We start from the raw sequence: 115,343 nt of genomic DNA, 5'->3' as shown, positions 1-115,343 counted from the left end.
CTTGATCGCCGCGCCGTAGAGGAACATGCAGATTGCGACGCCGGCGAGCCCGAGCGCCATCGCGCGCGGAATCGTCTTGCCGGGCGTCTTCATCTCGGGCGCGAGCGGCGTGACGAACTCGCAGCCGACGAACATGAACATCGCCATCCCGACGAGCGACAGCACGGCCGGCACGGACGCGCCGACCTCCGAGCGCCCGAACCAGCCGTCGAGATGAACGGCGGGCGCGGCCGCGAGCCCGAGCACGCCGAAGATCATCAGCGACAGCCACATGCCGATCGTCAGCACGATCTCGAGCCTGCTGAACACCTTGATGCCGATGATGTTGGTGATCGCGAACGTCGTGACGAGGCCGACGCCGACGAGCCACGCGCTGTTGTGCCGCTCGAACGCGGCGTTCAGCGACTCGAAGTTGACGAGCGCCATGATGCCGCTCAGGATCGTCTCCGCCGTGCCGGCGAACACGTGGACGAGGAAGTACGCGGAAATCGTGCCGGTGATCGCCCAGAAGCGGCCGAGCCCGCACGACAGGTAGTCGTAGACCGAGCCGGCCGTGGGCAGCATCGCCGCCGCTTCGGAGAACGTCGTCGCCTGCGCCTGCATCATCACGAACGCGATGATCATCGCGACCGCGAACGCCCAGCCGCCCATCCCGAAACCGGACGTCGCGGTCAGGATCACCGGGCTCGCCATGATGAGACCGACGGCGCTCGCGAGCGCCGTCGGAAAACCCACCGCACCCGCCGCCAGCGCGGGCTTCCCGCCCGGCCCGCCGGACGCCGCCCGAGTCTCCGCATTCGAATAACCTGACAAATCCGACATCCTCGTCTCCTGATTGATGCGTCGATGTCGAGAAAATACGGAGGCCAAAATTCTCACATGTAGCGCAAATTGGCAAAACGGCCGGGGCCGCGCGATCGCGGCCCCGGCCGTCAGCCGTCCGTAATCGGCGCGCGATCAGCCGCCGGCGAACGGCGTCTTCTCGAAGCCGGCCTCGAGGCCCGCGACGATCCGGTCGATCTGCTCGCGCTGGATCACGAGCGGCGGCGACAGGATGATCTTCGTGCCGACCGGCCGCACGAGCACGCCGTTCTCGCGCGCGACCTCGGCGACCGCATTCGCGTAGCCCGACATCGGATCGATCGGCGTGCGCGTCGCCTTGTCGGCGACGAGGTCGAGCGCGACCATCAACCCCTTGCCGCGCACCTCGCCGACCGCGTCGAAGCGCTCGACGAACGGCCGCAGCGCTTCGAGCAGATGCGCGCCCTGCTTCGCCGCGTTCGCGGGCAGATCCTCGCGCCGCACGATGTCGAGGCTCGCGAGCGCCGCCGCGCATGCGACCGGGTGTCCCGAGTACGTGTAGCCGTGCATGATCGCGCCGCTGAAATCCGCGTTCGCCGCGAACGCCTCCTCGATCCGTGCATTCACCGCGGTCGCGCCGAGCGGCACGTAGCCGGACGAGATGCCCTTCGCGAGACACATGATGTCGGGCTTCACCCCCCAGCCGCGGCTGCCGAACAGGCTGCCGCTGCGCCCGAAGCCCGTCACGACTTCGTCGGCGATCAGCAGCACGCCGTAGCGGTCGCAGACTTCGCGCACGAGCGGCCAATAGTTCGCAGGCGGCACGATCACGCCGCCCGCGCCCTGGATCGGCTCGGCGATGAATGCGGCGACCGTGTCCGGGCTCTGGAACAGGATCTCGCGCTCGAGCAGCTCCGCGCAAATGCGGCCGAGCGCTTCGGGGTCCTGCGTGAACGGATTGCGATAGATCCACGGCGTCTCGACGTGGAAGCATCCAGGCAGATTCGGTTCGTAATTGCGCCGGAACACCGTGTTGCCGTTCACCGACGCGCCGCCGAAATGCGTGCCGTGATAGCCCTGCTTCAGCGAGATGAACTTCGTGCGGTCCGCCTGCCCGCGCACTTTCCAGTACTGGCGCGCAATCTTGAGCGCGGTCTCGACCGAATCCGAGCCGCCCGAGCTGTACAGCACGCGGCGCATCCCTTCGGGCTCCATCATGTCGATCAGCAGCTTCGACAGCTCCTCGGCGCGCGGGTGCGTGACGCCGTCGAACAGCTGGAAGTACTCGAGCTCGTCGAGCTGGCGCACGATCGCCTGCTTGACCTCGGCGCGGTTGTGGCCGACATTGACGTTCCACAGGCCCGCGACGCCGTCGACGAGCTGGCGCCCGCGCTCGTCGTACACGTAGCAGCCCTCCCCGCGCACGATGCGGATCGGCTCGCGGCGCTTCATGTCGTTCGGGTGCAGCATCGGATGCCAGAAACGGGAATCGTTGTAGCTCATTGCATTGCTCCAGGAAAAAACGAACAGCCCGCGCGTTCAGTGCGCGATGCAGACGGATTTGGTTTCGGTGAAGCCTTCGATCGCGTATTGGCCGAATTCGCGGCCGATGCCCGATTGCTTGTAGCCGCCGAACGGCATCGACGGATCGAGCGGAATGTGGCAATTGACCCAGACCGTACCCGCCTCGATCTGCGGCATGAGATCCATCACAGCCTTCAGATCGTTGCTCCACAGGCTCGCCGCGAGCCCGTACGGCGACGCGTTCGCGAGCCGCACCGCTTCGGCCGGATCGTCGAACGGCAGCACGACGACGACCGGGCCGAACACCTCGTCGCGAACGATCGCGCTGTCGTGCGTCGCGTCGGCGATCACGGCTGGGCGCACGAAGTAGCCGGGCAGGTCGTCGGCCGGCGTGCCGCCCGCGAGGAACGTGAGGCCGTCGCGGCGCGCCCGCTCGACGTGCTCGACGACCTTGTCGCGATGATGCGCGGACACGAGCGGGTTGATCTGCGCGGCCGGATCGAGGCCCGGACCGAGCCGCATCGACGCGGCGACGCCGGCCAGGCCGTCCGCGAGCCGACGGAATTTGCTGCGGTGCACGTAGATGCGCGACGCGGCCGCGCACACCTGCCCCTGGTTGAAGAACGCACCCGCCGCGACGCTTTCGAGCGCTTGCCCGACATCGACATCCTCGAGCATCACGACCGGATTCTTGCCGCCGAGCTCGAGCGAGAAGCGCGTCATGTTCTGCACGGCGGCCGCGCCGACGAGCTTGCCCGTCGCAGTCGAGCCGGTGAACGAGATCTTGCGGATCGACGGATGGCTCGCGAGCGCGGCGCCGCATTCGCGCCCGCCCGTCACGACGTTGAACACGCCCGCCGGCACGCCGGCTTCGAGCGCGAGCTCGGCGAGCCTCAACGCCGTGAGCGGCGTCTCGGGCGACGGCTTCAGCACGACCGTGCATCCCGCCGCAAGCGCCGGCACGAGCTTCCAGGCCGCGATCATCAGCGGAAAATTCCACGGCACGATTGCGGCGACGACGCCGACCGGCTCCTTGCGCGTGTACGCGGTGTAGCGTGCGCCGGGCGGAAATGGAATCGACACGTCGAGCGTCTGCCCGGTGATCTTCGTCGCCCAGCCCGCCATGTAGCGAACGTACTCGATCGTCGCGCCGACCTCGACGCCGCGCGACACGAGGATCGACTTGCCCTGGTTCAGCGTCTCGAGCTGCGCGAGCGCCTCCGCATTCGCTTCGAGCACGTCGGCGAGCTTCAGCAGGATGCGCTCGCGATCGGCGGGCCGCAGCCCGCTCCACGCGCGCGTGTCGAACGCGCGCTTCGCGCTCGCGACGGCGGCGTCGACGTCGTGCGCATCGGCGTCGGGCACGCGCGCGAGCCGCTCGCCCGTCGCCGGGTCGAACACGTCGAGCCGGCGCGGCGAATGGGCGGCGTGCATCGCGCCGTCAAAGAAGATTCCGAATTCGCGCTCGGTGAATGCGCGCACCGTGTCGGTCACGGTGACGATGTCCGTCTGTGTCATGGGCGTCTCGCGATAGTGGTTTGACGTCCGCGCGGAACGACGGCGCGGACGGTTGCGCACCACTGTAGCGACGCCGTTTCGCGGCCGGTTAGCGCAAATTGGCAGGTTGAAGGGAGGTGATGCGGGGGGTGAGCAGACGAAACCGCACGCGGTCCGCGCCTTCGAACCGCCGCACCGGTCGCTCGCCGGGTCAAAAAAATAGCGCGCCGACGAGCTCGGTCCGGTTCGACACGCCGAGCTTGCGGAACATCCGCAGCAGATGCGTCTTGACGGTCGGCTGGCCGAGGGAAAGATCGCGCGCGATCTCCTTGTTCGACCGTCCGTCGCGCACGAGCCGCGCGATCTGCTCCTCGCGATGCGTGAGCCGCGCGTCGCAAGCGATCCGGCGAATCCCTCGCACCGCGCGCAACGGCGGCAGCAGCGCGACCTCGACGACCGGCTGGACTGCGCGCAGCGCGGCGAACTCGTCCGCCGAGTAGCGGCCGTCGCCCGCCAGACGCAGCAGCGAGAATGCGGCGATCGCCACGCCGCCGTCGCGCAGCAGCACTTCGACGACGTCGGCGACGCCGTGCCGCCGCAGGAAGCCCGTCCAGTACGACGACGCGGCGCGCCGCTCGTCCGGCAATTGCGAGGCGAGCGTGACGACCGCGCCCGGCTGCGCCGCGCAACGCGACGGATGCAGCGGATCGAGCGGCCGGTAGCGGCTGACATACGCGCGATGCATCGCGGCCGCCATCCCGAACAGCTCGAAATCGACGGGCTCGCCGCTCGCGTCGATCCGGTAGAACACCGTTGCCGTCGGGCGCGCGAGCGCCTGCAACGAAGCCACGCAGGTGCGCAGCGCGTGCGCGTACGACGCGGCATCGGCGTCGGCATCGGGTCTGGCGGGGTCGTGCGTCATGGCGGCGGACACCTCGATCGCGGGCGAGCGGCTTCGGCAGCTTAGTTGCGCCGCCGCCATCGCAATGAGCACGAATCAGCAAATCGTGCGGGTGTCCATTCAGCCGAACGGTCGATACCGGGACGCGCGTCCGGTCCCTACACTCGTCCTGTAACCACTGCCATCGATGCAAGGAGGATCTCGCATGGGAAGCGCTTCGCCGCGCACCGTCGTCGTGACGGGCGCCGGAACCTGGATCGGGATCGGCGCCGCGTGCGCCGCGCGTTTCGCCGCACAAGGCGACCACGTCGTGCTGATCGGCCGTCGGCAGGCGCCGCTCGACGCGGTCGCCGCACAACACGGGCGGCCTTGCGCTCGCTGGCGATGCCGATGCCGTGAGCACGGGCGGCTGGGCCAGGCACGTCGAACGGATTCACCCGCGCTTCGGCCCGATCGGCGCATCGATCGCCTGCGCATGCGCAGGCGGACGGACACGGCCGCGGACTCGGCCGCGCTACACGAGCATCGCACCAGCCTCCGGCAGCGTCGCGCCGCCGTCGACGACGATCGTCTGTCCGGTGACATAACCCGCCGCGTCCGATGCGAGGAACAGCATCGCGGCCGCAATGTCGTCCGGCTCGCCGAGACGGCCGAGCGGCACGCCGCGTGCGATCCGCTCGCTGTGCGCCGCATCGCCGAGATTGCCTGCGGCCGGCGTGCGGATCATCCCGGGCTCGACGCCGTTGACAGTCACGTTCCGGCGAGCAAGCTCGAGGGCCGCCGCGCGAATGAAGCCGTTCACGCCGGCCTTCGACGCCGCGTAATGCGCGAGCCCCGGATACGCGACGCGCGGCCCCGTCACCGACGACGTCGCGAGCACCCGCCCCTGCCCCGCGCGCTCGAAAGCAGGCAGCGCCGCCTGCGTGAGCCAGAACAGCGCGGACAGGTTGACGGCGAGCGTGCGTTCGAGCACGTCGGGGGCGATCGCGTCGAACGGCGTCAGCGGAAAATACGCGGCGTTGTGGACGACGACATCGAGCCGGCCGCTGTCCGCCTCGAACTGCGCGACGAGCCCGAACAGCTCGTCGCGCCGCGCGGCATCGACCCGGTACGCGCGCACGGTCTGCCCGTCGTCGAGCCCGCGCGCGGCGAGCCGCGCGCCAAGCGCGGCCGCCGCGTCGCCCTGCAAGTCGGCGATCGCGACGGTCGCGCCGGCAGCGGCGAACGCATCGGCAATCGCCGCGCCGATCCCCTGCGCGCCGCCCGTGACGAGCACGGTGCGGCCGCGAAAATCGGCGACGAGCCGCCCGCGCGGCAGCACCGCGCGCTTCGAGTCGGCGCCGCTCATCGTGCGAGCGGATGCACGGTTTCGTTCAGCACTTGCGCATGGGCGCCAATCGGGAAATTCGACAGCGCGCCGAAGTCGCCTTCGCGATAGCCGAATATCTTGCCGTCCGTCTTGCACCGGTCGAGATCGATCAGCACGACGCCGAGCGTCGGCACGATCTTCTCGCGCCAGACGAACAGATACAGCGCGTCGGCGAGCTTGAAGTAATGGCAGCGGTCGACGTCCGCGAGCCCGCGCTCGACGCCTTCGAGGCAATGCCATGCGTAGAACGCGTCGTTCAGATAAATGTGCTCGTAGCACTCGGTCGGGCTGTAGCGGTACATCGTCCGCTTGCCGATCAGCTCGCGCGTCGGTGCGTGCAGCGGGCCGGGCGCAGCCGCGCCTACGATCGCGCCGTGGCGGAACGTCGCCTCGACGCCCGTCAGCGGCAGGCCGCGCGCGACGCGCGAAAACGCGTCGACGCGCACGTCGTCCTCGGTCGGCAGCACGCCTTCGATCGATGTCCAGACGCCTCGCGTCAGATCGAGCACGATGCTGACCGACGTCGCACGCCGGGTCGGATCGATGTAGTCGACGAAGCAGATGCCGTCGCGCAGTTGCGTCGCGCGGTACGCGGCCTCGCCGCTCGCGCCGCTTGCATCGCCGCCACCCGCGCCGCGCGCCGCGCGGCGCTCACGCCAGCGCAACGTCGATCGATCGGCGAACGTGTATTCGAGCGTCGCGCCGTCCGTCGCGGCGAGCGCGAGCGTGCGCCCGGCGAGATCGCCGACGGGTTCGAGGATGTGACTTTCGGGTGCGAAGCCTTCGGCCAGCGCACCGACTTGAATGAACAACGGATCTGCTTCCATGCATTCCTCCGATTGAGCGCCGCGCCGTCAGGCACGGTCGCGAAACAGGAGGTCATGGTGCCCGCGTGCCCGGCCGTGCGGTATCAACCGAAAGGATGAACGGTGTTGGCGGCGGAGGCTCGTGCGCGGCAAACGTTCCGCGGGCTCGGCACGAACGAGCCGTGAAAAGCGGCACGCGACGGCGCAGCCGCCGAACGAAAGCGCGGCCGGGCCGCCGCGACCGCGCGTCGCGTTCGGCCCGCATCGGATCGACGACGTCGCCCGCTTACGGCGCGCTCGCGTCGTCGAGCTGCGCGATGTCCTCCGCGTCGAGCGGCAGCCGAATCGCCGCTCCGAACGCGCTCAATTGCGCGAGCGACGTCGCGCTCGCGATCGGCGCGGTGACGCTCGGCCGCGCGATCTGCCACGCGAGCGCAACCGACGTCGGCGTCGAGTCGTGCTTCGCCGCGACCGCATCGAGCGCCGCGAGAATCCGCAAGCCGCGCGGATTCAGATATTGCTCGACGCGCCCGCCGCGCGCGCTCTTCTTCAGGTCCGCCTCGGACCGGTACTTGCCCGACAGAAAGCCGCTCGCGAGCGCGTAATAGGTGACGACGCCGAGCTTCAGCTCGGTCGCGACCGGCTCGAGATCGCGTTCGTACTCGGCGCGATCGTACAGGTTGTATTCGGGCTGGATCACCTGATACGCGGGCAGGCCGGTGCGGCGGCTCAGCTCGGCCGCCTCGCGCAGCCGGGCGCCGCTATAGTTCGACGCGCCGATGATCCGGACCTTGCCCTGCTCGATCAGCGTCTGGTACGCGCCGAGCGTCTCTTCGAGCGGCGCGGTGTCGGCGAGGTCGCGGTGCGAGAAATAGAGATCGATGTAGTCGGTCTGCAGACGCCGCAGCGAATCCTCGGCGGCCTTCAGGACGTTCTCGCGCGACAGGCCCGCACGCGCTTCGAGCAGCCCGACCTTCGTCGCGATCACGACCTGGTCGCGCTTGCCCGAGCGCTTGAGCCACTTGCCGATGATCGTTTCCGATTCGCCGCCGTGGTTGCCGGGCGCCCAGGCCGAATAGACGTCGGCGGTGTCGATGAAGTTGATGCCGGTGTCAGCGAGCGCGTCGAGCAGCGAGAACGAGGTGTTCTCGTCGGCGGTCCAGCCGAACACGTTGCCGCCGAACACCAGCGGCGAAACTTGAATCGTCGAAATGCCGAGTGAGCGTAGTGCCATCTTTTCTCTCCGATCGATGATGATCCGGCCAACGCATGCGGCACGCGTCGCGCGGCGCGACAAGCCGGGATTCGACGGTCGATGCCAACGCGCGGCCGGCGCGGTTCAAACCGATTAAACCTCATTTCCAAAGACCGTGCGCTGACAAAGGATCGGCGGCGCGAGCCGCTCGACGGGACCGCCGTCGGCATCAGCGGGCGAGCCGCCGTCCGTCGGCGGAAAGACAAGAATGGCGAAGAGAAAGACGCTCCGACGCGCTTCGGCTCGACTCGATTCGGCGCGCGACATCACGCCGAATCGCCACGCTCGCGATCGGCGTTATGCAGCTTCGCGCAGCACCCGCTCGACCGCCGCGGCTGCCGCCTGCGCGCCGCCATACAGGCTCGCGCCGTGCAGCACGTAGCCGTGCTCGCCGACCGTCACCAGCAGTTGCGGCACGCCCGACGCACCGAGCTGCCGCATCGCCCGCTGCGTGCCGTCGATGCGTGCGGCCGTCGCGCTCGCAAGCGCCGCGTCGCCCTCGATCCGGTGCGCGAGTTCGTCCGCGTCGATCGCCACACCGGCCTTCGCGGCGACGTCCGCCGCGACACGCGCGAGCACGTCCGCGCGCGCGGTGTCGAGGCCGTCGACATAGCGCGCGAGCTGAATTGCTTCGAGAAGCGGCCGTTCGAGCCGCGCATCGACGCCGCGCAGCGCGGTCAGCACGCGGTTCGCCGGCCCCGAATCGAAGCGCACGCCGCCGCGCAGCAGCACCTGCTCGCGATACGCGTGCGTGAAGCGCTGCCCCGTCGCCTGCTCGATGCGCTGATCGTTGCGCCACGCGTACTCGCCCCATTCGGACGTCAGATCGCGTGCGCCCTCGTCAGCGAAGAGGCCCGACGGCATCAGTTCGAGCACGCCCGGATAAGCGCCGTCGAGCCCGGCGAGCGCCGGCGCGCTCGCATAGCACCAGCCGCAAAGCGGATCGAAAAAGTACTGAAGTTGGAAGCTGTTCATCGTGCGGAAACGCGTTCTTGAAGAAAGTGAAGCAAGTCTATTCGATATCCAATCGATCGAATACAATGCCAAAATCGACAATTTGTTGCATAAACTGATCGAATATGGATCGAATCACCGCGATGCAGGTGTTCGTCGAGACAGCCGAGCGCGGCAGCGTGTCGGCAGCCGCGCAACATCTGGACATGTCGCGCGCGATGGCCTCGCGCTACGTCGCATTCATGGAGCAATGGTCGGGCGCGCGGCTGCTGCATCGGACCACCCGGCGCCTGACGCTCACCGCGGCCGGCGCGCAGATGCTGCCGCTTTGCCGCGACATGCTCGGGCTCGCCGATCACGTCGCCACGGTCGTCGCCGATCCGGGCGATGCGCCGCGCGGCGCGCTGCGGATCACCGCGAGCGCGATCTTCGCGCAGACGCACGTGACCGACGCGGTCCTCGACTATCTGGCCCGCTATCCGGCCGTATCGGTGGATCTGCTCGTCACGGACCGCACCGCCGATCTCGTCGATGAGCGAATCGATCTCGCGATCCGCATCACGAACGAAGTCGATCCGAGCCTGATCGCGCGCCGGCTCGGCACGTGCCGCTCGGTGCTGTGCGCGTCGCCCGGCTATCTGGCCGAGCACGGCGCGCCGAAGCAGCCGCACGACCTCGCGCGGCACAACTGCCTGACATATGCATATTTCGGGCAGAGCCTGTGGCACCTGACGCGCGACGGCGAACCAGCGACGGTGCCCGTGCAAGGCAATCTGAGCGCGAACGACGCGCTCGTGCTGCTGCGCGCAGCGATCGCGGGCGGCGGCGTCGCGCTGCTGCCAACGTTCGCGGCGGCCGAACCGATCCGCGCGGGCGCGCTCGTGCGCGTGCTGGCCGACTGCACGGCGCCCGATCTCGGCATCTACGCGGTCTACGCGTCGCGCAAGCAGATGCCGCTCGCGATGCGCACGATGATCGATTTCCTTGCCGAGCGTTTCGGCGACACGCCCGCGTGGGATGCCTAGCCGCCCGACGTCGCTCCAGGACGACGAAACGACAACGAAACGACAACGAAAAACGGCGGCGGTACGCGTGTTGCCGCCACGCATACCGCCGCCGTCGAGAAAAGCCGCCGTTCGCGCGATGCGAACCGCCGCGTGAGCGAAAACGCGACGCGCGTCGCCCGCCGCATTCCCGTTCGCGCTACTTGTTGTTCGCGAGCGCGCCGGAGCTGTTCGCGCCGCCGAACAATTGCGTCAGATAATTGGTGTTTTGCTGCATCCGCGCCATCAGCGCGTCGAGCGCGGTGAACTGCGCCTTGTATTGCGCGGTCAGCTGCGACGTATAAGTCTCGAGCCGCGCCTGCCGCTGCGTGATGCTCTTCATGTCGCGGTCGATCGCATCCGAGCGGATGTCGAACGTGCCGCCCTTGCGCAGGTGCACGTCGACTGTCTTCGTGATCTGCGCGCCGACGCCGTTCGTCTTGTTGAACAGCGCCTCGACCGCCTGCGGATCGTTCTGCAGCGCCTCGTTCAGCTTCTTCTTGTCGACGACGAGCGAGCCCTCCGGCAGCTTGTCGCCGGGACGCACGAACGTGACGCCGAGCGCCGCGAGCGACGCGCGCTTGTTATCGCCGTGCGGCACGCCGCCGCCGACGATGTGCGCGAGCGAGTTGCGAATGCCGTTGAGCATCGAATCGCCGATCATCGGGCCGCCCTGCTGCCCCGGCTTCGCCGTCTTGTCGAACGACGTGAGCTGCGCCATCGTCCCGATCATCGAGTTGTACAGATCCACGAAGTTCGTCACCGCGCTCGCCTGGCCGTCGATGTCGCGGGCGATCGTCAGCGTCTGCGGCGCGCCGATCGCTTCTTCGGTCACGTTGATCGTCACGCCGGCGATCACGCCCGTGACCTTGTTGTCCGCGCTGCGCGCGGTGATCACGCCGCCCACCGTGACGATCGCATCCTGCGCGAAATCGCTCTGCTTCCACGCATCGCCCGCCGACGCGATCATCGACTTGCCGCCCTTGTCGTCGGCCGTCGACTTGACCGCGAGGCCCGACAGGCCGGCGTCGTCTTTCACGTTCGATACGCTCACGTCGATCACGTTCGCGCTGCCCGATGCGGTCGAACGCAGCACGAGGTGCGCGCCGTCGGTGCCCGTCACGACCGTCGCGGTCACGCCGGGATTGTTCTTCGCCGAGTTGATCGCAGCCGCGATGCCGGCCGGGGTGTCATTCGCGGCGTCGATGTCGACCGACGTCGAGCGGCCGCCGACCTTGAGCGTCAGCGTGCCGGAGCCGAGCCTCTGCTTCGGATCGAAACCGGCCGACACGAGCGTCTGCGAACGCGCGACCTGCTTGACTTCGACCTGATAGGCGCCGGCGACGGTGCCCTTGTCGGTCGTCGCGGTGATCCCCTTGCCGCTCGCCTTCGACGTGAATTTCTGCGCGAGCGTGCCGTCGGACAGCGACTCGACGCCCGTCTGCAGATTGCTGAGCGCCAGCTTCAACGCACCGAGCGCCGAGATCTGCGTGTTGTTCCAGGACACCTGGCTCTTGATCTCCGCAGCCTGGCCAGCCGTCTTCGCATTGACGAGCGCCGTAACGAGCCCGTTCACGTCCATCGTCGACTTGCCCGTGGAACCGTTGATGAGCGACTGCGCGGCGTCCTGCACTTGCGCCCAAGCGTCGCTTTGCGAGTTTGCCGCGAGAAGCGAATTAGCCCCCGTTTGAGTGATCGCCATCGAATTACCCCCGTTCTGTGTGGTTGGTTTATTTCATGGTTATTCGTAATATGAAAGCATATCGCAATTATTGGAATCTGATTGTGAAGATTGTTGTAAGTCTTGATTCAACCCGGACGACCGCCGGAGCCCGCGGCGCGAAAGCCGGCGAATCCGGCCGCCGCCGGCACGCATGTCGGCGGCGGCGCCGGGCGCGGCGCATCCGAAATCCGGGATCGATCGGCGCGACGCGTGGCCTGCCGCCTAGGTTTCGAGCGCGCTCGCGAGCACGGCGTGCAGCAGCACGTTCGCACCCGCCGCCGCCCATTCCGGCGTGATCGCTTCCGCCTCGTTGTGGCTCAAGCCGTCGACGCACGGCACGAAGATCATCCCCGTCGGCGCGATCCGCGCGAGATGGCATGCGTCGTGTCCCGCGCCCGACACGATGTCCGCATGCGGCAGGCCGAGCGCGGCCGCCGCGTCGCGCACCGCCGCCACGCACGCGGGCGCGAACGGCACCGGCGCGTAGTCGGCGATCTGCTCGATCCGCGCGGACAGCCCGGCCGACTCGGCGATTCGCGCGAGCTCCGCGCGCAGCGCCGCGTCCATGTCGGCGAGCGTCGCGGCATCCGGATGCCGGCACTCGATCGTGAAGAAGCACGCGCCCGGCACCGTGTTGCGCGAGTTCGGACGCGCTTCGATCATCCCGACCGTCGCGCGGCCGTGCGGCGCATGGCGGCGGCCGAGCGCGTCGACGAAGTCGATCATCCGCGCGGCACCGACGAGCGCGTCGCGCCGCAGCGCCATCGGCGTCGTGCCCGCGTGCGCGTCGACGCCCGTGAGCGTCGCCTCGTACCAGCGCTGCCCCTGCCCGGCCGTCACGACGCCAATCGTATGGCCGCCGCGCTCGAGAATCGCGCCCTGCTCGATGTGCAACTCGTACGCCGCATGCACCAGCGCGCCGCCGACGGGCGCGTCGCCCGCGTAGCCGATTTGCGCGAGCGCGTCGCCGAGCGTCACGCCGGCCGCATCCGCACGCGACAGCCCGAAATCGAGCGGATAGACGCCCGCGAACACGCCGGACGCGATCATCGGCGGCGCGAAGCGCGAGCCTTCCTCGTTGGTCCAGACGACGACATCGATCGCCCTCCCGGTCTCGACGCCCGCGTCGTTCAGCGCACGCACGACCTCGAGCCCGCCGAGCACGCCGTAGATGCCGTCGTAGCGGCCTCCCGTCGGCTGCGTATCCGCGTGCGAGCCCGTCAGCACGGGCGCCGCGCGCGGATCGCGGCCGGCGCGGCGCGCGAAGATGTTGCCGATCCGGTCGACGCGGACCGTGCAGCCCGCCGCCCGCGCCCATTCGACGAACAGGTCGCGCGCGCGCCGGTCTTCGTCGGTCAGCGCGAGGCGGCACACGCCGCCTTTCGGCGTCGCGCCGATGCTCGCCATCCGCTCGAGCGACATCCACAGGCGCGCGCCATCGACGCGCAGCGCTTCATCACGCCGCATCGCTCGCCTCCGGTTTCGTGCGTGAATCGGCAGGCTCCGCCGCATCGAATGCGCTGTCGCGCGCATGCACCTGCCGCGGCGCGGCGCACGCCCCGCCGTCCGCTTGCGATTTCCCCGCTTCGTCCTGCGCGCCGCGATGCGGACGCACCTCGCGCGCCCCGCTCCGGGCGTCTTCACATGCGGGGGCCCGTTGCGGCGCACTCGCTTCTCCGCCGTGCGCACGCGCCTCCGGCCGCGCGGCGGAAGCGTCGCCGCGCAGGCCGGGCTCCCGCGGCCCGGCCGGCGTCCCGCGCTGCGCGCCGGCGGTCTGCCGCGCGCCGCTCGCTTCTTCGCGCGCCTCGTCTTCCGGCGACTCCATCAGCCGATAGCGGAAATCGCAGTGCGTGCCGCCCTGCATCAGCGTGCGCGTGCGCGTCAGCGCGATGCGCGGGTCATAGCCCTCGATGAACACGCTGTCGCGTGCGCAGCTCAGCAGATGCCCGATCTCGCCCAGGCCCATCTCGCGATACATCTGCGCATACGCGCAGCGGCGCACGTCGTAGTCGTAATGCGCGTCGTCCGCGCGATGCACGTCGACTTCGAGCGCATCGTCCTTCTCCCACAGCGCCTGCAGCGCGACGAACGACGCGATGCTCGTGCCGCCCGGCTCCTTCGCGGCGAACGCGCGTCCCGCGTCGCGCGCGGCGCCGCGCACGGCCTCCGCGATCACCGCCTGCGCGCGCTCGACGCCGAACTCGCGCTTCATGATCTCGTAGATCGGCTTGATGATCTCCGCCTCGATGCGCCGCCGCGCGAGGATGCCGAGCGGCTCGCCGTCCGCCGCGCCGACCTCGGCCGGATGAATGGGAATGATCGTCATCAGCGTGTCTCCTGGTTCGTTGTCATTTCGATGCGGTCGATGCATTCGACGTCTGCGACGTACGCGACGCGACTCGGGTGCCGGTTGCAGCGCCGCCGCCGAGCACGTCGACCGCGGTCCATTTGCCGCCGCCCGCGCGATAGATCGTGAACGCCGGGTCTTGCAGATTGCCTTCGGCGTCGAACGCGATCGCGCCCGTCACGCCTTGCCGTTTCAGCGCATGCAGCACCGCCGGCAGACGCGCCGGGTCCGTCGAATTCGCGCGCTCGGCGGCGGCGATCAACGTCGCCGCGGCGTCGTATGCGAACGGCGCGTGCAGCTCGATCGGCGCGCGATAGCGCGCACGATAGCGGGCGTCGAACGCCGCGCCGCCCGGCATCCCGGCAAGCGGCAGTCCCGGCTCGAGCGCCGTCACGCCGTCGCCGTCCGGCCCCGCGAGCGACAGGAACGTCTGCGTGACGAAACCGCCCGCGCCGACGAGCGTCGCGCCCAGCTTCAATTGGCGCATCCGTCGCGCGAGCGGCGCGGCCTGCGCGTCCAGCCCGCCGAAGAACACGACGTCCGCGCGCTTCGCCTTGACGGCCGTCAGCACCGCGCTGAAATCGGTCGTCTTGTCATTCACGTACTGACGATCGACGATCGCGCCGCCGTTCGCCTCGACGCCTTTTACGAATTGATCGGCAAGACCCGCGCCGAACGCGGTGCGGTCGTCGATCACCGCGATCCGCTTCGCGTGCAGCGCCTTCACGACGTACGCGCCCGCGTGCGCACCGCCCGCATCGTCGTGGCCCATGATCCGGAACGCCGTTGCGTAGCCCTGCCGCGTGTACTGATGTCCGGTCGACGCCGGCGCGATCTGCGCGATGCCGGCGTCGCGATAGATCCGCGACGCCGGCACGCTGCAGCCGGTATTCCAATGACCGACGACGCCGATCACGCGCCGCTCGACGAGCTGCTGCGCGACCGTCACGGCGGTGCGCGGATCGGACTGGTCGTCGACGGCGACGAGCTTGTAGACGACCGGCTTGCCGCCCAGCGCCGGATGACGGCTGTTCGCGTCGTCGAGCGCGAGCTGCGCGCCGTTCTGCAGATCCTTGCCGATCCGCGCGGACGGGCCGGTCAGCGGCGCGGCGAGGCCGATCAGCACGGTTCGCGGCGCGGACTGCGTGGATTGAGCGGATTGAGCGGATTGAGCGAATGCGGCGGTTCGAGCGGGCGTCTGCGCTTGTGCAGCGGACGCGGCGAACACGGCGGCGACCGACAGTGCGGCGCCGAGCGACAGCGTGGCAGGGAATTTCATCTGAGAGCGGAACCTGGGGATCGAGGGGGAAATGAAAGCGCGCCAAACATGAAAAATATTAAATAATTGTGCTCAATGGCCACAAATATTCAATTGTTCGATACTTATGCCGATATTGCACCCAAGTTCCAGTGCATTGTATTCAAGTCAATTTTTTTCGTTTCCGCAACGAAAGACGTTTCGATAAAATTCGATTCATGAAAAATATCGAACGATTGACCAACGATCCGCCATTGCGCGCGGTACGCGCGTTTGAAGCGTTCGCGCGCGTGGGCTCCGTCACGGCGGCTGCGGCCGAGCTCGACATCACGCCGTCCGCGGTCAGCCACCAGTTGCAGTTGCTGGAGACCTTCGTGCAGACACCGCTCACGGTCCGCGAAGGCCGCACGCTCGCGCTCACCGACGAAGGGCGCGATTACTACCGGTCGATCAGCGCGGCGTTCTCAGTGCTGCGCAGCGCGACGGGGTTCGTTCGCGACCGCTCGTCGCTGCGGCAGATCACGATCAGCCTGATTCCGCTGTTCGGCATCGGCTGGTTCATCCCGCGCCTGCACACGTTCCTCGCGGACAACCAGGACGTCGACGTGACGGTGCTGTACGCGCACCATCGCAACTACCTGAGCGACGCGTCGGATCTGTCGATTCGCTTCGGCGTCGGCGATTGGCGCGGCTATCGCTGCGAGCGGCTGCTGTCGGGCGCAGTCGTTCCCGCGTGCAGTCCGGCGTTCGCGCGCCGCCACGGGCCGTTCAAGCGGCCCGCCGATCTCGCGGCCGTGCCGCTCGTGCACGACGAGGATCGCAATACCTGGGTCAACTGGTTTCAGGGCGCGGGCGTGAAACACGTCACGCACGCAGTCGGGCCGCTTTTCGAGGACGGCCAGCTGACGCTCGCCGCGACGCGCGCGGGACTCGGCGCGGCGCTGCTGCGCGCGCCGCTGATCGAGCGGGAGCTGATGAACGGCGAGCTCGTCAAGCTGTTCGATCACGCGCTCGACGACGGGCGCGACTACTACCTGTGCAGCCGCGCGGACGCCGATTTGCCGGACGGCGCGCAGCGGCTCGCCGATTGGCTGAGGAAGACGATAGGGACGCGCCGATTGGCGTGAGCGGTGAATTGAAGCGAGCGATGTGCGCGCCGCCGACATCGGCAAAGGGAGCGGATCGCAAAACCGCTCGATGTCGGCGAGACTCCATTGACGGCGCGGCCGCCGATCGGACTCACTCAACCGTTCGGTTCGCAAGACGACCACGGTGCGCCACTTTATTTCCGCCGATTACCGCTCGTGTGATCCGTCGTCGGCCGTTGCAACTCATTACATGTGAAATAGTGCACGTTCGCATGATGGCCTCCAGCGGTCGCGCGGCACTGCGTTCGCGACTGCTCCGCCACACCCTCATTCGCCCGGGAAAAGGACTGAAACATGAAGAACCCGCTGATGTCGGCGTTCGTCGCCGCCGTTGCCCTCTCGGCGCTCGTGCCGTCGGCAGAAGCGCATCCGCATCGCGCATGCCATTTCGATCATCATCACCACCGCGTGTGCCATTGGGTCCGCTGATCGCCCCATACAGGCCGGCCGGCGCCTGATGTCGCCGGCCGGCACCCCATTGGACGAAGGTCGGAGCCTTCCGGCCGCGCGCGCCGCGCTCGCGGCTCCGCAGTCCGTCAGCTCAGCCGCCACCACCGCGGCAACAGCCGCCGCACCTCGCCGCGCCGGAACCGGTCGTCGATCAGATGCACGACGCCTTCGTCGTGCTCGGTGCGGATCACCCGCCCCGCCGCCTGCACGACCTTGCGCAATCCCGGAAACAGGTAGACATAGTCGTAGCCGCGGCCGAAGCGCGCGTCCATCGCGCGACGCATCTCTTCGTTGACGTCGTTGACCTGCGGCAGCCCGAGCGTCGCGACGAACGCGCCGATCAGCCGGTCGCCCGCGAGGTCGACGCCCTCCGAGAATGCCCCGCCCAGCACCGCGAAACCGATGCCCCGCCCGTTCGGCTCGAAGCGCGCGAGAAACGCATCGCGCGCGGCCTCGTCCATGCCGGGCGCCTGCTCCCAGACGGGCAGCCCGGGATGGCGCTCGCGCAGCCGCGCGACGACCTGCTGCAAGTACTCGAAACTGCTCAGGAACCCCAGGTAGTTGCCCGGCCGCGCCGCGTACTGCGCGGCGATCAGCTCGACGATCGGCTCGAGCGAGCGCTCGCGGTCGCGCCAGCGCGTCGACACGTGCGCGGCGACCTTCACCGTCAGTTGCTCCGCACGGAACGGCCCTTCGACGTCGAGCGCGCCCGTGTCGTCCGGCAGGCCGAGCGTGTCGCGGTAGAAATCGAACGGGCTCAGCGTGCCCGAGAACATCACGGTCGCGCGCGCGGCGTCGTGGCGCGACGCGAGGAAATCGGCCGGGATCACGTTGCGCACGCAAAGAACCGACGCCTGCTTGCCGCGGCGCGGCGCGATCGCTCGCACGAGCGTCGCATCGAAGATCGAATGCGTGTCGAACTGCTCGGCGAGCGCGACGAAGTGGATCGCATCGAAGCAGAAGCGCAGCACGGCGGCGTCGAGCGCGAGCGGCGCTTCCGCCGCGAGCTCCGAAAACCGGCCGATCAGGTTCTGCGCGGCCGACAGCACGCGCGGCGGCACGTCCGCGTGCACCGTGTACGCGGTCTCCTGCTCGCGATTGAGCGCATTCCATTCGCGGTTCAATCGCTCGAGCGCCTTCGTGAGCGGCGCGGGCGCGAGCTTGCGGACCCCGGCGAGCTCCCGCTGATCGAGCGCCGCGCTGTACATCCCGCGTGCGCGGTCGAGCAGGTTGTGCGCCTCGTCGACGAGCACGCCGACGCGCCACTGGTTCTGCTGCGCGAGGCCGTGCAGCAGCGCGCGGCCGTCGTAGTAGTAGTTATAGTCGCCGACGACGACGTCGCACCAGCGTGCGAGCTCCTGCGCGAGATAGTACGGGCACACGTCGTGCGTGAGCGCCGCGGCGCGCACCGTCGCGCGATCGAGCCGGCCGTGTTCGAGCGCGGCGGCGCGCGCGGCCGCGAGCCGGTCGTAGAAGCCGCGCGCGAGCGGACACGATTCGCCGTGACAGGCGGCGTCCGGATGCTCGCACGCCTTGTCGCGCGCGACGAGTTCGAGCACGCGCAGCGGCAGCGCGCCGCCCGCCGCCGCGCGCAGCGCATCGGCCGCGTCGAGCGCGAGCGCGCGGCCGGGCGTCTTCGCGGTCAGGAAGAACAGCCGGTCGAGATGATCCTCCGCGCACGCCTTCAACAGCGGAAACAGCGTGCCGAGCGTCTTGCCGATGCCGGTCGGCGCCTGCGCGAGCAGCGCGCGGCCGTCGCGCGCGGCGCGATAGGCGGCGACGGCGAGCTCACGCTGCCCGCTCCGAAACTGCGCATGCGGAAACGCGAGCGCGCGCAGCGCCGCATTGCGCGCGGCGCGATGCGCGTCCTCGCGCGCCGCCCAGTCGACGAAGCGCTCGCACTGCTCGACGAAGCATGCCTCGAGCGTCGCGGCCGTGTGCGTTTCAGTCAGTACCGTCTCGCGCAACGTTCCCACGTCGAAATAAACGAGCGCGACCGTCAGTTCCGCAAGCCCGCGCGATTCGCGCAGCAGATGCCCGTACACCCGCGCCTGCGCCCAATGCAGCGCGCGCTGGTTCGCCGGCATCTTGCCGAGATCGCCGCGATGCGTCTTGATCTCTTCGAGGCGGTTCAGCACCGGATCGTAGCCGTCCGCGCGGCCGCGCACCGTCAGGCCGCGATGCTCGCCCGCGAGCGCGATCTCCTTCTCGTAGCCGGCGCCGCGCCGCGACGCGACCGTCGCGTGCCCGGCCATCCCTTCGAGCGCGCTCGGCGCGGGCGTGAAGCGCAGATCGAGATCGCCTTCGCGCGCGGTGAACTCGCACATCGCGCGCACCGCGACGACATAGCTCACGCGAGCGCCTCCTCGTCGTGCGGCGCGTGCGCGTCGCCGGCCCAGCGCACGTCGAGCACGCGCACCGGCATCCGGTGCCGCACGCAGTAGTCGAGCCAGCGGATCTGGTTGTCCTGCAACCGGTCGCCCGGGCCTTTCACTTCGATCAGTTCGTAGCGGCGCGCATCGGGCCAGAAGCGCACGAGGTCCGGCAGTCCCGAGCGGTTGCCGCGCACGTCGTCGAGCAGCCGCTCGAACCACAGCCGCAAATGCTCGGCGGGCAGGCACGCGAGCGCATGCTCGAGCAGCGCGTCGTCGAGTGCGCCCCAGAACACGAACGGCGACTGCACGCCCATCTTCTGCGCGTAGTGGCGGCGGATCGTGTCGCGGTATTGCGGACCGTCGAGTTGCGCGAGGCACGCATCGAACTGCGCGGCGCGGCGCGCGCGAAAGTCGGGCGCATGCAGATCGGCCGGGCCGCGCTGGAACGGGTGGAAGAACGCGCCCGGCACCGCGGCGAACACGGGCTCCCAGCACAGGAGCCCGAACAGCGAGTTGATCAGCGTGTTCTCGACGTAGAAGACGGGCGCATCCGCGCGGCTCAGGTGATCGCGCGCGACGTATTCGACCGGATACGGCGCGCCCGGATGCGCGAGCTCGATGCAGTCGCGCGGAATCGCCTGCGCACTCGCCGCACTCGCCGCGCGCGTCGCCGACAAGCCGACGCGCCGCCGCAGCCGCGGCAGCATCCGTGCGATCTGCTGCGCCTCCGCTTCGTTTTCGGGCGCGCGCGTCGCTTCGTCGGCGAGCGCGAGCGCCGCGTCGAAGCGCTCGCCGCGTTCGAGCACGCGCACGCGCCGCTGCCGGCTGCCGGGCCATGCGCTCGATTCGTATGCGGCGAGCGCGCCGTCCCAATCCGCGCGGCGCTCGCATGCCTGCCCGATCGCGAACGACAGCTTCGCGCGCCGCATCGCGAGCCACGCGTTCCCGCAGTCGATCGCGGCCGCGACCGCGAAGAGGGGCGCGAGCGGCGTCTCTTCCGGCCAGCGTTCGAGCTGCTCGCGGCACGCGTGCAATTGCAGATAAGCGTCGACGTCGCCGCGCCGCTGGAACGCACGCGACGACGGCGCGAACGCGACCGTCTCGTACTGAAGCAGCCCGAGATCGGCGAGCACGAACTCCGACCAGTCCTGATGCAGATTGCCGAAGAACATCAGCCGCAGCCGGTTGCAGAGCCTATCGACCGTCACGCGCAGCACGCGGTCGTCGATCGACGGCAGCCACTGCGCCCAGGTTCGCTCGCCGTCGTGGGCCGCGCGCAACGCGTCGAGCCAGTCGGCCTTGCGGATCGCGCCGCTCGCGGGCGTGTCGGCAAACGCGTCGCGCAGCTCGGGCTTCGTCGCGAGCGCGAACAGTTCGTCGAGCGCGAGCGCCGGCTCCGGATCGATCCAGCCGAGTTCGACGAGCGGCGCCGCGGCCGCGAGCGAGCAGCCGATCTCGTCGTAGGCGAGCTTGCTCGCGCGGAAGATCGGCCCCTTGCGCATCAGCATCCGCACGAGCAGCGCGCGCGACGCGCGCGGCAGCCGGCAGAACGCAGCGACGAACGCGTGCTCGTCGGCGTCGAGCACGTCGTCGTAGCGCTCGACGAGCCACGCGAGCGCTCGCTCGAAATTCGACAGGTAATAGAACGCGGGAGGAGACGACGGATCGGGCGGCACGGGATTCGGCGATTACGAGCGGTCGATGGTGCATCCCCAATTACGGGGGCTGCGAACCGTGACCAGACGAGTCATCCGCGCATGATAGCGCACGGCCGGCCAGTGGCTTTGCGACAGTGGCCGGCACCGTTCGCGCGTGGCGTGAACGGTCGTGGCGGCGCTCATGTGTGGTGGGTGGCGCGCTTCGTGGTCCGACGCCGGTCACACCACGATTGCAGTGGCCGCGGCCCGCTTGTTCGCTTGTTCGCTTGTTCGCTTGTTCGCTTGTTCGCTTGTTCGCGCGCCGCGTGCGCCGTCCGGCATGCGTCGGAATTCTGCGCGACGACGCCCGACAATCGCGACGCTCACGCGCAATCACGGCAAACTGTATTTCGGCTTCCGTGTCGCGCGAGCGCTGGCGTGATCGCCTTCCTTCCAGCGGCAAGCCGCATGCATTCGTCCGGCAAAACAATCGCAGCGAACATGTCGCAGCGCGTGCGCATATCGGCCGTCGCCATCCGCGCTCATCGACCTCGCGCCGTGAGCGTCACGCGGCTCCGGATTGGCGAGAACCCGCCGCCAACGCGCCGCCCAGAACACCCTGCGCGGTGACGCTCAAAAGCCCGTGCTGCACCCGATGGAATTACCCGCCTCGCTCGCGCACGTGACGCCGGGCACGGGCTTTTCGACCACGATTTCCGGGCGGCCCGGCACGCCCGGCGAACTAGCCCGACCCGGCCACTTGCCGCGCGGATCATGATGCGAATCGCGCAATCGCTGCACGGCGCGATCTTCTTCCGCGAGCCGTTGGCGTCGCTCGGCCGCCCCGAGCTCGTCGGCGAATTTGACGGCGCCCGCCCCACTCCGCCGCTTCGCTTCGAACGATGGCAGCGCGCCCTTCGCATCACCGAACACCGACGTCACGGGCGACCCGTAGCTCGACGCATCGGCGGCCGATCGATTGATCTCTTTCGCGGCGAACGTGTGCGGCGATACGTCGGCCATGTCGAACGGGTTCTGTCCGCCGGCCCGGCTCGCCGTCGCCGGGACGACGATCAGCGATACGAAAGACCATTTGAGCACGAGAAACAACTTATTCATTCACTGACAACGACATCGGCAACAAAGCGCGCCACTATACCAGCCGATTCGCCGGATTCCGCGATTGTCCCCGACTTCGCTGCGCCCACGTAAAAATGTCGGATGCCAAAACGTCTTTCAAGCCGCGCACGAACGAACAGGCGACCGATCGCGGCTGCCCGCATCGATTGCACCGCGCCCGCAAAAACGATTGAGTGCGCGCCGCCGATGTGATTCCATTCGGAGGCGAGTTCCGACACGCGCTCGCACGACAATCACGACAATCACGATAATCATGACAACCATTCCGAGGACACCACAGATGGAGACGATTGCCGTAATCGGCAGCAACATGGTCGATCTCGTGACCTACGTCACGCGGATGCCGGCCGACGGAGAAACGCTCGAAGCGCCGAACTTCGAGATCGGCTGCGGCGGCAAGGGCGCAAACCAGGCGGTCGCCGCGTCGAAGCTCGGCGCACGTGTCGTGATGGTGTCGAAGGTCGGCGACGATCTGTTCGCCGACAACACATTGCGCAACTTCGAGCGCGTCGGCATCGATACCGAGCACGTGCGCCGCGTGTCCGGCGTATCGAGCGGCGTCGCGCCGATTTTCGTGAGCCCCGATTCGCGCAACCGGATCCTGATCGTCAAGGGCGCGAACCTGCATCTGAGGCCGGCCGACATCGACGCGGCGACCGCGAAGATCGAGGCGAGCCGCCTCGTCGTGCTGCAACTCGAGATCGACATCGATACGGTCAACTATGCGATCGATTTCGCCGCCGCGCGCGGCATCCCGGTGCTGCTGAATCCCGCGCCCGGCGTCTCCGGCCTCGACTTCGCGCGGCTCGCCAAGCTCGAATTCCTCGTGCCGAACGAAACCGAGCTCGCGCTCGTGTCGGGCATGTCGACCGACACGCTCGATGCGGTCACGCGCGCGGCGGGCTCGCTCGTCAAGCGCGGGTTGAAGAACGTGCTCGTCACGCTCGGCGACAAAGGCTCGCTGCTCGTGTCGCGCACGGGAATCGTGCGCGTGCCGCCCGTCGCGGTCGATGCGCGCGACACGACGGGCGCGGGCGATGCGTACATCGGCTGCTTCGCGCGCCACTATGTCGCGACGGGCAACGTGCCCGCCGCGATGCGGCTCGCATCCGCATATGCCGCGCATTCGGTGACGGGCTTCGGCACGCAGAAATCGTACGCGGACGCGGCGACGTTCGAGCGCTTCCTGCAGACGGTCGGCTTCGACGCCGCATCGAGCACGACATCCTCCGCGAGCCGCAAGCCGCCCGTCAGCCGATGAGCGTCTTCCGATAAAGCGCGAGCATCGCGTCCGCATCGACGCCGACGCACACGTCGCGCGGCGGCCGCCCGTCCCAGTCCGGCGCAGGCACGGTCATCGTCGCCGGCTTCTGGATCGTCTCGCCGACCGCGATGCCGCCCGTCAGCACGCGCACCGGGCCCGTGCGCGTCTTGTACAGCTGCGGCGCAACCACGTACGCGACCGCCGACGAATCGTGCACGTAGATGCCCGCGAGCCCCGCGCTCGCGCAATGGAACGCCTCGTAATGGCGCGACACGTCCCACACGAAGCGGCCGACGTCGCCCGCGTCGTCACGCAGCGCGGCGAGGTACTCGGTCGTCATGATCGTGTTCTGCGTGACGTCGAGCCCGACGATCGCGAGCGGCCACGACGCCGACATCACGATGTCCGCCGCGTCGGGATCGCCGAAGATGTTCGCCTCGGCGGCGGGCGACACGTTGCCGAGCACGCCCGCGGTGCCGAACGCACCGCCCATGATGACGACCTGCTTGACCAGCGTCGCGACCTCGGGGTCCTCGGCGAGCACGTGGGCGAGATTCGTCAGCGGACCGACCGCGAGCAGCGTGACTTCGTGCGGATGTGCGCGCACCGTGTCGATGATGAAGCGATGCGCGGGCCGCGCATCGAGATTCGGCGCGTGCGCGACGTCGACGGACAAGCTGAGGCCCGTGTTGCCGAGACCGTCGTCGCCATGGATGCCGCCGAGCGGCTCGGGCGCCGGCCGCCGCAATGGCGCCGCCGCGCCGCGCGCGACGGGCACGCCGGGTGCGAAGCGGCCCGCGAGATAGAGCGCGTTGCGGGTCGTCGTGTCGATCGTCGCGTTGCCGAACACGCTCGTCACGCCGAGCAGTTCGATGTCCGGATGAAGCACCTGGAACACGAGCGCCATCGAATCGTCGACGCCCGGGTCCGTGTCATAGATGATCTTGTGCAAGCTCATGGGTATCCCGTGGTGGGCGCGGCACGAAGCCGCCGCGCGATGGCTCGGAAGCGTCGAATGATACCCGCGCCGCTGCTTCGCTGCGCGCCGGCGTTGCGTCGCGTGAAGCGTCGTTCGCACTCGCGCCGCGATTCGCATGATCACCGCTGCGATGCATCGATCGTTCCCGCCGCCGCAACGGCGATGGCCGTCGCCCGCCGCGCTGCCCGAGCGCGCCGATTTCGTCGTGCTCGTCGTGCTCGTCGTGCTGGCGGTGCGGCCCGATTTGTCGATCCCGTGGCTCGAGGACGATGGACGCCCGCCTGTCTGCGCGATCGCGACCATGAGAGTCCGGCGATTCTCGACATGCTGCTACGAATCGACGTCGAATGCATGCTGTCGACGCCCGTCCGGTCGTTCGGGCTCCTGAGCGCGATGGCGCTCGCATGCCGCCGGCGCTGGCGCGAAGATGAACATCGCGGCGAATCGCGCAACTCGAGCAGCGGGTGGAATCGCAGCGCGCGCTCGACGACGCGAAGACGCCGCTATTACGAATACATGGAATCAGGGAAGAGAAAGCGTATCGGCAAATCGGGCGACAGGCGACGAAAAAGCGCATCGCCGCGCATCGGCTCGCCGAGCAGATCGAGCAGGCGCATGCGCCGCCGAAGCGGCCCGACTGAGCGGATCGCGGCTCACGCGCGCTCGCGTCCGCCCGAACTACCTGGCCGCACGAGACCGAGATGATCGCGCAGCGTCGTCCCTTCGTATTCGGTGCGGCAGATCCCGCGCCGCTGCAGGATCGGCACGACGCCGTCGACGAAATCCTGCAGGCCGTCCGGCAGCACGTCCGGCATCAGGTTGAAGCCGTCGGCCGCGCCGGCTTCGAGCCAATGCGCGATGTCGTCGGCAATCTGCTCAGGCATGCCGACGATCACCCGATGCCCTGCGCCGCTCGCCATCGCGCGCATCAGCTCACGCACCGTGTAGCGGTGCCGCCGCGCGCTCGCGAGCGTCGCCTCGAAGAACGTGTGATCACCGTTGCCGCCGTCCGGCAGCGCGAGATCGTCGGGCAGCGGCGCGTCGGGCGCGAGCCGCTCGACCGGCACGCCGAGCGTACCCGCGAGCCGGTTCAGGCTGTAGCGCAGCGGGATCAGGTCGACGAGCGCGTCGCGGCGGCGCAGCGCGTCGGCGTCGGTCGCGCCGACGATCGTCGTGAGACCCGGCAGCACCTTGATGTCGCCGCGGCCGAACGTGGCCGCCGCGGCCTTCAGCTCGCGTGCATAGCCGAGCACCTCGTCGAACGATTGCGAGGCGGAGAACACCGCCTCCGCGTGCCGCGCGGCGAACGCGCGCCCGTCGGCCGAGCCGCCCGCCTGCACGAGCACCGGATGCCCTTGCGGCGGACGCGGCAGGTTCAGCGGCCCGTGCACGCGAAAATGCGCGCCGCGGTGCGCGATCGGCCGCACCTTGCGCGTGTCGACGAAGCGGCCGTTCGCCTTGTCGCCGATGAGCGCATCGTCGTCCCAGCTGTCCCACAGCGCCTTCAAGATGTCGACGAGCTCCGCCGCGCGCGCATAGCGCTGCGCATGATCGGGCACCGCGTCCAGGCCGAAATTGCGCGCGGAGCCGAGATCGGCCGTCGTCACGACGTTCCAGCCGGCGCGTCCGTCGCTCGCGTGATCGAGCGACGCGAAGCGGCATGCGAGATTGAATGGCTCGTTGTAGCTCGTCGACGCCGCGCCGATGAGGCCGATATGCGTCGTCGCAGCGGCGATCGTCGCGAGCAGGATCGCCGGTTCGAGCGCGGTGATCGGACGAAAGTCGATCTGATCAACGATCGCCGCGTTGTCCGCGAGAAACACCGTGTCGAACTTCGCCGCCTCGGCGATCCGCGCGACGCGCACGTAATGCCTGACGTCGACGAACGCGCGCGGATCGGCTTCGTCGACCCGCCACGCGGACGGTACGAAGCCCGAATGCAGGATGTTGACGTTCAGATGCAATCGCCGGCGCGGCGGCCGTTTCAGGACGTGGGTCGTCAATGATCGTGGAAAGCGGCGCGGAAACGGCGAACCGGCGACGGCGTGCGTCGATGCGCGCTTCGACTCACACTGCGCGGCCGCGCCGCTCTCGGGCCGCGTCGCCGCTCAATGCAGCTTCGGAAAGCCGTGCCGCTCCGCGAGCAGTTCGAGGATGCGGCGCGAATCGGTAACGAAGCGCTTGTCGCCGAGCGTCAGCGCATCGTCGGGCGGCGGCGCATCGTCGCCGAAGACGAGCGCGGGCAGCCCCTGGTGATCGGCGTCGAGCGCGGCGATCGCCGCTTCGCGCGGCCGCGCGAATGGCAGCCGTCGAATGTCGAGACGCGCCTGCTTCGACGGATCGCTCGCGAGCAAGCCTTCGATCGGCACGCTGCCGGGGCAGACGAAACGCTCGCCCGGGTGTTGGGGATCAGTAAACCCGGGTTCCAGCAGGAGCAACAGATCTCGGCTCATCGGCGGTCGGCCTCGCTTGCGAAGCGTGTCGTTGGGAATGCCGACGATTCTGGGCCGGCCGGATGCGAGCCGCCACGAATTTATCCGCAGATCGATATGCGCGGCGGCGTTAAGCGGGCGGCGGCGGCGTGATCGACGCGTCATGGCAAGGCACGCCACGCGGTGGGTCTCGACGCGCTGCTGCATTGCACAACGTATCGGGCACGCGCCGGCCCTGAAGCTCCGGGCTCGAGTCTCCGGCCAAACGGACCCGTGTGATCAACGCCCTCGTCGACGGAATCGTTCCGCCCTGGGCCGCCCAGTCAATACATCAAACACTGACCCAGTTGACAACGATCAAATCGCGGCGTAGCGTTCATTGCGTAACGATCGTTATCAAAAAGAGTCACCGGGATTCCGCGCACGGAACCAGGACGGCTCGACCTTCCGTGTCCGCCCGCGATGCGCCAATTCGATGCGGACGCACCATCGATTCGCAAGATATGGAGAGACCCGATGCCTGCTATTGTCCGCCGCGACGTCCGCTTCGCCCTTCCGCCCGATCGCATCGGCAATTGGCACGTGAACGGCGTGGTCAACACGCATTACTTCAACGCGCTGTCGCTGATGTTCCCGGCAGGCGAGCGCTTTTTCATCGATTCGGTCCGCCATTATCGGGATCGCATTCAGGATCCCGAACTACTGAATCAGGTCCAGGGTTTCATCGGGCAGGAGGCGATGCATAGCCGCGAACACGTCGAATTCAACGACGTCGCCGAAGCCGCCGGCTATCCGGCTCACCGGCTCGACCGAGGCTTCTGGAAATTCACGGGCCTGATGCAGAAGGTGTTGCCGCCGCCGCTTCGGCTTGCGCAGACGATCGCGTTCGAGCACTACACAGCGATCATGACCGACATGCTGCTCAGCAATTTCGAGCATTTCCACGACTCGGCCGACGCGTACGCGAACATGTGGCTCTGGCATTCGATGGAAGAAACCGAGCACAAGGCAGTCGCGTTCGACGTGTGGAACGCGGTAATGAAGCCGGGGCCGATGCGCTATCTGATGCGCGTCGGGTCGATGGTGCTGACGAGCGCCGTGTTCTGGGGAACGAACTTTTATTTCCACATCGCGCTCATGAACGCGCACCGGCGCATGCACGGCAAGGTCTCCGGCAAGTGGGCGTTCGCGAGATTCTTCGCGAAGGGCCTCGTGAAACTGACGCCGCGAACGCTTGCCTACTTCAAGCCCGGCTTCCATCCTTGGGATCACGACAACCGCAGGCACTTCGCGACGCTCGACCGGCTGCTCGCGAACATCGACGCGAGCAATGCGCGATATGCGGCCAATGCGGCGCCGCGGCGCATTCCGCTGCATCCGATGACGGTCCAAGCGAGCTGAGCGAAGCGCGATCGCCGACACGCGATGCGTTGGCGATCGCTGCGCCGTCCGCGAGCACGAGCGCGGCGGCCTCGCGTCGAATCGCTCGGCACGTCCAATCTCACGCAAACGGTGTATTTCATGTCTTCGAATTCGATACAGCGGCGCGACTGGCCGCAAGCCTCGCCGTGGCTATCGCTGATCACGCGCCTGCTCGGCGTGTCGTTCCTGCTGTTCTTCGGCACGGCGATCGTCACGATCCTGCTCGGCATCGACCATCAGGTCGCGGGCGATCCCGTCGGCCTTCTGATATTGCGCCTCGTGCGGTGGGGCGGCGTGCACGGTGGCGGTGAGCACTACGAATTGATGATCTCGGCGATCTACGTCGTGTGGGGCGTCTTCCTGTGGGAGGCCGCCAACGATCTGTTCGAGCACAAGCTGTTTCTCGACTTCACGGTCGTCGCGAATGTCGCTCATTTCGGCCTGATGTTCGTGCAGGGTCTGATAATGCCGGGCGAGCACATCCATCTGGTGGGCGACGTCGCGCTCGGCGGGGTCGCGCTCGCGCTGTTTGCCGCGACGTGGATTCCGGCCCGGAGCAAGGCGGCAAGGCTGCGGATCTCGAATTCCGGACGCTAGCCGGGCGCCTCGCGTATACGCGCGAACGGGTGCCGGGCCCGACGTTGCGCCGCGATTTCCGATCGCGCATGACGGCGGCGGGCCCGACGTTGCGCGATGCTGCGTTGCGCGATGTCCGGCTCGACTCGGCTCGACGAGACGAGACGTATCGCCGAACATGCCCGACGCGCATCGATCGCCGACGGCAAGCAAACTTCGCCGTCGCGCGAACCCACGCAGCCGCATGAGAATTACGAGCGCTTCGGCGAGCGCGTCGGGACTGCGCGGACGGACGCCGCGCGTTGATCGTCACGTCGTCGCACACGCGCGGCGACGTGTCGTGACGTCGGCATCGGATATCGGATCGATGCTTCGGATGCCTCGAATTACACGAACGTCGTATGTCGCCGATGCCGACGGCAACCGCCACGCATCCCATCATGTCGATCGAAACTGCACGGGCTGCATGCGCGAACGCACACTATCGTCATTCGCGAAGACCTCATTCGCAAACGTGCGAATGCACGAACGCACGAACGCGCACAAGCGACGCCCTACTCGACAGCGCGCCGCGGCCAGACGCGCACGAAGCGCATCACGTGCGATCACAGTCAGTGCGCTATTCGATCAGGAATCGCTCGCGATCTTGCCCCGCGATCCACGCGGGCGCGCGGCCGCGCCCCGTCCAGGACGCGCCCGTTTCCGGATCGCGATAGCGCGGCTTCGGCAGCGCGTCGGCTTTCTTCGGACGTCCGAGACGCGGCGGAAACAGATCTTTCTGCGTGAGACCGTACTTGACGATCTTTCTGCGGAGCTCGACGAGCACGTCGGGCAGTTCGACCGCGCGCGCGGTCTTCGCCTGCTGCTTCAAAACATCTAATTGGGCAAGCAATTCCTTGTATGTTGCCATTACCATTTCCCCGTAGATTCCACTGCCTCTTTTCGACCGACAATCGAAAACCGCGTTGTTGTGTTGAATAGTGTCGAAGTCAGTTTTCGGCTATCATAGCCCAATTAGGCCAAGGTGGACTATTTCGATTCAGCAGGGAGCATTCGCCCATGCTCCCTTCCATTCATCACCCTCGTTATGTCATTCTACGCACGCATTTGCGCGCGCTGAGAAGAGCGGCAGGCCTCACCCAGACTCAATTGGCTGAGCGTCTGAGCATCGACCAGTCCTATCTCTCCAAGATCGAACGAGGAGAACGTTATGTCGATATTCTCTTTTATCTCGACTGGTGTCGTCATTGCGGCGTCGAGCCCAACCAGGCCGTATCGGAATTAATCGATGCGGGCGTCTGAAAGACGAGCGCAGCTTCATCTCGCCATTTGAAACGATTTGAATCGCGAGCAGCACCTGTCGCGTCGTTTGTCGGTGTGTTCGTTCACATGTCTTCCTTCATGCCACGCATCGCGCGTACGGATTGCGTGTGATGCGCGATGCGCAGGTTCGCCGCATGCGTGGCGTATGACACGTGCGGTGCGGATCGCTTTGCGGGCGCTTTCCGTGGCGCGGCCGAATCGATCGCGTGGGCCAACGCGACATGTCGCGCTTGCGATCACGTCCGCAACTCCCGCACGCAATCGGAAGCCGCATCGCGTGCCGACATCGAGCACACCCGCAGCGCGCTTTTCCCTTGCAAATCGAACGATGAAACAGCCGCGAACGCACGAACGCATCCGTCGCGCAGCGACGCGATAACACGCCTGCCAGCGCAATCGACAACGAGCGCGCGAACGCGTGCCCGTTGTCGCCCGATCGCCCTCGTCCGGCGCCGCGCTACGCTCACCCGTCCGTCGGCGACGTCAACTGCGCGCGCCGCCCCGCCTGATACGCGTAGTAATACACGGTCAACGCGGCGATCCACAGCGGCCCGATGACGAGCGCGACGCGCGTGTCGGGCGAAAACGCCATCAGCACGACGACGAAGGCGAGAAACGCGAGCGCGACGAGCGACGACACCGGATGGAACGGCACGCGCAGCGGCAGCCGCGCGAGACGCTCGACCGACACGCGGCGGCGAAAGCGCAACTGCGCGATCAGGATCACGCACCAGGTCCAGATCGCGCCGAACGTCGATACCGACGTGAGCCACACGAACACCTTCTGAGGCGCGAAGTAGTTGAGCACGACGCCAACGAACAGCAGCGCCGCCGAGATCAGCACGCCGTACACCGGCACGCCGCGCCGATTCACCGACGCGAGCCGCTCGGGCGCCTGCCCCTGCTCGGCGAGATTGAACAGCATCCGCGCGGTGCTGAAGATCCCGCTGTTGCACGACGACAACGCCGCCGTCAGCACGACGAAGTTGATGACGCCGGCGGCGGCCGGAATGCCGAGCCGCGAGAACGTCATCACGAACGGGCTGCCTTGCGTGCCGATCTGGTTCCATGGGTAGATCGACATGATCACGAACAGCGCACCGACATAGAAGATCACGACGCGCCAGAACACCGAGTTCACCGCCTTCGCGAGCGACTTCTCGGGATTGCGCGCTTCGCCCGCCGTGAGCCCGAGCATCTCGACGCCGAGATACGCGAACATCACGATCGGCAGCGCGCCGACGACGCCCGAGAAGCCGTTCGGCATGAAGCCGCCGTGCGCCCACAGATTCGAGATGCCGGTCGCCACGCCGCCGTTGCCGACGCCCGTGACGATCATCAGTCCGCCGCCCGCGATCATCAGCACGATCGTCACGATCTTGATCAGCGCGAACCAGAATTCGAACTCGCCGTACAGCTTGACCGCGATGAAGTTCACCGCGCCCATCACCATCAGCGCGGCGAACGTCCAGATCCAGTTCGGCACGCCGGGAAACCACATGTGCATGTAGACGCCGACCGCGGTGATTTCCGCCATGCACGTGACGATCCACATGAACCAGTAGGTCCAGCCCGTCAGATACCCGGCGAGCGGCCCGATGTAGTCCTGCGCGTATCGGCTGAACGCGCCCGCGACCGGATTGTCGATCGCCATTTCGCCGAGCGCGCGCATGATGAGGAAGATCGCGACGCCGCCGAGGATGTAGGTCAGCAGGATCGCCGGGCCCGCGGAACGAATCGCGGCGGCGGAGCCGAGAAAGAGGCCGACGCCGATCGTCGCGCCGAGCGCCATCAGGTTGATGTGCCGCTCCTCCAGGCCGCGGTGCAGCCGTTCGTCTTGTGAAGTCACCCATGTCTCCTGTCGGCGCGCGGGTGTGCGCCGCTGTGATGTCGTGTCGAGGGAAGACCGTGGCGTGTTGCGCGCGGCGTGCGATTTCACGGCTTACAGCCTGCGGCCCCGGCCGCGTGCTCCGCCGCTGCCGACCGCTTCGCGAAGACGGCGCGACGCCCGGCGGCGAATCGGATCACCGCGCCCGATCGAAAGCGAATCGCGATCGAACCGCTTCATTCCGTCAATCGCAACGCAGTGGCGCAGCGTCCGAATTCGGCCGGGTGTCGCGACGCATCGCGCAACGCGCATCCGATCGTGCCGAAGCACGCGCGCACGCCGCCGCCCGACAAGCATGAACAAGCGCGCGTGCCACGGGCGCGCATCTGTTTCGTGTTGCTCGGGAAGTCGGCGATGATCGAGCGAACCTCGCAACTTGCGTCGGCGCTCGGATCGGCATTGCACGCTCGGTCGAAATGCAGCGGCAATTATATGAAGAATATGGCGCTCGTCGCCAGCCGTTTCTATCGCATGCAAACGGCAATGTGGCGGCGCAAACGCTGGGCCGCTCACGCGGCCGCGGATGAAACCGGTGCCGCCAGAGGCGGCGAAGGCATGCAGCGAGCCAAGGCGTCGCGAGGCCTTCCGTGGCTCGCCGCATCGCACCTTGCCGCATCACGCCGTTCGTATCTCCGGCGCGCGATGCAAACGAAACCCGTTCCGGTCGATCGACCGGGGCTCTACTCTATTCGCCGCGACGCCATCGCCGCTTGCCGCCGACGCTCACGCAGCCGCCGGCCAGAACACGAGCGCGCGCACCTCGATGCTCCGGCGCGGCGCAGCAGTCACGCGCGTCGTCGGACGCGTCGGACGCGGTGCGCGCGGTGAGGCAAGCGCGGCCGTCGTCGAGCGAATCGTAGATCTTCAGCAGCAGCGTCTCGTCGGCGCGCAGCCGCGGGAAGTAGAACCAGTGGTGCGCGGAATTCGCGACGACCGAATAGGTGTCGCCGACCTTGTCGCGATAGACGAGGTCGCTCGGCACCAGATCGTCGGGCGCGATCGTGCGCGCGTCACCCTTCGCCAGATAGTTGACCTCTGCTTCGATCTCGCCGCCTGCCTGCACAGGCGGCCGCGCTTCGATGACCGTGCTCATCGCGACTACTCCTCGTCAAAACGCTTCCTTGTACGGACGCAGATCGAGTTCCTGCGTCCACGCGCTACGGTGCTGCACATGCAGCTGCCAGTAACTCTCGGCGATCGCGTCGGGCGACAGCAGCCCGTCCGAGCCCGCTTGCGCGGCCTGGTCGGGCGCTGCGCTGCGCAGGCGCTCGCCGTCGATGCCGCCGTCGATCACCGCGTGCGCGACGTGAATGCCGCGCGGCCCGAACTCGCGCGCGAGCGTCTGCGCGAGCGATCGCAAACCGGCCTTCGCCGATGCGAACGCGGCGAACGGCGGCCGGCCGCGCAGCGACGCCGTCGCGCCCGTGAACAGCAGGCTGCGGGGCGCGTCGTCGCCCGCGTCGAGCAGTTGCGCGAGCGCCGCCTTCGCGAACAGAAAGCCGCCGATCACGTTCGTGCGCCACGCGTGCTCGAATTGCGCGGCGCTCAGCTCGAGCGTCGGCGCACGCACCGCGTTGCCTGCGTTGAACACCGCGGCCCGCAGTGTGCCGAGCGTGCGCACTTCGACGGCGAGGCGCTCAACATCGGCTTCGTTCGCGATGTCCCCGCTCGCGACGTGCGCGATGCCGCCTTGCGCACGAATCTCGTCCGCGACCGCTGCGACGCGTTCGTGCGTGCGCCCCGTCAACACGACCGCGAAGCCGCTGCGCGCGAAGCGCCGGCCAACGGCCGCGCCGAGCCCGGCGCTCGCGCCGACGCCCGCGATCCATGCGAGCGGAATGGAAGAGGACGACTCTGTATCGATGGTCATATCGGCGAACCCTATATCGTCAGTCGCGCGTGTGAAACAAAGAAAACGAGATATGTTTATCCGGAAGGCTGCGAACACGCTCGTTGAAGGAGCGTTGAGCATAGAGCGTTTTTAAAACCCTGTAGGCCGCGCAGTCTTGCATGCGGGAAACGGGGCGAGCGGGTGACGGAGATCGGTCCGCAAGACGTTCGAGCGGGCGTTCGCGGCGTGTGTCGATCAATGTGCGGCGGAGCAGCGTCGCAGGCGATCGTCGTGCGCGAACGATCGCTTCCGTCATCGAACGAGTCGATGAAATTTCGATGGCGATGCACGAAGCGACGCGTTGAGACATGCGCGATCACGCTGTCGTTTCCAACGGGCATTCGAGATCGAGATCGGTGCCGAGACAGCCGTCATCGCGTGAATCGCGGAGGGCCAATGGCTCGAACATGCGCCTCCGAACGAGCCGGCGTTGAGCCGCTCACTGCGGCCGCCGATCGCCAATTGCCGATCGTCACTCACGGCATCGTCATGATGGTCGTCTAAACATCGAACGCAATCCGAGCGACGCCGCCCCGCCGACGCGCCACGATGCATCGGCGCTTTCCGAGCGCCCTGCGCGGCCGGCCGCGACGACGGATTCGGAAAACAGCGGAGGACGGTCGAGTCGGTCGAAATCCGCACGAACGCTCACGCTTCGCGCTCGCCCGAGGGCCGGCGCGAGCACATGCCGTCGCCCGTCAGCCGCCCGCCATCACGCCGCCTGTCCCGCCCCTCGCCGAACGAAGCCGCACATCGCGAGCGCGACGGCGGCGAGCGCCGCACCGGCGAAGAACGTCGTCGGCGCGCCGTGGTGCTCCCACAGCCAGCCGGCAAGCGCGCTCGCCGCCAGCATCGCGATCCCGCCCGCGAGATTGAACACGCCGAACGCGGTGCCGCGCAGGTCCGGCGGCGCGGTTTCCGCAACGAGCGCCGCCAGCATCCCCTGCGTGAAGCCCATGTGCAGCCCCCACACGGCGACGCCCGCGAAGAGCGTCGTCACCGACGCGCTCGCGCCGAGCAGCAGATCGGCCGCGATCAGGAGCAGCATGCCGGCCGCGAGCGGCGCGCGCGCGCCGAACCGGTCGGACACGATGCCGACCGGATACGCAGACGCCGCATACGCGACGCTCATCACGACCATGACGGCCGGAATCCACGCGATGTCGAGACCCGCCTGCTGCGCACGCAGCACGAGGAACGCCTCGCTGAAGCGAGCGAGCGTGAACGCGGTGCCGATCAGCACGACGAACCAATAGCGCCCCGAAAACTCGCGCAGCGCGCGCCAGCGCAGCGGTGAGCGAAACGTGCGCGCCGCGGCGGGCGCAGGCGCCGGCTCGTCGACGCCGATCAGGATCAGCACGACCGCCAGGAAAGCGGGCACCACCGCGAACCACAGCACGATTCGGATGTGATCGGCGAACGCGAGCATCAGCGCGATCGCGAGCAGCGGGCCCGCGAACGCGCCGACCGTATCCATCGACTGGCGCAGCCCGAAGCACGCGCCACGGATCTCGGGCGGCGCGATGTCGGCGACGAGCGCGTCGCGCGGCGCGCCGCGGATGCCCTTGCCGACGCGGTCGAGCAGCCGTGCGGCGGCGACCGTAGACGGCCCGCCCGCGAGCGGAAACAGCGGCTTCGTCAGCGCGGCGAGCCCGTAGCCGAGCAGGAGCAGCGCCTTGCGCCGGCCGAGCCAGTCGCTCAGCGCGCCGGAGAAGATCTTGACGATCATCGCAGTCGCCTCGGCCGCGCCTTCGAGCACGCCGAGCGCCGCGACGCTCATCCCCATCGTCGTGACGAGATAGATCGGCAGCAGCGCATGGATCAGCTCGGACGACAAGTCCATGCACAGGCTGACGAAGCCGAGCGCCCACACGGTGCGCGGAATCGGCGGACGGACGGCAGAGGCGGGACGCGCGGGCATGGGCGGGTTCGTGACCGGTCGGGATGGGTTTCGTGCGAAGCGTCGAAGCGACAGCGCGGCGCAGCAACGCGGCGGCTTCGGCTCGGCGAGCCGCCGCCGCGATCGGCGCGGCTAGTCCGTCAAGCCGGCGCGCACCGGATAACCACCGCCGTCATCCGGCTCGACGGGCGGCGCGACGTAGCGCGCGGCGTCGAAGTCGGCGGGCAGCGGCTCGACCGGATAGCCGAGCTTTTCCCACGCGTCGAGGCCGCCCTTCAGCGCGAGCGCGTGGCGGATGCGCTTGCGCTGCAACTGGCTGACGATGCGCTTCGCGGTCGCCTCGTTCGGGCATACGCAGTAGACGACGATCGGCCGCGTCATCAGGTCGGGATGCAGCGGATCGGGCGAATCGAGATCGAGCGGATAGGCGCCCGCGATCCGGTACGCTTCCTTGTCGCGCACCGCGCGTGGCCGCGCGTCGAAAACGACGGGCGGCGCGGCCGATTTCAGCATCGCATCGAGTTGCTGCGGGCTGATGCGGATTTTCGCGAGCCAGCGGCGAAAGCGGACACGCATCACCCAGCGGTACAGCACGAACGTGACGAAGATCGCCGCGAACGCGTCGAACAGCGTGCCGCCGCTCGCGCTCACCCACTGCATCAGCCGCACGATCTCGTCGTGCAGCGCCGCGCCGCCGAAGAGCCACACGCTCGCCCACAGCGACGCGCCGGCGACGTCCCACAGCAGGAACACCCAGACGGCGACGGCCGTCGTGCCGAGGAGCGGCGCGGACACGAGCCCGAGGCCCGGCAGGAATTTCGCGAGCACGAGGAGCGGCGCGCCGTGCTTCTCGAACACCTTGCGCGCGACGCGCAGCGTCGTGTCGAGCGACAGCGAGAAGCGCACGAGCGCGTTGAGGAGCCGCCGGCCGCGCGCGCGGCCGGCGAAGAACCACATCGAATCGGCGAGCACGGTCGCGGCGACCGCCGCACCGAGCATGCTCGCATAGGACGCCTGGCCCATCGCCGCCATCGTGCCGCCGACGATCAGCATCGGCACGGCCGGAACGGGCATGCCGAGCTGCGTGACGAGCACGCTGGCGAACACGGCCCACGGACCGAGCGACGCGGGAATAGCCTGGGGAAAATGCCACACGAACGCACCTCGAACGCGACGAATGCCGAGCCGGGTGGCGTCGGCGCCCGCGAATCGCCGCGGCGCCGGCCGCGGCGCGTGCGCGGCGTAGATCGGCAACCCGCATTCTAAACGCGTTTCGTGACCCGCTCGTGCAAGCAAGCGAGCGCGCGCGTCCGCCCGGCTTCGAGAAACCGGGCGGAATCGCGAACGACAGCGAACGACAGCGAACGACAGCGAACGACAACAAACGACAGCAAACGGCGGCCGCGCGAGCGGCTCACGCGGCCCGCGCCGTCCGCGCGCCTACTCGGACACTTCGATGATGACCTTCAGCGCGCGCGTGTTCGCCGCGTGGCCGAAGGTTTCGTACGCCTGTCCGATGTCGGCGAGCCGAAAACGGTGCGTGATCAGTTGCTTCGGATCGAGCCTCCCCGAGCCGACGGTCTTCAGCAGCATCGGCGTGCTCGACGTGTCGACGAGCCGCGTCGTGATCGTGATGTTGCGGTCCCACAGTGTCTCGAGATGCAGATCCGCCTTCACGCCGTGCACGCCGACGTTCGCGATCACGCCGCCCGGCGCGATGATCTGCTGGCACAGCTCGAACGACGCGGGAATGCCGACCGCCTCGATCGCACAGTCGACGCCCGCGCCCGTCAGCGCCTTCACCTCGGCGACCGCGTCGACCTGGCCGTTGTCGACGCACGCGGTCGCGCCGAAGCGCTTCGCGACCGCGAGCCGGTTCGAGTCCGGATCGATCATCACGATCTGCGCGGGCGAATAGAACTGCGCGGTCAACAGCGCGGCGAGCCCGATCGGTCCTGCGCCGACGATCGCGACCGTGCAGCCCGGCTGCACCTTGCCGTTCAGCACGCCGCACTCGAAACCCGTCGGCAGAATGTCGGACAGCATCACGAGCGCCTCCTCGTCCGCGCCCGGCGAAATCCGGTACAGGCTCGTCTGCGCGTGCGGGATCCGAACGTATTCGGCCTGCGTGCCGTCGATCCGGTTGCCGAGGATCCAGCCGCCCGTCGCGCAGTGCGAATACATCCCGCGCCGGCAATATTCGCACTGGCCGCACGACGAGATGCACGAGATCAGCACGCGATCGCCCTCCTTCAGCGTGCCCACCGCGGCGCCCACGCGATGCACGACGCCGACGCCCTCGTGGCCGAGAATGCGCCCCGGCTCGCAGCTCGGCACGTCGCCTTTCAGGATGTGCAGGTCGGTGCCGCAGATCGTCGTGCGCGTGACGCGCACGATGACGTCCGTCGGCGCCGCCAATTCCGGCATCGGGCGCTCGTCCAGCGATTTGCTGCCGGGCCCGTGATACACCAGCGCTTTCATGTCGTCTCTCCGCTCGCGGGGCGTGGGATGCCCCTCGCGCCCCACTCTATGCGCTTGCCGCGCGCGCCGGTTGACGCGAATCAAGCGCCGCGGCCCATCCGCGTGCGGCGCTCGCGCGCGGCGTCCCCCACGAGCGGGCGGACGGCCGGACGGGCTTTGATCTGAGTCAAGCGCCCCGCCCGCGCCCTTCATAGACTGGGGGCATACGCACAGACGGCGCACCGGGCGCCGGAACCAAGGAGAACGAGCGATGAGCTACAAGAGCATCCTGGTCCATCTCGACACGAGCAACCGCGCGCGCGCGCGGCTCGAAACAGCGCTGACGCTCGCGCGCCAGTTCGGCGCTCACTTGACGGCGATCTTCGCGATCTACACGCCCGAGCCGACGTCGTTCTACGTGATGGCGGGCACCGCCGACTACTTCTCCGATCAGGAGAAGCGGCGCGGCGAGAAGCGCGCGGCGCTCGAGCGCCTGTTCCACGCGGAGCTGACGCGCGCCAACGTGCAGGGACAGTGGATCGTCGCCGATGCGCGCGCGAACGAATCGGTGCCGCACTACGCGCGCTACGCAGACCTCGTGATCGCCGGCCAGACCGATCCGGACGACCCCGAAACCTACGTCGACGACAGCTTCCCCGACACGCTCGTGCTGTCGGCGGGCCGCCCGGTGCTGCTGCTGCCGTACGCGGGCATGCCGTCCGCGCTCGGCACGCGCGTGCTCGTCGCGTGGGACGGCAGCCGCGAGGCGACGCGGGCCGTCCACGACGCGGCGCCGTTCCTCGCACTCGCGACGAAGACGACGATCGTCACCGTGAACGGCGCCACGCAGGAGCCGCCCGGCGGGCGGATTCCGGGCGCCGACATCGCGCTCACGCTCGCGCGCCATCACGCGAACATCGACGTGCGGGATCTCGAACGCTCGCGCGACTCGTCGATCGGCGACGTGCTGCTGTCGCACGCGTACGAATCGGGTTCGGATCTGCTCGTGATGGGCGCATACGGCCACGCGCGCTGGAAGGAGCTGATCCTCGGCGGCGTGACGCGTACGATCTTCGCATCGATGACGGTGCCGGTGCTGATGTCGCACTGAGCCGCGCAACGCCGCGCGCCTCCGCAGCCGCCCGAAGAGGCGCGCGGACGGCAAGCCCCGCGCGCGTGATCCGGGTCAGGCGGGCGGCGCGATGCGCGGCCGATGTTGACCGAACGAAAAAGGTGTTGGGAGACAAACATGTATTCGATCATTCTTGTCGCGCTCGACGGCAGCGAGACCGCGTCGCATGCGCTCGACGCGGCGCTGCAGCTCGCCGTCGACACAGGCGCGCGGCTCGTGCCCGTCTACGTCGTCGACATGCCGGTGTTCGCATTCGATACGCCGGGCTATGACCCGTCGATCCTCATCGACGCGTTTCGCGAGGAAGGCCGGCGCGTGCTCGACGACGCGCAGAGCCGGATGACGCGGCGCGGCGTCGCCGGCGCGCCGCGGCTCATCGAAGTCGAGCCGCCGGGCGAGGACATCGCCGAGCGCCTCGAGCGCGCGGCCCGCGAGATCGGCGCGAGCCTGATCGTGATGGGCACGCACGGCCGGCGCGGCATGCGCCGGCTGATGCTCGGCAGCGTCGCCGAGCGGCTGCTGCGCCACGCCCGCTGCCCAGTGATGATGATCCCTGCCCGCAGCGTGCCGGCCGACGACGCGAACGCGACTCATCCGACGGAGACTGCGTGATGAAATTCAAGACTTTGCTTGTCCATATCGACGACAGCCGCCAGAGCGATGCGCGCACCGAGTTCGCGCTCGACCTCGCGCGGCGCTGGGACGCACATGTGATCGGCCTGTACGTCGTGTGCCAGGATCTGCTGCGGCCGCTCTTTCGCAGCGACGAAAGCCTGCGTCTCGCGGCGAACGAGGCTCAGCACGCCGCACGGCGCGACGAAGCGCAGGCGCGCTTCACGGCCGCGGGCAAACGCTCGGGCGTCAACTTCGAATGGCGCGCGCCGGCCGGCCCGCCCACCGACGTCGCGACGCTGCATGCGCGCCACGCTGATCTCGTCGTGCTCGGCCAGCCCGATCCGGGCGACGACACGGCGTACATCGAACAGCATTTCGTCGACGACGTCGTGATGAGCTGCGGCGTTCCGGCGATCGTGCTGCCGTTCACGGGCGCGATGCGCACGTTCGGCGAGAACGTGCTGGTCGCGTGGGACGGCGGCCGCGAGGCCGCGCGCGCGGTCACGGACGCGCTGCCGATCCTCAGGCGCGCGCGCTTCGTGACGGTGGAAAGCGTTCTGCGGCGCCGCAAGACGGGCGCCGATCTCGCGCCTGCCGGCATCGACGTCGCCGCATACCTCGGCAGGCACGGCATCCAGGCGTCGTTCTCGGCGTCGGCGCATGTGCCCGGCGTCGAAACGGGCGCGGTGCTGCTGAACCGCGCAGCCGACCTGCACGCGGACCTGCTCGTGCTCGGCGCATACGGCCACACACGGACGCACGAGCGCGTGCTCGGCGGCGTCACCCGGACGATGCTCGAATCGATGACGGTGCCGGTGCTGCTGTCGCACTGAGCGGCGCCGCGTCCGCGAGCCGGTGCCGGAACGGATACCGGGGCGCCGAATCGGCGCAACCGCCCGCCGGCCCGGGCCGATATGTACGAAAGAAAGGCGCCCGCTTCCGGGCGCCTTTCGCTTTTACATCGCGCTCGCGTCGTACAGTTCGTGGTGCTTTCGCGATGCTTTCAGCCGGCGATTCCGACGACTGATGCCGTCTCGCCGCGTCAGCGAACGCGCGCCCGATGCCGCAATGCAACAGCCGGGCGCGACGATCCGCGTCACTGCGCGGACTCGTCGTAGCGGCGCAGCAGCACCGGCCGATCCGCGATCCGCAGCAGCGATTCCGCGACGCTGCCGAGCAGCAGCCGGCGAATGCCATGGCGTCCGCTCGTGCCCAGCACCACCAGGTCGGCGTCGCATTCGGCGGCCGTGCGCATCAGCACCACCGCGACGTCCTCGCCATACGAATCGATCGCGCGCACCGTGCCTTCGACGTGATGCTGCGCGAGCCGCGCCTTCGCGTCGGCGAGCACGCGGGTCGCGATCTCGCTCGCCGAGCCGTCTTCCTCCTGCGGCTCGATGTACGCGGCATTGACGTCGACGAGTTGCGGCTTGTGCTCGACGACGCAGACGGCCGTCACCGTTGCGCCGAACGTCTCGGCGATCTTGATCGCTTCGTCCAGCGCGACGCCTGCGCTGCGGCTGCCGTCGAGCGCCGCGAAGATTCGTTTGTACATGGTCGACACCTCCGGGAGAACACCATTCGATCGCGTGCGAACACGCCCTGCCGAGAGTCTCGCGCGACGCGCACGGCCCGCCGTTGACGAGGATCAAGTGTGCGCTCGGGGTGCGCGCACGGCCTACGCAACGCTCGTCGAACATGCGGCGTCGCTTCGTTCGCCATGCCTGCTGCGCAATCCCATTAGCCAAAAACAGCCAATTCGAGCACAATTCATCTCAATATTCATGATAAGAGGCCGTGGCCCACTTGCGAGGGTGTCCGTGCGTTCGGGACGCCGCATCGCAGCCGGCCTCGACCGGGGAGTAAAAGCTTGACGACCGCTCGTGCGACGGTACGAAACGAACGCATGCACGCCGTGCCCTGCACCGGTTCGCCGGTGCGGGCCCGCGCCGGCGCGTTCGCGGCCGCCGGCGCGTTCGGCGCCGGCCGGGCCGGACGCGGCTGCGCGGCGGCCGGCCGCCCGCGCGGTGCGCAGCCGTGCGACCGCCCTGCTCCGTCCGCCGCCGAACGCGCCGCGCACCAGTCGACCTCCCCGACGCAATCGTTTCGACAGGAATATCTCCACCCATGATCAAGGTTTTGATTGCCGACGACCACGCGCTCGTGCGCGACGGCTTGCGCCACATCCTGCAGAATGCATCCGGCTTCGAGGTCGCGGGCGAAGCGTTCGACAGCGCGACGACCATCTCGCTCATCCGCTCGACGCCCGCGCAGGTGCTCGTGCTCGATCTGTCGATGCCGGGACGCAACGGTGTCGAGCTCATCAAGCAGATCAAGGACGAGAAGCCCGCGCTGCGGATCCTCGTGCTGACGATGCACGCGGAGCAGCAGTACGCGGTGCGCGCGTTCCGGGCGGGGGCGTCCGGCTATCTGACGAAGGAAAGCGCGAGCTCGGAGCTCGTCGGCGCGGTGACGAAGGTCGCGTCGGGCGGCGTGTACGTGAGCCTCGCGATGGCCGAGCGCTTCGCGCAAAGCCTGAACGAGCCGGCCGAGACGCTGCCGCACCATCGGCTCTCCGACCGCGAGTTCGACGTGTTCCGCCGGATCGCGTCCGGACAGACGCTCACGCAGATCGCCGACGAGCTGTGCGTCAGCGCGAAGACGGTCAGCACGTACAAGACGCGAATTCTCGAGAAGATGCAGATGCCGCACGAAGCGGCGCTCGTGCGCTACGCGCTGCGGCACAAGCTGATCGACGACCCGGACGAGGATTGACGGCCGCGGGCGGGCCCGCACGCGGCGGCTACGCGCGGCCGGCGCGCGCCCCGCGCGCCCTCACAGGTTGAACGCCTTCGACATCTTCAGCTCGATCCAGGTCATGCCGGCGCGCAGCCCCTCGAGCATCGCGTCGCGCTCGGTCGGAAACGTCCTGCTGTGCCGGAACGCGTGCTTGAATGCGCCGCTCGGCGCGCCATGCATCACCTTGATATCGCACACGTAACCGCCCTGCACCGGCGACGTCGTCACTTCGACCGTCCAGTCGCCTTCCTGAATGTTGCCTGACAACGTCATGTCGCTCTCCTGCCGAATCGGCCGCCGCGGCGCAACGCGAAGCCGCGCGGCGCGCGGGCGCTACTCGTAAAGGAATCGAAAGAACCCGCTGTGCAGCAAGACCGGCTTGCCGCCGATCTCGGTGAGCATCCGGCGCGCGGCATGCTCGATCTTGCCGCGGTGCAGGTCGAACGCCGTAAGCAGATCGTCTTCCTTCAGCGATGCCGCGCCGAAATGATCCTCGAGCGCCTCGGCCGTGATCGCGCATTGCACGTACTCGCCGTCGACGAGCGCGGGGAATGCGACGACGAGATCGCGCGCACAATATTCGGGCGGCGGATCTTGAGGAAACGAAATCTTCATGACGGGCATGACAGCCTCCTGTAGCCGCTGCCGGGACGGGCAACGGATCCATCGATGCTTCAGCATAGAGCCGCGCCGCCGCACGCGCTTGACCCACGTCAACCGGCCGCGCGCGGCGCACGGTTGATCTGCGTCAACGCGCCGGGCGGCGGCGGAACGATGATCGTCGCATCGCACGCCCCGTCACATCCGGTGTGCCGGCCCCGCGAGCGTCGAACGAAGAGGCGAGCCATGACACTGAAAGCGAATCTCGAAGGCGTCCGCGACACCTATCGCCTGTGCTTCGTGCGCAGTCCGTGGGCCTACTTCACGTGCCTGCCGCTCGACCGCCAATGCGGCGACCGCTGGAGCGAGGCGCCTTACGAGCTGTATGCGGGGCCGCCCTATGGGGACAGTCCGGACCAGCTCCTGCGCGTCGCGTTCGACGGCCCGCTGCTGCCGCCCGAGGCCGGGCGCAGCGCCGTCACCTGCAGCGTCGTCGACATCAACGAAGGGCTCGCGCCGTGGCTGCGAACCGAAAGCTACTTCGGCGGCGAGCCGCTGTCGATCGCCGCAGGCGCGACGCTCCGCACGTTCGTCGAAACGGTCGAGAAAGCGGGCGGCACGGTGTTCATTCCGCTCGGCTGGGGAGAATTGCCGCTCGCGGACAAGCGCGCGCATTCGGCTGTCGTGCCGAGCTGATCGGTAAGCGGATGAATCCGGGAATCGGAATAAGCCGGCGATGGACAACCGGCGGCCGTCCCGACCGCGACAGCCGCGCCAGCCGTTCGATGACCGGCCAGCCCCACGCCTGCGTCGCGCCGACGGCGTGATTTCGTGTGCTTTCAAGGCGGATGAATCGTCCGATGTGGGACTCGCGTCGCGACGCGGTCAGCGCTCGTCCTTCGGCGTCGGATTCAGCAGCACGACGAACGCGGCGACGCCGAGCGACAGCGCCACCACGCCATACAAAAATTCGGCATTACTGTCGAACAGCAGACCGCGAATGGCTTCCATCATCCCCGCGAGCGATATGAATACGGCGATGGTCGCGAGAATGACCCGATATTTGCGCACCATGACGGTCTCCTGGCTTCGTGTGTGCGGCCGCCCGACTGCGTGCGCGGCCCGCGCGCCGGCGTCGTCACGCGCGATCGACGCGCGTGCTTTCCATCCAGCCTGCCTGTATGATCGCCCGTCGCGCGACGGCGGCCTTGACGTGAATCAAGCGCCGTCCGCCCGTGTGAACGCGCCCGGCGAAGCGTCGGCGATGCGCGTAGACCTACGCCTCCGCCGCGCAAAAAGCCAAAAGCGTCGCTGTACAATGCACGGGCACCATCGCCCCGCGCCGCGCCCGCGCAACGGGCACGGCCGACGCAACCCGCCAGCGCGCCGCGCGCTTGCGTCGAACGGCAACCGTAGCCTCGTGGGAAATGCATGGATTCGGACATCATGCACATCGGCGGACGCATCCGCCGCCTGCGCCGCGAGTTGAAGAAAACGCTGCTCGAGGTCGCCGCCGAGGCAAACCTGTCGGTCGGATTCCTGTCGCAAGTCGAACGCAACCTGACCGGCATTTCGATCTCTTCGCTCGTCAATGTCGCGAGAGCGCTGCGCGCGCCGCTCAGCGCGCTCGTCGACCAGCCCCGTCAGGATCAGCCGGATTCGCATCAAGGCAGCCGCGAATCGTATTCGATCCGCCCGACGCAGCAGCGCTACGAGCGCCTGTCGACCACCTTCACGGACAGCCAGCTCAACGCGGTCAAGGTGTCGATGATGGAAGGCTATTGCTCCGAATGGGTCGCGCATGCCAGCGACGAATTCGTGTTCGTCCTGTCGAGGCGCGTCCGCTACACCGTCGGCAAACAGGACTTCCCGCTCGGCCCGGCGATTCGCCGCACTTCAATGCGCATGAGCGGCACCGCGTCGTGAACGTCGGCAACGCGCCCGTCGAGCTGATCGCGGTCGGCACGCTGCCGCTCTTCGGCGATGGGCAGCCGGCGTTCCCATCGCTGCCGGGCGGGCAGAAGCCGCTACGCACGCGCGCCGCGCGCAAGACGGCCGAGCCGCCGCCCGCGGAAGAGCCTTCGGCGCGGAAGACCGAACGGCCGAAGCGTGCGCCCGCCGCACGCACGATCGCGACGAGCGGCGCGCCACGGCGCGGCGTGAAAATGACCGCGCGCTGAGCGGCGCGGAAGCGAAACCGGCGGGCTTGTCCGCATCGCTTTCGCTGCGTCGGATATTCGATCGGGCGATGTGGACGCGCGCGACATCGCGTCGCGCACGCGCGCACGTTCGCGCCCGCGGCTCTGCACGACGCGAGCTCGCTGGGCATTGCGCGCGATCTGCTTGCGATTGACGGCGAGCAGGCCGTCGTCGTGACGCGCATTCGATATGTCCATCGCGATTTGCGGCGTCAGTTTATTTGGCGATCGAATTGACACATTTTCCCGCAATCGATGAAATAGATCTTTTGACTTTTTCTAAAAATAAATCGATCACCCTTCATCAGCTCATCTCGCACATCGATTTCCATTTCTCTCTGCCATAATTATTTGCATATTTTTTGCATCTTTAATACGATTGCGGTCGCGATCAGCGAGCGGTCCGCACGATAGGTTCACTTCGTTGCATATGCGCGCCGGTCGGCCGTGGAAGGCTGCCTCCCTCCCGAGCTCAAGCAAATTCCATGACGAATCACCCTGGAAAGATCGGCAGGATTGCGGCACGCTGAAATTTTTTCATTCAATAAACCACGAATACGAAATAGAAAAGACTGAAGCGGCACACGAATCTTGTTCATAGGCCTGCGTCACGATTCGCCTGACCGAATCCGTCCGGGGTCGGGAAAATCGTCAATGGCGATCATTGGAATAAAACGAACCCACTATGAAAAGCAAGCACGTCGATGTACTGATCAATGGCAGCGGTATCGCAGGTGTCGCGCTCGCGTACCTGCTTGGAAGACGCGGCTACGGCGTCACGGTCGTCGAGCAACTGGCGCGGAATCGGGCACAAAACGGCGCCGATTTGCTGAAGCCCTCCGGCATCGACATCATTCGCGGAATGGATCTGCTCGACGACGTCTTCGCTGCCGGCGGGCTCGAGCGCGATGCGATGAAGCTGTTCCACGACAAGGAACCGATCGCATCGCTGGACTATCGGGTTTCCAGCACGCTCGGCTTCTTCATTCTGATTCCTTGCGAGCAGTTGCGTCGCTTGCTGCTCGGCAAGCTCGACGGCCTGCCCAATGTGGATTTGCGCTTCGAGACGTCCATCGAGCAAGTCGAGCAAGACGCCGGCGGCGCGGTGACGTCGCTCGTATTGAGCGACGGCGAGACCGTCTCGCCCAATGTGCTCGTCGGCGCCGACGGAGCGCGCTCGATGATTCGCACCGACATCCTGCGCATGCACGCCGAGCGCATTCCGTATGCGACGCCGATGGCATTCGGCACGATTCCGCTGACCGACAGCGTTCGGGAATGCAACAGGCTATACGTCGATTCGAGCAAGGGGCTCGCCTACTTCTACCCGATCGGTAACGAAGCGACGCGTCTCGTCGTCAGCTTTCCCGCAAACGACATGCAAGGCTATCTTGCCGACGCCACGCGTGCGAAGCTGGTGTCGCGTCTGAGCGAATTCGTCAGTCACGAGAGCGCCGATGCGATGGCGATGATAGGCGCGGGTACGGAATTTCCGTTGATACCGCTCGGCCGGATGAATCTGAGCCGCTATCACAAGCAGAATGTCGTGCTGCTCGGCGATGCGGCTCACAGCATCCATCCGATTACCGGCCAAGGGATGAACCTCGCGATCGAGGATGCCGGCGAGCTCGGCTGTTGCCTCGACCGGTATTTGAGCGGACAGGTCGCGCTGGCCGAAGCGCTGGGCTCGTTCGAACGTGTGCGGCATCCCGTCAACGAGGCCGTGATTTCCTACGGCCACTCGCTGGCGACGGCCTATCACGATCGCTCGGCACTCCTCGCCAACTTCCGATCCCAATTGCAAACGAGCGGGCGAGACTCGGCTCTGCTGGGAACCGCTGGCGAAGCGTGACCCGGAAAGCGGTCTCATGTTCCGCGCAATCGCACCGTTCCATCATGGGGTGCAAGCAGACAACGGCTCCGGCGGTCCGGCACGATCGGCGCGAAGCCATGCCGCGTGGACGTCCAGCGATAAAGCTGCAACAAGTTGTATCGATGATTCGTCCGGATTGGGTCCCGGGAACGGAAAGCCGCCCCCATATTCGGCGCTCCCCAAACTCAGCCGGATGAACATCGCGATGAACGCCGCAGCCGGCTTTGCGCGCTGGACAGCGCCACGATCTGGTTGATCGCAGGATCGCACACCGAATGCGAGTGTCAATTTTCACGGCCGCCGTCATTCGCGGCCCTCTTCATCCTTCGACGACGCCCCGTATCACAACACATCCGGCAACATCCCGCACGGCGCCGTTAACCTCGTCTTAAGACAGATTCGTCAAGCTGTCATGGCCGACCGCGAGCACGCTCGCCCGCGGCGGGGACAAATGGAGGTACGCATCATGAAGTCCGCTCTGAAAACGGTCGCGCTTGCACTCGCACTCGCTGTTCCGGCCCTGTCGTTTGCGCAACCGTCGTCCAATGGGCCGCTGACGCGTGCGCAAGTGCGCAACGAACTGATCCAGTTCGAAAAAGCCGGCTATCAGCCGTCGAAGAACCAGTACCCGGCGAACATCCAGGCAACCGAAGCTCGCATCGCATCGGCAAGCGGCGGCGTCAACACGTCGAGCTCCGGCTACGGCGGCACCGCCGCCGGCGCGATGCAATCCGGTCAGCGCGTCTCGCCGACATCGGGCGGCTGGGACGCGCCGTATCGTCATCACTGATCGAAGCGCGCATCGGCCAGACCGATCGTGCACGCGGCCCTGCGCATTGATAGCGCTCGATCGACGAGCCGGGAACGGCGACGCGTGTCGCACGGACTCGATCCGGGCGGCATATGCGCCTTTCAACGCCTGCCGCCCGTATGATTCACCAATGATCCGCAGCGCGGGACGACGGAGGAGAGCGAACGGTCGCGAGACGCCAAGTCCGCGTCGTTCGCTTCACCGTCGCCCCGCGCTCGCAAACGTTCGATCGCGCGTCAGTTCTTCGCCGGCAGCGTCGGCTCGCCCGCCGTCGTCGCGTTGCGCACCCAATCGGCAAACTCGTTGTCGTAGCGGCGGCCGATGTACGCGACGTAGTTCTCGTAGCCGTCGTAGTCGCCGGTGCGAAAGCGCGACACGATCGTGTCGACGTCGGCGCGATGGCGCTCGAACATGAAGCGCGTCGCCATGTAGCCCCACCGGTACGCGCGCGCGACATAGTCGCTCGATGAGTAACGCGTCCCGAGCACGTCCGAGAACTGGTACGTGCCCATGCGCGCGGCGTCGATCGATTCCTGGTTGTCGTTCTTTCTCGACAGATACTCGGCGACGCCTTCGATCCACCAGACGGTCGGCTTCGCGGTGCTCGCCGTGAAATCGCCCGCCATGTCGTAGCGGCCGTCGAGATAGTGCGTGAACTCATGCTCGAGATTCCAGACCTTGAACTCCGGCCGCAGCCACGAGGCTTCGTGCGCGATGAAGCGCGCCTGATTGCCGGGCGCCGACGGATCGCCTTCGAGATACATGCCGCCGTTGTCGGTGCTGATTCCGTAGATCACCGAAGCATACTTTCGATAGTTCTCGTAGTCGTCGAACACGACGAGCTCGATCGTATCGTTGCGATCGCCTGCGACCGGCTTGCGTCCGGTCTTCATCATCCGGTGGAAATAGTCGTCCTGTAGCGCGACCGCCGCGCACACCGACTGAAGCTGAGGCGCCGTCATGTCCTGCGCGAGAATGCGCACGCTCGCGTTGCATGCGTGACGGCGCGTGAGCACCGCGTCGGTCAGCCGCTTCTTGTAGTCGCACGTGCCGTAGTCCGCGCAGTTGCCCGAATCGCCATAGTCGACCGCCTCCGCCGCCGCGAGCCACAGGTCGCTGCCCGCGCCCGTCATGCTCGTCGACGCGAGCATGTCCTGGATCATCTTCTTCACGCGCGGCTTCTGCGCCGGATAGCGGAGAAAGCGAAACGTTTCGCGCGCCGCATCCGCCAGTTGATAGGCGGCGCTCGTGTTCGACAGGCTCGCGCGGTTCGCCGTGACGAAGCGATCGAGCGTCTCCGGCAGCGTCGCGTCGCTGCCGAGCATCTGCTGCGCGGCGCTGCGCTGATGCGCGTAGAAGAACACGGTCAGCAGGCCGGTGAAGCCGCCCGCCGCGCTCGGCTGCAGCAGCGGCGCCGCGGCTTGCGGATTCGCCGCGCTTGCGGTGTAGAGCGCGACGCGGTCCTTCAGCGTCGGCAGGTAGTACGCTTCGTCCTTCATGTTCGTGATGAGCTTCATCAACTCGTTCGCGGTGCTCGGCGCACGCGAATTCTCACGAAACAGCGCGTCGCCCGCGAGGCTCTGCCGAATGTACGGACGCAGCCATACGGCGAGATCCGGAATCGGATTGGCAAGACCCGATACCTCATATTGGTAATAAGCGGAACGCAGATAAATCAGCAAATTGACCAAAATCAAATTGCTCGCGTCGTATCGATATATGTCCTGCACGAAACGACTCGCGACCGCATGAACATTTTCGGCATTGAAAATCTGCGTGGCCAGCGGTTTATCGACCGAAAACAGGCCGTAATGGCATTCGTAATCAGGAAGATTCGCGATGTAATCGGCAAGCGCGGCGCCGTGATATTGGGTCATCGCCGACATGTCGCGGCAATCAGCGCCCGGCGCGCTGCGCTTGCTGCGCGTCGCCTGCTGCTTCTGCCGCAGCGGTTCGACGAGCGTCGCGCGATCCTGCTTGCTGAGTGGCAGATTGTATTCGGCCTGCTCGGGCGACAGCGGCAAGTTCTGCGGCAAACGCGGCATGCGCGCCTGCTTTTCCTGCGACGGCTGCGTATTGGCCCACGCCGTGCCGACCCAGCCCGTGAATACCGACATCGCGATGACGGCGGACCAGCGACGGGCCTTGCGAGACACCTCTGTTATTAGCATTTGACTTGCCCTCGGTTATTTTGGAGCGCAAAAGATATAACACCGATGATTAACAAGTCAATTTAACAGACGAATTATCAATATATTTTATATTGTTGAATTATTATCGCTTTAAATTCGGCTTTCACAATAATGCGATCGAGTGACGAAGCGTCCGCGGCGCTTGTCGGATTGCCGTGCGCGCGGCGCCGTCTGTCCGGTTTTGCGCGATCTTGCGTGCGCGCTTCGCGATGGGCCGGCGAACGCGCGATCGGATCGCGGCAAACGAGCGGAATCCGAATGGAATCGCACGGAAACGGCGCCGCGCGCGATCGACATCGTGCGCGATGCGCTCGGCCGACGGCTCGCGTCACGCCGCGCATCGACGGATGCGCGGCCAGCGGCGCACGCGATGCGCGTCTTCGGCGGCCGGCCATGCCGTGTGCTTCGCCCTCAGCCGAGATCGGCGACCAACGCGTGATATTCGCGCTCGCCGGACACGAAGCGGTGAACGGGCCGATATCCGAGCTTCGCGACCGCATTGACTGATCGCTCGTTATCGACGGCAATGAAGCTGATTGCGTTCTTGAAGCGAGTTTTGGCGGAAGCGATCGCGAAACCGATCATCTTTTCGAGAATTCCATTTCCGCGCGCCACCCGACTCAAGCACATCGGGCCGAATAGACATACGGTATCGGATAATTCTTCCAGCGTATATTCGCCGCTCTTTTCGAACGATGCGACGAGCGCATCGATGATCGCATTGCCGCGCCACGGATCGAGGCGGGAAATGCAGAAGAATCCTGCGAACTCCGATTCTTCGTAGGCGACGACAATGCCGATGTCCGACGCGATCGCGTCGACCTTCTTCTCGGGAATTTCCGCAGAAAGGAAGCCATTTTTGCGCTCCGCCTCGGTGAGATTGACGATCTGATTTGCGTTCTGCAATGACAGGATGTTCGGATAATCCCCGGAATGGGCCATTCTGACTACGGTCGATTCAGCCATGTCTGTTTGTTCATTTAAATGAAAGATGGCGATTCTATAGATTATTACACTTCGAAAGCTAGAATGTTCATACGAATAGAGAAGCGCCGGTCCATATATTTCGCCGTTGCAATTCGAAGAAAAGCGCATCGAAATGGCGCTTGGACATTGATTTATCTATCGTTTATCGAAACGGGCAGGCCATCGATCGATGCAGTCGCCGGCCGCAACCTCGCTCGCGACGTCGCACGAATCGATCTGCCTCGCTCGCCTCGTCGAACGCGATGCCGCCGCGCATCGCGATTCGGCATCCGCGCGCGATCGCGCCAGCGCGATGGATCGATCCCCGAACGCCTCATGCACCGCGCACTGCCTCGCTTGCATCGGCTGCCGGACGACTTCTTCAGCGTATCGTCCATCGGCTGCGTCAGCGAGCCTCTCGCCCGTCCCGTCGATCGTCCCGCGCGCTCGATCATGCGAGCCTTCCCCCAGCCCCGAGCCGTTCACCGCCGGCCATTTCCGCTCGTACCGGTCGGTTAGAATCGCGTGCGATCAAACCGAAAGCTTCCCTCCGAGAGCAATCGAGCGATGAAACACGACGACAAGCACAACACACCGAACCGAACGGCCGCCCGGCTGCTGTGGCGCATCGGCGCGGTCGCGACGCTCGGCGCCGTCGCCGCGCTGTCGCTGCAGGCCGATGCGGCGCGCACGACGAGCGTGTCGCCGCAAGGCACCGTCGCCGAAGTGCGGCAGGCCGTCGTCAAGTTCAACGAAGCGATGGTCGCGTTCGGCTCGGCGTCCGCGCCGGACCCGGCGCGCGTCGCCTGTACCGATTCCGCGGCCGGCCGCGGCCAGGGACACTGGCTCGACGACAAGACGTGGGTCTACGACTTCGAGAGCGACCTGCCGCCCGGCGTGCGTTGCACGGTCTCGCTCAACGACGCACTTCGCTCGGTCGCCGGCCACGCCGTGACCGGCCCGCGCCGCTTCGCGTTCGAGACGGGCGGCCCGTTTCCCGTGTCCGTGCGGCCGGGCTCGCGCGAGATCGAGGAGCGGCAGGTCTTCGTCATCAAGCTGAACGGCCCGGCCGACGAACGCTCGGCGCTCGCGAACATCTGGTGCGAGGCGGCCGGCATCGGCAACCGCATTCCCGTCACGCTCGCCGAAGCATCGACGCGCGCCGCGCTGCTCGATCATTTCCGCTGGAAAAAGGACGCCGCGCGCGTGCTGACGCTGTCGTGCGCGCAGGCGCTGCCCGCGAGCGCGAAGATGCAGCTTGTCTACGGCAAGGGCGTCGCGAGCCCGAGCGGCATCGCGAACGACACCGAACGGCGCTTCGACTACACCGTTCGCGCGCCGTTCGCCGCGAGCTTCTCGTGCGAACGCGAGAACGCGAAGGCGCCTTGTACGCCGCTGCGCCCGCTGACCCTGTCGTTCAACGCGCCGATCGCGCGTCAGTCCGCCGAAAAGATCCGGCTGCGCGGCCCGGACGGCGCAATCGAGCCGTTCTTCAAGCCCGACGACCGCTCGGAGGAAGTCACGAACGTCCAGTTCGCCGCGCCGCTGCCCGCTCAGGCCGCGTTGACGCTCGATCTGCCGTCCGGCCTGCGCGACGTCACCGGGCGCACGCTGTCCAACGCCGACCTGTTCCCGCTCGCGACGCGCACTGCGCCGATGCCGCCGCTCGCGAAATTCTCGTCGGGCACGTTCGGCATTGTCGAGCGCTTCGCCGAACCGGGTGCGCCCGCGCTCATACCCGTCACGCTGCGCAACGTCGAGGCCGATCTGCACGTCGCGGGCCTCAATACGGGCGGCGCGCAGTTCGCGAACCTGAAGGTCGAGAACGACGCGGCGATCCGCGCGTGGATGCGGCTCGTCGATCGCTTCGACGGCCGCGCGATGACCGTCGAATCAATCGACAAGCTTCGCCCCGGCCTGCTCGCGCGCGATCAGCATCCCGTCTACGTGCCGCTCGCGGCAGGCGAGCGGCAGCCGAAACCGCAGCATCGGCAGATCGACATTCGCTCGCTGTCGCTGCTCGCGGGCGAGCCCGGCGTTCAGACGCTGACGCTGCCGAAGGCCGACCCGAAAGCGCTGCGTCCGTTCGAGGTCGTCGGCGTGCCGATCGACAAGCCCGGCTTCTACGTGCTCGAGCTCGCGTCGCCGGCGCTCGGCCGCTCGCTGCTCGCGAAGCCGTCGAAGATGTACGTGCGCACCGCCGTGCTCGTCACCAATCTCGGCGTGCACCTGAAGCAGGGGCGCGAGAACAGCGTCGTATGGGTGACGACGCTCGACAGGGGCAAGCCCGTGCCTAACGCGCAGGTGCGCGTGTCCGACTGCAACGGCGACGAGATCGCCGCCGGCAGGACCGACGCGCACGGGCTGCTCGCGATCGACACGCCGTTCGAGCCGAAGCGCGAATGCGACTATTCGAAGGGCGACGGCGACTACTTCGTGTCGGCCCGCGTCGACGATCCGAAGACCGGCCCCGACATGGCATTCGTGCGTTCGAGCTGGAATCGCGGCATCGAGTCGTGGCGCTTCAACGTGCCGACCGACACGAGCCGCACGCCGACCGTGCGCGCGCACACCGTGTTCGACCGCACGCTGGTGCGCGCGGGCGAGACGGTATCGATGAAGCACTTCGTGCGCGAGGAGACGCTGCAGGGTCTCGCGTTCCCCGCGCACTACCCGGCGCGCGCGACGATCCGCCATCTCGGCAGCGGCCAGACGTATCGCGTGCCGCTCGCGTGGGCCGCCGATCACAGCGCGGACACGCGCTTCACGCTGCCCGCCGCCGCGAAGCTCGGCGAATACAGCGTCGAGCTCGAAGACGGCGACGAGGACGCACCGAGCGCCAGCTACTACGGCGGCAGCTTCCGCGTCGAGGCGTTCCGGCTGCCCGTCTTCAAAGGCTCGATCGGCGCGCGCGACGCGAAGACGAGCCCGCTCGTCGGCGCGGAGGAAGCGCCGCTCGCGGTGCAGATCGACTACGTGTCGGGCGGCGGCGCGTCGAACCTGCCAGTGCAGGTGTCGGCGTTACTGCAAAGCGCCGCACCGCCGTTCACCGAGCAGTACGCCGATTTCAGCTTCACGCCGTACCGCCCCGAGACCGACGGCGGCATGGTCGACGACGACATGCAGGACGACGACAGCGCGTCGCGCGGCAACGATCCCGACGCGACGAAGCTGATCGCCGACAAGATCCCGCTGACGCTCGATCGCACGGGCTCCGGCTCGCTGACGCTGAAGGGCCTGCCCGCCGTCGACGCGCCGAAGCGCATCGCGCTCGAAGCGACGTTCGCCGATCCGAACGGCGAGGTCCAGACCATTCGCGGCGACGCGATGCTATGGCCGGCCGCGGTCGTCGCGGGCATCAAGGCGGGCCACTGGGTGTCGGTCGGCCAGCGCGTGCCGGTGCAGGCGCTCGTCGTCGATCTGCAGGGCAAGCCGCGCGCGTCGGCGGCGGTCGAGATCAAGGGTGTCGCGCGCGTGACGACGTCGTCGCGCAAGCGGATGGTCGGCGGCTTCTATGCGTACGACAACAAGCACGATACGCACGACCTCGGCGTGCTGTGCTCCGGCAAGACCGACGCGCAAGGCCGCCTGTCGTGCGACGCAACGCTCGCGCAGGCCGGCAACGTGCAGTTGATCGCCGTCGCGAAGGATGGCGGCGGCCGCACATCGAATGCATCGACGTCCGTGTGGGTCACGCGCGACGACGAGCTCTGGTTCGGCGGCGACAACACCGATCGGATCGACGTCATTCCGGAAAAGACCGCCTATGAGCCGGGCGAAACGGCCCGCTTCCAGGTGCGGATGCCGTTCCGTTACGCGACCGCGCTCGTCGCCGTCGAGCGCGGCGGCGTGATGGAGACGCGCGTCGTCGAGCTGAACGGCAAGAATCCGGCCGTCGATCTCAAGGTCGGCGACACGTGGGGGCCGAACGTCTACGTGTCGGTGCTCGCACTGCGCGGCCGGCTGCGCGAGGTGCCGTGGTACTCGTTCTTCACGTGGGGCTGGAAGGCGCCGCTCGAATGGGCGCGCGCGTTCTGGCGCGAAGGACGCCGCTACGAAGCGCCGACCGCGCTCGTCGACCTGTCGAAGCCGGCGTTCCGCTACGGTCTCGGCGAGATCAAGGTCGGCACGGGCGCGCACAAGCTCGGCGTCGCTGTGACGACCGACGCGGCCCGCTACCCGGTGCGCGGCCACGCGCACGTGCGCGTGAAGGTCACGCAGCCGGACGGACGGCCCGCCCCGGCCGGCACGCAGATCGCGCTCGCCGCGGTCGACGAAGCGCTGCTCGAACTGATGCCGAACCGGAGCTGGGATCTGCTCGACGCAATGCTGCAGCGTCGCGCCTACGGCGTCGAGACCGCGACCGCGCAAATGGAGATCGTCGGCCGCCGCCACTTCGGCCGCAAGGCGGTGCCGGCGGGCGGCGGCGGCGGAATGGCGCCGACGCGCGAGCTGTTCGACACGCTGCTGCTGTGGAACCCGCGCGTCGCGCTCGACGCGAACGGCAGCGCGACCGTCGACGTGCCGCTCAACGATGCGCTGACGCGCTTTCGGATCGTCGCGATCGCGGCGACGGGCGCCGACCGCTTCGGCACCGGCAGCGCGACGATCCGCAGCGCGCAGGACCTGCAGCTGATCTCCGGCCTGCCGCCGCTCGTCCGCGAAGGCGATGCGTTCCGCGCGCAGGTCACGGTGCGCAATGCGACGGATCGCAAGATGGACGTCGTCGTGACGCCGCGCGTGCCGGGCGTCGACGTCGCGCCGCAGACCGTCTCGCTCGCGCCCGATGCCGCGCGGGAAATCGCGTGGACCGTCACCGTGCCGGAGCAGGCGATCGACGCGGCGGGCGCGTTGAGCTGGCGCATCGAAGCGGCCGAGCAAGGCGGCAAGCGCGCGGCCGATGCGCTCGCGGTCACGCAGAAGGTCGTGCCCGCGCTGCCCGTGACGGTCCAGCAGGCGACGCTCGCGCAAGTCGACGGCACGCTGACCCTGCCCGTCGCGCCGCCCGCCGGCGCGGCGGCCAACGCGCAGGGCGCGCCGCGCGGCGGCATCGCCGTGTCGCTGCAGTCGAAGCTCGCCGACGGCCTGCCGGGCGTGCAGCGCTGGTTCGAGCGCTATCCGTACCGCTGTCTCGAACAGCAGGCGTCGCGCGCGATCGGCCTGCGCGATCCGGCGCAATGGCAGGCGCTGACCGCGCGGATGCCGGTCTACCTCGATCGCGACGGACTCGCGAGCTACTTCCCGCCGTCGTCCGACGATGCGCATCAAGGCAGCCCGCCGCTGTCCGCGTACCTGCTCGTCCTCGCCGACGAGGCGGGCCGCCTCGATTCGCGCTTCGCGCTGCCGGAGGACGTGCGCACGCAGCTCGAATCCGGACTCGCGCGCTTCGTCGAAGGCCGGATCGAGCGCGACACATGGGCGCCGCGCCAGGACCGCGACCTGCGCAAGCTCGCGGCGATCGAGGCGCTGTCGCGCTACGGCGCCGCGCAAGGCCGGATGCTCGGCTCGATCGAGATCGCGCCGAATCAGTGGCCGACGTCGGCCGTCATCGACTATCACGCGATCCTCTCGCGCGTGAAGGACATCCCGCAACGCGACGAGAAGCGCGCGCAGGCCGAACAGATCCTGCGTGCGCGGCTCACGTACCAGGGCACGCAGCTCGTGTTCTCGACTGCGCGCGACGACGATCTGTGGTGGCTGATGACGAGCAACGAGACCAACGCCGCGCGGCTCGCGCTCGAGTTCGCGGGCGACGCGGGCTGGAAGAACGAGATGCCGCGCGTGACGGCCGGCTTGCTCGCGCTGCAACGCAACGGCGCATGGCAGACGACGACCGCGAACGCGCTCGGCCTGCTTGCGGTCGAGCGCTTCTCGCGCGCCTACGAGCGCGCGCCCGTGACCGGCACGACGAAGGTGACGCTCGGCGCCGACGCGCGCTCGATCGCGTGGTCGCAGCCGGCAGCCGCGGCGGGCGCGGCAACGGCTGCCCCGGCAACGGCCGTCGCGGCGTCGACCGCCGCGATATCGACCGCGGCAGCATCGACGACCGCGATATCGACCGCCGCGACGCGGTCCGCCGCCGCGCGCAGCGTGATGCTGCCGTGGCCGCGCGCCGCACGCGCGCCGGGCACGCTCTCCGTCGTGCAGGAAGGCAGCGGCCGGCCATGGGCGACGATCGAGAGCCTCGCCGCGGCGCCGCTGCGCGCGCCGTTCGCCGCCGGCTACCGGATCGCGAAGACCGTCACGCCGGTGTCGCCCGCGGTCAAGGGCGCGCTCACGCGCGGCGACGTGCTGCGCGTGCGCATCGACATCGATGCGCAAAGCGACATGACGTGGGTCGTCGTCAACGATCCGATCCCGTCCGGCGCGACGATCCTCGGCTCCGGCCTCGGCCGCGATTCCGAAGCCGCGACGCAAGGCGAGAAGTCGCCCGACGCCGCATGGCCCGCATTCGTCGAGCGCGACTTCGACGGCTATCGCGCGTACTACGACTACCTGCCGAAGGGCAAATTCACGGTCGAGTACACAGTGCGCCTGAACAACGTCGGCACGTTCGGGCTGCCGCCCACGCGAGTCGAAGCGCTGTACGCGCCGTCCGTATACGGGCTGTGGCCGAATCCGCCGGTCACGGTCAAGCCGGCCGATGCGGGCAAGCCGTGAGCGGGCGATGAACGGGTTCGCAGCGCCGTCCGCTTCGCGACCCGCGCCGCGACCGCGCGTGCTGCCCGCCGCGCGCCGCGCGCTCGTCGCGGCGATCCTCGCGGTGCCGCTCGTCGCGCACGCGCTGCCGAGCTACGACGACGTGCGGCGCGACTGGCTCAGTTCCGACTGGGTGCTGCTCGCGCGCGACGGCACGCCGCTCGCGCGCACGCGCGTCGACCTCGCCGAGCGGCGCGGCGACTGGATCGCGCTCGCCGACGTATCGCCCGCGTTTCGCGAAGCGATCGTCGTGTCCGAGGACAAGCGCTTCTACGCGCATAGCGGCGTCGACTGGCGCGGCATCGCGGGCGCCGCGTGGGGCAACCTGTGGAACGAGCGCACCCGCGGCGCATCGACGGTGACGATGCAACTCGCCGGCCTCCTGAGCGACGCGCCGCGCCGCTCGGGCCAGCGCTCGCTGCCGCAGAAGGCCGTGCAGGCGATGAACGCGCTGCGGCTCGAACGCAGCTGGCGCAAAGACCAGATCCTCGAGGCATACCTGAACCTCGTGCCGTTCCGCGGCGAGACCGTCGGGCTCGACGCGATGTCGCATGCGCTCTTCGGCAAGGCGCCGTCCGGGCTCGACGTCCGCGAGTCGGCGGTCGCGGCCGCGCTCGTGCGCGCGCCCAACGCATCCGCCGCCAAGGTCGCCGAGCGCGCATGCCGGATTCTGCGCGACATGCGCGCCGCGCAGCCGTGCGCGCCGCTCGACGGATACGTGCGGTTCGTGACTTCGGGCCCGTCGAACGCCGCGCGCGACGACGACGCGCTCGCGCCGCATTTCGCGCGGCGCGTCGCCGCCGAAGTCAAGCCGGGTGCGGGCGCACGCGTCCGTTCGACGCTCGACGCCCCGCTGCAGCGTTTCGCGCGCGACACGCTCACGCGCGCGCTGGCCGAGCTCGACGCGCCCGCCCATCGACGCAACGTGCAGGACGGCGCGGTCGTCGTGATCGACAACGCAAGCGGCGAGATTCGCGCGTGGGTCGGCTCGTCCGGCGCGCTGTCGAGCGCGCGCGACGTCGACGCGGTGCTCGCGCCGCGCCAGGCCGGCTCGACGCTCAAGCCGTTCCTCTACGCGCAGGCGATCGACGAGAAGCGGCTGACCGCCGCGTCGCTGCTCGACGACGCGCCGATCGACCTCGCCACCGGCGGCGGCCTGTACATCCCGCAGAACTACGACAAGCACTTCAAGGGCTGGGTCAGCGTGCGCACCGCGCTCGGCGGCTCGCTCAACGTGCCGGCCGTGCGCACGCTCGTGCTCGTGACGCCGCACCGCTTCGCCCGCACGCTCACCGCGCTCGGGCTGCCGCTCGCCGAGGAGGGCGATTACTACGGCTTCAGCCTCGCGCTCGGCAGCGCCGACGTCACGCTGCTGTCGCTCGCCGACGCATATCGCGCGCTCGCGAACGGCGGCGTCGCGCGCGCGACCGTCGATGTGCCCGCGCCAGCGGCGGTTTCCGTGGCGGCGGTTTCCAAGTCGACCGTATCCGCGGCGACTGCTTCCAAGCCGGCGGCGCCGCCCGCCCGCGCCGCCGCCGGCACGCGCGTGTTCAGCGAGGCGGCGAGCTACATCGTCACCGACATCCTCGCCGACAACAACGCCCGCGTGCGCACGTTCGGCTTCGACAGCCCGCTCGCGACACGCTTCTTCTCGGCCGTCAAGACCGGCACCAGCAAGGACATGCGCGACAACTGGGCTGTCGGCTACACGTCGCGCTACACGGTCGGCGTGTGGGTCGGCAACGCGGATGGCTCGCCGATGTGGGACGTGTCGGGCGTGACGGGCGCGGCGCCCGTATGGGCCGCGATCGTCGGCTACCTGCACCGCAATCTCGCGAGCCGCGCACCGCGTCCGCCCGCGGGCGTCGAGCAGCGGCGCATCGCGTTCGACCGCGATGTCGAGCCCGCGCGCAGCGAGTGGTTTCTCGCCGGCACCGCGCTCGATACGGTGCGGCTCGCCGCGTCCGTGACGCCCGGCAAGGACGGGCCGCGCGCGCCGCTCACGATCGGCGCGCCGACCGACGGAACGATCTTCGCGATCGACCCGGACATTCCGCCGAAGCATCAGCGCATCTGGTTCGAGCGCGTTGCGGGACGCGCGGCGCGATTCTCGTGGCGGCTCGACGGCAAAGTGATCGGACACGGCGACCGGATGGCGTGGATGCCGTGGCCGGGACCACACCGGCTCGAGCTCGTCGACGCGCGCGGCAACGTCGCGGATGCGATCGGCTTCGAGGTGCGCGGCGCGTTTGCGAAGACGGCGGCGAATCCGCGACAGTGACCGCGTTGCGGTGCGTCGTTTGCGCGTCACGCGCCGGAGGATGTACGCCGACGATCGCGCCCGATCGAGCGGCCAACCGGGCGAGCCCGTTGGCGGACGCCGTTGCCGGCATTTCGCTGCGCCGGATCAGTCGCGCCGTTTGTCGACGCGCCGGCAACCGCCGCTTTGGCTGCGTCCTCGGAATGACGGGAGGCGCGTGACGCCACGCCGCCCGTCGATCCTCGTCAGCTCAGATTCAGGACACGCGTCTGGCTGGGCGAACTGCCCGAGCCGACAGCATTGCCGGTATTCTGCCGCGTCGGGTCGGTCATGCGGGTGGTCGGCATGCCGGCAACCAACGTTTTAGTGGCCCCCTGGGGATTACGGGAGGCCCCTGACACGGTTCCCGACGCCACACCGCCCATCGCCCCCCCGCCGTCGCCACTCGATCCCGGGATAGTCGTCGCGGCATTGTGAATGGGGCCGCCGCCCACGTAGATGTTGGAGACGTTCGGTATGGCGCTTGCGCGCCGAGCCGTGTTGGAATAGGCGACAGGCGTACCCGCGGGAGGGGTGAGATTGACGCTCGTGGCAATGTTGTCGCCGCCCGCGCTTGAATTCACCATGACCATTGACGCTTCCTCCTAACCCAGGTGTATTTGTCCAGCATCGATCTTCGACAGTTTCTCTGCCGTGAGCAGGGTATTCTTCGCGTGCAGACGCATGTTCCCGGTCGCGGCGTGATCGATATGCGAGGCCCGCAGATGCTCGACGGTTTCCACGGTACGGAAGCTGCTTCGGCAGGATTGCGCGACGTGGTCCATCACCATCTCCAGTATCTTGCCGATCAGTCGAACCTTCCCGAGCCGGCCATGGAATTCCGCACTGGCCAGTGTCGCTCTATCGGAACACAACGACGCCTCCTGCGCCGACATCGCGAGTCGCTCCGTCTTTATCGACACTTGCTCGCGACTCGTCAGGCGAAGAGCATCGCCGCTCGTCAAATGAACGCTTTGCGTCGATTCCAGCACGAGGTCGCCGTGGACGCGAATGTGCACGCCATCCGCGTCCGGGCGCGCCAGGATCGAGGTCACGTAAATGCATCGGCTGTCCGCTCGGGAAATGGCGACGCGGTCGCCGGCCCGAGGTTCGACCAGACAGCTGAACGCGCGCCGGCAACGCACCTTCGCGCCTTCGCATGCCACGAGGAACACGCCGTCGGGCAGCACGCCGACCACGGTGGCCGCCTTCTCTAGCGTATCGGGCGAAAGATTCGCATGAAATTCCGCTGTCGTTGAATTCATCTTCTTTCCTTCAATTCTGGATGACTGAATAAAGATGGACCGGCGCGAGACGTTCCGACCCATCCGTCAAGCCGTTAATCCGTTAAGCGGCGAGCCGGAAAGCGGCGCCAGGGAAACCGTCGAGTCGGGCGAAGCAACCGCGCAGGCCATCGCCGGCCCGTCGCCACATCCGTCCAGCACTCAATCGCGGTTACGCTGGTCGCGTTCATCCCTTTGCCGCGACCACGCTTGAGCATCCGACAATTCCGGATCGCAATCCAGCGCGCCCGGATGGTCGCGCCACGCCATGTCAGGCGCGGTCGCGCCATGAAACGCGGTCCGGGCAAAGCCGGCTCCGTCAAATGCGGCTTCGGTCAGATCTGCGTAGGAAAAATCGGAACCCTTCAGACTCGTCCGTGAAAAGCGCGAACCATTGCATCGCGCATGTTGAAGCACGGCGCGGTCCAGCGTTGAGCCGGTGAAGTCGATATTCCTGACGTCCGCCTGAACCCATATGCTGTCCTGCAACGCGGCCTCGCGGCAAACGGCGTCCCGCACCTCGGCCTCGAAAAAAATAGCGTACGGCGCGTCGATTTCGTCCAGTCGCGCCCCCGACAGGTTTGCTGCCTGGAAATTGCAGTACGCCAGGCTTGCGGCAGTAAAGTCGACACTGCTCAGATCCGCGCGGGCGAACTGACAGCGATGCATCCGTTGGCCGCGCAAACGCTGGCCGGCGAGACTGGATTCGGCAAAGACGGCGTCATTGAACGTCGCATCGACAAAAATCGTCTGTTTCAGATCGAGCTGGTAGAAGATCGTCTTGCCGACGATGGCCCCGGTGAAATCGGCACGGTCCAACCGCGTCTCGCAGAACACCGAGGACTCGATACGCGCGTCATGAAACCTGCAATCGCTCAGGTCGCTCTTCACGCAGTTGAAGCCATTCGCGTGCGCGCCGTAAAAGTCCGCGCCGACGGCATGGGTCGAGCTCATCGTGCACCCCTGAAGATTGCTTCCCGAAAAGGAAACGTCGTCAAAATGGCATTTTTCGAATATGCATTTCGACAAATCCGCGTGCTGCATGTCGACCCCGCGAAACAGGCATTCGTTGAAAACGGCTTCAACGAGTTGCACGCGCTTCATGCACACGTCGATAAATTGAACGTGCTCGAACACGCCCCCGGAGAAATCGTGCCCGTCCAGGTTTTCCGAATCGATCACGACGTCCCTGACCGCGTGACCATGGCCGATCGTCTCGCGCAACTGTTCCGCGTTCGCTCTCATGTGCGCGCCTCCGCCAGCGGGAACCGCATCGCCTTGTTGAGATAAGCCTCTTCCCACCGGGTATCGGCGTCGGTCAGGATTTGCGAGAGGTTGGCGCGAAACAGATTGGCCCGGCGCAAATCGGCACCGTCCAGTGTCGCGCCCCGCAGACAGGCCGCGATGAGATCGGTGCTCCGGAGATCGGCTCCGGTGAAATCGGCGCGCACGAAGTCGCTCCCCTCCACCTTCGCGCCACGGAAGTTGGCGGCCCGCAGGGCGGCGTCGGTAAAATCGCAGTTGCCGATGCGCGCGCCGCTGAAATCGGCCTCTCCCAGATTCGTTTCGCGAAAGTTGACTTCTCTCAGGATCGCGAACGAAAAATTGGCGCGCCTCATGTCGCAGTGCTGGATAAAGCACGCCTTGACCACGTTCGCGCGATCGAAACGAAGCTGCCCTTGCGCCTGCGCCTCGAGAATCCCGAATCCCTCGATGCTGGCCGCCGAAAACCGCACGTTGACGAGCGCGCAATTCATCAGCAGCATCTTGCGGATCGTCGCGCCCGAGAAATCTACGTCCTCGAAGGATTGATCGATGAAGATCAGACCGCGCAACGTGGCCTGACTGAAATCGATGGCGTGGAATCGGCAGTCATCGAATCGGGTGTTCGCCAGGATGCCGCCATTGAAGCGGCAGCGGCGCAGGCTCACACGCTCGAGCATGCAATCGCTCAAGTTGGCGCCGGAGAAATCCGTCTGTTCGCAATCCGCCAGAGAGAGGTTCGCTCCCGTCAAATCCGCGTTGCTGAAGGCCGTCTGCCTCAGGCTGGCACGCACCAGCACTGTGCGGGTCAATATCGCGCCCGACAGATCGGCGCCGCTCAGATCGGCGTTTTCGAACAGCGCGTCGGCGAGCCGTGCGCCCCGCAGATCCATCCCGGAAAGATCCGCGCCGGTCAGGTCGACACCCTCCAGCGATCGTCCTGCCGCGACGGCCGCGTTGACGAATTCGCGGCGTGACTTCGACGCGGCCTCGTCCAGCCGCGCCGGCGCATCTTGATGTTGCGCCGATTGCAAGTACAGCTGACGAAGGTCCTTGTCCGCATCGTGCGGCGTTTGCCGCGTGGCCGGCGGATCGGTCGAAGCCGGGCTCCCCCGTGCAGCGTCGTCTTCAAGGGGAGCCGTACTGGCCGGCGGACCACGCCGCCCTGCCGCCGAAAACGCTTCGTTAGACGAAAGATCCTGCCGCATTGTCTCCAGGCCGGCGCGCTTCTCGTCGGCCAACGCTTCCTGGCGCTCGACGAACTCGACCAGTTGATCCAGACGAGGCGCCTCCGCCTGGCCGGCGTTCGGAAATACGCTCAACTGATCCCGCAGCAGCCGTTGTCTCGCGCTTTGCGAAACCGCGCCGGACATTGCCGGAAGTTCGGACGACAAATAGCTCTCGGGCAAAAGATCCCGATCGCGCAGCGCATATAACGCAGCCTTCTCGTGTCGCGTGCGCCACTCGATCACCTGGCGATACCACTCGACCGGCCTCGGCTGCCAGCTCGAATCCGCACCGAACAGCAACGTGTGGACGTCGCTTGCGTCGAACTGCCGGATGGTCGCGACGCCGTGATAGATCATCACCACGCGCTCGCGATGCGGAATGAACCACGCGGTCGTCAATCGCATCGGAATTTCTTCCGGCGTATCGCTGCCGTTACGGATGACGAACGATCTGGCGCGCAGCGCAGGCAGGCGTCCGGTCAGCCATGCATGTTCGGGATGCAGGTGCATCAATTCGTAGGTCGCGCCGTCCGGAAATTCGGAAAGCGCGGCCAATTGCTGATCCGCCGGCGCAATGTTGAAGTAGCGCGGATCGAGCGTGCGCGGGAAACCCGGACAATCTTCCTCCAGCCATTGCCGGTCGAGTTCGCCGTACAGGCCGGCGCGCTGTGGCCACTGCGCGTCGATCGGGCAGAAGCCCGCCGGCATGGGACGTTCGTCCGGGAAGCGCATCGGGCTGTGCGCGTATTCGATGTTCGGCAGATAACGCACGGCGCCCTGCTGCATCTCGGCGCCCCGGCCTTTCGGGTTGTCCTCGCAACCCGCCCCGCCGTATGCGAATGCCCAGTCGAGCGCCAATCGCTCGAAAGGCCGCGGCGCGGTGGCGCGCATGCCGTCCCATTGCCGGTCGCCGGATACCCGCAGCCGTTTCTCGATGCCGGCGATATGGATGCCGACCTCGCATGTCCCGCCGCCCGGTTCTTCCGCATATTTTCCGTACGCATATCCGGAGACGAGAAATTCCGGACACGCCTTCGGCAGCGCCATGTCCAGCGTGTATCCGCCCAGTTCGTCGCCGGCCAGTTCCCAGAGCTCCGAGTCCGTCAGCAGTCGCGGATCGTCGCCCAGTGTCGCGGCCATGAGCGCTGCAACGCCAAGGTGTTCCTCTCCATGCATCCGATAGAGGCGGGTCAACGGACTGATCCTGAATGGTTTGATGATCTTCATTTGACAACCTGATGCTTGCAAGAAGCTGCGGTCAAAATGTTATGTCAATTCCCGCGATATTCCTTACATTGCACTTTTTTTGGCTGACCGCTATCCCCGTATTGCTGACGCTCATTCCAGTCGTCGCGATACTCGCGCCAGTCGTCGCAACGCTCAATCCTGTCGTAGTGACACTCTCCCCATTGAGGCTAGTATTCGTAGCGAACAACGAGACGTTGTTCGGGGATTTCAAGGAATTCGTTCCGTTGACTTGCCTACTGGCGTTTCCACTGGTGACCGTCACGGTGTGCCCGACGTTCACGCCGGTCGAGTCGCCGAACACCACGGCCGTCGACGCACCTTGCACGGTACTCACCGATGCGGTTGCGGACGGGTTGGTGAGCACGGCCACGATGTCCTGCAGCGCTTTCGTCACGTTCGCGGCAAGCGCCTGAAACGCGCCGGCGCGTTGCAACTGACGCTGTCGTTTCAGTTGTTGATAGGGTTGCTGTTGCCGCCGCTGCTGCTGTTGCTGTTGCTGTTGCCGCTGCTGTTGCTGTTGCCGCTGCTGTTGCTGTTGCCGCTGCTGTTGCTGTTGCCGCTGCTGTTGCTGTTGCTGTTGCTGAGCCGCCGGCTGTTGCGCCGGAGAAGCGGGACGCGGCGCGCCGCCCAGTCGCAACACCTCGATCAATCGATCCAGCGGCGACCGTGTAGACGGCACCGGCGGCAAATCCAGCCCCACCAGCGTCAGATGCTTGCGCCCGACCGTGATCGTCGAGTCCCGCTCGACCGACACGTCGTAATTGCGCTCCGCATGCAGCTTGACCTGCTCCTCACCGGCCTTGTCCTCGAAGCGCAGCATGTTGGCGTTCTCGCCGCTGCCGGCCGGCGTGCGACTCAGCATCCCGCTTTGCGTCGCATTGTCCGGCAGCGCCCACGGCGGCATGTGCAACGCGTTGTACACCTGCCCCGTCACGATGGGCCGGTCCGGATCGCCGTTCTCGAAATCGACGATCACTTCCGAACCCACCCGCGGAATGTTGATGCCGCCGTAGCTGTTCCCCGCCCATGCATACGACACCCGTACCCAGCACGACGAATTCTGGTCGCGAACGGGTGAGCGGTCCCAGTGAAATTTCAGCTTGACCCGCCCGTACTGATCCGTCCAGATTTCCTGCCCGGGCGGACCGGTCACGACCGCCGTCTGCGGCCCGCGCGTGCGCGGCCTGCGCACCGTGCGCGGCGGCCGGAACACCGTGGTGGCGGGCTGCACGGCAAACGACGTGCTGATCCGGTATTCGCCCGGGCCCGCCGCCCCCTCCGTTTCGGTGGCCGTGAACGACGCGCCGAGCACCAGGTACTCCCGGTTCGCGCCGGCGTGCGGATGGCCTTCCAGCGTAAACGTCGTGCCGCACACGACGTCGCGCACATTGCCGCCGCCCGACGCGCGCTCGCCTTGCGCGCGCACTTCCTCCATCCGCACCCGGGCAAAGTGCTCGCCGAGCGCCGGATCCGTGTAGTCGCCCGGCCATTCGTATCGTTCGAGCCCGTTGTGCGCGGTGTCCTGCGGCAGCGCGTTCTCGACACCGAGGCGCGCCTTCGGATGCTCGAAATCGAAATCGCTCGTGGTCCAGCGGCCAGGCTGGATGCGCTCCGCCGTATTGAACGCGTCGATATATTCCATATCGATCTTGTGTCCGGGCGGGTAGTACCGCAGCGTGCGGTACGCGGCGCTCTCCACCGGCTTGTGCGCGCCCAGATGATCCACGAGCACCATCCGGTGCACCTTGTTCGAGTGCTCGAAGAACCAGTAGATGCCATGCTCCTGCATCAGCCGCTGGATGAATGCGAAATCCGTCTCCCCGTACTGCACCTGGTAGGGCATCTTCGGATACCGGCCGCTCAGCCGCTTGTCGTACGAGTACGAGTACGCATTCAGCACTTCGTCGACGATCTCTTCCACGGTCCTGTTCTGGAAAATCCGATAGTCCGAGCGCTGGTCGGCGAGATAGATCCACGGCTGCATCGTGAGCCGGTATCGGCACTGCCGGTTCAACTGGCCTTCGAAGCTCGCGCCCGTCACGATGCCGCTGATCTCGCGCTTGCCTTCGCCGATATTGGCCGCGCCGGACAGCCCAGGCATGCCGGGCACGAACGCGCCCATTCCCTCGAGCTGGACGGTCACGGTCAGCTCCTTGCCGATCATCGCCTTCAGGTCGAGGTTGGCGGCCTGTTCGTCCGGCAGCGTCAGGTCCGGCGGCGTCAGGCAGTCCAACGTATATGCGTAGATCTCCGACAACGTCTCATTGCCGTGGACGGCACTCAGTTGAAGCGCTGGCTCGCCGACGGGCGACACCGGCAATGCGGGGCCGCTCACCATGACGGTACGAGCGGCGGGAAAATTCGGCATGACTGAAACCCTCCAGAAACGCTATCGATCGGTGAATCGCCTCGTCCTGCGTCCGTCGCGCCCACGCGCGATCAGGACTCGTCGCCGCCCCACTGCGCAAGCAGTTCGACCGGGATCGCCTGCACCACATCCGCATAACGCTTTCCCACGAAATACTCGGCACGCCTGAGCAGCACCGGAATCGGGCTGCTCGGCTCATGCTGCTCGAACCATTCGCGCGCCTGCCGGATCAACTCGCGTGCGGCGTGACGATCGGCCGGCGTCGCGATCGCACCGCGTCCGATCGCCGCCGCAACCGGCGCCGCAGCGCCTCTGTCAAGCGCCGGCGACGATTCGTCCGCCTGCGTGCGTCTCCCCTTCCGCGTCAACGGCGCGTCGGCGGGGGCATCGGCGGGCGCGTCCGCCGGGTCCGCGCCGACCGAGCGCGCGCTCCGACTCGCGACATGCCGAAGCAGCGCTGCGAGCGCCGACAAGTCGGGCGCATATTCACCGAGGTGCTCGCGACTCCATGCATCGATCGCACCGACGCTCGCGAGCGCTTCGTCGAAGCCCGCGAGGATGGCCGGCTGCTGCGCTTGCAGTTCGTCGAGCTGGTGCGCGACCGACTCCGGCGCAAGCGCGTCGCCCGGGCGCGGCTGCGCAAACGCACGCTCCACGTCGCGCACCTGCAGGCGAATCGCGGACGACCGGGTCAATGCGATCTCCCGCACGTCCGCCAGCAGGCCGTCGGCGTCGGTCAGCGCCTGCAGCGCATTCTTCCGGATCTCCAGCGCCGCATCACGATCCGCGTCGACGTCGGGCTGCGGGTGAATCGCATCCGGAAACGCGGCGAGCCATGCGGCAAGCAGGCCGGCGCCTTCCGCGAGTCCCGTCGCCCCGGCGAGCCGGGTGCGGCACCGGGTGAACAGAACCGCGAGGCGCATGTCCTTGCTGCGCATCATCAGCCGCCGGCAGTCGCGATCGACGTCGCTCCAGTTCACGGGCTCCGGCGATCCGACGAAATCGCCATATTGGGCTTCCGCCCGCGGGGCGGCCTTCGCCGCCAGCACGACGAATTCGGGATCGTATTCAGGATCCGCCCCGCACGGAGCGGCCGGATCGACCGGCGCCAGCCAGTCGTGAGTCTTGGGCGTCCGGGCGGACGCGGATTTGCCCGCGTGTTTTTTGTTGTCGCTCATCGGCTCCCCTCATACGCCAAGTGACCGGGCGGATCGGCCGGCATCGTGAACGAATCGGTCCGCATACCGCTCGGGTTCGAAACGCATGCCCGTGACGGGCTCCCCCGAAGGCGAACGGCCCAGCCACCCCGACCAGCCGAGCTGCTGAGTCCCGCCCATCACCGCCGGCGGCGCGCCGTTCGGCTTGATGCGCAGTTCCAGCTCCCATTCGAACTCGTAGCCGACAAACGCCCTCACCCATTCGACGAGCCGCGGCAAGTCTTCGCCCTGGGGCGTGAAGCGCAGGTAGGCGTCGATATCGAGCGGCCCGACGACGATGCGGAATTTGTGCTGCCGGTCCGGCACCAGCTCGCCGAGCATCGCACCTTCGGCCATGGTCGACGAAGCACCCGGCTTGCCGAGATAGCTGTGCTCGAGCGGGTCCACCTGAATCCAGTGAAACACGTTTTCCTCGATCGTCACCGGCACGCCGAAGTACCGCGCGAGCGTCATGCGCAGGCCATCCGGATTGCGAGCCTCGCGCACCAGATGCGGGGACGCCGACAGACGCGCATGCGCGGGCAGCGGACGGCGGCCGATCTCGTCGGTGTCCTGACCGGTGAGACTTGCGATATAGAAGGAAAACCGTTCGTCGCCCGGCCTGTCGAGACCCGCGGCCGCCTGCGCCGACGCCCATGCGCGATACAGCAGCGTCAGATAGCGATGGTGGAAAATGTCGAGGAAATGGCCGAGCGTCGCGTCGCGCCGACTCTCCTCGCGATCGCGCGCGATCTCCGTCACGTGGATGGGCAACGGCCCGTTCGGCCCCAGCATGCCCAGACCGAACAGGCGCACCTTGACCCGCCCGCCCGCCTCGCCGACGCTCGCGATCTCGCGCGGCGCGAAGGCGAGGCTCGGCTGCTGTCCGAGTCGAAACGGCTCCGCCTGCGGGCGCCTGGCAGTGCCGACCGGATCGATGCGTGGATCCGCGCCGATGCGCCGCAAGAGCGTCAGAAAACTGTAGCGCCACGGTTCGGTCCGCAATCGCTCGAGCAACTGCGACGAAAGCGCCGTTTCGCGCACGACGGACTCGAGCATGACGTGCGCCATCAGGCTCCCCCCCGCGCGCCCATGCGCACCGGCCAGCGTGCGATGCGGCCGCGCTGTATCGAATGCAGCTCGGTCTGCGTGAAGACGTTGATCGATACGTGCCGCGCCAGATAATGTTCGAGCACCACGCCGAACAGGTACGGGCTGACCCCGGAAAACCCCGGCTCGTCGACGGTCAGCGAGCATTCGACGCCGCGCCCGAAGACGAGCGGGCCCGCACCCGGCAGCTTCCGCGTCACCGGCCGCGTCTTCACGCCGACGAGACTCTCGATTTGCCGCCGGTTGTCGGCCTCGTCGCCCGTCAGGAAAAGCCGCAGCAGATCGCGCAATCCCTGGCCGCCGGCACGGTGATCGAGTTCGTCGAGCGGCAGGTAATTGAAATTCAACTGGCGAATCAGCCGCCAGGCCGTCTCGCGCTCCGCATACGGCGCCTTCGGCACGCTCGGTGCGCGGATCAGTCCGACGCTTTCGAGCGGCGCGGATTCGGCCACCATCAGGTCGCGAACGCCGTCGCGCGGCACGAGGCTCGGCAGATCGCGGTTCGTCACCAGCGCATCGACCGACAGGTAGCGAATGTCCTCGCTATAGGGCGCCTCGTTCTGGTCGACGAGCGACACGAACGTCTCCGTGCCGACATAGGGCGTACGCGTGCCGTAGCGACGCGCCGATTCCGACACGAGCCTGCGCTCGCGCCGTGTCGAGAAATATCGGCCATGATTGTGCTCGTCGTTGTTCAGCGTCTGGTACAGCGGCCGGAACTCGAGTTCGGCGGAAGTGGCCGCGACCTGTCCGTACATCGCCTCCACCGAAAACACCTCGTAGTCGAGCGGCGCCAGGCGAGCCGGCACCAGGCGGAACTCCGTCTGTCCCGACGACAGTTCGATCCGGTCCGTGTGGCGCGGAAACAGGTTGATCACCGGCGTGCAGAACAACGCGAAACGCGATGCGTCGACGACGTTCGCGAGCCGCTCCGTCGACTGGTCGAGCAGCACGACGATCTCGACCTCCTGGCCGGTCACGCGGCGCAATCCTGCCTCGAGTCCGGTCAAAGCGAAGAAGTAGAACCGCCCTGGACAGGCGAAGTATTCATGCAGCAGGTTGTGCCCGTGGAACTTCGACCATGTGAGCGGCAGCAGGCTCTGGTCGGCGCCGAGTCCTTCGTGGACGACCGCATTGACCGTGACGGCCGAGAGCGGCTGGCCGGGCGCGGCGAACTCACCGGGCGCCCCCGTGATCGTCGCGACGCCGGCGGCGTGCAGCAGTTCGAAGAGATGCGAGGCGACCTGGTCGTCGCCCGCCAGATACAGCGGCAGCCGGTCCAGTCCCTTCAGATCGGCCATGCGGGCGTTGCCGGTCGTGCGCAGCCGCAGGCGCAGCGCGCCGCGCACCTGCGTGCTGGCCGGCACATAGCGGTCGAGCGCGGGGATGTCGGGCGGAATGCCCGTCAGCCGCGCCTCGGCGATCTCCAGCGGATAGAGCGTCACATCCTGGCCGCTGCGGAACTGGCAGGCGGTCTTCTCGCCGGCCGGCACGCGCGCGGTGAAGGCGGTGCCGCGCGCGATGCGGAACCCGTCCGCGAGATTGCCTTCCGTGCGGCTCGGATAGAGGCGCGCGACCGCCATCGACGGCGTGGGCGCCACGTAGTTCGGATACAGCACCTCCAGCAGCCGGCCCGTGAAGCGCGGGAACTCCGCGTCGAGCTTGAGCTGCATGCGCGCGGCCATGAAGCAGAACGACTCGATCAGCCGTTCGACGTACGGGTCGGCCACTTCGCCCGCCTGCATGCCAAGGCGCCGCGCGATCTTCGGGTGTGCCTGCGCGAACTCGGCGGCAAGCTCGCGCATATAGATCAGTTCCTGGTTGTAGTAGTCGAGCAGTCGCGGGTCCACTGTGCATTCCCGTTTGTCGGCCCGCGCGTCAGCTCGCGCGCATGCCGGTGATGTTCACCTGGCTCGTTTCCAGATCGAGCGAGCTCTGGACCATGAATTCGAGCGGATAGGGGTCCATGCGGATCATCCCTCGCACCTCGAACGACAGCACGTTGGCGCGTTCACTGGCCTCGGTGTCCTTCGATGGCGCGACGACGAGCGTTTCCGCGATCAGTCTCGGCTCGAAGTCGCGAATCACCCGGCGGATGATCCGCTCGATCTCGGCCCACTTGCGTGAGGCCATGAACGCGCCGGCGAGCGGCGGCATGCCGAAGTTGACGGTCGACGCCGCCGCTTCCGGATATCGCTCCCGGTCGATGTGCTCCTCGATGCTCATCGTATTGAGCAAAAACGCAAGGTCCCGCTGGACGATGCCGCGCATCTGCATGCGCGTCACCGCGTATTCGCCGGGCGCTTCCGTCTGGCGCTGGGGCGCGTCGTCGCGCAGGCGGTCGAGCAGCGTGGGCAGCAGATGCGTGTTCGCGCGGCGCGGCGTCGCCACGCCATCGTCGCCCGCGCGCCTGTCGCTGCGCTTGTCCTGCACCGGCACGCCCTTCTTATTCATGCCCATCGGTGTCCCCCTCGCATGATGCCGGTTCATGCGTTGCGCGGCCGATCGCGTCGGTCGCGAGCGCTTTCTCGCCGAACTCGCAGGTTTCCAGTTCGAACAGGCCGAAGTCGCCCGCGCTCGTCGACCAGGTCTTCCGGCCAAGCGCGATCACGCCGGTACGGCCGACCTCGCGCCATACCGTCCTGCGGCCCAGGCGCAGCGCGTCGATTTCCTCGCGCGCGCATGGCCCGGCGCCCGTCCGCCCGCCTTCCGAACCCGGATAGCGCGCCGGCATGAACCCCCGCATCGGGCTGCCGTCGACGAGCTTCAGCGCGCAGGGCGCCCATACGAGATCGAGCAGCTTGGCCGGACGCGCGACGTGCCACGCGCAAATGTCCGAAAACGGCAGCCAGCGATAATGCCCGGCGGTCACGATCTCGCAAACCGGTCCGAACCGCGAATCGCTGTCGGCGATCCAGTCAAACAGCGCGTGCGGGATGCGCGCCGCGACGAGCGGCGCCTGATCGAGTGCATGCTCCCGCACGCGGTCGGCCTCGTCGTGCCTGCCGATCGACGCGAGGCGCAGCGCCTCCAGCAAACCACCGGCCCACTGCGGCGCGTCGAACACGAATCCGGGCCGCGCCTGTCCGGCCGCCACGCCGGCGCGCCAGCGCTCGGCGCGAATCAGATCGCGGTATGCCTGGGCTGTCTGCGCGTCCTGCGGAGCGAGCTGCGCATGGACCTGCAACTGCTGAACCGCGCGCTCCCATTGCCCCATTGCGCAAAGCAGCTGAAAGAGCGACCAGCGGTGTTCCGCGACCGCGGGCTGCGCCCGGACTATCGTCTCCAGGCTCGCCAGCCTCGCCTCGAGCGGCAGATCGCGCGACGGACCGGCCTCGGCGGCGGAGAACGAATCGGAGGGAATCGGCATCGTCATGGCGCGTCGTGGTTCGACGTCGAACCCGACGCCGACAGCGGACTATCGATGGCAAGCGTCTGGTGTTCCCGCCGGGCAAGTGCAGGCGGCAGACTACCCGGCCGGCGCGCCATCGCCGCGTGGTATTCGGCCGGCGCAAAAAGCCGCAGGACCTCCGGAATCGGCTCCATCGCCGCCGGATCGGGCGCATCGCCCGGCTTGAGCAAGCCGAAGACTTCGTCGAAGACGGGCGAGCCGGACACGAGAGCGTCGATCGAATCCGCCTCCTCGGCCTCCTCAATCCCCTTGCGCCGGTCGCCCCGCTGATCGGGCGGCGGCCTGCGCACGATCGCCGTTTGAGCCGGCCAGTCACTCGCGAGCGACGCCTGCGGATCGTCAAGCGCGCCGCAGTACTGCTCGTACAGCGACTGCATCAGATCCCGCGCCTGGACCGGGCTGCCGGCCGCCGTCGCAACATCCGTTGCGGGTTCACCCTGCCGGCGAGCGAACGTTTCCGCCGAAATCGCCGTGCCGATGAGGCCGAACACCGCGTTGCCGTCGCGGATCGCGTCACGCAAGCCATCTTCCGGCGAGCCGGTCAGCAGCGTTTCCATGACCGGCGCGTCCGCGTCGCAGGCAGCCGCGGGCGAAGCGTCGGCGCGCTGCGGCATCGCTTCGGCGTATTTCATATCCGGCTCGCCACGGCGAAACAGTTTGAAAGTGCGCATAGGGAATCCGATCAATTGCGAGGCTCAATTAAAAAGCGGCGCTGACATCCATTCTAATTTTCCATCCGTCGAAACGGATTTAATACGTCAACCGATTTTCACAAACCAGACATGCCGCACGCGAGCCTTCGGCTAATTAATCAATCCAATCTCAAAAAAACCAATGACCGCAGCTCCATTTTCACTACGAGCCACATACTGCCCGACGCAAGTGCAAAAACAGTGTGCGCCTGACGATTGCCGCTGTCCATAACCAGCAGGATCGACTTTGCAATTTTTAACAGTTTCCGTTCGCCTTATATAACCATCTACCATTTCGCTTTATAAAACAGGCCAACGATTTATGGTAGTTGACGAATGATCGACCCCACAAAAATAATTCGATCAAGGGCAGTCGATTCAATGCAATCAACCGATTTTCAAATGACGCATAAAACATTTAGACAACATGCGAAACGACCTGCCCCCTCCGCAATAAAAAGAACGACAAGGTAAGCAAAAGAAAGGGGCTGTTCATGACGATTTCGCGTCAGGCGCTGTTTGGCAAGCTCGGGGGCACGCTCTTCAGGGGAATCGAGTCGGCTACGGCTTTTTGCAAGCTGCGCGGCAACCCGTATGTCGAGCTGGTCCACTGGCTGCATCAGTTGCTGCAGCAGGCCGACTCGGACCTCCATCGCATCGTCAGGTGCGCCGGAATCGATCGCGACACACTGGATCGCGACATGGCGCGCGCGCTCGCGGCGCTACCCGTCGGGGCGAGTTCGATCAGCGATTTTTCGCATCACATCGAAACGGCGATCGAGCGCGCATGGGTGCTGGCGACGCTGCGCTTCGACGACCGCCGCATCCGCGGCGCGTGGCTCGTGGCAGCGCTCGTGCATACGCCGGACCTGCGACGCGTGCTGCTGTCCATTTCGCCGGCCTTCGGCAGGATTGCTCCGGACGGAATCGATGACGCGCTGCCCGCGTGGATCGAAGGCTCCCCGGAAGCCGCCGACGCGCCCTACGACAACAGCGATTTCTCCCCCGCTACGCCCGGCGAGGTATCCAATGCGATGCCTCCGGCATCGAAGGGCTCGCCCCTCGAACAGTACTGCACGGACCTGACCGCCCGCGCGCGCAACGGCGGCATCGACCCTGTCGTCGGCCGGGAGCGGGAAATCCGCACGATGATCGACGTCCTGCTGCGGCGCCGTCAGAACAATCCCCTGCTCACGGGCGAAGCGGGCGTAGGCAAGACGGCCGTCGTGGAAGGCCTGGCGCGGGCGATCGCAACAGGCGACGTGCCGCCGAAGCTCGCCGAGGTACGGCTGATGAGCCTCGATGTCGGCGCACTGCTCGCCGGCGCGAGCATGAAGGGCGAATTCGAGGCGCGCCTGAAAGGGGTGCTCGAAACCGCCGCGAAGTCCGCCGCGCCGGTCATCCTGTTCGTCGACGAGGTCCACACGCTGATCGGCGCCGGCGGCCAGGCCGGCACCGGAGACGCCGCGAACCTGCTCAAACCCGCGCTCGCGCGCGGCACGATCCGCACGATCGGCGCGACCACGTGGTCCGAGTACAAACGGCACATCGAGAAGGACCCCGCGTTGACCCGCCGGTTTCAGGTGCTGCAGGTGCCGGAGCCGGAGGAACCGGCGGCGGTCCATATGGTGCGCGGCCTCGCGCAGATGTTCTCGCGGCATCACGGTGTCGCGGTGCGCGACGAAGCGATCCGCGCCGCGGTGAAGCTCTCGCATCGATATATCCCGTCGCGCCAGTTGCCGGACAAGGCGATCAGCCTGCTCGACACCGCCTGCGCGCGCGTGGCGCTCTCGCAGCATGCCGCGCCGCGCGAACTGCAGGACGTCCGCCAGCGTCTGCAAGCGGCGCGCATCGAACTCGACCTGCTTCGGCAGGAGGCGCGCATCGGCCTCGCGGCCGGCCGGTCCGTCGCCGCCGCCCGCGAGCGCATCGCGGCGCTATCGGCCGAGGAAGCGGCCGTCGACGCACGCTGGAAGGCGCAGGCCGACGCGGCGCAGGCGCTGCTCGCCGCGCGCGAAGCGGCGCTGGCCGGGGATCCGGAGCCGGCGACAGACACGCCGGACGCCACGTCCAACACGGCGCTGCGCGAACTCGAGCGTGTGCTCGCCGCATCGCAAGGCGACACGCCGCTCGTGTTCCCGGAAGTCAACGAGGCGATCGTCGCGGAAATCGTCGCCGACTGGACCGGCATTCCGGTCGGCCGGATGGTGACCGACGAAGTCACCGCCGTGCGAACGCTGCCCGCCACCCTCGAAGCGCGCGTGATCGGCCAGCCCGATGCGCTGCGCCAGATCGGCGAGCGCGTGCAGACCGCGCGCGCGGGTCTGATCGATCCGAAAAAACCGCTCGGCGTGTTCCTCCTGGCGGGGCCGTCGGGCGTGGGCAAGACCGAAACCGCGCTCGCCCTTGCCGAAGCGCTGTACGGCGGCGAACAGAACCTGATCACGATCAACATGAGCGAGTATCAGGAAGCCCACACCGTATCCGGCCTGAAAGGCGCCCCGCCCGGCTACGTCGGCTATGGCGAGGGCGGCGTGCTGACCGAGGCGGTGCGGCGCCGCCCCTACTCGGTCGTGCTGCTCGACGAGATCGAGAAAGGGCATCGCGACGTGCACGAAATGTTCTTCCAGGTGTTCGACAAGGGTTACATGGAAGACGGCGACGGCCGCTACATCGATTTCCGCAACACCACGATCCTGCTCACGAGCAACGTCGGTTCGGATCTGAGCGCGAGCCTGTGCGCCGACGCGTCGCTCGCGCCGGACGCCGCCGGCCTTCGCGACGCGCTCATGCCCGAGCTGCTGAAGGTCTTCCCCGCCGCGTTTCTGGGGCGCGTCACCGTCGTGCCATACCGGCCGCTCGAACAAGGCGCGCTCTCGCGCATCGTGCGCCTGCATCTGGATCGCGTCGTCACGCGCATGGCCGACAACCATCGGATCGCCCTTGCGTATGACGACGCGGTCGTCGACTACATCGTCGGGCGGTGCCTCGTGCAGGAAACCGGCGCCCGGCTGCTGATCGGCTTCATCGAGCAGCACGTGCTGCCGCGCCTCTCCGCGCTGTGGCTCGACGCGTTCGGATCGAAAGAAGCGCTCGCGCGCATCGACGTCGACGTGGCGGACCCGGCCGCGCCCGCGCTGGAGGCACTCGCCTTCCACCCCGGTTACGCGGACCGCGCCACATCCCCGGCGACGTCCCCAACCGCGCCGCTTTTCGTCGAGCAGGCGAACTAACCCTGCTATCCCTTCCCTCGTCCATGGAGTCACGCATGTCCGCATCCAGCAGCTCTCAAAAATTCATCGCGCGCAATCGCGCGCCACGCGTGCAGATCGAGTACGACGTCGAAGTCTACGGCTCGGAAAAGAAGGTCGAACTGCCGTTCGTCATGGGCGTGCTCGCCGATCTGTCCGGCAAGCCGGTGACGCCGCTGCCGGCAGTGGCCGACCGCCGCTTTCTCGATATCGACATCGACAACTTCGACGAGCGCATGAAGGCCATCAAGCCGCGCGCCGCGTTTGCCGTCCAGAACACGTTGACGGACGACGGGCAACTGATGGTCGACATGACCTTCGAAAGCATCGAGGACTTCTCGCCGGCCGCGATCGCGCGCAAGGTGGAACCGCTGCGGCAGCTGCTCGAGGCGCGCACGCAGCTCGCGAACCTGCAGACCTACATGGACGGCAAGTCGGGCGCCGAAGCGCTCGTGAACCAGTTGCTGCAGGACCAGGCGCTGCTCCAGTCGCTCGCGTCCGCACCGAAACCCCAGCTCACGAGCGAACCGGGCACCGAGGATGCCGCGGGTCGCGAGGACGACGCAATCTGATCGGTCGAACAGGCTAACCCCGAGGAGCGAATCATGAAAAAACCGCAAACGCAGACGCCTGTCGCCGAAGCGCAACCGGCATCGGACTTCGCGCGTCTACTCACGCACGAGTTCAAGCCGAAGACCGAACAGGCCCGCGAAGCCGTCGAGTACGCAGTCCGCACGCTCGCCGAACAGGCGCTGCAGCAGTCCGCCAAGATCAGCGACGATGCCTACAAGAGCATCGCCGCCATCATCGCGCAGATCGATCACAAGCTCTCCGAGCAGATCAATCTGATCCTCCATCACGAGGATTTTCAGAAGATCGAGTCGGCGTGGCGCGGATTGCACCACATGGTGTCGAACACCGAAACCGACGAGCGCCTGAAGATCCGCTTCATCGACATCTCGAAAGAAGAGCTGCGCCGCACCATGCGACGCTACAAGGGCCTGGCGTGGGACCAGAGCCCGCTCTTCAAGCAGATCTACGAAGAGGAATACGGCCAGCTCGGCGGCGAGCCGTACGGCTGCCTGATGGCCGATTACTACTTCGACCACACGCCGCCGGACGTCGACCTGCTCGGCTCGATCGCGAAGGTGGCCGCGTCCGCGCACACGCCGTTCATTTCCGGCGCGTCGCCGTCGGTGCTGCAGATGGAATCGTGGCAGGAGCTCGCGAATCCGCGCGATCTCACGAAGATCTTCACGCAGAACCTCGAATACGCGTCGTGGAATTCGCTGCGCAACACGGACGATGCGCGCTACATCGGCCTCGCGATGCCGCGCTTCCTGTCGCGCCTGCCGTACGGCGTGCAGACCAATCCGGTCGACGAGTTCGATTTCGAGGAAGACACGAACGGCGCCGATCACCGCCGCTATGCGTGGACGAACGCCGCCTATGCGATGGGCGTGAACATCAACCGGTCGTTCAGGCAGTACGGCTGGTGCTCGCTGATCCGCGGCGTCGAGTCCGGCGGCACGGTCGAGAACCTGCCGTGCCACACGTTCCCGACCGACGACGGCGGCGTCGACATGAAATGCCCGACCGAGATCGCGATTTCCGACCGTCGCGAGGCCGAGCTCTCGAAGAACGGCTTCATTCCGCTCGTTCACCGCAAGAACACCGGCCATGCGACCTTCATCGGCGCGCAGTCGCTGCACAAGCCGGCTGAATACGACGATGCCGACGCAACCGCCAACGCCAACCTGTCGGCGCGCCTGCCCTATCTCTTCGCGTGCTCGCGCTTCGCGCACTACCTGAAGTGCATCGTGCGCGACAAGGTCGGCGCGTTCAAGGAGCGTGAGGACATGCAGCGCTGGCTGAACGAATGGATCATGAACTACGTCGATGCGGACCCGGCGAACTCGTCGCAGGACACGAAGGCGCGCCGACCGCTCGCGGCCGCCGAAGTGGTCGTCGAGGAAGCGGAAGGCAACCCCGGCTACTACAAGGCGAAATTCTTCCTGCGGCCGCACTTCCAGCTCGAAGGCCTGACCGTGTCGCTGCGGCTGGTTGCGAAGCTGCCGTCGATCAAGGAAGCCGCCTGAGCGATTGCGGGCCGGCATCCCTGGCTGGCCGGTTTCGCGGACATATCGCGGACTCGTCGCGGGCTGACCGCGCGCGGCGCGCCGCGAAACCGGCTGTTTTTGTCATCCACATGAGAGAGCAACGACATGGCTCAGGATATTTTTTTGAAGATCGACGGCATCAACGGCGAATCGCTCGACGACAGTCACAAGGACGAAATCGAAGTCCTGAACTGGGACTGGGAAATCGAGCAGGCATCCACGATGCACGCCGGCAGCGGCGGCGGCGCCGGCAAGGCGAGCGTCAAGGACCTCACGTTCGAACATGCGATCGACCGCGCCAGCCCGAATCTGATGAAGTACGCGCTGACCGGCAAGCACGTCGACCAGGCCGTGCTCGTCATGCGCAAGGCCGGCGGCAACCCGCTCGAGTACCTGAAGCTCACGATGAGCGACGTGATCGTCACGCGGGTGAAGCCGTCCGGCAGCAGGACAGATGCGGAGCGCAGCCGCGAAACGGTGTCGCTGTCGTTCGCGAAGGTCAAGCAGGAGTATGTCGTGCAGAACGCGCAGGGCGGCAGCGGCGGGGCCGTCACGACCAGCTTCGACATCAAGGGCAACAAGGAAGCTTGAGCGGCGGGGTCGCGAGCCCGGCGAACGTCGACGACGCCCGCCGGGCAGCGCCCGCCTTCGATCGAATCCCTCCTGCACCGTACACCTGAATGCGCCCGCCCACTCCCGTTACCGTCGTCGCGTTCGCGCTGATGTTCGCCGCATGTGCGAGCGGCCCCCCCAAGCCGAAGGAACCGATCCGTCTCGACCTGATCGTGAACGCCGCGCCTACCGTCAATCCGGACGATCGAAACCGAGCCGCGCCGATCGTCGTCGGCATCTATGAACTGAAGACCGACGGCGCATTCAACGCCGCCGACTTCTTCACGCTGCAGGACAACGAGAAGACCGTGCTGGCCGACGATCTCGTGACGCGCGACCGGTTCCTGCTTCGCCCGGGCGAGCGCCGGACGATCCGGCGCAACGCCGATCCGGCGACGACCGCAATCGGCATCGTCGCGGCCTACCGCGATTTGCCGAACGCGGTCTGGCGCGCGGTCTACCGGCTGCCGCCCGCGCCGGATGCGGCCTGGTACCGCTTCTCGTCGCCGAAGCTGAAACTGACCATCGATCTGGACACCCATGCGATCAAGGTCACCGAAACCGGAAAATGACATGAACGGCGGAACGAAACCATGAGCTGGCATAACAAGGTCGTCTGGAGCGAGGGACTGTTCATGCGCCCGCAACTGTTCCAGCAGCAGGAGCGCTACCTCGAACACTATGCGCACAAGCGCGCGGCGCCGCTCTCACCGTTTTTCTTCGGTTTCAGCCACTTCAGCCTCGATACCGAGGCGCCGGCGCTCGGCAAGATAGTCGTCAAATCGGCCAGCGGCGTATTCGCCGACGGCACGCCGTTCGACGCGCCGGGCAGCACGCCCCCGCCCGCGCCGCTCACGATCCGGCCCGAGCATCTGGACCAGTTGATCTATCTCGCGGTGCCGATCCGCGTGCCGAACGGAGAGGAAACCGCGTTCGACGATGCCGCCGAGTCGCTCGCCCGCTACGTCGTGTTCGATACCGACCTGCGCGATACGAACTCGATCGGGCAAGGGCCGAAGACCGTTCAGCTATCGAACCTGCGTCTGCGGCTGGTTCCGGAGAAGGAGCTGACGGACGCGTGGATCGGCCTTGCGCTGACGCGCGTGAAGACGATCCGCGCCGACGCCAGCATCGAGCTCGACGACACGCTGATTCCGCCCGTGGTCGGCTACGGCGCGAGCGATACGCTCGCGAGCTGGCTCGCGAAGATCCACGACCTCACGCACCTGCGCGCGAACGCACTCGCCGAACGCCTGACGGGCGCGGACGGCAAGGCCGGCTCGACGGCCGAAGTGTCCGACTACCTGCTGCTGCAAACGCTCAACCGCTACGAGCCGCTTCTGCAGCATCTGCAGCGGGTGCCGACCACCTCGCCCGCCGAGCTGTATGCGCTGCTCGTCTGCATGGCGGGCGAGCTGTCGACCTATGTGCGGACCGACACGCGCCGGCCGCTCGACACGCATCCGCCATATCAGCACGTCGCGCCGCACCTGTGCCTGAAGCCCGTCGTCGACGATGCACATCGGCTGCTCAACGCCGTGCTCGTGCGCAGCGCGCAAAGCATCGTGCTCACCGATCAGGGACACGGAATGCTCAATGCCGTGGTCGACCCGGCCGACATGCAGGGCTTCAGCGCGGTCGTACTCGCGGTGCACGCGCAGATGCCGCCCGACATCCTGCAGCAGCAGTTTGCCGCGCAGGCGAAGGCGGGGCCGTCCGAGCGCCTCCCGGACCTGGTGCGCAGCCATCTGTCCGGCATCGCGCTGCAGGCGCTGCCGGTGCCGCCGCGGCAGATTCCGTTCAACGCGGGCTACGTCTATTACGAACTCACGCGAACCGGACCGTTGTGGGAAGAAGTCTCGCGTCACGGCGGGCTCGCGTTGCACGTCGCGGGCGAATTTCCGTCGCTGAAGCTCGAGCTGTGGGGCATTCGAGGATAACGGCATGTACGAAGCGCGACCGGACTGCGTGCGCCGGTCGCTTGGATGAATGAAACGAACCGGGGAATACCAGTGACCTCAGAAGCCGTGCATCGTCCGGATAGGGCCGCACCGGAACCGATCGATCTCGCCGTGACGCCGTTTGCGCAGCGCGGCGGCACCACGCGCGCCCCGGCCGCGGAGTCGCCCGCTGCCCGCCTCGCCGCGATCAAGGCCGCGCCGAACCCGCTGCTGGAAGCGGCCCGGCCTCTGCTGCGGGCGTTGGCCGACATGCCCGACCAGCTCGATCGCGAAGGCATCCAGCAGTTGCGCCTGCTGCTCGAACAGGAAGTGCGCCTGTTCCAGCGGCTCTGCGATCAGGCGAACATCCGCCGCGATCACATGCTCGGCGCGCGCTACTGCCTTTGCACGGCGCTCGACGAAGCGGCCATGCAAACCTCGTGGGCCAGGTCGGGCGAAAGCAGCCTCGGCACCTGGATCAGCGAAGGGCTCGCCACCTCGTTTCACGAGGACCGGCAGGGCGGCGACAAGGTCTATCTGCTGATCGGACGACTCATGAGCTCGCCGCAGGAACACCTCGATCTGCTCGAAGTCGTGTACCGGCTCCTGAGCCTCGGCTTCGAAGGCCGCTACCGGTACGAAGCCGACGGCCAGCGCAAGCACGAGACCGTCCGCCAGCGGCTCCACAACGAGATCGCGTCTCGACGCGGCGCGGTGTCCGTCGCCCTTTCGCCGCATTGGCAGTCCGACGCCAGGGGCGGGCGCGTCTCGTTCTACGACTTCCCCGTCTGGATCACGGTCGTCGTGCTGTCGCTGATCCTGCTCGGCCTGTTCGGCTATTTCAAATACGTGCTCTCGACCCGCAGCGCCGACGTGCAACAGCGGATCGCCGACATCGGCCGCATGACGCCGCCCCCTGCTCCGCCCGCGCTGCGTCTCAAGGCATTGCTCGGGAACGAGATTGCCGCAGGTACGGTCAGCGTCGACGAAGACAGCGGCCACGGCTCGGTGACCTTTCGCGGCGATGCGATGTTCCCGCCGGGCGCGGCGGCCGTGAATTCGGCGATGGGACCGCTGATCGCGAAGATCGCGGGCGAGATCGTCAAGGTGCCGGGCAAGGTGACGGTGACGGGCTACACCGACAACGTGCCGATCAAAAGCCGTCAGTTCGCATCGAACGAGGCGCTGTCCGAGGAGCGCGCGACTCAGGTCATGCAGATGCTCCAGAGCGCAGGCGTGCCGGCGAGCCGCCTGGAGTCAATCGGCAAGGGCGACACGGGCCCGATCGGCGACAACGGAACCGTGCAAGGCCGCGCGCTGAACCGCCGCGTCGAAATCACGGTTGCGTACTAACTCCCCGCCGGACCATTCGGAACCTCGACATGAACAAGTTCCTGTCCTTTCTGGTGTCGCGCCAGTTCCTCTCCTTCGTCGCGCTGCTGCTCGTCGCGCTGCTGATCTGGTTCGTCGGCCCGTTTGTCGCGTTCGGGGGCCTCAAGCCGCTCGCGGGCGCGGGCATGCGAATCCTCGTGATCGCGCTGCTGCTGGCCGGCGTGCTGCTGTGGCTCGCGGACTGGTCGACCAGCGTCGTGTTCGTGGCGCTGCTGTGCCTGCTGATCTGGCATGCGTCGCCGCTTCTTGCGTTCGGACACGCAACGCCCTTCGTACCGGAATCTGCGCGGGTGATTGCGATCGCGGTCGTCCTCACGGCATTTCTGATCCACCTGGCGTTCCGGCTCTTGCAGAAGATGCGCACGGACGCGGACTTTCTCAAGAACCTGATCGAGTTCGGCAGCAAGAAGCAGGCGTCGCCCGCAGCCGGCCAACTGGCCAAGGTCAATGCGGCGGTGGCCGGCGCGCTCGCGCGGCTGAAGGCGATGCGCACCGGCGCCCGCGGACTCGGGCGCCTCTTCCAGGGCAAGCGCTACCTGTACGAACTGCCGTGGTTCATCACGCTCGGTTCGGGGGCATCGGGCAAGACGAGCGCGCTGCTCAACGCCGGGCTGTCGTTCCCGCTGGCCGCGCAGATGCAACGGGCGACGGCCAGGCTGGCGAACCAGGGCGGGTCCGTGGATTGGTGGCTGACCAACGACGCGGTCCTGATCGACACGGCGGGCCATTACACGCGTCACGGCACCTCGCGGCATGCATTGCCGCAACCGCCCGTCCCGGCTTCGTCCGGGCATCCGGACGGCGCCGAATCCGCGGGCAAGCCCCACGCCCGCCATTCGGAGGGCCAGACGACCGGTGAAGGCCGCGCTGCCGCTGCGGCCTCGGCAAACACGGCAAGTGCCGACTTCCCGCCTGGCGAGGAAAGCACGTGGCGGCAGATCGTCGACCAGGCGGAGTGGCTCGGCTTTCTGCGCATGCTGCGCAAGCACCGTCCCCGCGCGCCGATCAACGGCGCGCTGCTCACCGTCGACGTGGCCGAACTGACGAGCGTCGACGAGAACGCGCGCATTGCCGAAGCCGCCGCATTGCGCGCACGGCTCGCCGATCTGCGCACGGAGCTGGGCATCCGTTTTCCCGTCTATCTGCTGATCACGAAGATGGACCGGTTGCCGGGCTTCAGTGAATACTTCAGCTCGCTGACGACGGAAGGCCGTGCCCAGACCTGGGGTTTCACGCTCCCGTACGGCAAGGAAACCATTGCAAACGAGGGCGTCCATGCTCGCTGCACCGAGGAACTGGGCGAACTGGCCGCGAGGCTCGCCGCCGGCGTCAATGCACGTCTGCTGGAGGAACACGAAACGCTCAGACGCCGCCGGCTCGCCGCCTTTGCCGAAGAGTTCCTCGTGCTGACGCACACGCTCGGCGAACTGATCAACCGCGTGTTCCTCGATTCCCGCTATGACGATACGCAGCGCCACTCGACGCTGCGCGGCGTGTATTTCACGAGCGCCGCCCAAACCGGCGGGGAGATCGCGGCGGAACCGCGCACCGTGGCGCAGCGTCTCGCGGCCGCCATCGGACGCGTGCCGGCCACGGCCACGCTCGCGCCGCGGCACGAAGGCAGCCAGAGCTTCTTCCTCCACGATCCATTGACGAAGATCGTGTTTCCGGACGCGCATCTGGTACACCCCAATCTGCGGTGGGAATATCGCTCTCGCACGCTGTGTCTCATCGGCCACGCGCTCGCGCTGCTGCTGTTCGGGTGGCTGGCGATCGGCCTGCGCATCAGCATGAGCAACAACGGCGATTATCTCGACGCGATCGGGCACAAGACGGCGGCGCTCGCATCCCGGGTCAGCCAGCTATACAAGGCGCCCAAGCCCGAGGCGGTGCCCGATGCGCTGACCGAAGCGCGCCACCTCCCCGCGTACCCGGGTCTCGACCTGTCGAACCCGGACGGCGCCTGGCGCTTCGGCCTGTACACACCGCCCGACATCGTCGCCGAAAGCCATCGCACCTACGACGCACTGGAGGACACCCTGCTGCTGCCGCAGATCGTGAAGCGCATCGAAGCGGTCCTTGCTCAGTCGATCGCCGGCAGGAACCCGAAGGCCGCCTACGATGCGCTGCGCGTCTACCTGATGCTGTACGACAAGGCAAAGTTCGACGCCGCCCAGGTCGAAGCGTGGGTGCTCGACGACTGGGCCAAGACCGACAGCGCGGCGGTGTTCGGCGGTCGCGCATCGATGATCGCCCACGTCGAGCAGCTCTTCTCCGGCGAGCGTGCCGTGCAGTCCCCGCTGATCCGTAACGACGGGTTGATCCAGCAGGCGCGTGCGTTTCTCGACGGCAGCAACGCGACCCAGCGGCTCTACGAGCGCGCGAAGGCGGCGATGCAGAAGGAAGCGCCGGACGAGTTCACGCTGCTCAAGGCCGTCGGCCCGCAGGCCGGGACGGTCTTCGCACGCGCGAGCGACGCGCCGCTCTCGCGCGGCGTGCCGGGCCTCTTCACGTTCGACGGCTATCGGCGCGTGTTCGACAAGCGTCTGCCCGAGTTCGTGCAGATCGCGCGCGACGACGACGCGTGGGTCATGGGCCGCGCCTATCTGGGCGAGGCTCAAAAAAAAACGACTGCAATCGGGCGCGCGGCGGCGGATACCGACGATCCGCTGACTGAAGCCATCCGCCGGCAATACCTAATGGAATACGCACAGCAATGGGATGCCTTTCTCGGCGACATCCGCACGGTGACAGGCACGAGTCTCGCCTTCAACCTGCTGGTCCTGCGAAGCTTCGCCGCACCGGATTCGCCGCTCGCACGGCTCGCGCGCGCGGCGGTCCACGAAACGACACTCACGCAGCCCATCGCCCAGGCGGACCGTTCCGTCCTGCAAAAGGCGACCGACTCGCTGAGCCAGAAAGCGGACAAGGCGCTCGGCATTCGCGCCGAGGAGCGCGTCGAGCGCGAGCTGGTCGACAGTCGTTTCGCCGGCTTGCGCGAAATGGTGACGGGCAGCGCGGAGGCCCGGACGGAAACACCCCCCTCCGCCGCGCAGGCGGGCAAGACCGGCCTCGACGGCGTGGCGAACCTGCTGAACGACTATTACACCGCACTGACCGTGGCGGACGACGCCCTTTCCAACAACAGCATGCCGCCCGCAAGCGACGCCGCGGCGAAACTGAAGATGGCCGCGAACACGATGCCGGCGCCCTTTCGTGCGGTGCTGCTCGAACTCTCGATAGAGGGCTCGCGAGAGGTGAACCGGGGGATCGGCCAACTGCTGTCGCGCCAGATGGAGGCGATGGTCGGCGACACCTGCCGGCTCACGATCGAGGGCAACTATCCGTTTGCAACCGACAGCAAGCGCGACGTGCGCATCGACGATTTCACACGCGTGTTCGCGCGGGGCGGCGTCATCGACGACTTCTTCACGAAGACGCTCGCGCCGTTCGTCGATACGTCTACGAGGCCGTGGCGCTACAAGACGCTGCCCGGCGCGACCGAACCGGTGCAGGGCCCCGATCTCGAACCGTTCCAGCATGCCAAGGCGATCCGCGAGATCTTTTTCGGCGATCCGGGCGAGAAGCAACTCGCCTGGAAGGCCGACATCCGGACGCCTGAACTGGACCCTACGATCACGAGCCTGATGATCGATGTCGACGGACAGACGACGCTCTATCAGCACGGTCCCGTTGCCCCATTTACGGTGAGCTGGCCGGGACCGCGCGGCGGCGTCCATGTGGAGATCACGGCGAGCCCGCGCATCCGGCCCGACACGTCGACGGTCTCGACGGACGGCCCATGGGCGCTGCTGCGCCTGTTGCAGAAGGGGCATCTGATCGAAACGGCGACGCCCGGGCGCTCGCGCGTCGCGCTTGACTTCGACGGCCGCAGGGCCGTGCTCGACATCGCGAGTACCGGCAGCGTCGCCAATCCGTTGACCAGCAACGTGCTGAAGACTTTCCAGTGTCCCGTTTCGATGCCGACGTTCAATCTGGCGGACACCGGGCCGCCACCGGGATTGCCACCGGCGAGCCCGCGCACGCCGCCCGCCACGGAGACCGTGCATCGCCAATACCGATCGGGGGAGCCGGTTCGCCAGCGCGTCGCTCATCCAATCGGTGTCCGCGAGAACATGTGATCACGGCGGATTCGGTCGATGCAATACGCGCGGAAGGCGCCAATGCGCACGGGCTTGCACCGGATTGTTGATCTCGAGCACGATGCCGACGGCGAGCTGGCGGTTCAGCTCGAACAGCTCCACATGGCTCGCGGTCAGCTCGGCGAGCGCTTCGGTCAGCCGCTTCTCCCGATTCCGCAGCACATCCTGCGCGATGCCGATGTCCGTCACGTCGACGATCGTCACGCCGAACGCGCCGACCTCGTCGTTCCCGCCGTCGAGCAGGATGAAGCTGCGGCTTTGCCGCATCGCGTCGATCACGCCGGTGATCGGCGAATGATCAAAGCGGAACAAGCGTCATCGAAGCGAGAAGCGTGAATCGAACGGTGTTGTGGAAAACGCGAGCGCTGTTCGCCGCCGCCGGCGATACTCGGCGGCAGGCCAAGCGCATTGACGGATCGGTCGTCCAAACGGCCACGCCCCACCAGTTCCTTCGCGATCGATCCTGGCGTCGCGCGCCGTTGTTTCCTTCGTACGCGCGAAGCGGAAGGACTTGCGACAAGACGAGCGCCGCGCGAACCCGCACGCCACGCTCACCATTGCGCGACGTCGAGGCTGTTCTCCGTCGTGCCGTCCAGCATGGCGATCTCGTCGTCGGACAGTTCGAGCGCGAGCGCAGCGAGCGCGTCGGATACATGGTGCGGCTTCGACAAGCCGACGATCGGCGCAGTTACGCCCGGACGCCGCAGCACCCACGCGAGCGCGATCTGCGCAGGCGGCACGCCGCGTGCGCCTGCCAGCCGTTCGACCGCCGCGACGGCCGCCGCCACGTCGCTTCGCCCGCCGTACCAGTCGACCATCTGCCGATCGGTGTCCGCGCGCAGCGTGCCGGTTCGGCGCGACCCCGCCAGCAACCCTCGGCCGAGCGGCGACCACGGCGTATACGCGACGCCCTCGCCGATGCACATCGGCAACATTTCATATTCGTCGCTGCGGCAAATGAGATTGTATTGACTCTGCATCGAGACGAACGGAGCCAACCCGTGATGCCGCTGATACGCGAGCATCTTCATCAGTTGCCATGCATGCATCGACGACGCGCCGAGATAGCGCGCCTTGCCGCTGCGCACGATCGCGTCGAGCGCATCCAGCGTTTCTTCCATCGGCGTTTCCGGATCGAAGCGATGAATCACGAAGAGATCGACGTGGTCGGTACCGAGACGCTTGAGCGATGCGTCGATGCCTGCAAACAGATGCTTGCGCGACAGTCCCCGCGCGTTGGGCGCGTCGCTTGTCGGAAAGAATGCCTTTGTCGCGATCACGACGTCGTTTCGCACCGCGAAGTCGCATAGCGCACGGCCGAGGATGCGCTCGCTTTCGCCGCGCGAATAAATGTCGGCGGTATCAAAAAAATAGGGGCACATATGCCATATTGCGAACATCGAGACAACGCATTGCCGAGAGGGTTCGAGCTTTCCAAGCAATTACTGCACCCTCACCAATGCCATCATCATAGAAATCATTGAAGCACTCACCAATGCCCCAAAATCCGCACATCCATAAACACTGAAATATCTTAGTTAATATAAAAAATAAGTCCATATCAGACGATTCGATTTCAATCAAAATTGATGTCGAAATCAATGAAACAAGAGCATCAAACAGCACGAGGTAGCAGGTGGTTATTTACTTGGTCGAGGATGACGAAATTCAAGCTCAATACTACCAGTCAATTTTGGCGAGACACGGATGGGAAGTGAAGATATTGCTTGATGGCGAGCGAGCATTTCGCGAGATTCATCGAATGACTCCGGATTTGGTCATTCTCGACAGACGATTGCCAGATCTCGACGGACTTGAAGTTCTGGCCTGGATACGAAAGAACCACGCTACCGTCCCGGTCCTCATATTGACGAATGCGGTTCTCGAGTCGGATGTCGTTACGGCATTGGAGGCCGGCGCCGATGATTACGTGACCAAGCCCCCCAGGGATCAAGAATTCGTCGCGCGCGTGAAGGCGCTATATCGACGATCCCGCGAAATTCACACTCGGCCCGAATTGATGGAAATTGGCCCATATAAAATCCAAACAATCGAAAAAACAGTCTACCTTCATCGCGAAAAAATATCACTATTCCCCAAGGAATACGAGATCGTCGAATTACTTGCCCAGAATCTCGGACAGGTCGTGCCGCGAGACAAGATGGTTTCTCTCGTTTGGGGACGCCCGCCCGACGAGGCAAGCTTTCGCACGCTCGACACCCACATTTATCGCATCAGGCAAAAATTAGGATTAACACGCTGCAATCTTGTCATATTGCGCTCCGTCTACAGACATGGATATAGACTCGAGTATATTGGAAAAATATACCAATAATATATTTAAAATTCAATCCATCGAACACCTCCACCAAAACAATTAACTTATTATATTTATAACAAAATAAAATCATCCTGCGCAACATAAAAATGCCCTCGCCATGCTCAACGCGTCAACTTGGAGATGGTTTCCAAATATCCCGAGTGCATATCGACTCTTGCGGCAAGCCGCTTGCCTGGACATCCGGAAGAGCCGAGCCGATGAGACATTGGTGAACCGATTGTCGAAGGACTGCAAGGAAGCCTGCCACGGCACGACGCGATCCATCCGACGACGGGCTTCATCCAATCGGGCGTCGGCCGGGCCGTGATTGGATCGGCATTCTGGAAGCTCGCGTTCGTGGGGATTGTCGTGCTGAACGTACTTCTAGCAGCGCCTATTGGTGGTTCGTGACATGCGGGGATCCGAACGCGACGCGCAAGTCCGGACAGCGCACCGCGCTGCGCTTCGCCGCGAACGAGTTGCCGTGGGCGCGGCACCGCGAATTCATCGACGCACCGAAGACCGCGCGAAGCGAAGGTCACGACTACGCGGTAAGCGGCTGCGACCGTCGGCTCGAGATGTTCGATTTACACGCTGCGCTGCAGTCAGACCACGCTGCGCTCCATCCGTACGCGCGCAGCCGACGGCGCGCGGCGCATCCCGGACGGAAACAGCGTTGCCGATTTCGTGATGATGCTCATGCGCGATGAGCACGTGAAATTCGCCGACGGGCGGAAGCCGTAGCGACAACTGGCCGTTGCCGCCGCAGCGACAACCGCAAAGGCCCCCGCGCCAATGAGCCGATGACGCATGTCGCGGCACGGCTCGCTCACACTTGGCGCGAGCATGGTTCGCGACCGCTTGCGGCACGCCCCGGCAATGTGCAGCACGTCAGCATGAACTCACGCGCCGGCTTTGTTTTCATCCGCCCACCCACGACCTGACGTGAGCGGCAGTCGATGGTCCGCCGCCAGATGAATCGAGCCAGCCGACGTAGGCAGATAGCCGGTGCCCGCTATCTACGACCTTGCCGCCGTAGCCGCATCGACTCGAATTCGTTGCATCGCGCTCGCTTTCGTCATACCGGCTTGAATACTTGGGAATCCAACCGCGATCCGACTACGCTACCTTCGCATCGGCATTTGCAAGTGAGCAAAAAATGAGAAGCGCACATGTTTCATGCGCACGTGGAGCGATTCCGTCAACTGTCAGGCCATGCTCGCGACCAGCCCAACCTTCCACACGCTCCGCGCGGCCATCGCCGAAGGCCTGGCGCGCTTCCGCACATTGCCGATACACCGCGACGGCCGCTGTCCGGCGCAACGACCCCGGCGAACCGTCCCTGAACGATATCGGGCGTGACGCGAAGGCAACCGGGTTCGACCTCGAAATCCTCGCCCATGCTCTACAAGCGCAAGTCTGGTCCGTACGCGTGAACCGCATTAAATATGTCACCGTGGGCCGCGGCGGAACGGATTTTCTCGGATTGAGTTGGCGCATTTATTTCCATGCTCAAAAGATAAATATGTCAATCGGCGTCGCCGCGTCGAAGCCGCCGATCGATTCCTCGCGTTACTTCATCGCCTATCGCATCTCGAGGATCGATGCATCGATGAAGTCGCCAAAATACGCGTGAGCGCGGCCGTTGCCGAAGTCCCGAGCGGCACGACGAATATCGCTTTGATGACCCCAAAAAAGAAAGAGTGAGTTTGATTTTTTCGGAATGCATCATCCGCCATTACCCGAGCTTGCCACTTGGCAACGCAGTTACTAGCATGTATTCGTCACACTGGGCCGTGTAGATTGCATGTCCGTTGCGCATGAATGCCACTGCGAGCACACAGGGAGGGGGCATGAAGGTCGAGATCAACCTGGAGGCCACGGACCCACAAGGGCGTTCGTTCATCGGCTGGGCTCCCGTCAAGTCGACCGCGCGGTTGAGCAGTGACGGCGCTCCGCCCGCGCCTATCGACATCACGCTGCGCAACGGCGGTAAAGTGAATGGCGGTCGCGTGGTATTCGATACGAAGCGCAGCGATGCAGGCGCCGACGAACTTCACCTGAGCTTGCCAGCCGATGGCAGCGAAGTAGAATTTTGGGTCGCCGGCGAATTCCAACACCCGAGCACTGACCTCGACGACGCCGCGATCGAAGCTGTCTCGCCGGCAGGCCTGGTGGTCGGGCAACGCGATCTGATGGTTCGCATCCGCAAGAACGCGGTGAAACTGGCACCCGCCGAACGCGATCGGTTTCTGGTGGCGCTCGGCAAACTCAACGATGCCGGGGCGGGTCCGTTCCAGAGCTTTCGTGACACGCACGTTCGTCCGTCCCAAGATGAAGCGCACGGCTACCCGGGCTTCCCCCCCTGGCACCGCGCCTACCTGCTTGATCTCGAGCGATCGCTACAGGCTATCGATCCCGCCGTCGCCCTGCCGTACTGGCGGTTCGATGAGCCTGCCCCCGGCCTTTTCGCTCCCGAGTTCCTGGGCATGCCGTCGGCGAACCCGGCGCAGGGCGACATCATTCAGTTCCCTCATGGGCATCCGCTCGAATTCTGGAAGACGGACCCGACTCACGACCCGATCGAGCGGCGCCCACGCTATGACATCGCGGTCGCTCCGCCGCAAACGATAAATGGACAGCCTTCCGTGATCGACCAGGCGGCAACGCTGGCGCTCGGCGGCCTCTATCCAAATTTCCGCCGATTGGAACGCGCTCCGCACGGCAGCGCGCATACCAGTTTTGACGGGCCGATCAGCAGCGTACCGACCGCGGCAAAAGATCCGTTGTTCTTCTTGCTTCATGCCAACGTCGACCGCCTGTGGGCGTTCTGGCAGTGGCTCAACCGACGCACCGATCCCAGCGACCCGGCCACCTACGCGTTGACCGGGCCGGTGCGAAAGCCGAATAACATCGGCCACAGGCTGAACGACACGATGTGGCCCTGGAACGGGTCAACAAAGCCGCCGAGACCCACGTATGCGCCGCCGCGCGGTCCCTTCCCGCCGTCACCGATCACGTCCCGTCCGGGAGGGCAGCCGACCGTGAAGGATATGATCGACTATCAGGGGGTTCACGGAACCGAGCCGCTCGGTTTCGACTACGACGATGTCCCGTTCGAACTTAATCCTTGAGGAGCGGCACCGTGAGCGTCAAAGAATACCGGCAGCAGATTGAAGCACAACTACAGACGCGCCGCGTGTCCGCGGCGGCTGAAGCGACTGCCGCGCCCGTCGACAGCGATCCCATAGCAATCTGGAATCAAGCGCTCGAGCACGTTGTCGACTCGACCCTCGACCCTGCGGGCCGAAGAGGCGCACTCCAGATTCTGCAGGCGGCCTCCTTCCTTGCTCCGCAGTTTGCATCGCTACACGCGGAGTACCTGGATACGCTGCGGCGCTTGGCGACCGATGCAGATAGCGAGTTGCGCCGCATGGCGCTGGATGTGTTGAGCAACCAGAAGGACGACTTCGCGCGCCAAAAATTGACGGAGGGCTTGAGCAGCCCGGAAGACGCACTCGTGGCCCCGGCCGTCGCGCTCGGTTTTCTCGCGCGCGACGACCATGGCTCTGCTCACGACATCGCGCGCGATTTGCTGAAGCAAAGCACCGATCAGCATGTTCGTGAGCAGGCCGTGCGCGTACTCGGTGCGGCCCCCGCCGCGAAGTCGCTGCTCGACGCCGTGATGAAGGACAAGACGGAGTTTCGGCAAGTTCGGCGCGCAAGCGCGGTCGCCTTGCGCGCACTCGACCCGCAGATGTTCGCGAAATGCGCACAGGACATCCTCGAAGACGAATCCGACTTCGAGGACATCAAGGCGACCGTGGCCGGCGCGCTTCAGCGCGCCAACGTCACGCCTGCTACGCCGCCCTCCGCACCGACGAAACGTCCGGCCAAGAAGGGCGCGAGCCGTCGGCGTCGATAGCGGTCGTTCAGCCATGCGCCGCTCGCAACGTTTCGAGAACGAACCGACGCGCGCGCACCAACCGGGCGAGGTGCCGATGAACAACATGCCGGCCCTGTCGGAGGGCGAGGTCGCAGTTGTCCTGCGCGGGATCGGCTCACGCGCGGCGTGCTGCGGAGGCCGCGATGACCTGCTCTCGTTGATGCGAGAGGATGCAGCCATCTACCGCGGCAGAGGCGCGACCGAAGTCGAATTGCTCCGCGCACATGTGATGGCGCACATCGGGGCGGCAGGCATGGCCGACGTGTTGTTGCCCTACGTCCTCGAGGAACTCGAAACGGGCTTGAACCCGCATGCCCTGGCCGCGGCCGCTCGTGTCGCCCGCGGTATCCGTCCTCTGCCTCCGGAGATGCCCAAGCTGCTCGTGGATGCAATCGACCGCATTCGGCACGTCGACCAGTTCGTGCAATTTGATATCTATCCATCGCCACCGACCGGCGGCTGCACGACCGCGATCGACGAACTGATCGAAACGCTGGCCATGACGTGCATCGGCAGCCGAACGGAACGAATCGCACTCTTGAACGATATCGAGAACGATGGACACGCAACCCCGCGTACCAGAGCGCTGCTCCAGGAAACGCTCGCCGCGGCCGGTGAAGATGCAAACCCAACCGGCACCGAATCGAAGTGTTGTGGAGGCACGTCGCAAGCCGAGCCCTCGAAAGCGATCAAGCGGAAATCACGGGACTGTGCGCAGACAGACAGCCGGTCGACCGATTCGCATGTTCAACCCGACTCGATCGCGATGCTGCACAACGTTGAGCTTGAGAACCAGGACGGAATGCGAGCCACGTTCGGTCAGATATTCGAGGGGCGTCCGGCCGTCGTCGGGTTCTTTTATACGCGATGCATGAACCCCAACAAGTGCTCGCGCACGATCAGCAACCTGGCGCGTCTGTCTCGGCTCCTGGAGGACTCTCCGGCGAACCGCGGCACGACAGTTGCCGCAATCAGCTATGACCCGGACTATGACGTTCCTGATCGATTGCGTCGCTATGGCGAAGACCGAAACTGGCCGTTCGGGGACCGTTGCCAACTGCTTCGCACAACGGAATCATTCGCGGCGGTCATTGAAGCGCTACATCTGGGTGTGGGCTATGGGCCCACGACTGTCAACCGGCATCGAATCGAGCTAATGCTGATCGATGCCGCCGGCGCCATCAAAGATCTGCGGTTGCGGCGCCTTTGGGATGAAGGAGACATCGTCAGGGCAGTGAATGCCATCGCGGCGACGTGACTTTTCCGAGAGACAGGTTCAATAACAGGCTCATCGGTGATGGGCGACGTATTGATCAATATTCCGTCGGCGCGATCGCATATCGCCGCGACCGTCTACTGCTACTGGTCTGCGTCCTGTTCCCCCGGCTCGACGTCGATCATCGCGGCTGGCGCATCGCCGCTTTCTCGTTCCTGATCGGCTTCGATTCGGCGTAGCCGAGTCGCGCGCGTTCGTCGTGAGCATGGGAGAAGTCGAAAAGAACCGTGTCACGGCGAGCGCGCCGCGGGGAGCGATCAAGATGTTCTTCACCGGCGTGTTCACGACTCCGTTCCATATCACGCAGGTCGGAAACATCGCGTCGCTACTCGGCATTTTCTTGATCGCCGCACTGCGGCTGGTCGGGATCCGTGCATTCGACGCGCTGCGGCTGCGATGGCGACGCAAATATCCGGTCAAGGCTCTTTGAAGCACGGTTCGCCGCGCCCGCCGAAATCGCCGTCGATCACGACCGAATCGACGCCCCCCGCTCCGCGAGCAGCTCGCGCAGGATGCTGCGATGGCAGCGCGCCTCGTTTTCGCAGTAGCAACCGATCGCGAAGTTCGACGTCGCCGACAGCGCGGCAAGCACGTCGAGCACCTTGCTCGCGTCGCCGTGCTTCATCTCGCCGCGGAACTTCCGCGCGAATGCCTTCCAGTCGGCGTCGGTTTTCGCCGCCTGCGCTTCGGCGACGAGCTCCGGACTCGGCGACAACGTCGGCAGCCAGACATCGTAGAAGTCGCGCGCCGCGAATTCTTCCTTCGGCACGCCGCGCGGCGGACGGCGCACGGTGCCAATCCGCACGCCCTCGTCGTCGGCGCGCCGCGTTCCGAGTTGGACAATGCTGATGCTCATGCTGGGCTCCCGTTCAGAGTGATCGGCGCGAAGTGCGTCGAACCGCCGACTTGCGCGCGACGCATCGCGGCATCGCAGTGCCGGACGATGCGGCACGACGCACGGCCGCGCGGCAGATGACGCACAACCGACGACGCGCGACGCATCCCCTCATGCGAACGACCGCGCGGCAACCGCATTGCGCCGCCGCTCCCATTTCATTCGACGCGCCGGGCATGCGGCCGCCGGCGCGCGACTTCGCATCGCCCGGAACATACCGGACATACCGAACGCACCGACGCCAAGCCTCCCGGCCGAGCGCCGACGCGCCGGCAAACGTCAGACGCCGCTCGCGATCACCGCGCCGAACGCATCCGCGACGATCCCGACGTTCGCCTCGTTCAACCCGGCGACGCACATCCGGCCCGAGCGCAACACGTACACGCCGTGCTGCTCGCGCAGGCACTCGACCTGCGCTTCGGTCAGGCCCGTGTACGTGAACATCCCGCGCTGCTTCACGTAGCGCGACAGCGCCTCGCCCTGCACGTGCGCGCGCAGGCCGTCGTGGATCGCGCTGCGCATCTTCGCGATGCGCCGGCACATCGTCGCGAGCTCTTCTTCCCATTGCGCGCGCAGCGCGGGCGTCGTCAGCACCTGCGCGACGATCTTCGCGCCGTAGGTCGGCGGATTGCTGTAGTTCGAGCGCACCGCGCCTGCCAGTTGGCCGAGCACGCGCTCCGCCGCCGCCGCATCGTCGCAGATCACCGACAGCCCGCCGACGCGCTCGCCATACAGCGAGAAGTTCTTCGAGAACGAGTTCGCGACGAACGCCGGCACGCCGCGGCGCGCGAGCTCGCGGATCGCGAACGCGTCGGCTGCGAGGCCCGCGCCGAAGCCCTGGTACGCCATGTCGACGAACGGCAGCAGCTCGCGCGCCTGCAATACGTCGATCAGCTTCAGCCATTGCGCGTCGTCGAGGTCGACGCCCGTCGGGTTGTGGCAGCACGCGTGCAGCAGCACGATGCTCTTCTTCGGCAGCGCGTCGATCGCGGCCTGCATCGCGTCGAACTTCAGGCCGCCCGTCGCCTCGTCATAGTACGGATACGTGTTGACCGTGAAGCCCGCGCGCTCGAAGATGAACCGATGGTTCTCCCAGCTCGGATCGCTGAGCCACACCTGCGAGCCCGGGAAGTAGCGCTTGATGAAGTCCGCGCCGATCCTGAGCGCGCCCGACCCGCCGAGCGTCTGCACCGTCGCGATGCGCCCGTGCGCGCGCGCGTCGCTGTCCTCGCCGAACACGATCGCCTGCACCGCATCGCGATACGACGCGAGCCCCGTCATCGGCAGATACGGCTTCGGACCGGACTCGCGCTGCACGACGGCCTCGGCCTCGCGCACGGCGCCCATCACGGGAATCCGGCCGTCGTCGTCGAAATAGATGCCGATGCTCAGGTTGACCTTGCGCGTGCGCGGGTCTTTCTGAAAATTCTCGTTCAGCGTGAGAATCGGATCGCCGGGGTATGCATCGATATGTTCAAACATGGCGGTTTCTGACTGATGAGGAAAAATCGGGGTCAACGGGCCGAGACGCCGCCGCCGAGCGCATAGCCGGCGCCGCGCTGGCGGAACCGGTAGCCGATCGCGAGCACCGCGAGCCACACGGGGATCAGGTAGACCGACAGGCGCAGATCCGGCGTCCGGAACATGACGACGAGGATGGCCGCCATGAATGCGAGACAGAGATAGTTCGTCAGCGGGTAGCCGAGACTCTTGAAGCGCGTCTCCTCGCCCGCCGCGCGTTTTGCCTGGCGGAACCGCAGGTGGATCACGCTGATCATCGCCCAGTTGATGATGATCGCCGATACGACGAGTCCCATCAACAGTTCGAATGCCTTGCCCGGCATGAAATAGTTGATCACCACACACAGCGCGGTCGCGAACGCGGACGCGCCGAGCGCCGCGATCGGAATGCCGCGCCCGTTCACGCGCGCGAGCGCCCGCGGCGCGTTGCCCTGCCGCGCGAGGCCGTACAGCATCCGGCTGTTGCAGTAGACGCAGCTGTTGTAGACCGACAGCGCGGCCGTCAGCACGACGACGTTCAGCACGTTCGCGGCGATGTCGCTCGACAGCGCGTGGAAGATCAGCACGAACGGGCTGCCGCCCGTCACGACCTTCTGCCACGGATAAAGCGACAGCAGCACGCCGAGCGCGCCGATGTAGAAGATCAGGATGCGGTAGATCACCTGGTTCGTCGCGCGCGGGATGCTGTGCGACGGATCGTCGGCCTCGGCGGCCGTGATGCCGACGAGCTCGAGCCCGCCGAACGAGAACATGATGACCGCCATCGCCATCGCAAGACCGCCGATGCCGTTCGGGAAGAAACCGCCGTGCCGCCACAGGTTCGCGACGCCGGCGTCCGGACCCGCGTGGCCCGACAGCAGCAGATAGCCGCCGAAGCCGATCATCCCGATGATCGCGGCGACCTTGATGATCGAGAACCAGAATTCGGTTTCGCCATACGACTTGACGCTCGCGAGGTTGATCGCGTTGATCGCGACGAAAAACACGAGTGCAGAGATCCAGGTCGGCACGCCCGGCCACCAGTATTGAACGTAGATGCCGACCGCGGACAGCTCGGCCATGCTGACGAGCACGTACAGCACCCAGTAGTTCCAGCCGGACAGGAAGCCCGTGAAGTGCCCGCAATATTTGTTCGCGAAATAGCTGAACGAGCCGGCGACGGGCTCGTCGACGACCATCTCGCCCAGTTGCCGCATGATGAAGAACGCGACGACGCCGGCGAGCGCGTAGCCGAGCAGCACCGACGGCCCCGCCATCCGAATCGTCTGAGCAATGCCGAGGAAGAGCCCCGTGCCGATCGCGCCGCCTAGCGCAATCAGCTGGATGTGGCGGTTCTTCAGCCCCCGCTTGAGTCCGTCGTTGTCCTGATCCGAAACCATGTCTTCTCCGTCTCATCCGCCTTTCTTGGAGGCGGCGCGCCTTCGGGCCGGCCCGGGCGCTGTGTACTGTTCCGGCCGCCGTCGTGGTTCGTCACGGCGGCCGGCCGGGCTGGGGATGCCGAATTCTTGCGCAGCGTGCGTCGCCTTGCATCGAGCGGGAAAGCCGCCGCCCCGCTCCTGCCCGCGCGCACCGATTTTCTTTGATCTCGCGCAAAAATCGGCGCTCAGTTTATCGCTGGCGGGATGAAATGGGGTTTCGTAAGCCCTTCATGCAAACCCTACATTATGAGATAAGATTGCATCCAGGAGACAAATAAGGAAACAAAAATGCAAGAAGCGCTTCTCGACCGCATCGATCGCCATCTGCTCGACATCCTGCAGGAAAACGGCCGCATCTCCAACCTGGAGCTGGCCAAGGAAGTTGGGTTGTCGCCCGCGCAGACGCTGCGGCGGCATCGCCGGCTCGAGGAGATCGGCGCGATCAAGCGCTACGAGACCCGGCTCGACGCCGGCACGCTCGGCTTCGGCGTCACCGCGTTCGTCCAGGTGACGATGGAGCGCGGCCACATCCGCGACTTGTCGACGTTCCAGAAGCTCGTCTCCGAGCTCGCGCAGATTCAGGAGTGTTTTTCCGTCACGGGCGACATCGACTACGTGCTGAAAGTCGTCGCCGCGGACCTGAAGGGCTTGTCGACGTTCCTGCTCGACACGCTGATGCGCATCCCCGGCGTGAGCGGCGTGCATTCGAGCGTGTGCCTCGACGAGATCAAGTGCACGAGTGCGATGCCGCTGTAGCTGTGCGGCAGGGAGCAAGAACACGCGCCGCGCTCGCGACGTGCGACGAGCCGGGAACGGACGTGGTTCAGCCGACGAAACACTCCGGTGCGGCCGATAGGGCTGCGGCCGCCACCCACTGCGGGAAATGATCCCTGCGCACATGCCGCCCGAGTCAGCGCCGAACGGTCGGCCCATGTCCCGCATCGGGTCGTGATGGGCGCTGCTCGGCACGAGCACCGGTACCGGCGGACTGCTTCTCGCACTCAGTTTCCGATGCCGAAGGGCCGACGCATCGACCAACCTGATGCGCAATCCGCTGGCCACGGCGAATACGCGCCTATGTCCGCTTCCCATTCACATGGAAGAAAAATCCGCGGACAAGCGTGTAGCGCTCAAGCCGAATCGATCCATCAACTCGCATCGTGATTCCGTATTTCATGGATGTTTCCGCACGTCGGCAATGTTATTTGTGAAGTGGCAACGCGCTTAATTTCACATACGCGCATCGAATCGAACGCACCAGACGGATATCGACGACTATAAAAGAAGGATGCCGCGTCGAAAACAATAGCGTTTCCGGGCGCATGCTTCGCGGCCGCTCGAACTCGGTTTCGTCAAGCATGAATCCGAGCTTCTGACCGGCCTCACGCTCCCGGTTCGCCGCAGCGCACCTGTCGGTCCGGATCGGCGGGCGATTGGAAGCCCGCATCGAGCGCCTCTGCGTGCCGGAAGCGAACCGAATGACGGCGACATCATCGGATGCGTAAGAAAACTCCAATGCCGCCGCGCATCGATTTCTTTATCGATTTGAAAACGGATATCGCATGTCCTAGGCTGTAAATGCCCTCGACACTGGGGCATCTGGCCAGCTTCAGCGCCTTTCTTCGGATAGACCTTTGCCGTTGATTCGCCAAATGGTGCCGAAGGCGGCACAACGAGCCGGATTAATTGCCGGTCGTGCGCGTGGCTTACCGAATACTGAGTCATCGGATCCAGTCCTGAAAAATGGACTGCCAAGGACAATAAACGATGAAAACCGACGATTTCGATTTCGGCCTCGATTGGAAAGCCATGCCGACCGATCCCGCCGAATTGCGCGGCAAGCGTCGCGACAGCGGCAAAATGATCGTGCTCGATCGCGCCGCGACCACGATCGAGCATACGATTTTCCCCACCATTTCCGACCATCTTCGGCCGGGCGATCTTCTGGTCTTCAACGACAGCTACATGCTGTCGAACACGTTGTCGTTCCGGCATGGCAACGAGTCCGCGCACGTGATCGTGTACGGTCAGGAGCCCGACGGAACGAGCATCGTCGAACTCAGATCTTCCCAATCGCCGCGGCCCGGCCTCACGTTGACCGCCACGGACGACAGCCAGCTCAGCTGCACCTTGCTCTCTCCGGAGCCGAATCAACTCTGGAGCGCGCGATTCGAACCTGCGGGGAAACTCGTCGGCGTCCTCGATCGCCGCGGATGGCGCTCGGACGAAACGATTCCTCTCAACCCCGTTTACTGGCGCACGCGGCCCGATGCATACCGCGCCGTGTACGCCAGGAAACCCGGCTCGTTGGAAATTCCGTCCGCAGGCCTGCACTTTTCCACCGACGTGTTAAGGCGGCTCGCCGACAAGGGCGTCGAATTCGCTTACGTCACGCTGCATGTCGGAGCAACGGAGATCCTCGCGGTTCGCCATATCGACGAGGACGAGATCGAGCAGCACAAGGTCAGGCCGGAGTACTTCGAAGTCGGAGCCGAGGCCGCCGAGCAAATCAACCGGGCGCGAGCGGAGAAGCGCCGCATCATCGCGATCGGCACCACAGCCATGCGAACGCTGGAGTCGCTTGCGGCTCATGGCGAGCCGGGCGCCGCCTTCCGGGCCCAGGCGGGATGGACCGAACTCTATATCTATCCCGGATTCGAGTTCAAGATCGCGAACGGGCTGCTCACGAACCTCCATCGGCCGCGATCCAGCCACATCGTCCTGACCGCGGCCTTCGCGGGCAAGGCTCTCCTCATGCGCGGCTACGCGGAGATTCTCGAGATGGGGGGATACGAATTCGACATGTTCGGCGACAGCATGCTGATCCTGTAACGGCATGGCGCCGTCGACGAGTGCCATGGAACGAGACAAACGCATCGACACCGTCGTGATCGGCGCCGGTCATGCGGGGCTTTGCATGAGCTACGTCCTGCAGCGCGAGGGGCGTGAGCACGTGGTGCTGGAGAAAGCGCGCGCGCTCGAACAATGGCGATCGGCGCGATGGGATTCGTTCAGAATCAATTCTCCGCTCGCCTATTCGAGGTTGATGGGACAGATCGATGGACTTCCCGGCATCCGGCGAAGCATCCCGCTCGAAGAGATGGTACGGATGTGGGACGCATGCATCGCGCAGAGGCGCTTTCCCATCCGTGAGCGCTGCCGGGTCGGCTCGGTCGAGCGGATCGAAGGCGGACGCTTCCGGGTCCACGTCGAAGGCGACGATGGCCCGCGACGTTACGACGCGCTGAACGTCGTCGCCGCGCCGGGCAATTACCAGCTCGTGAGAATTCCCGACTTCGCACGGCATCTGCGCACCGAAGTGCAGCAACTCCACGTCGGGACATATACGAACCCGTCGGCCGTGCAGGACGGCCCCGTGCTGGTGGTCGGCGGCGGTCAAACGGGCGTGCAGCTCAGCGAAGAATTGGCGACGGCCGGCCGCAGCGTGTACTTGGCAACGTCGAGAGTCAAGGGAACCCCGCGCAGCTACCGCGGCGAGGACATCATGTTCTGGCTGGACCGAATCGGGTTCCTGAGCGCCCCGAAGAGCGCGTTCGCGCATCCTGCCGAACAACCCGATCAAATGCCCATCGTCGGCCACGATCATCCGATTTCTCACCATTCATTGGCTCGGCTCGGCGTTCAACTGCTGGGGCGCCTGAGCGGCATCTCGCCAGACGGCGCGGTTGCGACGTTCGACGAGGATCTCCACGCCAACATTGCATTTGCATCGCAAGGCTACCAGGCGCTGATCGATCGCATCGAGAACTGGATCGCAAACCGGGACGCAAACGCGCACACGCGGTATCCGCCGCCGACAGTCGAGCCGGCGTGGCAACCGTATCCCCCGCTTCTCGCGTCTACCCCACCCACGAGCGTGACGCTGCGCGAGCATGGCATCCGTGCCGTCGTGTGGGCCACGGGCTGGCGCGCCGACTTGAGCTGGCTGCGGATCGACGAAGTTCGCCGGGCGCTGGATTCTCGCGGACTTCCGGCTTCCTGCGAAACCCCCGTCGACGGTTTCTATTGGCTGGGCTTCCACGGCCTTCGGACGCAGTCCTCGGGAACGGTGGCCGGATTCCACCTCGACGCGCCCTATATTGCCGCCCGGCTGCGATGCCGCGCCGAAACGCGATCATGATGCGCCACTACGAGCACGCAGTCGTCGGCAAGGGGCTCATCGGAGCCGCGACGCTGCGCTACCTCAGCGTCGCGTCCGAAAGCGTCGCGGCCATCGGCCCCGACGAGCCCCGGGATGGGCGCACACATCGAGGCATCTTCTCCAGCCATCACGACGCGGGGCGGATTGCGACGCGGCTTTCTCGCGATCACGTCTGGGCAAGACTCGTCCATCGATCGATGGACGAGTACGCCCGTCTGGAACAGGTTGGCGGAGCGCGGTCCTACCGGCCGCTCGGCATGCTCTATGTGGCGCCGCTGGATGACCCGATCATGCAAGAGCGAGTCCGGCTCGCGCGCAGCCTGAAGGTGGACCACGTCGAACTCGCAAGCGCGGCGTGCGCCGGGCGACTATCGCCGCTCCGCTTTCCCGCTGGCTTTCACGGCCTGCTCGAGCACGCGCCGGCCGGAATCTTCGGTCCGCTCGCGTTGCGGCACAACCACTTGACGATAGCCAAAGCCAACGGCGCGAGCGTCATTTGCGCCATCGTCACGGCAATCCGCAGGCGCGCCGCACACTGGGAGTTGAACACGGCCTGCGGCCGACGCTACACCGCGAACAAGGTGCTGGTCAGCGCCGGCGCGTACTCCAACTGCTTCGATCTCCTGCCTCGCAAGCTCGATTTGCGCGTCAAGTCGGAGCACACAGTCCTCCTTCAGGTTTCCGGAGCCGAATCGGAGCGACTTCGAGCACTGCCGCCGATTAGCTACCGGATCGATTCGCGTTCGATTTCCGACGTCTATGTCGTCCCGCCGATGCTTTATCCGGACGGCAATCATTACCTCAAGCTCGGCGCCAACACGGACGCGGACATGATCCTGCCGAGCTTCGATGCGATTCAGCAATGGATGATCTCCGGCTCCGACGAGCCGCGATCGGACATACGCGAGGCCATGTTTCATCTGCTGCCCGATCTCGACTTGCTTTCGGCTCGCGCAAAGCGCTGCCTCGTCACCTACAGCGCGCACGGCAAGCCCTATATCGACGAGTTGGACGACGGGTTGTTCGTCGCGACGGCAGGCAACGGTGCGGCTGCCGCGTGTTCGGACACGCTCGGACGCCTGGCCGCGGATCTCATGACAGGCCGCCCTTGGCCCGCCGGATTCGAGCGTCGCGACTTTCAGCGGCGGTTTGCGGATTCGCGCGCGAGCCAGACCGCAAAAAATCGAGGATAGACCCGATGAGCGACTCGACGATCAGCAAGAAAAGGCGCTGGCCGGCCCGAAACGTGGCGATTGCAGCAAGCCACGAACTGTTCTCTTCGCCCGAGGAGGCCCTTCGCGAGACGATCCGGGATCGCCTTCAACGCCGCATCGAAATCCTCACTCAACACCGCCTTGGCCGCAAATGGTGTCCGTACGCGATCGAGAGTACGCGCTTGAACAGATCGATCGAAAGCGGCGTCGACGACGTCAAGTTCCTTTACCCGGTGCTCGACAACATTCCGGTCGTGGTCCTGCCGCTGCTCAATTTCGCGCGCGCCGGAATCCGCATCTGCCTCTATGCGCCGCCCGAGGTCTGCCGTGTGGCGGAAGTCGTGCGCGATTACGTTGCTCAGATAGGCTGGATCCGCGATACATGCGATCTGATCACAGTGCAAGAGGACAAGAGCCGCATCTCTTTCTTCGATTCGTTCAAGCGCAGCACGGCCCCGCTTATCGCCGCCGACGCGGACGATGCGATCGTCTGGACAGCGGCCGATCTCGTCCTCGCGTACGACGTCTGGCCCTGGCTGCTCGAGCGCGATATCCACGACCATGACATCGTCGTCAACATGATCGCTCGCGAGTTGATCTTCCCGCCCGGGACCAACGAGTTCCTGCGGCTGGAATACTTCGACAGCCTGTTGCCCGTGGGGCAGACTCGCAGCCGCGAAGTCAGACAGCCCGACATGCTCGTGTTCACGCAGCGAGGACGGGACGGACTGGCGAACCTGGACCGTATCCGCGGCCGGCCGGAGGCAGAACTCCTCGGCATTTTCCTGAAGACATCGTGGCGCGGCCTGCTGAGCCGCAAGGCCGGCTCGGTGCTGCGTGCGATCCATTACGGCATCAAGCGCAAACAGTATTCGCTCCGGCCCGGCGACGGCATCTCGCAGACGCACGCAAGCGCCTTCGCGTCGGTTTTCTTCGGCGTGGATACGCTGGTCAAGGGCGAATGTGCGGATCCACTCATCGTCAAGGATGCAGACGGCTTCGAAGAGATATTCGGCTACTATCGCACTCTGCTCCAGGGCGTCGTCGAAGCCGCAACGACCAAGGAAGAAGGCTACCGAAAGCTCGAAGCGTATTACCCGCACGCGGAGCATCTCTTTCGCCTGTCGAGCCGCCTGGCCCCTCTTTGGTCCGAGATCCCCCTCTGGCGGCGGTGGCCGGAGTTCATCTGTGACAAGACATCGACCTACAACACTCGGCTCAAAATGGCGTTCAAGGAAGCTGGAGTCGACGACTCGACGATGCCGATCCCCGAGTACTTCACGCGCGAAGGTGAATTCATCTTTCACCCTCCGCCTCGGCATTCGAGCATTCCCGGCTCGCTCGCGTTCCTCGCCGAAGTCTATCGACCGCGCTACGAACAAGGCCGCCGGCAATGGCTCCAGGCCCGATGATCCCGCAATGCCGTCCGACGGCCGGAGCATCGGGTCGGGTCGAGCCGTTGCGCTCCCCGAGCCGCCTCCGGGGCCGCCGGGCAAACCGCTCAGCGTATTTCCGTGTTGACGATGGCCTCGACCAGCGTCTTGCCGACGCTGGTGAGCTCGACCGTCTCTTCGTCGGGTCGCATCGCCGCGAGCCCGCGCCGCTCCAGGCTTTGAAACACCGGCTTCCATCGCTGATCGAAGAGAGAGCCGCCGGCGAACCTGGCCCGATGCAAATCGTCTCGAAGCGGCTGACACGTAGTGAGCGCGCGGCGCATCGAGCTCGCGATCTCCTCGTCCGGGCTCATTTCCAGCAGTTCGAGCGGCAATTCCCCGCTGGCAATCGCATCGAGATACTCTCCCGGCCGCGTCGCGACATTGGCGGAGCAACGCCGAGTCGCGGAACTGGCTCCCAACCCGATTCCGACTTCGACGAACTGCTTGTCCTGGTCGAGGACGAGCGACTTCCACCGTCCGCATCCGGTTTCCGGCTTCTGGAAGTACATCGTCGGATACTCGAAGCGTCCGGCGTCCTCCAGCAACGCGACTGCCGCTTCGCGCATTTGATACTGCTCTCCCAGGCTCGGCCAGCGATGGCCCTCTCGTGACGCGCGCGCCCTGCTCGCCGGACTCTGCCACCTGGCGGAAACACCTGCGATGGCGGTCCCGGTTTCGCCGAACGGACGCAGGTGCAGCTTCGTCATCACGACCGTGCTGTAACCCAGCTCCAGCATCTGCCGAACGTCGCGACAAAATCCCTCGACACGCTGATCCAGCAATCCATAGATCAGATCGCCATCCACCCGCTCGAAGCCCGACAGGAAGGCGCGGCGAACCACCGTCCGGGCTTCGTCGGACGTGTGCTCCCGCCCGGCGAGCGCAACCAGACGATCGTCGAAAGACTGAATGCCATAAGTGATCTTTCGGCATCCTTTTTTATGGAGAAGCGCGAGCTTGTCGCTCGAGAGACTGTCGGGACTGCCTTCGATGCGAATGGTGGTGTCGGCGTTGAACCCGAAATTCGACCGGTAGAAATCCAGGAGCTCGGCCAGCAATTCGTCGGGCAAAAGCGTGGGCGTTCCGCCGAACAGGCAAAACTCTCCGACCGGCGCGTCCCGCAACGCCGGCACGAGCGCCAACCACAACCTGGCCTCGGCAATGTTCAGATCGACCCAGTTTCGAGCCTGCTCGCGAAACGCCGCCTCATCGTGCTTGCGCATGACGATGGGAAATTGACAGAAGTAGCAATGGTATTTGCAGAGTGGAATCGTCGCCCATAAAAAATAAGGATTTTGCCCTTCCAGTTCAGCCTGAAGACTCTGAAGAAACCGTTCCCGGGAACACTCCCTTGTGCCCGGAAATACGTGCGAGCCAAACGGGTCGCGCACGACGTATCGAAGAAGATGATCGTTCTCGGGCCTGCACAACACGTCCGCTGCCCGCGGCCGAGGATAATCCTCGTCGACGAGCAACAGGCTCTCGCGAGCGCTCACGCGCTCTAGCATCCGAATAGGCGAGCTGGACATTGAGGGCACCTCCTAGACACTGACTGCACCGTGCATCGCCTCGGATGGCGCCGTCTCGAGTGCGCCGGGCAGGCATGCGCGAAGCCGGCGCTGCAAGAACTCCAGGGAAAAGTGTTTTCTCCCGAGCTCGAAGTTGAAACGTGCCCATCGTTCCCGCCGTCGTTCATCGAGAAGGAGTTCGAGCACCGCTTGCACGTAGGCGTGATCGGGCATTTCGTCCCAATCCTTTCGCGTGCGCAAAAGAAGACTCTTGAAACCCTTCTCCCCGTATACCTCTTCGTACATTTCGTAGGTGCTGCTAATGAATGGGCGTTTTTGAGCACTCGCCTCGGCGGGAGGATTGCCAAAGCCTTCGTAATCGTACGAGGTCAGAAACGAACTCAAATCGGCGTGCGCGAGGAGGTCGCCGACGGAATACCGGGTCTCCCGCGATGCACGATTCGAGGGGCGGCATAGCGCGGAGCACGGCAGCAGCCCGTTTCCATAGATAACGTGATCGTCGACTCCCAGTTCGATCGCCATGCGGGACAGCCGGCGACGCTCTTCCTCGTGTTCGTCGGTAGGCCCGGTCACGAAGAGATAGACAGGCCGCTGACCGCCTGACGAACGCATCGATTTCTGCAGCGCATGCAAAAGAAAGACGTCTCTATCGAGCCTTTTTTGCGGAATGACCCGGGTACACCGAGCGATCAGCAGCGCATCGGCGGGAATGCCGTAGCGAGAGCGAAAATGTCGATTGCCGTCGTCGATTGCGACTTCCGCGAACCGAAAGCAGTTTGGCAGTACGGTCGCATCCACGTGCGGCGCCCACTGGTTGAGCTGCTTTCTCGCGGTGTTCGTGAGGGTCACGTATCGGATGTACTTCGAGACAGACGGCTTCGGAATGCCTTCGAACGGAGGCCCTCCGTATTTGGCGCTTTCGCTGAACCACATCAGGTCGTGGTCCCGCCAGAGCACGAACGGACCCTTGCGCCTTTCACGTCCGTACTGCTCGATTGCGACACGCAAAGCCTCGGAAAACAGCAGATTCTCCGGCAGGGACCCGTTCTCCACGACGACGACCGAAACGTCCAGACGTCGCCAGGTGTCCACAATCGACGCGGCAATCCGGGGAACGATGCTGCCGTCGAGGCATCTGCGTATTCGCTCGCCGTCACGCTCCCGGAGTTGCTCCAGCATTTCCGTGACCAAACGCTGCGTGTATCCCCTGACAGCGGCGAGACCCTGAATGCGCACCAACGTCAACCAGTCGGGCAACGCATCGGCTTCGTTCACGTAAGGTCGAAAGAAATCGCCTTTATCGCTCCTGATGTCATAGCCGAGATCGAGATATATTCGATAGCCATGCCCGTTGAAAATCGACGCAACTTTTAGAAACTCCTCCGTGATGCCGGAAGCAAGCACCCCGTCCATTGAAATCCCAAACAGAACGTTCTTTCGATGAGCGACTTGTGGATCATCTTGAACGGCGCTGGCTGAATTCATTTGGTATCCCACCTATCGTTTTTGAAGTATGCGAAAGTCGCTCCAGCGGATGATGCAGATTGCCGGCCGCACGCACATACCAGAAAAAGTTCGGTGCCGAGATTGATGCGCCGCTACGAACACGCCCGGCTCAGGCGTTGAATCCCGTGACGTCGAGACTCCACCACCCCAAATGTCTGCGCCCTGCCCGATTTCGCGCGGCGAGTCCCGCCGATTCACGGGGCCTCGGTCATGCTGTGTCGTGCAGCGCGCCGATCTGAGAAGCACCGATACCGCCCCGAAAGATCACGCGCGGACCCCGGTGAAATGATTGAAGTCTAGGCGATCGCTCAAGAGCGGGAGCCTGACAGTATTGGTAGGTGTCTGCGCGGACGATGACCTGCCCCGCGTTCGGTACGGCAACAGCACAGCGCCCGTTCCCGAGTCGCCGCGCCATCGCAAAATCAGCGGCTTACCTACGGGTTCTGGTAGTTGTGATGGATTCGGATCTGAACTATTTTTTTTGAGAATGAGTCGCAGCGTCGATCGCCTGCGAGAAACAAATCGGCTCGTTATGCAGGCAATCGTGGTCACTCGTTTGATCGGCCATGCAATCGCAAAACACGTCTTTGCCTTGTCCAAATTCGATCATGCTGCTTAGGCATTCGCTTTCTGGAACAGGATGACGGGCGCGGCAATGAAAATCAAAGTGCAAGGCCGTTCTCCGTACGTGGGTTGAACTCCCACGCTACCCGTACCATCACCGGAGATAAAAATGGCAAAGACCAGCAAGGGCTTCAACAATCTGCAGCACGTGCAGAATCAATGGGGTGGCTCGTCGGCACCGTGGCATGAAGGCGGCATGTGGGTGCTCGGATGCCGTTCCGGTCAGAACGTCGTGGCGCTCAGCATCAAGTCCGGAGACGGTGGGAGGACCCTGACCGGCACGATGACCTACGTCGGAGAAGGTCCGATCGGCTTCAGGGCGACGCTCACGCAAAGCAACACATACGCGGTCGAAAATCAATGGGGCGGAAGCTCAGCCCCCTGGCATCCGGGCGGCACGTGGATCATCGGCTGCCGCGTCAATCAGAACGTGGTGGCGCTCGACATCGAATCCGGCGACCAGGGCGCCACGCTCGCGGGAACGATGACGTACGCGGGCGAAGGCCCGATCGGTTTCAAGAGCCAGCAGGCCGACGGTGGCGTCTACGCGGTCGAGAATCAATGGGGCGGTTCGTCGGCCCCCTGGCACAACGGCGGCGTGTGGGTGATCGGCGCGCGCGATCAGGCCGTTGTCTCGGTGAGCATCGGCTCCACGGACAGCGGCAAGACGCTGAACGGGAACATGACCTATGCCGGCGAGGGGCCGATCGGCTTCAAGGGGAATTCGGTCGCGGGCAACAACTACGCGGTCGAAAATCAGTGGGGTGGAACGTCTGCTCCGTGGCATCCGGGCGGCACCTGGCTGCTCGGCTGCCGCTCAGGCCAAAACGTCGTGGAGCTCTACATCACCTCTGGCGACAACGGCAACACGTTCCATGGCAGCATGACCTACAGCGGCGAAGGCCCGATCGGCTTCCGCGCGACGGCATTGCCGCAATAACGTCGGCTAGGCTCGAGAAAACGCCACGCCAATCGTCCCGGTCGCCGCATGCGCGTTGCAATTCGCGGATGCGGCGGCGCGCCATGCCGCCGCGCAGATGACAGGGCTTCATGGACGCGGACAGCGATCAATACGTTTCGCAGCCTCCGTCGGAACCCGGCATCGAAGCCTATGTCGCGCGATTCGCCGCCAATGACGGCACCGTCGACATTTACTACGGTTATTACCCTCGCCACTACGCCGCTACAATTGATCGGCCAAAGCACATCGCGCCGGAGCATCGGGGTGATTGCGCTTTCGACAATACACATTCCGGGTTTTCAAATACGTCTCCAAACGCCTGAAAGTCGCCGGAAGAGGAAAATTGCCGATCGGCACGCCACTGCCGCAGGCAATTCGCCGCCCGGCGGCAGCCGGCAAGTTCATGAACGGCGAGACTACCCCGAATTTCGCAGTCGCGATGCGCGCGACGCCTGCAAGGCAGACAGCCGCACGGCGTCGAGCGAATGCGCGCGCTTCTCGGCGACGGCCTCGGTCGGAATGGTGGCGTCTCGACAACGCGATATCCTTCCTCCCGCCGGACGAAAAACGAGACGGGCGGACGCCGCATCCGGCGCCCGCCCGTCTTTTCAATCGGCACATCCGGCGGCAAGCTCCGCCGCGCCGCTTACATCGTGACCTGATCGAGGAAGGTCTTCTTGCCGCCCTTGAAGTCGTACAGGGAAATCACGCCGTGCTTCAGGTCGCCCTTCGAATCGAAGATCGTCGTACCGATCACGCCCGTGTAGTTCGTCTTCGGCATCGCCGCGAGGATCTTCGCCGGATCGGTCGAGTTCGCGCGCTTCATCGCGTCGACGACGATGTACACCGCGTCGTACGTGAACGGCGCGTCGAAGCGGATCGGCTGGTTGAAGCGCTTCTCGTACTTCGCCTGGAACGCCGCGCCGCCCGGCATCTTCTCGAGCGCCGCGCCCGCCTGCGAGCACACGACGTTGTCGGCCGCCGCGCCCGCGAGCGCAGGCAACTGCTCGGTGCACACGCCGTCGCCCGAGAAGATCTTCGCGCGCAGGCCGAGCTGCTTCGCCTGCTTCGCGAACGGGCCGCCCGTCGCGTCCATGCCGCCGTACATGATCGCGTCCGGATTCGTGCCCTTGATCTTCGTCAGGATCGCGCGGAAGTCGACCGCCTTGTCGTTCGTCGCGTCGTGCGACAGCACCTTCAGGCCGAGCGCCTTCGCCTTCTTCTCGAATTCGTTCGCGAGGCCCTGGCCGTACGCGGTCGAATCGTCGACGACTGCGACCGTCTTGATTCCCTTCTGCTTCGCGTAATCGGCGAGCGCCGGGCCTTGCTGCGCGTCGGTCGCGACGACCCGGTAGGTCGTCTTGAAACCTTGCTGCGTATAAGCCGGGTTCGTCGCCGACGGCGAGATCTGCAGGATGCCGGCGTCGCTGTAGATCTTCGACGCGGGGATCGACGTGCCCGAATTCAGGTGGCCGATGACCGCGACGACCTTGCCGTCGACGAGCTTCTGCGCGACCTGCGTCGCGGTGCGCGGATCGGCTGCGTCGTCTTGCGCGTCGAGCTGCAGCGTGATCTTCTGGCCGCCGATCGTGAGGCCCTTCGCATTGATCTCCTCGACCGCGAGACGCGCGCCGTTCTCGTTGTCCTTGCCGAGGTGGGCGATGCCGCCCGTCAGTGGCTCGGCGCTGCCGATCTTGACGACCTGGTCGGCCGCCGCATGCGTCGCGGCCGCCGCCGCAAGCATCGCAGCCGCGCTGATCGGCAACAGTTTGCGGATTTTCATTTTCACTGCAGTCTCCTTGTTGGACGGACGTTGATCATATGATCAGATCATAGCCGGTCAAAATTCGCTGCAGCGAGACGCGCATGCGCGCCTTCGCGTCGCCGGCGCAGGTGCCGCCTTCCCCGGCGGCGACTGCGCGGCGGCCTCAAGCCTTGATGTTCATCGTGATCCGCGCGGTGAACACCGTCTTGCCTTCGGCGTCGGTCACTTCGACCGGCACGATCTTGTCGCCTTCGCTTTGCCAGTCGACGGCCGAGCCGTCGGCGACCGCCGTCACGTCCGTCTTCGCCTTCGCGAGGTATTCGACGGTCATGCCTTTCGGAATCCAGCGCAGGCCGTCCGGAATCGACACCTGGGTCATCAGCCCCGCGACCAGCTCGGCCGCGTTGCACAGCGCGATCGCGTGGACCGTGCCGAGATGATTGGTGATTTCACGCCGGAAGCCGACTTTCGCCTCCGCTCGACCGGGCTGCAGCTCGACGACCTGCGGCTCGATCGTGCCGAAGAACGGCGCCATCTGACAGACCATCTTGCTGAATTGCGCGGCCCCAGCCGCCTTGAACATCTCGAGAACCTGACTCATGTTGTCTCCCGTTTCGATGAAAACAGAACAATGTTCTGCAACAGAAGATTATTCTGTTTGATTGGCAAGCGTCAAGGTACTATTGCGTGACTCCAGTTTTTCGTTCGCGATCCCGCTTGCCTACCTTCGACATCCTGACGCGGCAGTTTCCCGGCCGCCGCGCGCACCTGAAGCGCACGATCCTCGCGACCGCGCTCGCCTGCTTCAACGATCACGGGCTCGAGCCCACGACGATCGAGATGATCCGCGAGCGCTGCGACACCAGCGTCGGCAACATCTATCACCACTTCGGCAACAAGGACGGCCTGATCGCCGCGCTCTTCCTGTGTGCGATCGAAGACCAGGCGCAATTGCTCGCCGACTACATCGGGCGCGCGACGACCGCGCGGGAGGGCGTCGCCGCGCTCGTCCACAGCTATGTCGACTGGGTCAGCGCTCAGCCCGAATTCGCACGCTTCCAGTTCATGGCGCGCACGGCCGTCGCCTCGGGGCCGCGCGCCGACGAGCTGGCGGAAAAGAACCGTGCGCGCAATCGCCGCGTCATCGGCTGGTTCGCGCACGCGCAAGGGCGCGACGAGATGGCGCAATGGCCGACGGAACTGCTGCCGTCGCTCATCGTCGGCCAATCGGAAAACTACTGTCGCGCGTGGCTAAACGGCCGGGTCAAGTCGCCGCCCGCCAAATATCGGGAAGCGCTCGCGATCGCGGCGTGGCGATCGGTTTCGAAGTGAGGGACCGGCCGCGGGCGGGCAGTCGCCCGGAAACGCACCGAGCACCGGATCGCCCGGCCGCTCGGCGCGAGGCAGCGTCGGACTCGCCCCTCCAGGCGCGCGCCGGCGGAGCGAACCGAAGCGACGGCGCGGCACTCGACGTACCGGCCGTCAATTCGTTGGCCGCCGTCCGGGCCCATTCCATTACACACAAGTCGGCGTGAGCGGCTTGTAAACTGTCGCGGTTTGCCGTTTACTCTTGCTTTTTGCGCGGCACGCGGATGGCAGGGGCAACGGAGAGCTGGGCGGCAATGGAATTCAAGGGCATCGATCTGGGCGACAAGCGCCTGAACCGGCGGGCGATCCTGCTGGCCGAGCAACTGTCGGGCAATCCGACGGCGAGCATTCCGCTGGCGTGCGGCGGCTGGGCTGAGACGACGGCGGCTTATCGGTTCTTCGCGCAGGACAAGCTGGAATGGACCGACGTCATGGAGCCGCACTGGCAGAGCTCGACCGAGCGGATGCGGGCATGCGAGGTGGTGCTGTGCCTGGATGACACGACCGAGCTGAACTTTAACGGGCAGGAGATCGCTGGACTGGGGCCGTTGTCGTATGAAGCCCAGCGCGGCATGTACGTTCACGCGACCTACGCGGTGACGCCACAGCGTGAACCGTAGGGCGTGCTCAATGCCTGGATGTGGTCGCGTGAGCGCAAGGATGCCCGAGGCAAGCGTGGCGGTATCAAGGAAAGCACGCGCTGGATCGAGGGATACGAACGGGTGGCGGAGCAGGCGGTGGATCTGCCCGGCACACGGTTGGTGTATGTCGCAGACCGTGAGTCGGACATTGTCGAGCTGATGGCCAAAGCGCGCGATTTGGGTTACCCGGCCGACTGGTTGATTCGCGCCCAGCACAATCGCGTGTTGCCCGAGGGTCAAAGACTTTGGGATCACGCCACGCAAGGCGAGCCGCTTGGTGAAATCCGCTTCACGTTGCCGGGTCGCCAGCGACAGAAGGCGCGGGAGGTTCAGCAGCAAATCTGGAGTCGTCGGATCGACGTGCCCGATGGCCAGGATGGTGTTGTGTCGATCAATTGCCTTGTTGCGCGCGAGATTGACGCGCCCGCCGGGGCGACGCCGATCGAATGGCGCTTGCTGACCAATCGCGACGTGCCGGATATGACCGAGGCCGCGCGGCTGATCGATTGGTACCGCGCCCGCTGGGAGGTGGAAACCTTCTTTCATGTGCTGAAGAACGGTTGCCGAGTCGAGGCGCTACAACTGAGCACGATCGAGCGCATCGAGCGGGCGCTGGCGGTGTTCATGGTGGTGGCGTGGCGCATTGCTCGTCTCATGCGGTTAGGTCGAACTTGCCCTGACCTCGATGCCGGACTGCTATTCGAGCCCGATGAATGGATGGCTGCCTTCATCCTCAACAAGAAGGCCCCACCTGACAAACCGCCGCGGCTAAACGAAGTGGTACGGCTCGTCGCCAGGCTCGGCGGCTTCCTCGCCCGCAAAGGCGACGGCGAGCCTGGCGTCAAAACCATCTGGCTAGTCGGCCCTGAACAATTCGTTTTGTCGCGCAGATGAAGCTACGCCGCCGACGGCGCAGCGGCTCGGAAGCTGAGCAA

General features: G+C 66.0%; 92 protein-coding genes and 5 pseudogenes (1 of these 97 running past the window's edge). 44 read left to right on the top strand and 53 right to left on the bottom strand.

Annotated elements, in window-relative coordinates; translation table 11 throughout:
- The 4 genes from WS69_RS20055 to WS69_RS20040 all read right to left on the bottom strand — a co-directional run.
- On the bottom strand, positions 1 to 822 hold the 5' portion of the coding sequence (locus WS69_RS20055) for an APC family permease (RefSeq protein WP_059472424.1). It extends 666 nt beyond the left edge of the window; the window shows 822 of its 1,488 coding nt (coding positions 1-822); it begins with the start codon at positions 820 to 822; the stop codon falls past the left edge of the window.
- 135 nt (positions 823 to 957) lie between these two features.
- The gene (locus WS69_RS20050) at positions 958 to 2,304 is read right to left on the bottom strand and encodes an aspartate aminotransferase family protein (RefSeq protein ID WP_059472423.1); all 1,347 of its coding nucleotides are present in this window, start codon (positions 2,302 to 2,304) and stop codon (positions 958 to 960) included.
- 36 nt (positions 2,305 to 2,340) lie between these two features.
- The gene (locus WS69_RS20045) at positions 2,341 to 3,843 is read right to left on the bottom strand and encodes an aldehyde dehydrogenase family protein (protein WP_059472422.1); all 1,503 of its coding nucleotides are present in this window, start codon (positions 3,841 to 3,843) and stop codon (positions 2,341 to 2,343) included.
- Between the two features lie 190 nt (positions 3,844 to 4,033).
- Positions 4,034 to 4,804: a response regulator transcription factor gene (locus WS69_RS20040; protein WP_162499013.1), complete on the bottom strand. Its 771-nt coding sequence runs from the start codon at positions 4,802 to 4,804 to the stop codon at positions 4,034 to 4,036.
- A gap of 124 nt (positions 4,805 to 4,928) precedes the next feature.
- Here WS69_RS20040 and WS69_RS34950 point away from each other — a divergent pair.
- Positions 4,929 to 5,211: pseudogene (locus WS69_RS34950) on the top strand (SDR family NAD(P)-dependent oxidoreductase); the annotation flags it as partial.
- Between the two features lie 26 nt (positions 5,212 to 5,237).
- On the opposite strand, the gene WS69_RS20035 reads toward WS69_RS34950, so the two are convergent.
- From WS69_RS20035 to WS69_RS20020, 4 genes are all read right to left on the bottom strand, one after another.
- Positions 5,238 to 6,071, bottom strand: a complete 834-nt coding sequence (locus WS69_RS20035) for an SDR family oxidoreductase (RefSeq protein WP_059472421.1) — start codon at positions 6,069 to 6,071, stop codon at positions 5,238 to 5,240.
- Positions 6,068 to 6,919, bottom strand: coding sequence for a molybdenum cofactor biosynthesis F family protein (locus WS69_RS20030; RefSeq protein WP_059472420.1), 852 nt, complete (start codon positions 6,917 to 6,919; stop codon positions 6,068 to 6,070). The genes WS69_RS20035 and WS69_RS20030 overlap by 4 nt, the downstream gene beginning before the upstream one ends.
- A gap of 265 nt (positions 6,920 to 7,184) precedes the next feature.
- Positions 7,185 to 8,132, bottom strand: coding sequence for an aldo/keto reductase (locus WS69_RS20025; RefSeq protein ID WP_059472419.1), 948 nt, complete (start codon positions 8,130 to 8,132; stop codon positions 7,185 to 7,187).
- A 318-nt stretch (positions 8,133 to 8,450) separates the two neighbouring features.
- Positions 8,451 to 9,128 carry a DsbA family protein gene (locus tag WS69_RS20020; protein WP_059472418.1) on the bottom strand — a complete coding sequence of 226 codons (678 nt, stop codon included), beginning with the start codon at positions 9,126 to 9,128 and terminating at the stop codon, positions 8,451 to 8,453.
- Positions 9,129 to 9,232: 104 nt separating this feature from the next.
- Here WS69_RS20020 and WS69_RS20015 point away from each other — a divergent pair, with 104 nt between their 5' ends.
- Positions 9,233 to 10,132, top strand: coding sequence for a LysR family transcriptional regulator (locus tag WS69_RS20015; RefSeq protein ID WP_059472417.1), 900 nt, complete (start codon positions 9,233 to 9,235; stop codon positions 10,130 to 10,132).
- Positions 10,133 to 10,310: 178 nt separating this feature from the next.
- Here WS69_RS20015 and fliD read toward each other — a convergent pair whose 3' ends face one another.
- The 4 genes from fliD to WS69_RS19995 all read right to left on the bottom strand — a co-directional run bounded on the left by fliD (position 10,311) and on the right by WS69_RS19995 (position 15,499).
- Positions 10,311 to 11,852: a flagellar filament capping protein FliD gene (gene fliD / locus WS69_RS20010; protein ID WP_059472416.1), complete on the bottom strand. Its 1,542-nt coding sequence runs from the start codon at positions 11,850 to 11,852 to the stop codon at positions 10,311 to 10,313.
- A 243-nt stretch (positions 11,853 to 12,095) separates the two neighbouring features.
- Positions 12,096 to 13,340 carry a Zn-dependent hydrolase gene (locus WS69_RS20005; protein WP_059472415.1) on the bottom strand — a complete coding sequence of 415 codons (1,245 nt, stop codon included), beginning with the start codon at positions 13,338 to 13,340 and terminating at the stop codon, positions 12,096 to 12,098.
- A complete protein-coding gene (locus tag WS69_RS31615) occupies positions 13,330 to 14,199 on the bottom strand; it encodes an L-2-amino-thiazoline-4-carboxylic acid hydrolase (RefSeq protein ID WP_082716334.1) in 870 nt (289 codons plus the stop codon). The genes WS69_RS20005 and WS69_RS31615 overlap by 11 nt, the downstream gene beginning before the upstream one ends.
- Before the next feature lie 22 nt (positions 14,200 to 14,221).
- The gene (locus tag WS69_RS19995) at positions 14,222 to 15,499 is read right to left on the bottom strand and encodes a branched-chain amino acid ABC transporter substrate-binding protein (RefSeq protein WP_059472414.1); all 1,278 of its coding nucleotides are present in this window, start codon (positions 15,497 to 15,499) and stop codon (positions 14,222 to 14,224) included.
- Between the two features lie 197 nt (positions 15,500 to 15,696).
- On the opposite strand from WS69_RS19995, the gene WS69_RS19990 reads away from it, so the two are divergent.
- On the top strand, positions 15,697 to 16,605 hold the full coding sequence (locus WS69_RS19990) for a LysR substrate-binding domain-containing protein (protein ID WP_059472413.1): 909 nt from the start codon (positions 15,697 to 15,699) through the stop codon (positions 16,603 to 16,605).
- A gap of 315 nt (positions 16,606 to 16,920) precedes the next feature.
- On the top strand, positions 16,921 to 17,055 hold the full coding sequence (locus WS69_RS34945) for an HHHH-motif protein (protein WP_226382955.1): 135 nt from the start codon (positions 16,921 to 16,923) through the stop codon (positions 17,053 to 17,055).
- A 107-nt stretch (positions 17,056 to 17,162) separates the two neighbouring features.
- Here WS69_RS34945 and WS69_RS19985 read toward each other — a convergent pair whose 3' ends face one another.
- The 4 genes from WS69_RS19985 to WS69_RS33585 all read right to left on the bottom strand — a co-directional run bounded on the left by WS69_RS19985 (position 17,163) and on the right by WS69_RS33585 (position 22,446).
- The gene (locus tag WS69_RS19985; protein WP_059472412.1) at positions 17,163 to 19,430 is read right to left on the bottom strand and encodes a helicase C-terminal domain-containing protein; all 2,268 of its coding nucleotides are present in this window, start codon (positions 19,428 to 19,430) and stop codon (positions 17,163 to 17,165) included.
- Positions 19,427 to 21,127 carry a VRR-NUC domain-containing protein gene (locus tag WS69_RS19980; RefSeq protein WP_059472411.1) on the bottom strand — a complete coding sequence of 567 codons (1,701 nt, stop codon included), beginning with the start codon at positions 21,125 to 21,127 and terminating at the stop codon, positions 19,427 to 19,429. Before WS69_RS19980 ends, WS69_RS19985 begins: the two co-directional genes overlap by 4 nt.
- A 594-nt stretch (positions 21,128 to 21,721) precedes the next feature.
- Positions 21,722 to 22,207 carry a hypothetical protein gene (locus WS69_RS19975; RefSeq protein WP_059472410.1) on the bottom strand — a complete coding sequence of 162 codons (486 nt, stop codon included), beginning with the start codon at positions 22,205 to 22,207 and terminating at the stop codon, positions 21,722 to 21,724.
- The gene (locus WS69_RS33585) at positions 22,204 to 22,446 is read right to left on the bottom strand and encodes a hypothetical protein (RefSeq protein ID WP_156438268.1); all 243 of its coding nucleotides are present in this window, start codon (positions 22,444 to 22,446) and stop codon (positions 22,204 to 22,206) included. Before WS69_RS33585 ends, WS69_RS19975 begins: the two co-directional genes overlap by 4 nt.
- Before the next feature lie 62 nt (positions 22,447 to 22,508).
- Here WS69_RS33585 and rbsK point away from each other — a divergent pair, with 62 nt between their 5' ends.
- A complete protein-coding gene (gene rbsK / locus WS69_RS19970; RefSeq protein ID WP_059472409.1) occupies positions 22,509 to 23,489 on the top strand; it encodes a ribokinase in 981 nt (326 codons plus the stop codon).
- Here rbsK and WS69_RS19965 read toward each other — a convergent pair.
- On the bottom strand, positions 23,479 to 24,450 hold the full coding sequence (locus WS69_RS19965; RefSeq protein ID WP_059472442.1) for a nucleoside hydrolase: 972 nt from the start codon (positions 24,448 to 24,450) through the stop codon (positions 23,479 to 23,481). The genes rbsK and WS69_RS19965 overlap by 11 nt on opposite strands.
- Before the next feature lie 136 nt (positions 24,451 to 24,586).
- Here WS69_RS19965 and WS69_RS34940 point away from each other — a divergent pair, with 136 nt between their 5' ends.
- Both WS69_RS34940 and WS69_RS34935 read left to right on the top strand, forming a co-directional pair.
- Positions 24,587 to 24,859: a hypothetical protein gene (locus WS69_RS34940; protein WP_231747175.1), complete on the top strand. Its 273-nt coding sequence runs from the start codon at positions 24,587 to 24,589 to the stop codon at positions 24,857 to 24,859.
- A gap of 76 nt (positions 24,860 to 24,935) precedes the next feature.
- On the top strand, positions 24,936 to 25,112 hold the full coding sequence (locus WS69_RS34935) for a hypothetical protein (protein ID WP_231747174.1): 177 nt from the start codon (positions 24,936 to 24,938) through the stop codon (positions 25,110 to 25,112).
- Positions 25,113 to 25,124: 12 nt separating this feature from the next.
- On the opposite strand, the gene WS69_RS19960 is transcribed toward WS69_RS34935, so the two are convergent.
- Both WS69_RS19960 and WS69_RS19955 read right to left on the bottom strand, forming a co-directional pair.
- Positions 25,125 to 26,474, bottom strand: a complete 1,350-nt coding sequence (locus tag WS69_RS19960) for an LLM class flavin-dependent oxidoreductase (RefSeq protein ID WP_059472408.1) — start codon at positions 26,472 to 26,474, stop codon at positions 25,125 to 25,127.
- A 105-nt stretch (positions 26,475 to 26,579) separates the two neighbouring features.
- Complete coding sequence (locus tag WS69_RS19955; protein ID WP_059472407.1) at positions 26,580 to 26,924, bottom strand: DUF3088 domain-containing protein; 345 nt, start codon at positions 26,922 to 26,924, stop codon at positions 26,580 to 26,582.
- 495 nt (positions 26,925 to 27,419) lie between these two features.
- On the opposite strand from WS69_RS19955, the gene WS69_RS19950 reads away from it, so the two are divergent.
- Positions 27,420 to 28,304, top strand: a complete 885-nt coding sequence (locus WS69_RS19950) for a metal-dependent hydrolase (protein WP_059472406.1) — start codon at positions 27,420 to 27,422, stop codon at positions 28,302 to 28,304.
- Between the two features lie 120 nt (positions 28,305 to 28,424).
- Complete coding sequence (locus WS69_RS19945; RefSeq protein WP_059472441.1) at positions 28,425 to 28,922, top strand: DUF6632 domain-containing protein; 498 nt, start codon at positions 28,425 to 28,427, stop codon at positions 28,920 to 28,922.
- Between the two features lie 598 nt (positions 28,923 to 29,520).
- On the opposite strand, the gene WS69_RS19935 is transcribed toward WS69_RS19945, so the two are convergent.
- Complete coding sequence (locus WS69_RS19935) at positions 29,521 to 29,811, bottom strand: H-NS histone family protein (RefSeq protein ID WP_162498996.1); 291 nt, start codon at positions 29,809 to 29,811, stop codon at positions 29,521 to 29,523.
- Positions 29,812 to 29,960: 149 nt separating this feature from the next.
- Here WS69_RS19935 and WS69_RS31605 point away from each other — a divergent pair, with 149 nt between their 5' ends.
- Positions 29,961 to 30,203: a helix-turn-helix domain-containing protein gene (locus WS69_RS31605; RefSeq protein WP_066483931.1), complete on the top strand. Its 243-nt coding sequence runs from the start codon at positions 29,961 to 29,963 to the stop codon at positions 30,201 to 30,203.
- Between the two features lie 484 nt (positions 30,204 to 30,687).
- Here WS69_RS31605 and WS69_RS19930 read toward each other — a convergent pair whose 3' ends face one another.
- From WS69_RS19930 to WS69_RS19900, 7 genes and pseudogenes are all read right to left on the bottom strand, one after another.
- A complete protein-coding gene (locus WS69_RS19930; RefSeq protein ID WP_082716333.1) occupies positions 30,688 to 32,073 on the bottom strand; it encodes an amino acid permease in 1,386 nt (461 codons plus the stop codon).
- A 762-nt stretch (positions 32,074 to 32,835) separates the two neighbouring features.
- Positions 32,836 to 33,136, bottom strand: a pseudogene (locus WS69_RS19920) (CmcJ/NvfI family oxidoreductase); the annotation flags it as partial.
- Between the two features lie 84 nt (positions 33,137 to 33,220).
- Complete coding sequence (locus WS69_RS19915) at positions 33,221 to 33,982, bottom strand: SDR family NAD(P)-dependent oxidoreductase (RefSeq protein ID WP_059472402.1); 762 nt, start codon at positions 33,980 to 33,982, stop codon at positions 33,221 to 33,223.
- Between the two features lie 19 nt (positions 33,983 to 34,001).
- Positions 34,002 to 34,313 (bottom strand): hypothetical protein, encoded by a 312-nt coding sequence (locus tag WS69_RS33575; RefSeq protein WP_156438265.1) that lies wholly within the window; start codon positions 34,311 to 34,313, stop codon positions 34,002 to 34,004.
- 402 nt (positions 34,314 to 34,715) lie between these two features.
- Positions 34,716 to 35,924 (bottom strand): MFS transporter, encoded by a 1,209-nt coding sequence (locus tag WS69_RS19910; protein ID WP_059472401.1) that lies wholly within the window; start codon positions 35,922 to 35,924, stop codon positions 34,716 to 34,718.
- A gap of 111 nt (positions 35,925 to 36,035) precedes the next feature.
- On the bottom strand, positions 36,036 to 37,058 hold the full coding sequence (locus WS69_RS19905) for a VTT domain-containing protein (protein ID WP_059472440.1): 1,023 nt from the start codon (positions 37,056 to 37,058) through the stop codon (positions 36,036 to 36,038).
- A gap of 285 nt (positions 37,059 to 37,343) precedes the next feature.
- Entirely contained in the window at positions 37,344 to 38,384 is a 1,041-nt protein-coding gene (locus WS69_RS19900) for a zinc-dependent alcohol dehydrogenase family protein (protein ID WP_059472400.1), read from the bottom strand.
- 250 nt (positions 38,385 to 38,634) lie between these two features.
- On the opposite strand from WS69_RS19900, the gene WS69_RS19895 reads away from it, so the two are divergent.
- The 3 genes from WS69_RS19895 to WS69_RS19885 all read left to right on the top strand — a co-directional run bounded on the left by WS69_RS19895 (position 38,635) and on the right by WS69_RS19885 (position 40,943).
- Positions 38,635 to 39,474 carry a universal stress protein gene (locus tag WS69_RS19895; protein WP_059472399.1) on the top strand — a complete coding sequence of 280 codons (840 nt, stop codon included), beginning with the start codon at positions 38,635 to 38,637 and terminating at the stop codon, positions 39,472 to 39,474.
- 138 nt (positions 39,475 to 39,612) lie between these two features.
- The gene (locus WS69_RS19890; protein WP_059472398.1) at positions 39,613 to 40,107 is read left to right on the top strand and encodes a universal stress protein; all 495 of its coding nucleotides are present in this window, start codon (positions 39,613 to 39,615) and stop codon (positions 40,105 to 40,107) included.
- Complete coding sequence (locus WS69_RS19885) at positions 40,107 to 40,943, top strand: universal stress protein (protein WP_059472397.1); 837 nt, start codon at positions 40,107 to 40,109, stop codon at positions 40,941 to 40,943. The genes WS69_RS19890 and WS69_RS19885 overlap by 1 nt, the downstream gene beginning before the upstream one ends.
- A gap of 263 nt (positions 40,944 to 41,206) precedes the next feature.
- Here the strand turns inward: WS69_RS19885 and WS69_RS19880 are convergent, their stop codons facing one another.
- Positions 41,207 to 41,665 carry a universal stress protein gene (locus WS69_RS19880; protein WP_059472396.1) on the bottom strand — a complete coding sequence of 153 codons (459 nt, stop codon included), beginning with the start codon at positions 41,663 to 41,665 and terminating at the stop codon, positions 41,207 to 41,209.
- A 572-nt stretch (positions 41,666 to 42,237) separates the two neighbouring features.
- On the opposite strand from WS69_RS19880, the gene WS69_RS19870 reads away from it, so the two are divergent.
- The gene (locus tag WS69_RS19870; RefSeq protein WP_059472394.1) at positions 42,238 to 42,885 is read left to right on the top strand and encodes a response regulator; all 648 of its coding nucleotides are present in this window, start codon (positions 42,238 to 42,240) and stop codon (positions 42,883 to 42,885) included.
- Positions 42,886 to 42,945: 60 nt separating this feature from the next.
- Here the strand turns inward: WS69_RS19870 and WS69_RS19865 are convergent, their stop codons facing one another.
- Together WS69_RS19865 and WS69_RS19860 are read right to left on the bottom strand one after the other, a co-directional pair.
- Entirely contained in the window at positions 42,946 to 43,182 is a 237-nt protein-coding gene (locus WS69_RS19865) for a hypothetical protein (protein ID WP_059472393.1), read from the bottom strand.
- Positions 43,183 to 43,242: 60 nt separating this feature from the next.
- Entirely contained in the window at positions 43,243 to 43,533 is a 291-nt protein-coding gene (locus WS69_RS19860) for a DUF1488 domain-containing protein (RefSeq protein ID WP_010108636.1), read from the bottom strand.
- A gap of 222 nt (positions 43,534 to 43,755) precedes the next feature.
- Here WS69_RS19860 and WS69_RS19855 point away from each other — a divergent pair, with 222 nt between their 5' ends.
- On the top strand, positions 43,756 to 44,205 hold the full coding sequence (locus tag WS69_RS19855) for a hypothetical protein (protein ID WP_059472392.1): 450 nt from the start codon (positions 43,756 to 43,758) through the stop codon (positions 44,203 to 44,205).
- A gap of 189 nt (positions 44,206 to 44,394) precedes the next feature.
- Here the strand turns inward: WS69_RS19855 and WS69_RS19850 are convergent, their stop codons facing one another.
- Complete coding sequence (locus tag WS69_RS19850) at positions 44,395 to 44,583, bottom strand: DUF2964 domain-containing protein (protein ID WP_059472391.1); 189 nt, start codon at positions 44,581 to 44,583, stop codon at positions 44,395 to 44,397.
- Between the two features lie 357 nt (positions 44,584 to 44,940).
- Here WS69_RS19850 and WS69_RS19845 point away from each other — a divergent pair.
- The 3 genes and pseudogenes from WS69_RS19845 (at position 44,941) to WS69_RS19835 (ending at position 48,370) form a co-directional block, all read left to right on the top strand.
- Positions 44,941 to 45,689 (top strand): annotated as a pseudogene (locus WS69_RS19845) (helix-turn-helix domain-containing protein).
- Positions 45,690 to 46,392: 703 nt separating this feature from the next.
- A complete protein-coding gene (locus WS69_RS19840) occupies positions 46,393 to 47,559 on the top strand; it encodes an FAD-dependent monooxygenase (protein ID WP_059472390.1) in 1,167 nt (388 codons plus the stop codon).
- Between the two features lie 487 nt (positions 47,560 to 48,046).
- Positions 48,047 to 48,370: a DUF4148 domain-containing protein gene (locus tag WS69_RS19835; protein WP_059472439.1), complete on the top strand. Its 324-nt coding sequence runs from the start codon at positions 48,047 to 48,049 to the stop codon at positions 48,368 to 48,370.
- Between the two features lie 257 nt (positions 48,371 to 48,627).
- On the opposite strand, the gene WS69_RS19830 is transcribed toward WS69_RS19835, so the two are convergent.
- Positions 48,628 to 50,562 carry a collagenase gene (locus WS69_RS19830; RefSeq protein WP_059472389.1) on the bottom strand — a complete coding sequence of 645 codons (1,935 nt, stop codon included), beginning with the start codon at positions 50,560 to 50,562 and terminating at the stop codon, positions 48,628 to 48,630.
- 432 nt (positions 50,563 to 50,994) lie between these two features.
- On the bottom strand, positions 50,995 to 51,549 hold the full coding sequence (locus WS69_RS19820; RefSeq protein ID WP_082716329.1) for an acetyltransferase: 555 nt from the start codon (positions 51,547 to 51,549) through the stop codon (positions 50,995 to 50,997).
- A gap of 567 nt (positions 51,550 to 52,116) precedes the next feature.
- Between WS69_RS19820 and WS69_RS19815 the strand changes: the two genes are divergently transcribed.
- Together WS69_RS19815 and pbpC are read left to right on the top strand one after the other, a co-directional pair.
- Complete coding sequence (locus WS69_RS19815) at positions 52,117 to 58,209, top strand: alpha-2-macroglobulin family protein (RefSeq protein WP_059472386.1); 6,093 nt, start codon at positions 52,117 to 52,119, stop codon at positions 58,207 to 58,209.
- A 7-nt stretch (positions 58,210 to 58,216) separates the two neighbouring features.
- On the top strand, positions 58,217 to 60,529 hold the full coding sequence (pbpC, locus tag WS69_RS19810) for a penicillin-binding protein 1C (protein ID WP_059472385.1): 2,313 nt from the start codon (positions 58,217 to 58,219) through the stop codon (positions 60,527 to 60,529).
- A 224-nt stretch (positions 60,530 to 60,753) separates the two neighbouring features.
- Here the strand turns inward: pbpC and WS69_RS31580 are convergent, their stop codons facing one another.
- The 11 genes from WS69_RS31580 to WS69_RS19760 form a co-directional block, all read right to left on the bottom strand.
- Positions 60,754 to 61,140 (bottom strand): PAAR-like domain-containing protein, encoded by a 387-nt coding sequence (locus WS69_RS31580; RefSeq protein ID WP_082716328.1) that lies wholly within the window; start codon positions 61,138 to 61,140, stop codon positions 60,754 to 60,756.
- A gap of 12 nt (positions 61,141 to 61,152) precedes the next feature.
- Positions 61,153 to 61,812: a DUF3540 domain-containing protein gene (locus WS69_RS19805; protein ID WP_059472384.1), complete on the bottom strand. Its 660-nt coding sequence runs from the start codon at positions 61,810 to 61,812 to the stop codon at positions 61,153 to 61,155.
- Between the two features lie 180 nt (positions 61,813 to 61,992).
- A complete protein-coding gene (locus WS69_RS19800) occupies positions 61,993 to 63,075 on the bottom strand; it encodes a pentapeptide repeat-containing protein (RefSeq protein WP_059472383.1) in 1,083 nt (360 codons plus the stop codon).
- The gene (locus WS69_RS19795; RefSeq protein ID WP_059472382.1) at positions 63,072 to 65,549 is read right to left on the bottom strand and encodes a DUF2169 family type VI secretion system accessory protein; all 2,478 of its coding nucleotides are present in this window, start codon (positions 65,547 to 65,549) and stop codon (positions 63,072 to 63,074) included. The genes WS69_RS19800 and WS69_RS19795 overlap by 4 nt, the downstream gene beginning before the upstream one ends.
- Positions 65,550 to 65,580: 31 nt before the next feature.
- Positions 65,581 to 67,938, bottom strand: coding sequence for a type VI secretion system Vgr family protein (locus WS69_RS19790; RefSeq protein ID WP_059472381.1), 2,358 nt, complete (start codon positions 67,936 to 67,938; stop codon positions 65,581 to 65,583).
- Between the two features lie 71 nt (positions 67,939 to 68,009).
- Positions 68,010 to 69,116 (bottom strand): type VI secretion system protein TssA, encoded by a 1,107-nt coding sequence (locus WS69_RS19785; protein ID WP_059472380.1) that lies wholly within the window; start codon positions 69,114 to 69,116, stop codon positions 68,010 to 68,012.
- Positions 69,117 to 69,125: 9 nt separating this feature from the next.
- Positions 69,126 to 70,205, bottom strand: coding sequence for a type VI secretion system baseplate subunit TssG (gene tssG, locus WS69_RS19780; RefSeq protein WP_059472379.1), 1,080 nt, complete (start codon positions 70,203 to 70,205; stop codon positions 69,126 to 69,128).
- On the bottom strand, positions 70,205 to 72,094 hold the full coding sequence (tssF, locus tag WS69_RS19775) for a type VI secretion system baseplate subunit TssF (RefSeq protein WP_059472378.1): 1,890 nt from the start codon (positions 72,092 to 72,094) through the stop codon (positions 70,205 to 70,207). The genes tssG and tssF overlap by 1 nt, the downstream gene beginning before the upstream one ends.
- A gap of 28 nt (positions 72,095 to 72,122) precedes the next feature.
- The gene (gene tssE / locus WS69_RS19770) at positions 72,123 to 72,698 is read right to left on the bottom strand and encodes a type VI secretion system baseplate subunit TssE (protein WP_059472438.1); all 576 of its coding nucleotides are present in this window, start codon (positions 72,696 to 72,698) and stop codon (positions 72,123 to 72,125) included.
- Positions 72,691 to 73,620, bottom strand: a complete 930-nt coding sequence (locus WS69_RS19765; protein WP_059472377.1) for a type VI secretion system accessory protein TagJ — start codon at positions 73,618 to 73,620, stop codon at positions 72,691 to 72,693. Before WS69_RS19765 ends, tssE begins: the two co-directional genes overlap by 8 nt.
- Complete coding sequence (locus tag WS69_RS19760; protein WP_059472376.1) at positions 73,617 to 74,327, bottom strand: TagK domain-containing protein; 711 nt, start codon at positions 74,325 to 74,327, stop codon at positions 73,617 to 73,619. Before WS69_RS19760 ends, WS69_RS19765 begins: the two co-directional genes overlap by 4 nt.
- A 515-nt stretch (positions 74,328 to 74,842) precedes the next feature.
- Here WS69_RS19760 and tssH point away from each other — a divergent pair.
- From tssH to tssM, 8 genes are all read left to right on the top strand, one after another.
- A complete protein-coding gene (gene tssH, locus WS69_RS19755) occupies positions 74,843 to 77,581 on the top strand; it encodes a type VI secretion system ATPase TssH (RefSeq protein ID WP_059472375.1) in 2,739 nt (912 codons plus the stop codon).
- A 35-nt stretch (positions 77,582 to 77,616) separates the two neighbouring features.
- Positions 77,617 to 78,171 (top strand): type VI secretion system contractile sheath small subunit, encoded by a 555-nt coding sequence (gene tssB / locus WS69_RS19750; RefSeq protein WP_059472374.1) that lies wholly within the window; start codon positions 77,617 to 77,619, stop codon positions 78,169 to 78,171.
- Between the two features lie 33 nt (positions 78,172 to 78,204).
- On the top strand, positions 78,205 to 79,698 hold the full coding sequence (gene tssC / locus WS69_RS19745; protein WP_059472373.1) for a type VI secretion system contractile sheath large subunit: 1,494 nt from the start codon (positions 78,205 to 78,207) through the stop codon (positions 79,696 to 79,698).
- Between the two features lie 126 nt (positions 79,699 to 79,824).
- Positions 79,825 to 80,310: an Hcp family type VI secretion system effector gene (locus WS69_RS19740; RefSeq protein WP_059472372.1), complete on the top strand. Its 486-nt coding sequence runs from the start codon at positions 79,825 to 79,827 to the stop codon at positions 80,308 to 80,310.
- Positions 80,311 to 80,399: 89 nt separating this feature from the next.
- On the top strand, positions 80,400 to 80,903 hold the full coding sequence (gene tssJ / locus WS69_RS19735) for a type VI secretion system lipoprotein TssJ (protein WP_059472371.1): 504 nt from the start codon (positions 80,400 to 80,402) through the stop codon (positions 80,901 to 80,903).
- A 21-nt stretch (positions 80,904 to 80,924) separates the two neighbouring features.
- A complete protein-coding gene (gene tssK, locus WS69_RS19730) occupies positions 80,925 to 82,271 on the top strand; it encodes a type VI secretion system baseplate subunit TssK (protein ID WP_059472370.1) in 1,347 nt (448 codons plus the stop codon).
- 87 nt (positions 82,272 to 82,358) lie between these two features.
- Positions 82,359 to 83,624, top strand: a complete 1,266-nt coding sequence (gene tssL, locus WS69_RS19725) for a type VI secretion system protein TssL, long form (RefSeq protein WP_059472369.1) — start codon at positions 82,359 to 82,361, stop codon at positions 83,622 to 83,624.
- A 29-nt stretch (positions 83,625 to 83,653) separates the two neighbouring features.
- Positions 83,654 to 87,805 carry a type VI secretion system membrane subunit TssM gene (gene tssM / locus WS69_RS19720; RefSeq protein ID WP_059472368.1) on the top strand — a complete coding sequence of 1,384 codons (4,152 nt, stop codon included), beginning with the start codon at positions 83,654 to 83,656 and terminating at the stop codon, positions 87,803 to 87,805.
- 57 nt (positions 87,806 to 87,862) lie between these two features.
- Here tssM and WS69_RS19715 read toward each other — a convergent pair.
- Both WS69_RS19715 and WS69_RS19710 read right to left on the bottom strand, forming a co-directional pair.
- A pseudogene (locus WS69_RS19715) lies at positions 87,863 to 88,138 on the bottom strand (hypothetical protein); the annotation flags it as partial.
- A gap of 239 nt (positions 88,139 to 88,377) precedes the next feature.
- A complete protein-coding gene (locus WS69_RS19710) occupies positions 88,378 to 89,208 on the bottom strand; it encodes an aldo/keto reductase (protein ID WP_231747173.1) in 831 nt (276 codons plus the stop codon).
- A 254-nt stretch (positions 89,209 to 89,462) separates the two neighbouring features.
- On the opposite strand from WS69_RS19710, the gene WS69_RS19705 reads away from it, so the two are divergent.
- From WS69_RS19705 to WS69_RS19675, 7 genes are all read left to right on the top strand, one after another.
- The gene (locus WS69_RS19705) at positions 89,463 to 90,161 is read left to right on the top strand and encodes a response regulator transcription factor (protein ID WP_059472366.1); all 699 of its coding nucleotides are present in this window, start codon (positions 89,463 to 89,465) and stop codon (positions 90,159 to 90,161) included.
- Positions 90,162 to 91,578: 1,417 nt separating this feature from the next.
- The gene (locus WS69_RS33570) at positions 91,579 to 91,782 is read left to right on the top strand and encodes a hypothetical protein (protein WP_156438261.1); all 204 of its coding nucleotides are present in this window, start codon (positions 91,579 to 91,581) and stop codon (positions 91,780 to 91,782) included.
- A gap of 217 nt (positions 91,783 to 91,999) precedes the next feature.
- Positions 92,000 to 93,280 carry a tyrosinase family protein gene (locus tag WS69_RS19695; RefSeq protein ID WP_231747172.1) on the top strand — a complete coding sequence of 427 codons (1,281 nt, stop codon included), beginning with the start codon at positions 92,000 to 92,002 and terminating at the stop codon, positions 93,278 to 93,280.
- An 11-nt stretch (positions 93,281 to 93,291) separates the two neighbouring features.
- A complete protein-coding gene (locus tag WS69_RS19690) occupies positions 93,292 to 94,071 on the top strand; it encodes a HEAT repeat domain-containing protein (protein ID WP_226382950.1) in 780 nt (259 codons plus the stop codon).
- Between the two features lie 13 nt (positions 94,072 to 94,084).
- Entirely contained in the window at positions 94,085 to 95,350 is a 1,266-nt protein-coding gene (locus WS69_RS19685; RefSeq protein ID WP_059472364.1) for an SCO family protein, read from the top strand.
- Positions 95,347 to 95,547 carry a hypothetical protein gene (locus WS69_RS19680; RefSeq protein ID WP_059472363.1) on the top strand — a complete coding sequence of 67 codons (201 nt, stop codon included), beginning with the start codon at positions 95,347 to 95,349 and terminating at the stop codon, positions 95,545 to 95,547. The genes WS69_RS19685 and WS69_RS19680 overlap by 4 nt, the downstream gene beginning before the upstream one ends.
- A 26-nt stretch (positions 95,548 to 95,573) precedes the next feature.
- Complete coding sequence (locus tag WS69_RS19675; RefSeq protein WP_059472362.1) at positions 95,574 to 95,798, top strand: hypothetical protein; 225 nt, start codon at positions 95,574 to 95,576, stop codon at positions 95,796 to 95,798.
- Between the two features lie 36 nt (positions 95,799 to 95,834).
- Here the strand turns inward: WS69_RS19675 and WS69_RS19670 are convergent, their stop codons facing one another.
- The 3 genes from WS69_RS19670 to WS69_RS19660 form a co-directional block, all read right to left on the bottom strand.
- Positions 95,835 to 96,224: a DUF488 domain-containing protein gene (locus tag WS69_RS19670; protein ID WP_059472361.1), complete on the bottom strand. Its 390-nt coding sequence runs from the start codon at positions 96,222 to 96,224 to the stop codon at positions 95,835 to 95,837.
- A gap of 318 nt (positions 96,225 to 96,542) precedes the next feature.
- A complete protein-coding gene (locus tag WS69_RS19665; protein ID WP_059472360.1) occupies positions 96,543 to 97,745 on the bottom strand; it encodes an amino acid aminotransferase in 1,203 nt (400 codons plus the stop codon).
- A gap of 32 nt (positions 97,746 to 97,777) precedes the next feature.
- The gene (locus tag WS69_RS19660; RefSeq protein ID WP_059472359.1) at positions 97,778 to 99,163 is read right to left on the bottom strand and encodes an amino acid permease; all 1,386 of its coding nucleotides are present in this window, start codon (positions 99,161 to 99,163) and stop codon (positions 97,778 to 97,780) included.
- Positions 99,164 to 99,490: 327 nt separating this feature from the next.
- Between WS69_RS19660 and WS69_RS19655 the strand changes: the two genes are divergently transcribed.
- From WS69_RS19655 to WS69_RS19630, 5 genes are all read left to right on the top strand, one after another.
- On the top strand, positions 99,491 to 99,958 hold the full coding sequence (locus tag WS69_RS19655; RefSeq protein WP_059472358.1) for an Lrp/AsnC family transcriptional regulator: 468 nt from the start codon (positions 99,491 to 99,493) through the stop codon (positions 99,956 to 99,958).
- Positions 99,959 to 100,969: 1,011 nt separating this feature from the next.
- Entirely contained in the window at positions 100,970 to 102,034 is a 1,065-nt protein-coding gene (locus tag WS69_RS19645; protein WP_059472356.1) for an S-adenosylmethionine:tRNA ribosyltransferase-isomerase, read from the top strand.
- A gap of 25 nt (positions 102,035 to 102,059) precedes the next feature.
- Positions 102,060 to 103,343, top strand: a complete 1,284-nt coding sequence (locus tag WS69_RS19640) for a flavin-containing monooxygenase (protein ID WP_059472435.1) — start codon at positions 102,060 to 102,062, stop codon at positions 103,341 to 103,343.
- Positions 103,340 to 104,557: an NAD(P)/FAD-dependent oxidoreductase gene (locus WS69_RS19635; RefSeq protein ID WP_059472436.1), complete on the top strand. Its 1,218-nt coding sequence runs from the start codon at positions 103,340 to 103,342 to the stop codon at positions 104,555 to 104,557. Before WS69_RS19640 ends, WS69_RS19635 begins: the two co-directional genes overlap by 4 nt.
- Before the next feature lie 5 nt (positions 104,558 to 104,562).
- Positions 104,563 to 105,990: a hypothetical protein gene (locus tag WS69_RS19630; protein ID WP_231747171.1), complete on the top strand. Its 1,428-nt coding sequence runs from the start codon at positions 104,563 to 104,565 to the stop codon at positions 105,988 to 105,990.
- An 89-nt stretch (positions 105,991 to 106,079) separates the two neighbouring features.
- On the opposite strand, the gene WS69_RS19625 is transcribed toward WS69_RS19630, so the two are convergent.
- The gene (locus WS69_RS19625; RefSeq protein WP_226382948.1) at positions 106,080 to 107,543 is read right to left on the bottom strand and encodes a radical SAM protein; all 1,464 of its coding nucleotides are present in this window, start codon (positions 107,541 to 107,543) and stop codon (positions 106,080 to 106,082) included.
- Between the two features lie 12 nt (positions 107,544 to 107,555).
- Positions 107,556 to 109,028, bottom strand: a complete 1,473-nt coding sequence (locus tag WS69_RS19620; protein WP_226382947.1) for a hypothetical protein — start codon at positions 109,026 to 109,028, stop codon at positions 107,556 to 107,558.
- Positions 109,029 to 109,782: 754 nt separating this feature from the next.
- Between WS69_RS19620 and WS69_RS19615 the strand changes: the two genes are divergently transcribed.
- Positions 109,783 to 110,613: a lectin OAA family protein gene (locus WS69_RS19615; RefSeq protein WP_059472353.1), complete on the top strand. Its 831-nt coding sequence runs from the start codon at positions 109,783 to 109,785 to the stop codon at positions 110,611 to 110,613.
- Between the two features lie 110 nt (positions 110,614 to 110,723).
- Positions 110,724 to 110,957 (top strand): hypothetical protein, encoded by a 234-nt coding sequence (locus tag WS69_RS33565; RefSeq protein WP_156438259.1) that lies wholly within the window; start codon positions 110,724 to 110,726, stop codon positions 110,955 to 110,957.
- A gap of 323 nt (positions 110,958 to 111,280) precedes the next feature.
- On the opposite strand, the gene WS69_RS19610 is transcribed toward WS69_RS33565, so the two are convergent.
- A complete protein-coding gene (locus WS69_RS19610) occupies positions 111,281 to 112,417 on the bottom strand; it encodes a branched-chain amino acid ABC transporter substrate-binding protein (RefSeq protein ID WP_418230168.1) in 1,137 nt (378 codons plus the stop codon).
- A gap of 145 nt (positions 112,418 to 112,562) precedes the next feature.
- Positions 112,563 to 113,000 (bottom strand): hotdog fold domain-containing protein, encoded by a 438-nt coding sequence (locus WS69_RS19605; protein WP_059472351.1) that lies wholly within the window; start codon positions 112,998 to 113,000, stop codon positions 112,563 to 112,565.
- A gap of 116 nt (positions 113,001 to 113,116) precedes the next feature.
- Here WS69_RS19605 and WS69_RS19600 point away from each other — a divergent pair, with 116 nt between their 5' ends.
- Together WS69_RS19600 and WS69_RS19595 are read left to right on the top strand one after the other, a co-directional pair.
- Positions 113,117 to 113,731, top strand: coding sequence for a TetR/AcrR family transcriptional regulator (locus tag WS69_RS19600; protein ID WP_059472350.1), 615 nt, complete (start codon positions 113,117 to 113,119; stop codon positions 113,729 to 113,731).
- A gap of 260 nt (positions 113,732 to 113,991) precedes the next feature.
- Positions 113,992 to 115,302, top strand: a pseudogene (locus WS69_RS19595) (IS4 family transposase).
- Positions 115,303 to 115,343 lie beyond the last annotated feature (41 nt).

This window comes from Burkholderia sp. BDU5 (assembly GCF_001522845.1).
GTDB lineage: Bacteria > Pseudomonadota > Gammaproteobacteria > Burkholderiales > Burkholderiaceae > Burkholderia > Burkholderia mayonis.
This window is presented reverse-complemented; position numbering and strand designations above follow the sequence as displayed.

Excerpts from the sequence above, each read along its gene's own strand:
- WS69_RS20050 (WP_059472423.1), bottom strand. The coding sequence starts at position 2,304 with ATGAGCTACAACGATTCCCGTTTCTGGCATCCGATGCTGCACCCGAAC.
- WS69_RS20045 (WP_059472422.1), bottom strand. The coding sequence starts at position 3,843 with ATGACACAGACGGACATCGTCACCGTGACCGACACGGTGCGCGCATTC.
- WS69_RS20040 (WP_162499013.1), bottom strand. The coding sequence starts at position 4,804 with ATGGCGGCGGCGCAACTAAGCTGCCGAAGCCGCTCGCCCGCGATCGAG.
- WS69_RS20035 (WP_059472421.1), bottom strand. The coding sequence starts at position 6,071 with ATGAGCGGCGCCGACTCGAAGCGCGCGGTGCTGCCGCGCGGGCGGCTC.
- WS69_RS20030 (WP_059472420.1), bottom strand. The coding sequence starts at position 6,919 with ATGGAAGCAGATCCGTTGTTCATTCAAGTCGGTGCGCTGGCCGAAGGC.
- WS69_RS20025 (WP_059472419.1), bottom strand. The coding sequence starts at position 8,132 with ATGGCACTACGCTCACTCGGCATTTCGACGATTCAAGTTTCGCCGCTG.
- WS69_RS20020 (WP_059472418.1), bottom strand. The coding sequence starts at position 9,128 with ATGAACAGCTTCCAACTTCAGTACTTTTTCGATCCGCTTTGCGGCTGG.
- WS69_RS20015 (WP_059472417.1), top strand. The coding sequence starts at position 9,233 with ATGGATCGAATCACCGCGATGCAGGTGTTCGTCGAGACAGCCGAGCGC.
- fliD (WP_059472416.1), bottom strand. The coding sequence starts at position 11,852 with ATGGCGATCACTCAAACGGGGGCTAATTCGCTTCTCGCGGCAAACTCG.
- WS69_RS20005 (WP_059472415.1), bottom strand. The coding sequence starts at position 13,340 with ATGCGGCGTGATGAAGCGCTGCGCGTCGATGGCGCGCGCCTGTGGATG.
- WS69_RS31615 (WP_082716334.1), bottom strand. The coding sequence starts at position 14,199 with ATGACGATCATTCCCATTCATCCGGCCGAGGTCGGCGCGGCGGACGGC.
- WS69_RS19995 (WP_059472414.1), bottom strand. The coding sequence starts at position 15,499 with ATGAAATTCCCTGCCACGCTGTCGCTCGGCGCCGCACTGTCGGTCGCC.
- WS69_RS19990 (WP_059472413.1), top strand. The coding sequence starts at position 15,697 with ATGAAAAATATCGAACGATTGACCAACGATCCGCCATTGCGCGCGGTA.
- WS69_RS34945 (WP_226382955.1), top strand. The coding sequence starts at position 16,921 with ATGAAGAACCCGCTGATGTCGGCGTTCGTCGCCGCCGTTGCCCTCTCG.
- WS69_RS19975 (WP_059472410.1), bottom strand. The coding sequence starts at position 22,207 with ATGAATAAGTTGTTTCTCGTGCTCAAATGGTCTTTCGTATCGCTGATC.
- rbsK (WP_059472409.1), top strand. The coding sequence starts at position 22,509 with ATGGAGACGATTGCCGTAATCGGCAGCAACATGGTCGATCTCGTGACC.
- WS69_RS19965 (WP_059472442.1), bottom strand. The coding sequence starts at position 24,450 with ATGAGCTTGCACAAGATCATCTATGACACGGACCCGGGCGTCGACGAT.
- WS69_RS34940 (WP_231747175.1), top strand. The coding sequence starts at position 24,587 with ATGATCACCGCTGCGATGCATCGATCGTTCCCGCCGCCGCAACGGCGA.
- WS69_RS19955 (WP_059472407.1), bottom strand. The coding sequence starts at position 26,924 with ATGAGCCGAGATCTGTTGCTCCTGCTGGAACCCGGGTTTACTGATCCC.
- WS69_RS19950 (WP_059472406.1), top strand. The coding sequence starts at position 27,420 with ATGCCTGCTATTGTCCGCCGCGACGTCCGCTTCGCCCTTCCGCCCGAT.
- WS69_RS19945 (WP_059472441.1), top strand. The coding sequence starts at position 28,425 with ATGTCTTCGAATTCGATACAGCGGCGCGACTGGCCGCAAGCCTCGCCG.
- WS69_RS19935 (WP_162498996.1), bottom strand. The coding sequence starts at position 29,811 with ATGGCAACATACAAGGAATTGCTTGCCCAATTAGATGTTTTGAAGCAG.
- WS69_RS31605 (WP_066483931.1), top strand. The coding sequence starts at position 29,961 with ATGCTCCCTTCCATTCATCACCCTCGTTATGTCATTCTACGCACGCAT.
- WS69_RS19915 (WP_059472402.1), bottom strand. The coding sequence starts at position 33,982 with ATGACCATCGATACAGAGTCGTCCTCTTCCATTCCGCTCGCATGGATC.
- WS69_RS33575 (WP_156438265.1), bottom strand. The coding sequence starts at position 34,313 with ATGTCTCAACGCGTCGCTTCGTGCATCGCCATCGAAATTTCATCGACT.
- WS69_RS19910 (WP_059472401.1), bottom strand. The coding sequence starts at position 35,924 with ATGCCCGCGCGTCCCGCCTCTGCCGTCCGTCCGCCGATTCCGCGCACC.
- WS69_RS19900 (WP_059472400.1), bottom strand. The coding sequence starts at position 38,384 with ATGAAAGCGCTGGTGTATCACGGGCCCGGCAGCAAATCGCTGGACGAG.
- WS69_RS19895 (WP_059472399.1), top strand. The coding sequence starts at position 38,635 with ATGAGCTACAAGAGCATCCTGGTCCATCTCGACACGAGCAACCGCGCG.
- WS69_RS19890 (WP_059472398.1), top strand. The coding sequence starts at position 39,613 with ATGTATTCGATCATTCTTGTCGCGCTCGACGGCAGCGAGACCGCGTCG.
- WS69_RS19885 (WP_059472397.1), top strand. The coding sequence starts at position 40,107 with ATGAAATTCAAGACTTTGCTTGTCCATATCGACGACAGCCGCCAGAGC.
- WS69_RS19880 (WP_059472396.1), bottom strand. The coding sequence starts at position 41,665 with ATGTACAAACGAATCTTCGCGGCGCTCGACGGCAGCCGCAGCGCAGGC.
- WS69_RS19870 (WP_059472394.1), top strand. The coding sequence starts at position 42,238 with ATGATCAAGGTTTTGATTGCCGACGACCACGCGCTCGTGCGCGACGGC.
- WS69_RS19865 (WP_059472393.1), bottom strand. The coding sequence starts at position 43,182 with ATGACGTTGTCAGGCAACATTCAGGAAGGCGACTGGACGGTCGAAGTG.
- WS69_RS19860 (WP_010108636.1), bottom strand. The coding sequence starts at position 43,533 with ATGCCCGTCATGAAGATTTCGTTTCCTCAAGATCCGCCGCCCGAATAT.
- WS69_RS19855 (WP_059472392.1), top strand. The coding sequence starts at position 43,756 with ATGACACTGAAAGCGAATCTCGAAGGCGTCCGCGACACCTATCGCCTG.
- WS69_RS19850 (WP_059472391.1), bottom strand. The coding sequence starts at position 44,583 with ATGGTGCGCAAATATCGGGTCATTCTCGCGACCATCGCCGTATTCATA.
- WS69_RS19840 (WP_059472390.1), top strand. The coding sequence starts at position 46,393 with ATGAAAAGCAAGCACGTCGATGTACTGATCAATGGCAGCGGTATCGCA.
- WS69_RS19835 (WP_059472439.1), top strand. The coding sequence starts at position 48,047 with ATGAAGTCCGCTCTGAAAACGGTCGCGCTTGCACTCGCACTCGCTGTT.
- WS69_RS19830 (WP_059472389.1), bottom strand. The coding sequence starts at position 50,562 with ATGCTAATAACAGAGGTGTCTCGCAAGGCCCGTCGCTGGTCCGCCGTC.
- WS69_RS19820 (WP_082716329.1), bottom strand. The coding sequence starts at position 51,549 with ATGGCTGAATCGACCGTAGTCAGAATGGCCCATTCCGGGGATTATCCG.
- WS69_RS19815 (WP_059472386.1), top strand. The coding sequence starts at position 52,117 with ATGAAACACGACGACAAGCACAACACACCGAACCGAACGGCCGCCCGG.
- pbpC (WP_059472385.1), top strand. The coding sequence starts at position 58,217 with ATGAACGGGTTCGCAGCGCCGTCCGCTTCGCGACCCGCGCCGCGACCG.
- WS69_RS31580 (WP_082716328.1), bottom strand. The coding sequence starts at position 61,140 with ATGGTCATGGTGAATTCAAGCGCGGGCGGCGACAACATTGCCACGAGC.
- WS69_RS19805 (WP_059472384.1), bottom strand. The coding sequence starts at position 61,812 with ATGAATTCAACGACAGCGGAATTTCATGCGAATCTTTCGCCCGATACG.
- WS69_RS19800 (WP_059472383.1), bottom strand. The coding sequence starts at position 63,075 with ATGAGAGCGAACGCGGAACAGTTGCGCGAGACGATCGGCCATGGTCAC.
- WS69_RS19795 (WP_059472382.1), bottom strand. The coding sequence starts at position 65,549 with ATGAAGATCATCAAACCATTCAGGATCAGTCCGTTGACCCGCCTCTAT.
- WS69_RS19790 (WP_059472381.1), bottom strand. The coding sequence starts at position 67,938 with ATGCCGAATTTTCCCGCCGCTCGTACCGTCATGGTGAGCGGCCCCGCA.
- WS69_RS19785 (WP_059472380.1), bottom strand. The coding sequence starts at position 69,116 with ATGAGCGACAACAAAAAACACGCGGGCAAATCCGCGTCCGCCCGGACG.
- tssG (WP_059472379.1), bottom strand. The coding sequence starts at position 70,205 with ATGGCGCACGTCATGCTCGAGTCCGTCGTGCGCGAAACGGCGCTTTCG.
- tssE (WP_059472438.1), bottom strand. The coding sequence starts at position 72,698 with ATGAATAAGAAGGGCGTGCCGGTGCAGGACAAGCGCAGCGACAGGCGC.
- WS69_RS19765 (WP_059472377.1), bottom strand. The coding sequence starts at position 73,620 with ATGACGATGCCGATTCCCTCCGATTCGTTCTCCGCCGCCGAGGCCGGT.
- WS69_RS19760 (WP_059472376.1), bottom strand. The coding sequence starts at position 74,327 with ATGCGCACTTTCAAACTGTTTCGCCGTGGCGAGCCGGATATGAAATAC.
- tssH (WP_059472375.1), top strand. The coding sequence starts at position 74,843 with ATGACGATTTCGCGTCAGGCGCTGTTTGGCAAGCTCGGGGGCACGCTC.
- tssB (WP_059472374.1), top strand. The coding sequence starts at position 77,617 with ATGTCCGCATCCAGCAGCTCTCAAAAATTCATCGCGCGCAATCGCGCG.
- tssC (WP_059472373.1), top strand. The coding sequence starts at position 78,205 with ATGAAAAAACCGCAAACGCAGACGCCTGTCGCCGAAGCGCAACCGGCA.
- WS69_RS19740 (WP_059472372.1), top strand. The coding sequence starts at position 79,825 with ATGGCTCAGGATATTTTTTTGAAGATCGACGGCATCAACGGCGAATCG.
- tssJ (WP_059472371.1), top strand. The coding sequence starts at position 80,400 with ATGCGCCCGCCCACTCCCGTTACCGTCGTCGCGTTCGCGCTGATGTTC.
- tssK (WP_059472370.1), top strand. The coding sequence starts at position 80,925 with ATGAGCTGGCATAACAAGGTCGTCTGGAGCGAGGGACTGTTCATGCGC.
- tssM (WP_059472368.1), top strand. The coding sequence starts at position 83,654 with ATGAACAAGTTCCTGTCCTTTCTGGTGTCGCGCCAGTTCCTCTCCTTC.
- WS69_RS19710 (WP_231747173.1), bottom strand. The coding sequence starts at position 89,208 with ATGTGCCCCTATTTTTTTGATACCGCCGACATTTATTCGCGCGGCGAA.
- WS69_RS19695 (WP_231747172.1), top strand. The coding sequence starts at position 92,000 with ATGAAGGTCGAGATCAACCTGGAGGCCACGGACCCACAAGGGCGTTCG.
- WS69_RS19685 (WP_059472364.1), top strand. The coding sequence starts at position 94,085 with ATGCGCCGCTCGCAACGTTTCGAGAACGAACCGACGCGCGCGCACCAA.
- WS69_RS19675 (WP_059472362.1), top strand. The coding sequence starts at position 95,574 with ATGGGAGAAGTCGAAAAGAACCGTGTCACGGCGAGCGCGCCGCGGGGA.
- WS69_RS19670 (WP_059472361.1), bottom strand. The coding sequence starts at position 96,224 with ATGAGCATCAGCATTGTCCAACTCGGAACGCGGCGCGCCGACGACGAG.
- WS69_RS19665 (WP_059472360.1), bottom strand. The coding sequence starts at position 97,745 with ATGTTTGAACATATCGATGCATACCCCGGCGATCCGATTCTCACGCTG.
- WS69_RS19660 (WP_059472359.1), bottom strand. The coding sequence starts at position 99,163 with ATGGTTTCGGATCAGGACAACGACGGACTCAAGCGGGGGCTGAAGAAC.
- WS69_RS19655 (WP_059472358.1), top strand. The coding sequence starts at position 99,491 with ATGCAAGAAGCGCTTCTCGACCGCATCGATCGCCATCTGCTCGACATC.
- WS69_RS19645 (WP_059472356.1), top strand. The coding sequence starts at position 100,970 with ATGAAAACCGACGATTTCGATTTCGGCCTCGATTGGAAAGCCATGCCG.
- WS69_RS19640 (WP_059472435.1), top strand. The coding sequence starts at position 102,060 with ATGGAACGAGACAAACGCATCGACACCGTCGTGATCGGCGCCGGTCAT.
- WS69_RS19635 (WP_059472436.1), top strand. The coding sequence starts at position 103,340 with ATGATGCGCCACTACGAGCACGCAGTCGTCGGCAAGGGGCTCATCGGA.
- WS69_RS19630 (WP_231747171.1), top strand. The coding sequence starts at position 104,563 with ATGAGCGACTCGACGATCAGCAAGAAAAGGCGCTGGCCGGCCCGAAAC.
- WS69_RS19625 (WP_226382948.1), bottom strand. The coding sequence starts at position 107,543 with ATGTCCAGCTCGCCTATTCGGATGCTAGAGCGCGTGAGCGCTCGCGAG.
- WS69_RS19620 (WP_226382947.1), bottom strand. The coding sequence starts at position 109,028 with ATGAATTCAGCCAGCGCCGTTCAAGATGATCCACAAGTCGCTCATCGA.
- WS69_RS19615 (WP_059472353.1), top strand. The coding sequence starts at position 109,783 with ATGGCAAAGACCAGCAAGGGCTTCAACAATCTGCAGCACGTGCAGAAT.
- WS69_RS33565 (WP_156438259.1), top strand. The coding sequence starts at position 110,724 with ATGGACGCGGACAGCGATCAATACGTTTCGCAGCCTCCGTCGGAACCC.
- WS69_RS19610 (WP_418230168.1), bottom strand. The coding sequence starts at position 112,417 with ATGAAAATCCGCAAACTGTTGCCGATCAGCGCGGCTGCGATGCTTGCG.
- WS69_RS19605 (WP_059472351.1), bottom strand. The coding sequence starts at position 113,000 with ATGAGTCAGGTTCTCGAGATGTTCAAGGCGGCTGGGGCCGCGCAATTC.